This window comes from Listeria farberi, assembly GCF_014229295.1.
GTDB lineage: Bacteria > Bacillota > Bacilli > Lactobacillales > Listeriaceae > Listeria > Listeria farberi.
This window is the reverse complement of the sequence record NZ_JAARZL010000001.1, coordinates 230,687-346,029: the sequence shown is the minus strand read 5'-3', so window position 1 is coordinate 346,029 and position 115,343 is coordinate 230,687. Positions and strand designations below refer to the sequence as shown.

Sequence of the window (115,343 nt, the reverse complement as noted above, 5' to 3'; positions counted from 1 at the left end):
ATCAAGTATATAAAGTAGACAACACTAAATGGAGTGACTATAGTGCTGCTGCTCAACTTTATCAAATGGAAGATGCAGTAAAACAAATTACTAGTAAATAAATAAGAACTCGATTCTGCTAACAGAATCGAGTTCTTTTATTTATTTAATAAACTATAAATGTGATTATTCACTTTTCCAAAGGAGGCAATCTTATTTTGAACATTAGAAAATAAGATTACATAAGTTCTACCAGTATGGCTCATGCTATTAGAAACATCCCAACCAGTTAAAACCCCGTGACTATTATAGCTTCCAGGATCCGCATAAAATCCCATACCATAATTAGATTTACTGCCCGGTGTGAACATTTTTTTTAAGCTTGCTTCTGAAATTAACTTTTTATCCATTAATGCTTTATCGAATAAATACATATCCGTAGTAGACATACTTATGTCCCCTGATCCATATAATTTCGTTAAATTTACTAATGCTGGATTTTGATAAACTCCATTTTCATCTATTTTGTAGCCTGTTGATATGTTTTTTCCCCCATCAACATCTTTTTGAAAGTATCCAGTATGTTTCATTTTTGCTGGTTCAAATATATTTTCTTGCAAATAAACGGCGAGTGGTTTCTCGCTAACTTTTTCTACGAGATACGCCATAATAGTATAATTTGCATCCAAATAGTCCCATTTCCCAGGTGGTGATTTAATTCCACGCTTCTCAATAGCTGCAACTAATTGTTCTGGCGTCACATTCCCAGATACTTGCGGACGTCCGACAATTCCAGAGGTATGATTCAAAAAATTTTTAATTAAGATGTTATTACCATTAGGAAAATCAGGCAAATACTTCGATATAGGATCATTTGTACTTATTTTACCTTTTTCTTCTAATTGTAATAAGGCTGTTGCTATTATCGCCTTTTGAGAAGAACCGATATAATATAATGTATCTGGCGTGTTTAATTCTTGTGTTTCTCGATTAGCAAACAAATACCCTTTTTGTATAATGATTTGGCCGTCACGAATAATTAGGGCTGAACCACTAAATCCGATTTCTTGTAAATAGGTATCAATTGCTTTGTTATTAACTATTGTTTCTTTAGGTTTTTCTTCTACATTTTCCGGCTCTTTTGGCTTCTCAGCTTTTTTGGTAGTCGGTTTTTCATTTGGTGTAGTCGCTGTAGCTGCTTTTTTCTTTGTTGGTGCGGATACTGTTTGTTGTTCTTTACTTTTAAATTCAAAAACCATCCAGCTAGTAGCCATAAAAAAAAGTATAAGTACAGTACTCAACACGATAATCATGTTCTTGCGTCTTTTACGTTTACGTCTTTCGCGTCGATTCATTTCATCACTCCTGGTCTAGTCTAATCACTTACTGACTTCCCAAAAGAGAATGTATTAAAAGAAATTATCCCAAATTTCTAATAATACCTAACACTCCACATACATCGTAATTTATTATCTAAAATAAATCAATATGGAAATATACCTATGTTTTAAAAAAACTTTTAAGTGGTATACTAAGGATGGACAAATTGATATAAGCAACGATAAATTGCTATAAAGGAGACTAGATAAAAATGGTACAAATAACAAAAGGTAAATTTGATGGTTTACAAAGACTCTCCAACGATAAAGGTGTCATTGCAGCACTTGCTATTGACCAACGTGGCTCACTAAAGAAAATGATTCAACAAGCAAAAGGAACAGAAAATAAAAAAGATGTGGAAGACTTCAAACAACTTGTTTCTGAAGAACTGACACCTTATGCTTCCGCTATTTTGCTTGATTTAGAATATGGTACTCCAGCAATCAAAGCTCGTCATGAAGGTAGCGGTCTTCTAACTTCTTATGAAAAAACAGGATATGACGCAACTACTCCTGGTAAACTTCCTGATTTAATTGAAGATTTATCAGCACTTCGTATTAAAGAAAATGGCGGAGATGCTGTTAAAATTCTTGTTTATTATGATCCAGATGAACCTGCTGAAATTAATGAAATCAAATATGCCTTTTTAGAAAGAATTGGAGCAGAATGTCGTGCAGTTGATATTCCATTTTTCTTAGAGCCGATTACTTATGATGCAAAAGTTACTGATTCCGGTTCTTTAGATTACGCTAAATTAAAACCAGCGAAAGTAAAAGCATCTATTAAAGAATTCTCTAAACCTCGTTATGGTGTGGATGTACTTAAACTTGAAGTTCCAGTAAACTTCAAATATGTCGAAGGTTTTGCTGAAGGTGAAGTAGCTTATACGCAAGATGAAGCAGCTCGTCATTTTGAAGAATGCTCTGACTTAAGCCCGCTTCCATTTATTTATCTAAGTGCTGGCGTAACTTCTGATATGTTCCATAAAACAATCCAATTTGCTAATCAACATAATGTACAATATAGTGGTGTACTTTGTGGTCGTGCAACTTGGGCTGATGGTATCGAAGTGTATGGCAAACAAGGCGATGATGCTTTACGCGAATGGCTTCGTACGCAAGGGAAAGAAAATATTACTTCTCTTGATAAATTGCTTGATGAAGGTGCCGTTCCTTGGTGGACAAAATATGGTTCTTTTGAAGATGTTCACGTAGTAGAAAAACAATAATATCCAAAAAGCCTCCAGTTAAATTATTAACTGGAGGCTTTTTTATTAAAACTCATCTTGATTTAAATAATTATAGGCAAACTGAGCATATAGTTCGGCGCCATTTTTCATGACACTTTCGTCAATATTAAAGCGACCATGATGGTGTGCCCATTCTGTGTCTTTTTCAGGATTACCCGAACCAACAAGCGCAAAACTTCCAGGAGCTTCGTCTTGGAAATAACTAAAGTCTTCTCCTCCCGTAGTTGGCCGTTCAAAATAAAGGGCATCTTCACCGAATGATTCAGAGATTGTTTTTTGAACAAGTAGTGCACTTTTTTCATTATTGATAACTGGTTGGGTCCCTTGTTTATATACCATTTCAGCTGTTCCTCCATAAATAGCGGCGGTTTGTTTAGCGTAATGTTCAATTGATTTGGCTACTTTAGCACGTGTCTCATTATTAAAACAGCGAAGTGTTCCTTCCAAATGAGCATTTTCAGCAATAACGTTGAACCGTGTGCCAACTTCCATTTTTCCAATTGTAACAACGACTGGGTCGAGAGGATCTGTTTCCCGCGCTACAATAGCTTGAAGATTCATAACAAATGAAGAAGCAATCATTGCTGCGTCAATTGCGTCATGCGGCATTGCTCCGTGGCCACCCTGACCTTTAAAATCAATTTGAATGATATCTGCGGAAGCGAATGACGAGCCGACTACGCATGATATTTTCCCACTTGGAGTTTGGGACCAGATATGCATTCCAAACACGTGGCCCACACCCTCCATCGCTCCTTGAGCAACCATTTCTTTCGCACCTTCTGCATTTTCTTCAGATGGTTGAAAAATGAAACGAACTGTTCCTGGTAGCTCGTCTTTTACTTCTACGAGTGCTTTCGCCGCGGTTAGCAACATTGATGTATGAGAATCATGTCCACAAGCATGCATTTTACCGTCTTCTGTCGATTTATAAGGGAGATTTTGGTTAAGCTCTTGGACAGGTAGCGCATCCATATCAGCACGTAAAGCTACAGTTTTTCCGGGTTTCTTACCTTTTAAATCGGCAATCAAACCTGTTGGGGTGGTTCGCCGGTATGCGATTCCGAGTTTATCTAATTCTTTAGCTACTTGGTCGGTTGTTCGAAATTCTTGCCATTGTAATTCTGGATACATATGCAAATCGCGGCGGAAGGCAATCATCTCTTCTTCTTTATTTAAAATAGTTTGTTTTATTATATTATTCATTCGTGCTTTCCTCCGTCCATTTTTTTACAGTTTCCAAAACGACTTCGATTCCTTTTTGAAGTTTATCATAATCAGTCCATTCTTCTGGCGCATGACTTATACCATTATGACTAGGCACGAAAATTAACCCTACATCAGTTAAATTAGCAAAAATCATTGCATCGTGACCGGCTCCACTAACCATTGTTCGATAGTTAAATCCAAGTTTATTAGCACTTTCGGTTAAAGCTTGATGAATTTCCTTTGATAAATTGGTTGGTCTTTCATAAAGCATATCCTCTATTTCGCAACTAATACTATCATTTGTGGCAGATTGGATAATTTTTTTTGCTTTTTTTAATGTATTCTGGACATGCGTTTCATCTTTTGCTCGAATATCCACGGTGAAAACGACTTTATCCGGAATTACATTCGCCCCATTTGGGTAGACGTTTAGTTTACCAATTGTGAGAACAGTTCCGCCTCCTTCTTGGATAGCAATTTCTGGCAGTTCGCTAATAATTTGGACTGCCGCAACTAGTGCGTCTTTTCTACCAAGCATGGGTGTGGTGCCAGCGTGACCAGCCTGACCCTTTACCGTTACTTTTATTTCAGTTAGACCGACAATAGTATCGACTAACGCAACGTCTTCATTTGCATTTTCTAGAACTGGTCCCTGTTCAATATGTAGCTCGATGAAAGCTCTGATTGAATCTTTTGACCGAATAACTGTATCTACTTTATTTGCATCAAATCCCATGTCTGCCATGGCTTTTGCGGCTGTAATACCAGCCATGTCTTTCATTTCATGTAGCATTTCTTTTGTGACTTTTCCCGTAATCGCTCTCGAGGCAAGAAGACCTGCCCCGAAACGAGAGCCCTCTTCTTCAACCATTGCAATGATTTCAAGTGGAAAATATGGCTTTATGTGTTGTTCATGGAAAACACTAGCTACTTCAAGCCCAGTTATAACACCAGCTGGGCCATCAAAAGCACCTCCATTTGGAACAGAATCAAAATGAGAACCAACCATAACAGCTGGTAAGTCTGGATTTGCACCTTCTAGTCGTCCATAAATATTTCCAATAGCATCTTCTGAAACAGTAAGCCCCACTTTTGCCATCTCACTTTTTAAATAATTTCGTGCGCCGAGGTCCTCTTTACTATATGTAAGGCGAGTAGTTCCTTGACCTGGAGTCGCTGTATAGACATCTAAATTTTCAAGGTGATTTTTAATTCGTTCAAGATTTGTTTGCACTAAGCATTCCTCCCCTTTTCTATTTTACAGGAATCCTACAAAAATGCCCGCTAGAACAACTGAAACAATCGTAACAGTGATAAAACCAGCAACAAGCATTGGCGGTAACATGTGGCTAGTGAGTGCATCTCGCTCTTTTTGGTCGGTCGTAAGTGAATTAATAACTTCATTTGTAATAATATAATCTGCTGGGAACCCATACAAAGCAGTAAGTGAAACTGCGAAAGCTAGCTCTTTACTAACTCCTAAGACCTTCCCAACGATAAAGGAAAAAATGTACATTCCTATTACACCAATAACAATTGTTCCAAACATTGGCCACATCAAATCTAGCAACATTTGTGGAGTGGCATTTTTTAGACCATCAAATATAAACAACATTAAACCCATGATGGCAAAACCGAATCCATTCGCTTTTTGTAATGGCTGACGCTCTAAAAATCCTATTGATGTCGCAATAACACCAAACAATAAACAAAGAACAAATGGGCTAATTGTCAAAATAGGATCAATTAAAACAGATAATCCATAAGCTAAAAAGCCAACTAATCCAAGACGTAAAAATTTAAAATAGCTCGTATTATATTTATCTGGAATTTTTCTAAACATTCGAGGTGTCTCATGGTTATCCGAGCCATCCACTTGAGCGACTTCATTGGTTGGCTTCCATTCACCTGAACGATATTTAGAAAGCATGCGGCTACCTTCTTTTTTCAACATAATCGAAGTAAGTGGATATCCCGCAAATCCTTGCATAACGTAGATTAAAATTGCTAATACTGATAAACTAACTAGTCCGGCTGCTTTTGCGGCTTCCGACATAATAAGGGAAGAAACAACCCCACCAACTAGCGGTGGTGCAACAACTACAACCGTTTTAAAATCAAATAGTAGTGTCCCAATCGTAAATAGTAAAGCTAAAATCCCCAAGATTCCAGAAAGAGCAATTAAAATCGTCTTCCATTGGTTCATAAGTTCACGAACCGATAGCAATGTTCCCATATTAGTAATTAATAGATACATTAAAAGCGTCGCTACAATCGGTGGAATACCTGCAATTTCGACAATATTACTTGGGAAAAATGTCCAATATCCAAATAAGAATAAGATAGCACATACAAAAACGGAGGGCACCCATGCTTTTGTTCGCGTGGCAACCACATCCCCAATAAATAAAATTAGTACGACAATTACGAAAGCTAACATCTGTGACATGTAAAAACCCCTTTTTAATTTTTTGACTTTTTCTAATTATGTTTTATTTTTAAAATATTACTACAAATCGAATTGTCAGTCAAATTAATTTTTAAATTCTGTAATAATTAAAACACTAATAAAAAAAGTGATTCCAACTAATTGGAATCACTTTTTTTATTATTTAGCGAACTGTGGTAAGAACTCTTTGTGTGCTTCTAACATTTCATCTAGAATTGTTTTTGCTAAGTCGCCGCTAGGAACAAGTGGATTGGAAGTAAATGCTTGAAGCGCTGTTGCATAATCGCCTGTTACTGCTGCTTCGATAGTCAATTCTTCCATGGATTTCATTACTTGTAGTAAGCCGCGTTGTGCTGGTGGGAATTTACCGAAGTTGATTGGTTCGGCACCGTGCGCACGAATAACACTTGTGATTTCTACTGCACTATCATAAGGAACATCATCAATTGCGCCATTATTACGAGTAGATACTACCATTACGGTACCTTTGTTGTTGTAAATGGAATTGATGATTTCACAAGCTGCATCACTGTAGTGTGCGCCGCCGCGTTTGGATAATTCTTCTGGTTTGTAATCAAGATTTGGATCTTTATATAATTCGAATAAGCTGTCTTCTAGTTTTTTCACGACTTCTCCGCGAGTACCTTCGTTTTTGAAAGATGCCAGTTCTTCTTCAAGCATCGCATCCGTCATGTAGTAGTAACGGTGGTACGGACATGGAAGCATTTTTAGATGTTTAACTTGCTCATATAAGAAGCGCATGTTTTTAATGTTTTCAACGACTTTTCCTGGATTTGCATCTGGTGCGTAAAGACCGTCGATCACTTTTTCTGTTAATTCGGTACCATCTTTGTCAAATACGCGGTGCCAGTGCAAATGGTTGATTCCCGCGAATTTGAAGAATAAGTCTTCTTCTGGTTTTTCTAACACGTCTGAAGCGCTTTTCACTGCTCCGATTGGCACGTTACAAAGGCCGATAACTTTATCCCAGTTACCGTAACGAAGAACTGCTTCTGTAACCATTCCAGCTGGGTTAGTGAAGTTAATTAACCATGCATCTGGGCAAAGTTCGCGCATATCTTCTACAATACCAAGAATAACAGGAATAGTACGGAATGCTTTAAACATCCCACCTGCTCCGTTTGTTTCTTGACCGATGATGCCGTGACTAAGTGGAATTCTTTCATCTTTAATACGAGCGTCTAATAAACCAACACGAAATTGTGTTGTAACAAAATCAGCATCTTTTAGAGCTTCACGACGGTCAAGTGTTAAATGTACTTCGCAGTCAATGTTTGCTGCTTTGACCATACGTTTTGCCATATTACCAACGATTTCTAATTTTTCACGGCCAGCTTCAATATCTACTAGCCAAAGTTCTCTGATTGGAAGTTCATGATAGCGTTTAATAAATCCTTCAACAAGTTCCGGTGTGTAACTAGAACCCCCACCAATTGTAACGATTTTTACACCTTTTTTCATAATATACTTACCTCCTAGAATTTTAAAGCGTTTTCTTTTCTTCTAATTCATCATAATTCATGTAATGCATTACAGGTCAAGCACTTATTTTAAATTTATCTAAACTGGCTATTTGGCGGGCTTTTTTGGTATACTAATTACAGAGCTACGAGAAATCGAGGTGTTTTGTAATTGGCAAATATACAAGAAATCGCGAAACTAGCAGGTGTTTCATCAGCGACAGTTTCACGGGTAATTAATAATCGCGACTATGTGAGTGACGAAACGAGAAAACGTGTCCAGACTATAATTGATCAGCTAGATTATGTTCCGAATATAAATGCTGTATCCTTAAAAAAAGGAGCTACGAAGCTAATAGGCATGGTCATTCCTAGCTTTACAGATTCACTTAATGTATTTTTAAAAAGTTTTACGATGATAGCGCAAGAGCATGGCTATAACGTCACTTTGTTTATGACACGGATTGATCCGGATAAAGAACTGGAAGCTTTAGAAATGCTGCGCCAAAAACAAATCGATGCGCTCGTACTTGTGATTCGGTCAAATGATTGGAAAACGATTGAGCATTATACAAAATATGGTCCAATTGTCACTTGGCAACGTGTCGAAAGTGAAAAAATCCCTTCTGTATTTATGAATCAATATGATGGCTATACGCTTGCACTAGAACACTTGTATGCAAAAGGCTACCGAAAATTTGTGAATGTCTACGGGAATACGACCGGACTTAATACGCAAAGTCGCATGCTTGCTTTTAAAGACTTTTGTGCGCGTTATGAGCTTGATCCGCATGAGTTTAGACAATTTTATGGGCAAGGTTCGCGACAAGACGGGGAAAAGATTGCGCATTGGTGGAGTGAGACTGAGCATAAACCCGATGCATTTTTAACGCCAAACGATTATTTTGCGGCGGGCCTACTCACGGAAGCTAGACGGCTTGGTTACAGTGTCCCGGAAGATTTTGCGATTTGTGGGTTTGATAATATGGAAGTGGCGCATTTGCTTGATATTACAACGATTCATTATCCGGTAAATTTACAGGCTGAAAATGCTTTTACGCTCATTATGAATCAATTATTTGGAAGCAACTTGCCACTGCTTGATTTAGATTTCCATTTAGTAGAAAGAAAAACGACATAAAAAAGGTTTCCTCGTAAATTTGCGAGGAAACCTTTTTGTTAATTTTTAAATGAATGAATTGGTGCTGGGATTCGACCACCGCGTGCAATAAAACTAGCGGAAGATTTACCGTTTACTGGCATTACTGGTGCCGTTCCAAGTAAGCCACCGAATTCGACCATATCGCCAACTTTGGTGCCGCTCGCCGGAATTACTCGGACAGCGGTTGTTTTATTGTTAATCACGCCGATTGCAGCTTCATCCGCAATCATCGCAGCTAATGTTTCGGCGGTGGTGTCACCTGGTACGGCAATCATATCAAGTCCAACTGAGCAAATTGCCGTCATCGCTTCTAGCTTTTCAAGATTAAGGGCGCCTTGTTGAACGGCTTCAATCATCCCCGCATCCTCAGAAACTGGAATAAATGCACCTGATAATCCGCCAACGTGACCGCAAGCCATGACGCCGCCTTTTTTCACCGCATCATTTAATAGTGCTAACGCAGCCGTTGTACCATGCGTTCCAACCATTTCTAGACCCATCTCTTCTAAAATGTGTGCGACCGAATCTCCAATCGCCGGAGTTGGCGCAAGTGATAAATCAACAATTCCAAAAGGAACGCCGAGTTTTTCAGAAGCGACTTGCCCAACGAGTTGACCCATTCTAGTAATTTTGAAAGCTGTTTGTTTCACTGTTTCGGCAACAATATCAAATGGTTCGCCTTTTACTTTTTCGATAGCGCGCTTCACAACACCAGGACCACTGACGCCGACATTGATAACACAGTCAGCTTCACCAACACCGTGAAATGCTCCAGCCATAAAAGGATTATCCTCGACTGCATTGGCAAATACAACGAGTTTCGCACATCCTAGTCCTTGCGTATCCGCTGTTAAGTCCGCAGTTTCTTTGATTACTTCACCCATTTGACGGACAGCATCCATGTTGATTCCTGTTCTAGTCGAGCCAACATTGACCGATGAGCATACGCGTTCCGTTTGTGCGAGTGCTTGGGGAATCGAGCGAATCAGGATTTCGTCACCTTTCGTGTAGCCTTTTTGAACGAGTGCGGAATAGCCCCCAATAAAATTCACGCCAACTTCTTTTGCGGCTGCATCGAGTGTTTTAGCAAATTCTACATAGTCAGTGTCAGCGCTTGAGCCAGCTATAATCGCAATGGGTGTGACAGAAATTCGCTTATTGATGATTGGAATACCAAACTCAGATTCAATCGCTTCACCAACAGCCACTAAATTGCGCGCTTTTGTCACGATTTTTTGGTAGATTTTCTTTCTAGCTACTTCACCGTCGCCGTCCATACAATCTAGCAAAGAAATCCCCATGGTAATTGTTCGGATGTCTAGCTTCTCTTCTTCAATCATACGTATTGTTTCTAAAATTTGGTTTGTTTCCATACTAGAATCGCCTCCATCCTAAAGTTTATGCATTGCGTTAAAAATTTCTTCCCGTTGAATATGTATTTTTACTTGGAGTTCTTCACCTTTTCCAGCTAATTCTGCCTTTACTTCATCAAATTCTTTCGTAATTTGGCTAATATCGCACATCATCATCATCGTAAAATATCCGTCCATAATTGTTTGAGATACATCCACAATATTGATGTTCAGTTCAGCTAATTTATTACTAACACCTGCGACAATACCCACATTATCTTTTCCAATTACAGTAAGTACAGCTCTCACATCCAACACTCCTTTAGTTCGTTAATACGTTCCATTATAGCATAAAAAATTTAAATCTTGTGAAAAAGAAAACACCTGATACAAACAAGTTAACTACATCCCCAAATCATTTTTTGTTTTCTAAAAGATGGGTATTAACTGTATCTATCATTATATGGTTTTAACATTTGTGCTATTTACTTCTTAAATGTTTTTGGGCATTTGAAAATCTGGCCAGTTTTCCAAATGTTCCAATATCCATTGAGGCAGTTGCTCCGGTTTATTAAATGTGCTGAGAGTGTATCCTTTTCTCACTAGATATATGTAGTATTCCTTCTCTACTATAACTGTTTTTTCTTTTCTATTTATTGCTGAGCGCTCCACACTTTCCTCAGGTAACCATTCCACGTAATATGCTAAATCTGGAGCGTGTACCTCTTCATCATCTAGTTCAATGCTCCCAATAACCGGCCATGTTCCATTTTTTATTAGAGATTCATTGCAACCTTTATATAATTTAAGCTCATGATTAACAATGTTTTCCGGTAAAACTCTAATTTCAGAAATAATATTATATATACCAATAATGGAATCTTTAAATAATAGCCCATACGCAAAACGTCCATCAGGAAGGGGGATTTCTATGATTGAACCATAACCTATTTTTTTCCTATTCATTTCGATTTTACTCCTAAACTTTTCAACTATTTTTTGTAATTTATTATTTCCTATAAAATCGCAATTTATCTCAAGTATGTACTCTTAATTAACTAATAAACTAAATGAAAATAACAACCCCAAAACTGATACCTTTTTTCTCTTCGCATCAAAGGGAGTCCGTATCTATATCAAATTCATATAAAAGGTCATTTTTATCCAATAACACAAAGCTATAAAAATCCAATATTTATATAAGATTAGTCAGATTTTGATTAATATCATCATTACGAACAATTACCTTCCCTTCATAAAATAAGAAAATATATGGTGACACTAAAGATAAATATACATACATTGATTTTTAAAATCCTTAATTTCAATTGATATACAAACAGCATAATTTAAATCAGTATAACCATTAATTTTAAATGAATAATGTATAGCACTTAAAAATATTTTAGCAGCTATGGTAATCTTCTATCTGCACAAATTAATTATAAATGAAGCAATACCGAACTTCCACAAAAAATTTTCATGTTTATGTTGCTAGAATCAAAGCTCATTCTTTGAAAGATAATCTTATTCATTTTCTTCTCTAAATTTGTAATTGCTATTATGCCATAGCCCTCATAGACTTCCGCCAATAAAATAGAGAGTTACCTCCTATTATAGAAGGCAACTCTCTATTTTACACGTCATATTCTAATTCTTTTGTTGCTAAATCAATAAAATCAAGTGGTGTCTTCACTTTTTCGCTATCAAATTGACTCGTTCCAATTCGAAGTTCTAGCTTCACACGGTACTTCGCAGCAAATTCTTCAGTGTTGGCTTCAGCTATGCGGCTTTTAATTCGGTCAGCAACTAATTTCCCGCCTGGCTCATCTGTTAAAAGCAAGAGCCCCCAAGTGGCATCGTCCTTATCTAGCAAATAAAGAACATCACTCGTACGGATACAAGTCTCTAAAACCGCCGAAATATCTTGCAGTGCCAGGCGCATTTCATCTTCGTTTTGGAATCGTTTCAATTCGCGCCAGTGGCGAACTTTGATAACCATCAGTGATAATGGTAAATCATAACGACGCGAAATGCTGGAAAAAATGCGCTCGTCATTTTGGAAAGAAACGATATTTTTAAGTAAAGTTTCTTGATCGATGGTTCCTAAATATAAGTTTTGCTGTTTGATTTTCGTATTTTCTTCTTGTAGTCTGGATGTATTTCTTGTAAACATCGCGCTCGCTACCGTAAAAAGTGGCGTAATAATAAGCCAGTAGTAACTTCCAATACCATATGCTATTTGATTTGCAACAATTTCATAAATAATGTAAGTCGCATAAATGAAGATATAGAGGATATTTAAAATCAAACCAAGCGTTAAGTTCGTAAAATAGGTGATAATCACAAGTAAAAAAGTAATATTTAACAATATAATGTTTCGCAAATATTCATCTGGCGTATTAATCATAAAGCCAATCGTGATGAAACAAAGCAAAATGAAAAATAAAAAGCCGATATCTGCAAATAAGTTATTCGTTATTTTTTTCATGTTTATTTCTCCTCACTTCCGGCTCCGGCGATATTTACGCAAGATTAGTAAGACAGCAACTATTAGGATAACAGCAGTGAGAAGAGCGAATGCCCCAAACACAGTTACTTCTTTGTTATTACTAATTTTTGTCCCAAAACTTTCTTCTTTTGTATCTGCTGCTTTTTTGAACCTATAAGAGTGGATTGTGTTGTCATTATCAACAATAGCGCCATCTCCGTAGATTTTAGCTAAATTAGCTTTTGTGGCGATTAAATCTGAACCAAGCTCTGTTTGTTTAGCGCCCGGACCAGTGACTGCGAGAACGGGTACGCCACCAGAAGTAATCAGTTGCACACTACCAAGTTGTTTGCCGTAATTTTTTTCAATCGAGATTTTTTCGTTGGAAAGGAAATAACTACCTGATTTGTTGTACTGGAAATATAGGTCGTCATTAGCATTTTTTATGACTGGATTATTGTTCATTGTTCCCACTGCGATAACGTTCGATCCTTCTTTTGGCTTTTTCCAGTTTGCAGCATGTACAGCAGTTAGATTACCTCTATTTCCATCATGGAAACGACCCAGTAAATTGAAAATATTTGCTAATGAAACGGTATCTTCCGTCGTTAATTCGTCTGGAACAACGACAACTGCATTGTTAAAATCTCCACCGGTAACGAATGGATATGGATATTGTTCAAATAACAAGTCTGTTTCTTCGCTAGTATTCAGATTAATGGTAGATTCTGGTGTGATATACGCCCATGGAATTTCGGAATCTGCAATAAAACCACAATAATTATTTGTTAAAACTAAATCAAAGGCAACTGTAACAGAAAAATCACCTTTTACATTTAAATCGCTTGGAATTTGGAAAGTTACTTTATCACTATTTGCTTTTTTGGCAGAAAGTTTTTGGCTTCCGATTGGTTTTCCGTTGACTAAGATGGTTACTAAGGAATGCTCAAAATCGAGGTTTTGGGCGTATCTGAAATCAAGCGATACCTCTGTTCCTGTTGAGGCACTTCGATTTGCAGGCATACTGATGAAATAATCTTGCGTGATGTGACCGATTCCTTTTAGTTTATCGCCAGTTGTTGTGAGTTTAGTATTTTTATCGATATTGTTGGCCGGTGTGTCAATTTGTTCATCCGTTGTTAGCCATTTAGTATTTGCTCCTAGTTGACTTAAGTAATTTTGGTTGGCAACTAATTTCCCTGCTTTTTTAAGGGCATCATTTGATTTAGAAGTGATCACAAGCGTATTAGTGTTTCCTACTTTCACCACTTGGAAAAGTGCTTGCTTTTCTAGTTTTTGATCGTCTTTAATTTGTGATTTTAGGTCATTTGGTAAATTGTTATAGCTGGAAAAAAGGACGACATAGTTTTTGCCATCGCGTGTTTTTGCTTCTTCGTACTGACCAAAAGTAATATTTTTATCTTCTAACGTATTCGCTGCTGAAAATCCAGAAAGGCCTTCAAGCGCTGCGCCAAGTTCTGCGTCATCGGCTTTTTTCATGACAGCTACCACACCTTGTCCACTTTTCACGGTATCAATTCCTGTGAAGCGTTCGCCAAAATCAGCGACCGTATTTTGAAAAGCTTTATCGGAATAAGAGACATTTACCGCACTGGTTTTGTCGAATTGTAGCCAATTGGCAGGCGTATCATCAATCGTACAACGACCATCTGGTAAATCTGTGTAGACAAAACTTTCAATGGATAGAACGTTAACACCTTTTTTTAATTTATCTTTTGGAATTTCGACTTCGATTTGTTTCGTCCCTTTGTCGGTTTTATCAGGTTTAAATGAGTAAAAAGCAGCATCGTTAATTTTTAAAGTCATTGTGGAAACTTCTCTTTCACTCAGTTGGGTAATCGTGTATACAAGTTTCACGTTTGCGTTTGACACGTCCCAATAATTCTCCACAGTGAAGTTTTGTTTGGTTGTCGTGAATTTTCCTTGAGCGGTTTTATCTGTTCCAAAAACGGTTTGATAATTTTTATCTGCTGCGAAAACGTCTGGCCTATACAGAAATAGTACGGCGAAAACAAGCAGCCCCATAACAGCTAATTTTTTCATTAGGCACTCTCCTTTTTAGAAACGCTCGGTTTTATACCATTTGGTTTCCCTTTTTAGTACAGTATCTTTTAAGAAAATAAAGAACCCATATGCGGCGACCACCATCCAAAGCTGGCAATACGTCACATACATCAACATAATAAATAACAGATTTGAAAAACTAATTTCCCCTTTTTCAGTAGTGAGCGTAATAAAAGTACCAGCGACAAAAAGTAAAATAGCCAGCAACCAAAGCGCCCCGCTAAGGCCAGCAAGTGTCGTATGTACAAGTCCAAGCGCATATAATACAAGTAAAACATCACTAACAATCAAGGAAGTTAATAATAAAAAGTAAATTGATAAAAAGTACAAAATATCAAATCGTACACGTCTCCCTTCTCGTTTGAAAAGGAGTGGTACATTTTTTAAAATTACATAAATATTACCTTTCGCCCATCTTGAGCGCTGTTTAAACCAGACCGGCAATGTTTGTGGTTCTTGCTCCCAAGTCACGGCCTTCGCTTGAAATTTGATTCGGTAACCCATCATATAAATCCGGAAACTGATTTCGGTATCCTCAGCGACTGCTTTCACATCCCAACCACCAATTTCATCTAAGAGCGATCTTCTCACAATAAAGTTGGTACCTGGAATGGTGCACAGTTTGAATAGCGCCCATCTACCAGCCTGAGCCATCCACTGAAAACTAAGCGTTTCGATATTGATAAAGCGCGTTAACCAGCTCGCATTTCGATTCCGCGTTCGGAATTTACCAATGACCGCACCAAGTTTTGCATCATTGGTAATCTCACTGACAAGAATTCGTAGCGCTTGTCGTTCTGGGGTATTGTCAGCATCATATATTGCCACCAGTTCGCCGCGACTTTCCGCAAAGCCGATATTAAGCGCATTGGATTTTCCTTTGCCACCCGTTACGTTATCGGTATTAATAATTTTTAACTGACGAGTTGGATTCTTTGCTTGAATAGCTGCAAGAAGTTCTGCGCTATTATCCGAAGAATTATCATTAATGACAATAATTTCGTAGCGATTGACCGGATAATCAAAAGCCAGCAGTGACTCAACTGTTTTCACGATTACTTTTCCTTCATTATGAGCCGGCACCATGACAGAAACAAATGGTACTTCCGCTGGTATTTCAGGGACCTTACGCGCTTCGTTTTTCAGATAGTAGATGTATCCTGCAACGATTAACACAATATTAATTAGTAAAAGTCCCCAAATACAAACCACCGCGAATAATGCTAAATAATCTGCAACAACCATTTATTTCACCTCATTTCATATATTTTTTCATATAAAGCCGGTATCCAAAGATGAATAAAACACCAATAATTCCAAGAGAAAGTACAATAATTATCGTGAAAAATGTATTTTGATAGCCGAAAAATCCTTCTAAACTACCAGCTTGTTTTTTAGTTTTATCTTGATTTGTTTTAATATACTTTAAATCATCATCTAGTGTTACGGACTGATTATTGATATAAAGTGAGCCAGCATTTGAAACAAGCGTATCTTTATTTGTTTTTACTTGATGATCTTTATACCTGAAGTCACTTATGTTTTCATTTGCTAGATTGTTCGCAGCAGCCTTTAACTCCTTCTCATTCTGGAAAAATGAATAAGTCACCGCTATATCAACAGGAAAATTTTTTTCATTAGTCGTTGCGTAAAAATCGTTTGCTATACTGTAAGGCGACTTTTCAAAAGCACTACCGTTGTTTTTTTTCGTCGTATGAATAACTTTTTGGTTCGGCAGTAAAACTCCTGTGTTAAATGGTTCAAAACCCTCAACACCGTATACTTTATCAAAATTCCAATATAGCTCAGCTGTCACACCAAGTGCCGCTATATCATGATTCGCGAAAAAATGTAACGATTTTTGGATAATGTTTTCAAGTTCTCCCGGCGGACTATCACCGTACGTAACGACTGGGACATCCATCATAATAGTGCCATTTTTCGCTTGCACATAACGTAAAATTTCTGCATAATTTTTGGCAGCTTGAAAATCTTGATTATAGAAAACCGGTCCAGCACTTATAATAAAAGGAATCCCTTTTTCATAAAATGTGTCTGCCATTTTTTTTAGTAAATCAAAATCAACAAATGGATTTACATCCGTTATAAGCGCATATTGATTCGTCGTAGTTTTAATTTCAAATACTGCTTTAAGTAAATCCATCAACGCAAATTCACTCGTATTATTTGATTGAAATATTGGCGTATATGCATAGTTTCCTGACCGAATACCGTATGCTGCTTTGCCATTTTCCGCAGCATCCATTTCGCCGAACGCTTCTCCTTTATAGGAAGTAATTAGATTTGTTTCGCTCAGTAACTGAGGTTTTCCCGCTAGTCCTGCCTCAGTTTTGATAGTGATGGAAGTATCTGTAATCGCTTTTGTTTGCAACTGCAATTTATTCGCTAAGAAAGTTGGTGGATTTGCACCTATATATGCAATTTTCGCCTTACTTTCAGCTAGTTTCTCGGTCCATTTGTCCGTTAATTGATCCTTTTTATTTTGAAGTACGATAATTTCGCTTGCTTGACTTAGATCCGGATTTTCTTCCCAAGAGTAGACCGTCACCCGTTTTCCCAAACTGTTTAACATCCGAAGTAGCGAGTCGATATTCCCTTCGTTATCCGTCCCTTTTGCCAAACTATCATAAAAAACGACCACATCACTATCTGCTTTTGCTGATTGAGGATAGGCAATTACTACGAAAGCGACGCAGGCAAATAGAATACTTATAATGATTTTTTTACGCATTCCGCTCACCTCGTTTCTTCAAATAAAACTCGAGTAATGAAGCCGCGCCAATCAACATCGTTAAGTCAAAACAAACATTAAACAGGAAATTATGCTTCGTTAAATCCGCTTCTCCGTCACCAACAATTGTCACTAAAATCACTGCAAAACCAGAACCAATCAGTAAAACAACTAAATCAAAGAGTAGCGTTCCCCGAATGTTCTTCTCGCGGAAATGTTTAAACGCACTCACTCCGTATCCAATCAGAAAAACAAGCGCCCATAAAATCAAAAACGTGAATTTCGCTGGAGCAAATTTTTCTTTTACATCACTATAAGCCGAGAAAAAATGTGTTTTTTCTTTGAATCCATATCCTGTCGCCTTTTCAAAATTCCCCATCTCAAATGGGCGAATCGAAAAACTATTTTGCGCGGATAAATCAAGCATTTCCCCAAATTGCTTTGGATTTTCCAAATAATAACTTAAAACCGAGACAAAATTATAATTAGGATAAAATTCTTTTTCCATTAATTTCGAATCTAAATCAATCATTTTATATTTTTGATAAAAATTCGTTCCTTTAAGTAAAGCAAATTCAGAATTCATGCCCATTTCCTCAAGTGATTTCTCCGGATTTTCTGAATCAAGTAGCACACCGCGCGTCATTGTTTGATACTGATTTATCGTGACAAACTCTCCCGGAATGAATGCATACATCACTACACCACTCATGAAAATAACAAAAAAAGTAGCCGCAGCCGAAATCCGAAACGCGCGATTTTTCCGGATGAAAAACACAAGTATTCCGCACACTGCAATAACAACCGCAATTGGCGCATTTTGTTGCTTGGCCGTAATTAAAATAAGGGACGCTACAAAAATCAAGCCTAACATGGCATAATCGTTATATTTATGCTGATATAAAAGTAAAAATCCCGCTGAAATATACAGCATCATAATCAAAATAAGTCCTTCACTAAAAAACGAATTAAAATAAGCTGTATAAGCGGTATCTGCGAAAATAAAGACAGTTAGCGCAGCAATAACATAACCAGGCCAACCTTTCATTTTTGCCGTTAAACCAGCCACTAGTAAGTAAATTGCTGGCAAAAGAAGCGCTAATTGTAAAGCACCTAAAAAACGTACATCAAAAACAGTTGTTGACCAAAAAATTTTATTTAAAAGAAGCGCAATTTGAATGAAAATACTTTGCGAGGAGTAAATCGCAACTTGATTTTCATTAAAATATTGATAAATCCCGAACTCCTTCACAAAATGTCCAAATTGTAACGCGTCATAATTGGCATTATTTACAAATAAACCATTGCTTGAGAATATTCTAAAAAAGTCTCCATTATCAGCCATACCAATATACGGCGGCACAAAAAGCGCAATAATAGTTATGATAAAAACACAAATAACCGCAAATATTTGCGGTGTTAGATGATGCCATAGCCACGTACTAATGGATTTTATTTTCCCCGTCATGATGCTATCCCCTTTTTATTCTCGCTAATCCCATTCACAAATTAGACACATTTACACTCCATTATACGAGAATGTCATAAGTTTTTCCATGGTTTTATTTATTTTCTTACAATTCATATGCACAACTTATTTATTAGCAACACTTTTCCACTAAAAGAGTTATAATAAACAAAAAAACTTTCTTGACTACTACGTCGCGTCATACTTTATAGTGGAAATCAGAAGGAGGAATCATTCATGCAAACAAAAGAATTAGCTGAACTCGCTGGTGTAAGTGTGCGCACTCTGCATCACTACGATAAAATCGGCCTACTCGTCCCGCAAAAAGACGACTGGAACGGCTATCGTATTTATTCAGAAAAAGATGTCGACAAATTACAACAAATTCTTTTCTTTAAAGAACTCGATTTCCCTTTGAAAAAAATAAAGCAAATTCTTGATGATCCTACTTTTGATAAAGAAGTCGCTTTATCCTTGCAGCGCCATTTATTAGTAGAGAGAAAAATGCGAATTGAAGCGATGCTCGAAACTCTAGACCAAACCATCAAGAACGAAAAAGGAGAAATAATTATGACGAATGAAGAAAAATTTACTGGTTTTGATTTTTCAACGAATCCATATGAAGAAGAAGCGCGAAGACTTTGGGGTGATAAAATCGTAAACCAAGCAAATGAAAAAATCACGAACATGAATGAAAAAGAACAAATGGCTATAAAAGAGAGCTTTGATGAGGAATTTCGCCAGCTAGCTTCTGTTAGAAAATTCGCCCCCGATTCAAAAGAAGCTCAACAAGCCATACACCAATTCTTTCTATATTTAAATGATACTCATGGGAATTTATACTCTCTAGAAGCATTTGCAGGTCTTGGAGAAATGTATGTGGCTGATGAACGTTTCACTAAAAATATCGACCAGTTTGGCGAAGGTCTTTCTGTCTTTCTTAAAGAAGCTATGGCTGTTTATGCCGAAAATAATTAAAAAAACGATGATTTTCCTTAAAGGAAAATCATCGTTTTTTTAAATTAATCCACCAAAATAGGGTTGGTATAACTTATAATAGGGTAAATAGTATAAGATTTAATTAATGTTACAAAAGAAAAATTACTATGTTTTAAAGGGAGGAACTTATGTTTAAACACATCTTGCTTTCATTAAATGGGTATAAAGCATCCTATTTACGAAATGATGTTATTTCAGGCGTCGGGGTTGCTGCACTGACAATTCCTGTTGCAATGGGATACGCACAAGTAGCAGGACTTCCGCCCATCTATGGATTATATGCATCTTTTTTGCCGGTTATTGCTTATGTTATTTTTGCCAGTTCGCCGCAATTAATATTTGGGATAGATGCGACAGCTAGCGCCATTACTGGGTCAATTATTTTAGGTACAGCTGGACTTGCAGCGGGGTCCAAAGAAGCCATCACACTAGCTCCAATTCTCGCATTTTTTTGTGCAGCCTTTTTAGTACTTTTCTCCGTCTTAAAATTAGGACGTTTTGCAAAATACATATCTGCTCCAGTTTTAAGTGGGTTCATTTCAGGACTAAGTGTTTCCATTATTATGGGGCAAATCCCCAAAATAATGGGACTAAAAGAAAGTGGAGATAGTTTCTTTTCTAGTTTAGGCATTATTTTTGGTCAATTTTTCCAGTCCAATTGGATTTCATTTGCCATGGGTGTTGTTACAGTAATTATTGTTATAACTTGTAAAAAAGTAATTCCAAAAATCCCAATGTCGCTTGTTGTTTTAGTACTCGGAACAATGGCAGCTTATTTCTTTAAGTTAGACCAATATAATGTAGATATTGTTGGTAAGATTCCAGTGGGATTCCCGTCACTTGCGCTTCCCGATTTTGGAGCTAGCTCATGGGCACTTGCAATCGGTGGTGGTTTGGTTTGTGCTATCGCTACCTTTGCTGGTTCGCTACTACCAAGTGAGAGTTTTGCAATGAGAAATAAATATACAATTGATGATAATCGTGAGCTGTTCGCTTATGGAATTTCAAATTTTGTTGCAGCCTTTTCTGGTTGCCCTCCCGCTAGCGCCAGTGTATCTAGAACTGCTGCTAATGAGCAATTTCGTGGTAAAACGCAAATGGTTTCTATCGTTGCTGCGACCATTATTGCGCTAATCGTTGCCTTCTTAAGTGGCTTACTTTACTATATGCCGCAACCAGTTCTTTCTGGTATTGTATTCGCTGCTCTTGTAGGTATTATTGATGTAGATGTGTTAAAAGGTTTATTCAAGGTTTCCCGTCGTGAAGCAACTGTTTGGATTGTTGCAGCACTTGGTACCCTTTTTGTTGGCGTTATTTTCGGGGTACTACTTGGGATTTTCCTATCATTCATTAACGTAGTAAGTCGTTCGATGAAATCACCAATTGCGATTCTTGGAGTAATCGAAGGACGCCACGGTTATTTCGATTTAAAACGTAAACCAGAAGCAAAACCAATTCCAAATGTTGTTATTTATCGATACAGCGCATCGCTATTTTTTGGAAACTTTAACAAATTCGCAGACGGTTTAAAAGAAGCAGTCCAAGATGATACAAAACTAGTCATTTTTGAAGCAAGTGCGATTATCAATATCGATACAACTGCTACAGAATCAATGAAAGACTTGCTAAAGTGGCTTGATGACAAAGGCATTGAATATTACTTTGCTGACCTCATTGATCATTTGAAAACCAGCTTTAGAAAACACGATCTTGGCTACCTTATCGATAACGGCTATACGAAAAAAACCGTGGAAGACGCGCTCGATGCCTATAATGCTAAAAATAAATAACAAAACGCTTAGTCGGGCTTAAACTCGACTAAGCGTTTTTCATTTTTTACAAAAGAGCAAAAATTCGCGGACTAATTAATCGCACAAATGGTGACACGACAACAATTTGCAAAAATAAAGCCACAAAATAATTGCGTAAAATAAGAATGCCTAAATGACTCCATTCGCCTTGGTTCACAATCAGGCTAAGTGTCGACATAAGCACACACATAAATGTCACCATTAATAATTGCATCATAATGATCTTTTTAAATTTCGAAGCATCTTCCCTTACCAAAAGGGCGTGCAGACGATTCGCAATTTTTCCGACAACAAAAAAGTCTAATAAAAATCCAATAAAAAGAAACGGAACAAACGCTTTTAATATAATTAATAAAGAATCTGTACCAATACCATTTTCAAGAAAGATATTATAAGAGCTCATGCATAAAATCATTAAAGAACACATAATAAGTGTAAAAACAATCTTCTCTTTCCTATTACTGTACATAATTTCACCTCCAAAGAACAATCGTAGCAAATTAAAAATTTCTTCGTAAGTGACAATTTTGTTACAAAAAAAGTTTTGCTCGGAAATCCAAGCAAAACTCGTATTTTACATTTTTTCTTTGTCAAGCTGTGTCCTTATTTCCCGGGCAATATTTTCAATCGTATATAGTGCTGGTAATTGGGACGTGATATTCGCTTCCTGATACATTTCCTTATTAATATAATAAGCGATATTCGCGTCAGAAAGCCTCGCAATAGTTGATTTCGCACTATTCGTAATCGAAATCACTTTACAATTTTGTGCCTTCAACTGGTGAATGTAGCGAATAATGTCTTCATTTTCCCCTTCCACCGAAATCGCAATCATACAGATTTTATCGGATAATTTGCTCGATAAATGGTAAAACGGGTGGTTAAGTGGATCTTCAATATGTAGTGCTAGTGTAAATAACGACGAAAAATAAATCGCGCCATATTCAGCAATCACACCCGATGAACCCACCCCTGCAAATAAAACCAGCTCGCGGTCACGGAGAATTTCTACTGCGTTTTGAATTTGCGCTTTAAACTCTGGTTGCGCCGTGCGTTTCAGAAAATCAATATAAGTTGTTTCATCCGCCATATCAATTTGCGCCAACTTCTGCTCTTCTAAATAAAGCTGCAACTTCACGCGAAACTCCGAAAAACCATTACAACCAAACTTCCGGCAAAAACGTAGAATTGTCGTTGTACTCACGTGCACTTCCGTCGCCAAATCGCGAATCCGCATATAAACAACCTTATCTAAATTCGCCACAATATAATTATAAATATCTAATTCCGTATCATTTAATTCCAAATTTTTATCCAAAAAAAGCATTTCCTCACCTCTTTTCGCTTTATTTTACCATGTAACACCTCGTTACTCAAATGTGACAAGTTCCTACTTAGAAAATCCTTACCTAAACCTAGCCAAATACTAGCTATTTTTCCATAAAATTCCTATACTATAACTGTGAGAAGAAAAGGACACTAACAATTAAGTAAGCCTTTTCAAAAAAATATCCTTGGAGGTATAAATAATGACTAAAGGTATTAAAATCGCAACTATTGGTGGCGGATCAAGTTATACACCTGAACTAATCGAAGGATTTATTAAACGTCAAAACGAATTACCAGTTCGTGAACTATGGTTAGTAGACGTAGAAGCTGGACGTGAAAAATTAGAAATCGTTGGTAATTTAGCAAAACGTATGGTAGAAAAAGCTGGCGTTGACATGGAAGTACATTTAACACTAGACCGCGAAGAAGCTTTAAAAGGCGCAGATTTCGTAACAACACAATTACGTGTAGGTTTACTAGACGCACGTGTGAAAGATGAGCGCATCCCGAATTCATATGGCGTTGTTGGACAAGAAACAAACGGACCAGGCGGCATGTTCAAAGGACTTCGCACAATCCCAGTTATTTTAGATATTTGTAAAGACATGGAACGCCTTTGCCCAGATGCTTGGTTAATCAACTTTGCTAACCCAGCTGGAATGGTAACAGAAGCAGTTCTTCGTTACAGTAACCAAAAGAAAGTTGTCGGCTTATGTAATGGCCCTATCGGCATCGAACGTAATATCGCTGAAACTCTTGGCGTAGACGTTTCTGAAATTTATGTAGAATTCGTTGGTCTAAACCACATGGTATTCGCGAAAACTGTTTATCATAATGGCAAAGACGTAACAAAAGATGTTGTTTTCAAAATGACAGAAGATGAAGCTGGCTCAAGCCTTAAAAATATCAATGCAACTGGTTGGGACAAAACGTTCTTACGTACACTAAATATGATTCCAATCGACTACTTGCGCTACTACTGGCAAACAAAACAACAACTGGAAGACCAAGCTCGCGCATATGCAGAACATGGTACTCGTGCAGAAGTTGTTAAAAAAGTAGAAGCGGAACTTTTCGAGCTTTACAAACAAGAAGAACTTGCTGAAAAACCGAAACAATTAGAACAACGCGGCGGCGCTTACTACAGTGAAGCAGCATGTAACCTAATTAACTCTATCTATAACGATAAACGCGACATTCAAATCGTTAATACTCGTAACAATGGTGCTATCCTTGATATTGATCCTGATTCCGCAGTAGAAACAAACTGTGTTATCACTCGCCAAGGCCCAATTCCACTAGCAAGCGGACGCCTTCCAATCGCTATCAACGGCATCATCCAAGAAATCAAAACGTTCGAGCGCCTAACAGCCGAAGCAGCAGTTACTGGTGATTACGACAAAGCACTCCTTGCAATGACAATCAACCCACTAACTCCAAGCGAATCTGTAGCCCGCGAAATGCTGGACGAACTTTTAGAAGCGCATAAAGAGTATTTACCGAATTTCTTTAAATAAGTAAAAAAGAGCCTGTCAAAGGGCTCTTTTTTTATATCCGCCAATCCGTCATATTATTCTCCAAATAATCAATCCCAAACGCCAAAAGCCCAATCCGGTAATCCGTCGTAAACTTACGCGACAACACAATCTCCGGCAAAGTCGCATACGGATAAACTTGCTTTAACTCTTCCGTCAGCTCCTCGGTGAAGTCCTTCTGCCCAAAATAAAAATTTGTATAGAGCACAATCGTTTCCGGATCATAAAAACTCATCGTGAGGAGCACCATTTTTCGAATATGCGCTTTAATTTCATCTACCGAAAAATCAAAATTATCCCAGTCCACCTGAAGCGGCATATGCTTAATCTCGCCAGCCAGTCCGTTCTGTCCTTTCAAAATCTCTCCGTTCATCAGAAGTCCAGCACCAGGAGGAAAACGCTCCGGATAGTAAAGTCCCACAATGTTCTCCTCTACAACAGGCCGATTTTTATACCCTAAAATTGCCGCATTCGTATCCGTCTCAACCAACACTGGCAAATTCACTTCCGCTTCCAAAGTTTCCCGCAAATGCACATTTAAAAGTAGCGGAAAGTCCATCGCGCGCAACTTGCCGCCAATCTCAATTCCCGGCACCCCGATTACAACACAAGAAATCTTCGGAAAAGCGCAAACAAGATCCTTCGTATTCCGTTTCAGCGCAGTAATGTCCAAATCCTCCCCAGACATATCCTCCACAAACTCCGGCTCACCAAGCAAATTATAGACCGAAAAAGAATACGTAATTTTCTTCCACTTCTCTTGCAAACTAATAACCAACACCTGCTGAAAATTAGGATTAATTTCATACGAAACAGCTCTTCTTCCGCCAGTCGCAACCGAATTATCTTGTTCTAAAATCTCTTCATTTTCCACTAAATCGCGAATCAGCTTGTTCACTGTAACTACACTAAGCCCAGTCACTTCGGCGATTTCCGCTTTCGTCATCGCACCTTGTTGCCGTAAAATCGACTTGATATTTTTCTTATTCAATTCTTTTAAATCACGAGGAATTGCCATCATCAACCGCTCCATTCGCAAATTTATTAAACAAACTTTATAAACTATATTTACTATCATTTTAACACTCTGAACCCATTTGTCAAAACAAAAAAAGAACCTCTCATTACGAGAAGTTCTCTTCGCTTTATTATTTAGCTTTACGAATAAATAGCGAACACAGCAGACCAATACAAGCCATAATCAGTCCAAAGACAAAGGCATTTTGAATTCCCGCTGTCAGTGAAGCAACCATTTGCTCCGGTCCCATTCCTTGCGCCGTTTCCATATAAGCTTTTTGTCCAGCAGACATGATCGTAATCGCAACAGCTGTTCCGATCGCACCGGAAACTTGTTGCAATGTGTTCATAATCGCCGTACCATCAGGATATAATTTCCGTGGCAATTGATTTAATCCGTTTGTTTGTGCCGGCATCATAACCATCGAAATCCCAATCATTAACACCGAATGGAGCACGATGATGGTTAAAGCAGATGTTCCAACTTCTATTCTCGTTAAGAAAAATAGTGCCACAACTGCTACGATAAATCCTGGGATAACAAGTGCGCGCGGACCGTATGCATCGAACAAACGCCCAGTAAATGGTGACATTAAACCATTCAGCACTCCGCCCGGAAGTAATACTAATCCCGCCGAAAATGCCGCGAGCGCTAAACTATTTTGTAAGTAAAGCGGTAGTAAAATCATCGTCGAAAGAATCATCATAAAGCTGATAAATACTAAAATAAGTCCTAACGTGAACATTGGGTATTTAAATACTTTCAAGTCCATCAAAGGTTTTTCCATTGTTAGTTGGCGCCAAACAAATAGTCCAAGTGCAATTCCACCACCAATGATAGAAACTAACACCGTCGCACTTCCCCAACCACTTTCTCCCGCACTACTAAAGGCAAATACAACTCCACCAAAACCTAGCGTCGAAAGAATAATCGATAAAATATCAATTTTCGGCTTCGTAACCACCGAAACATTTTGCATAAATTTCATTCCGAATAATAACGCAATAATAAGGAATGGCAAGGAAATCCAGAAAATCCAGTTCCAAGTCAAGTTTTCTAAAATTAGTCCTGAGATTGTCGGACCCACTGCTGGTGCAAACATAATTACCAGCCCGATCATCCCCATTGCCGAGCCACGTTTATGCTCTGGGAAAATCAGTAAAATCGTGTTAAACATTAACGGTAGTAATAGCGCCGTACCTACTGCTTGCACTACGCGTCCAATCATTAACATCGCAAACGTTGGCGAAAGCGCCGCGATGAGCGTACCTGCAATAGAAAAACTCACTGCTGTAAAAAATAAACCTCGTGTCGTAAACCATTGTAAAAGTAATCCCGAAATCGGTACTAATATTCCAAGCGTTAGCAAATAACCTGTCGTAAGCCACTGCACTGTCGCTGAACTAATATCAAACACCTGAATCAAATCACTAAGCGCCATGTTAAGAGCAGTTTCACTGAATAGCCCAATGAACCCCGCCATCAAAAATGAGGCAATAATTGGTATTGGCCGAATCTTCTGCCCACCTGTTGCTTCTTGTTGCATATAATTTCCCCCTTTTCAGACTAAAAATTAAGTAGTCTACGTTTGATATTACGGAGATTTCGCCAATAAGTCAACGTTTCAAGCTCTATTTTTACGAAAAATTTACAAGCTATGCTATACTTCGAAGTAGAAAAGAGGGATTTTTTATGACCATTTTAGCATTTATTTTAACTTTCATCGTAATGATCGAGCATATTTATATAATGATTTTAGAAATGTTTTTCGCCAATACCAAACTCGCATCGAAGACGTTTGGTGTCGAGAAGGAACTACTTGCGAATAAGAAAGTACAGACGCTGTTTGCGAATCAAGGGCTTTATAATGGCTTTCTTGCGGCAGGGCTTGTGTGGGGATTGTTTTTCGCGGGAGCAGGGTTTGCGGAAACTGTGCAGATTTTCTTTTTGAGCTGTGTGGTTGTGGCGGCGCTGTTTGGCGGTGCGACTTCTTCTAAGGGGATTTTGGTGAAGCAGGGCTTGCCAGCGGTTTTGGCGTTGGTTGTGGTTTTGTTGGTTTAGAGGAGTGTAGGAAAAGGCTTGGATTTGGGTCCTGGCCTTTTTTATTTTTGGGGTTTAGATTTTAAAAGGAATTTTATGATTTCATAATAAGTAGTTAAAACAGATTATAGCTGTCTGAATTGCTGTGCTTATACTATTTACATTTCATAATGAGTAGTTAAAACACTGGGATTCTAAAACAGCTTACACTTTGAAAAAATTTACATTTCATAATAAGTAGTTAAAACAAAATAATATCACTCATCAAGATTTAGCGACAGCCTAATTTACATTTCATAATAAGTAGTTAAAACCAACAGGAACAAAACCACCAGATAGCACCATTTCTAAATTTACATTTCATAATAAGTAGTTAAAACATGGGTGGTTGGATTCAGTCTAAAATACAAGGTTTATTTACATTTCATAATAAGTAGTTAAAACAATACCGTAGCTGTCGTATGCAGCAATATTTTCCATATTTACATTTCATAATAAGTAGTTAAAACACATACCGATCTTCTTTAAAAGTGACTCCTCCCTCATTTACATTTCATAATAAGTAGTTAAAACTGTAGCAGTTCATTGACTGTGTTATAGTCTTTTCCATTATTTACATTTCATAATAAGTAGTTAAAACTTAGGGATATTACTATAGCCATACTCCTTATATTCCATTTACATTTCATAATAAGTAGTTAAAACCTCGAGCAAACTCATAATCATTTTCATGATTAGCATTTACATTTCATAATAAGTAGTTAAAACTCTAGGTCTGCCAAATGTACTTTCTCCCAAAATTATTTACATTTCATAATAAGTAGTTAAAACAGATGAAGTGTAAGTTACTTCTTGACTAGCTCCTGCATTTACATTTCATAATAAGTAGTTAAAACGCTACAGAGGTAAGTACTAAGATGGCAAAAACTTTATTTACATTTCATAATAAGTAGTTAAAACGGCGATTAAGAAGACGGAGTTAGTCCCGTCTAAATTTACATTTCATAATAAGTAGTTAAAACTAGGATACTCTAATCTATCGTTTTTATGTGTTTTAATATTTACATTTCATAATAAGTAGTTAAAACGGTAATCAACTAGTTGTTTGTGTATCGTCGCGTTCATATTTACATTTCATAATAAGTAGTTAAAACGTGAAGAGTTAGTAACATTACTTACCAATGAAGAGATTTACATTTCATAATAAGTAGTTAAAACCCTATACATTTAATAGAATTACTTACTATAAGACACTATTTACATTTCATAATAAGTAGTTAAAACCCGCTCTATTTTACGCCTACTCCCATCATAACTCAGGTCACTATTTTTGTCGACCTCTTAAAAATTGCGTAGAAATCATAACTTATCCCTTCAGATTTTCGCTTAAAAACTTCAAACGCTTTCTCCCCCAATGATTTCCCTAAATCTGTCGAACCCCACTATTTTTCGCACTACTAAAGGTCGACAGACCGAGAACATCAAAAGAAATTAGAAGTCTTTTCATCCGTTAATCCCCAAAATTCTTTTTCTAGCCATCTTTGTTGTCTACTAGAAAAAACAATTACTGAATCTTTATCATCTCGAATATACTTATCTAACTCCATCCTTAACTTAACTAAAAGCGCTGGAGTTATTTCACCTTCAAAAACTGATTTTTGAACATGAGTTAAGTACTTTTTACAAATCTTAAATACATTTCTCCAGACTTTTGTCCCACCGTTTTCTATTGAAATATCATAAATTAAAATTACATACATACCTTCACCACCAAATTTTAAATGCTTCGTATTCTTTATCATTCATCAAATGCTTTACTAATTTATAACATTCTAAGCGAATTAAATGCCGATAAGATACATTTCTTCCTAAATCCCGATGTTTAATTGTTTCTTTCATACGCAAATCATACGCTTGTAATACCTTTTGCCGAGCTGCTTTTTTCATATAGCAAAAGTTAGCCTCTTTTTCAAAGTCATCTTCGGTAATAATATTTTTGTTTAACAAACTAAAAATAATCCGATCAGCAATTAGCGGTTTGAAAGTCTCTGTTAAAGAGAGCTCACCTCATAAAAATCCCTACCTCATTCGAATAATCACATTTAAACTTAATAACACTCTCATAACGGTTTATTTCATGCACATCGCTCTCACCTTTTTTATAAAGATAGTCAGGAATACTCACCATAAATTCAGCTAAATTGGTTCTTGCAATCATTTTCTCTTTTGTTGATATTTCTTTAGAAGTTTTACAAAGAATAGCAAAATAAGAATTGATTTCTTCCGCATTATCTTGCCAAACTTTTTCCGGAATGACAGAAACGGAATTAATGTTTCTAAATCTCCTACGAACATCTGCTTTATCCAATTCATAACTATCAAAAGCTTTCACGTAGTTTATCGTTTCTATCAAATCGTTATAAAACTCACTCCCACGTAAAGCCTCTGTTGAATAAACCCGCTCCACTAGTTCCATTTTCTTCTCTTCTGTCAAAACGCCAGCATGCTCATTCAAAATGGTCTTAGAATTTTCAAATATCAACTTATCGATAAAAGTTCCAATTCCTGAGCAAACTTTCGCTCCACCATCAAAAACATAGACATTCGTATCCACATCCAGCGCTCGGTTTCGGTAACATCTGCCCATCCGTTGAAACAGCCCATTCACATCCGATAGCTCCGTGAAAAGTAAATCAAAATCAATATCCAATGAAGCCTCTACGACTTGTGTTGCTACCCAAATACATTTTTTCGTACTATCTTTTTGCCCATCTTTAAAAATCGCGTCCTCTTTAGCCGAACGATCTCTTTTAATAAATTGACTATGAATGAGATGAATTTCTTCGCTTTGGAAATACTCTTTTAACTCCGAATAGATTTTTTTTGCTTTACTAATAGTGTTACAAATAACTAAAATTCGATTATTGTTAAAAAATGGTTTAATAAATTCACTTTCAACCTCCGTATGAACCATCTCCATGCTGTGGCGAATTCGCGATGATACAAATTTCTCTTCTGGTTGGACAAAATTCACACCGTTTTCTAAAAGTAAATCTGTCACTATTCCCGGTAAAGTCGCCGTCATAATGCAGAACTTCCCACCAAATTTATCAATATAAGATAATCCTAAAATCAAATAAGCAAGTAAGTCCGGTGAGTACATCTGGATTTCATCAATAATCACTTTGGAATAAGATAGAGTAGCTAATTTATGCTCAAAACCTGCATAACGAAAGACAAAATCAAACAATTGATCGAGCGTGCAAATAGTTATAGGTAAAGACATTTGCCTCGTCCGCGTATAGTATTCATCAATATCCATCTCCGCATTTCCTTCATGCAGCAAATACTGACTATAAGTTTCCGAATGAAGTAAACCCGCTCGCTCCGCTTGATTGGTCGTAACAATATTTTTTGTGATTCGCTCATAAATTGCATTGATTGCCGTACGCAGTGGAAGAGTGAAAAAACCTTTATTATTCCCAAGCCAAAGCAGCCCTGCCTCCGTTTTCCCCATGCCAGTTTCAGCAATAACGACAATATTTTCATTTTGGTGTTGCATCATATATTTTTGCAAATCGTTCCAATCAGCTTCTGGATTTTCTGCTTTAAAATGAGCTAGTTGCACTTCCATCGAATCCATCAAAAAGTCATTCTCAAGTTCTACATCAATTCCCCCACTCGCTGCAAAGTCAATTCGATTGAGCAGGCCTTTTAGTAGAACATATTTTTTGAATGTTTCTGCATCAGCTACGGAGTTACCTTCGAAAATTCTGGATCCTGGGTAGAAATAATCTAATGAGATTGTTTCTTTATACTCAGCATTATCTTGCAATTTTTCATAAGAAAAATTATTCCATTGTTCCCCTAATTTTTGAACTTCTAATTTCCACTGTTCAACATCCGTTCTTCTCTTCCTTTCGTGGTGGAGAGCAATGGCAGTATAAACTAGTTTAATATCCTTTTTACTATAGCCCAGTGCTTTTAATTTTTTGACTGGAACAAAAGCTACAGATAAAAAGCCATGCCGGATTTCACCGGATGGGCTTCCCCCGTATATCATTTTCCTTTGAAAAAGTACGTTCATTTTACCTAAATCATGTAGTAAACACACTAACTCTAGCAAATACCAATCCACTCCTATTTTAGGATAAAGTTCTTTTATTAGTTGATAGTTTAAAAGCAACTTATCTGTATGTTCTTGAATGGTCTCTGCTGGATCGGATTTAGCTAAGTATTTTTTCATCAAAAGTCTCCCTTATAATTATACTAAGAACCCCTAGAAATTGTTTTTCCAGGGGCATCTATCATTAATCCTCAATAAAAACTAAATAATCATCGTTGTCCATGTAGAAGTCATCATCTTCTGATACAAAAATTTGACTTGAGTAAATAACATCTTTTTTACTCCATTTTCGGAAGAATTTAGGTGCTTTTTTCGTTCCATGATCAACTCGTTCATATTTTTCAGTTAACAAATATCTCGTACCTAAATGTTTATCACGCCCAACTGAATCTTCTTGTGATTTAAAATTAACCATATCATTTTCAGTAAGTGAAATAGGTATATAAGCACTGTAACCATTTGAAATCTCCGAACTTTCATCCGGTTGCCGTTTCTCCACGTCCACAACATCTACCTCTTGAATAGTCGCAATATCCTCGCGACGACCTAGCGATGGGAACTCAATAGGCTCTCTAAATGCTTTTTCGATGATTGGTACGAGTGATGAGACTTCCGGAATGATGTGAAGCAGTAGTTCTAAATCCACAAGAAGCTCTACCGTCGATATACCACGACTCACACCATAATCACCTACTTTGATTTGATGACGAGTGGCATCGTAATTCATCCCATTTTTAAACTCATACCTCGTCGCTAAATCGTTCACCTTCGAAAAGTACTTCCCTTGAATACTAATTTTCATTTCATGATAGCTCGTAAAACCACAAAGCGTATGGACCATCCCGATTACAGTTGAATAAGGTGGTAAAGGATACGTTTCTTTTAATTGAAAACTAGTTGGTTTCTTAAAATTCACTAAGTCTTGCCAAAGTTTTACTCTAATTGCTTTCATAATAAGCATCAATCTTTCCTTTAATATCGTTAAAGAATGCCGGCACAGATTCTGCTTTTAGCTCGGCTTTCACTTCATCAGAATTAGCAAATTGCCCGTCAATAATACCCACTCTCGTATTTTCTTTGATATCTTCATACGTAAGTAAATTTTTAATATTTTTAATAACAATATTGTTATCTGCTACATCTACAACATTTTGGAAAACAGGATTTTTCACATCATAAACTCCACCTATAATGAAAAGAGGTTTTAAATCTTCTCGGCGCCCGCGAATGTCACGGTACAAAAATGCTACTGTGTCCATCAATTTTTTCACACGACGAGCTTTTTCTTTATTATCAAGTGCAATTTCCCCATCGATACCAATTTGATCTAAATCAATCGTCATTGTATAACGATAATAAGATTTATGAATTTCAGCTTGTGCGATATTCATGTTTTCATTTAATTTATCGGCTTGACCTTTATTCGTCAGAAAATCCAAATCACCTTTAAACGTTTCAAGCGAAATGGCATTAGATAAACGGACTTTTGCAGAACGCTTTTGTCCACCGCTTCCTTTCTCTGTTTTAAGGTAACCAAAGAAATCAAGTTCTGGGAAATCTGTAATAGTCGCTTCACTTAGGAATTGAATAACTTTCTTATCACCGCCACCTTCAGCCTTTACTGGAGCTTCTTTCTCTCCAATTTGATCCATCAAGTTGTAGCGAATTGCTTGGCGAGAAATATATGTATATTGGTCACCGTTATTTCTAGAAATCTTTTTAAGTGAAGAAATATTACCAAGAGACTCCCCGTAGTTGGCACTTTCTGCTTGGAAAATAATTGTCATTGCTAGTCCTTTATTTTTCATCTGTGTTTCCCCCGTCTTCTTTTTTAGTTTTCTCTCCACCTACTCCAAGCATAAATGCATAACCAACTGATTTAAAAGCTTCATCATTCGAAAACATTTTTATGAATACATCTGGAATGGGCATAGCTAAATAGGAATAACTATTCAATAAAGCATCCATAAATCCATCTTTATCATTGACCTTTAATGAATTTAATAATTTGTATGTTATTCCCGAAATTTTATTTTCTGACTTCTTCTTGACATAGCCTTCCTTAAATTCCTTTCCACAATTTTGAACGAACCATAATTGATTTTGAGAAATATTTGTCATCACTTCCATCTCCTTCAAAAATTTTGTATTTATATCTAAAATCCCTGAAACGTGTCCCATATTGTAATACAACCCATTTACACTAGTTTGCTTATAGTAGATTAATTTATGAATAAGCGTAAATAAATTTTCATTGTTCATTAAATGCTGAAGAACTTCTTTGTACAAATTAACATTCAAATTACCTTCTTTGTAGCCACAACGAATTAAACCTTTCAATATTCCCTTTGAATCATTTACAATATGCAACATTTTTTTAGAAAGTAAATTAAAACGATAGTGCTCATTTTCGTATCTAACTAACTGAATGTCTGCAAGTTCATAGCGACGATTATTTTCATGCTCCATCGTAATAGACTCCACAAGCGCTCGGTAAGTATTAGTTGAATTAATTCCATCTTTGTTAAAGCGCAGGATAGAATTCCGCATACGTTCATTAACACGATATAACTCCTCTACGCCATATGAATCGTTGACAAACATACCTTCTCCGTACACATACGTAAATCCAGCTGGAACACATGAATAAATCAAACGACAAATCGGGCAAGTCGCAACATCATTGTTAAAATCCCATACGTGAGCCGTTTTTCTTGCAGTATCAAATCCAACATCGTTCATAAAACTGAGATCTAATTTCAAATTCTTGATTGGTTGATTACAATTGAAACAATTGTATTTCGCTTTAGACAAATCAGTATCTAAATAATCTAAAACTGGATCTACAAAGGTTGTTTTGTAATCTAAATAAGGATCAATAAATTTTGTTTGTTTAAAAAGGAAAGAAACACCGGACCATCCTTTATTTATAACAGAATATATCAGGTTTTTTGCGCCTAGATATTGAAGTCCTTTTTCACTTGCACAAAAATCAATAATCAGATCTAGCTGAGTATAAATTTGTTTCACCTGTTCAATTATATCTAACTTCACATCTTCCCATTTTTGCTTTTTAGTTAAATTAATTGTATTTATATTCTCTAGCCATTTATTTACATCAACATCGGGATCAATTAACGAAAACACTTTGATATAATTAGCTTTTTTTAAGTAAAACTTCACTATATCTTTCACATATTTGTTTAAATTATCCAACGCATTTTTATCAAAAGAAGCAAATTCATCAGCTTTAAAACATTCCATTGTCTTTTTATAAGAAACGATTTTAGACCAAGCTAATGTTTCTTTATATTCTTGAATAAAGAAATTAAAATATTTAGTTTCAAAGTCTTCTAACAAATCAGCTGTAAAATAAATCGATTGTCCGTGAATTCTCACATTTTCCTTACCTACGATATTTAGAAATCCTACTAATCCAGCATTTATTAGCCAATCATTTGCCTGTACTTCTATTTCCGTCTTCATTCTTCCACCTCCAGTCTAAAGCTGCTCTATCATGCCAAATCCAGATCCTGTCATAGTTCCTAAACCATTTTGAATAAAAACATTCAAAAGTCTGGGAGAAGCTTTGATTTCAAATTCACCTAAAGATGCAGCGATTTGCATTTTATAATATCTAACAACTGTTTTTTTAAATCTCAACGCTTTAATTTGCATATTTTCAATTTCTTTTTCAATTGATTCCCCGTAATTTATTTTGGTAAGTTTGGCAATCATATTTCGTTTTAAAATCATCAACGCTTCTTCATCTTCCAATGTATAAAACCAATCTTTTTGTGTACTTCGATTATGATCCCGTATAATAATAGGAGACAAAGTTTTAAATTTAATTATATTATTTTCAATTTTTCGCGTAGGTACAACTTCAACCGAATGTATTTTTAATTCAACATCTTCGCTTATCTTTATATTTTCATTCTTAAGTATGGTAAAAACATTGAAAAATACAATCGCTAATTCAGCTTCACCTGTTGAGAAATTAATAATACAAGTTTTATCTCTCACCTTAATTAAATCGCCTTCAAATGTAGGTTGATTAAAATATACAGAAAAAGTGAAGTCTTTTTGCATATTTTGTTCATATAGGTTGGCAAAAAATATAGGATATTCTCTTTTCATCCCTTTTTTAATAATCATCATTATTTTCCTTCTATAGTCTAACGGAAATTCTTCATTGCTTAAATGACATAAGATTTTTATTCTCAAACTATCACCTCCAATCTATTCTGTTTTTTCCATGTAGCAATTATGTTATAATTAGAATAATTAACATCAAAATAATCGAAGCTAAGATTAAATGATTAGTTAATGCAAGAGAAGCAGATGTGCTACCATCTGTTTCTTTTTTTGATATTGTACTCATGAGTTTTATGATACTGATAAATAATAATATTAATTTTTCGTTCAATATGTCACCCCCTTATCGAGGTAAGTATATAACAAAAAACAATAATAATCAACTCCATTAAATATGTATTGTTTAAACATCCTGAAAAAAATACATTAAAAGCCCATCAAAACTTAGATGGGCTTTTAGAGTTCATATTGATTAGATTAAGAAGTAATTCAACATTACATTTTTAAATTTACATTTTAAAATACTTAGATAAAATACCTCTTTATTCTAATCCACTTAATATAGTTTGTCCAACTATATTTCACGCGAAGTCTAAATGCCCAAATCCAGATCCTGTCATAGTCCCAATCCCATTCTCCACCAAATACTTCTGCAAATAAGCCTCAGCCTCCAATTCAAAAATCCCAACCGAGCTTTCAATATGTATCTCATGGCAATAAACGACTACTTTCTTCATCGAAATTGGCGTTATTTTCAATTTCTCCAAATCATAACGAGCTTGCTCACCATGTGCTTCTACCAAATACGGCAACATATTTCTTTTCAAAGTTGCCTCAAATTCGGCATCCTCAAAACTGTAAAACCAGTTTTTGAATGTTTCCCTATCATGATTTCGACTTACAATAGGAGAAAGCGTTTTCAAAATAGTGCGATTACCGCTAATTTTTTTCTCTGGAATCATTTGGATATTTTTTACAGTAATATTATTTTCAGCTCCAAATAAAACTTTGCTACCTCTCAAACTGATTAATGCATTATAAAAAATGACTCCTGTTTCTGCATCTCCCGTTGAAAAATTAATAATACAATTAGCTTCTTCAAGATTAATTTCTGACTTATTATTCTGTGGTTTAGGTAAGTAAACTGAAAAAGTATACTTCTTATGTTTGTTCCCGCCAAATAAATCTTCGTATCTCTCTGGGTTTGATTTCGTAATTCCCGCTTTAAAAAGACTAACAATTTTACTTCGAAAATCTTTAGGGATTTTTTTAGAATCAAAGTCACAATTTATCTTCAATCTCACTGTTTTCCCACCTCCATTCCATAAGATAAATTTAACATAAAAAAACGCCCAAATCAATTGCAATTAAAGGGGTTTCGATTTATTGTGTTATTTTGAACATTTAACTATTCTATTATTTGTTTATTTCACTTTTATCTAATAAAAAAAATCTCTCCTTTTTGTTATTTTTTAAAATTTACTAAAAACAGACTTGTAAACGCTTTCTATCCATGCTAAAATCGTTCTATAAACAAATATCCTTATTCAGGAATGTTACCAACTTGGGCATAACCTAGATAAATGGAGAATTGGCTTTTTGGGCTATTTTTCGATTTATCTGGGTTTTTATTTTGCTAAAAACTTACAAAAAAGGAGAATAAGATGAAGAAAAATATTTTTAAATTGATGATGGCGTTATGCGCAGTACTATTAATTGCAGGTTGCGGTAACAGCACATCTGCAGACAAAAAAGAGACAAAAGAAACTAAAGAAGATGGCACTGTGACATTTTATGTAGTACGTCATGGTAAAACAATGTTAAACACAACTGATCGTGTACAAGGTTGGTCTGATGCGGTTCTTACTCCCGCTGGTGAAGAAGTAGTTAAAAGTGCTGGTAAAGGCTTAAAAGACGTTGATTTCTCTGCAGCTTACAGCAGTGACAGTGGTCGTGCTATCCAAACTGCAAACTTAATTTTGAAAGAAAGCGATAAATCCGCTGATAAAAAAGTCGAAACAGACCCACGTTTCCGTGAATTCAATTTCGGTTCTTATGAAGGCGATTTAAATGAAAATATGTGGACTGATATTGCAAAAAGCCAAGGAAAAACTTTAGAAGAATGGCAAAAAGCTGGTATTTCTCCAAAAGGATTTGCGGATAGTGTAGCTGCTCTTGATAAAACTCGCGTAAAAGAAGGCGAAAACTGGCCAGCAGAAGATTACGCAACTATCCAAGCTCGACTAAAAGAAGGCTTAACAGAAGTTGCTAAGAAAGAAAGCAAAAATGGCGACAGCAATGTATTACTAGTTTCCCACGGCTTAAGTATCGGCGCACTTCTTGATACTATCGAACCAGGATACAAACTTCCTGCTGAAGGTATCAAAAATGCAAGTGTAACAAAAATCACTTACAAAGATGGTAAATTCACTATTGGCGATGTAAATGATTTAAGCTACGTGGAAAAAGGTTCTAAATAAAATCCTATATTTTTATGCCACACATAAATCTAAACAAATAAAAGAGGAGATACTTTTGAAAAGTATCTCCTCTTTTATTATCTTGCTATTAAAGTGTCACAAATCGCATGGGCCATGATATAGGAAGATACGCTACCAAGCACAAGTTTTTCAACCCGATTCATTCCGGTAGCTCCACAAATAATTAAATCTGCTTGAAATTCTGCTGGAATATCAGTTGATAGTAAGATTTTAGGATTGCCTTTAGCTACAAAAGTTTCTACTTTCGCCACCCCAGCTTTCCTCGCTATATCGGCATATTCATTTACGCTTGTTTTTAATTCTAATTCTGCTTTTTCTTCTAAACTACCATCATAAGAGACATTTGGAGAAAAAGCTCGTAAATCAACAATGCTTGCAATACCAAGAACACCATTTAATTTCAGAGCTAGTTCTACTCCTTTTTCAAAGGCTAATTTCGCTGGTTCCGAACCGTCCACAGCTACAAGAATGCGATGATATTTTTCCATAATTATAACCTCCTACAACTTTTCTTATAGTATTCAATACCCTATAAAAATAATTTTAGGCTTCTTTTCAGATGTTTAAGATTTGCGTTTTCTGAAAAGAATGAGAGCCGTCAAACTAAGCATTGCTCCTGCTGAAACTATTGGAAGAGTGCCTAGTCCCGCATCGCCGGTTTTTGGAAGGTTTTTAGTTTTTGGTTGGTTTGTTTTTGTTGCTACATTTTCATTAGTTACGAGTGTAGCCTTTTCTGCTTTTTCTTGCACGTTAACTTGTTCTTCTGCGTTTTCACTAAGGATTTCTGGAAGTTTTGTGACTTCTGAGATTGGTTTTTCATCTTGTGTTGAGTTCTTTTCTTCGGATGCAGGTGGTGTTGGGTCAACTGTTTCGCCGTCCGCATCAGTGACTGTCACAATAACTGTTACAGGATCTGCTTTTTGGCCGCGCTCATTTTCAGCATTTAATGTTACGGTGTATTTTCCTGGTGTGGTTAAATCTACTACTTTATTAAAATCGCTTGTAAGTGTCGCGTTTCCTGTTACAGCGGAATGAATCTCGTTTAAAAATTCGTCGACTGATTTAGTTGTTGCTTTTTTATAAGAAATAGTAGGATCTGCTGTGATAACAGGTTTTTCATGTACAGTTACTTTTACTGTCACAGGGGTCGCTTTTAGCCCTGCCGCATTTTCTGCGTTTAATGTGACCGTGTATTCGCCCGGCACATCTAGTTTTACGACTTGATTAAAATCACTTTGGACAAGAGTGCCATCGTCCGTTTTAGCATGAACATCTTTTAAAAATTGCTCTTCAGTTGTTGCATCATATTGATTATAGTCAAAACTTTCATCGGCTGTTAAATCTAACGTGTGGCTAATATCAAAATACTGATCGTATGTTCCGCTGGAGATTGTATATGAAGTCATGCTTGGTGGTGTCGGATAGCTGCCAGTTGGAAAGTCATAGCGCGCATTATATTCAATTTCTGTTAAATTATCAAATTCTTCTTTTGTTACGCCACTTACTGTAATGCCATCATCTGTAATTGTAAGACGTGAACTTGGAAGTGCCACATCGTTAAAACCTAAATACGTGTTACTTGCAGAGTTGGATTTAGAAAAAGGAGCAACTGTCCCATCAAAGCTAGTTAATGGCTTTGGCATCATCGAAAATGGTAAATATAACGTTTGGTTTGCTTCGTTAAAATCAAGTTTGCCTGATTTAAGTGTGATACGCGGGTTTGTCCGACCGGTATTTTGTCCAAATGCTGCTAAAGCTTTTAAGTTACCATTTTTAAAACTCTCAAAATCATTTAAAGGTCGAAAATCATCAATTCCATCAAATTGTACAAAAAGCGTTGTTAATGCTGGCAAAGAGGCTAATGCAGAAATATCCGTGATTTTCATTGAATTTTGGGCATATAGGTAGGTAAGTTTCGGTAATTTATTAAAATTATTGAAAATATTATGTGTTACTTCGCTGCTACCGATACTCAAGCTCTGTAAATTAACTAACCCGTTTAAATCTACAAAAAAGCTATCTTTCACATTGTCACCACTCACCGTTATGTATGTCAAAGATGTTTGGTTTTTGATTGGTTCAAGTGTTTGAATATTTGTATTGTTAAGTGTTAGTGTTGCAAGATTTTCTGCCTCTTCTATACCGGTAAGATCCGTGTAACTACTTCCGGAGAGTGTAACGGTTTTAATTGCCGCTAATTGATTTTTAGTGATGGGAGCATTAGGTGTTTGTTTGAGTAACCCATTCAGATATGCTCTTAAGTTTGTATCAGGAATATTTACGACCTCTGCGGTTTCATCTGCATGAACTGCCGTTGTAGGATAAATCATTATAAACATACAAATAGTTACGAGAAACATTTTTAGAACTTTTTTCATTTATGGTCTCCTTAATGTTTGATTTCTTTCCAAAGTATAACGTCCTAAAAATTAACTCTCAATACGTTTTCGTAAAAAAATTCACATTTTATTTGATTTAATATTCATATTATTCAGTTTATAATACTGATAAATCGCTTTAAACCAACAAAGAAAACGTTTTATTTATCAGAAATAAAAGTTTTGAAAATTCAATCAACGTAACATTTTGTACACAAATAGACATTTTACCACTAATTCCAAACTCTATATTTTCTATTTATTTAAAAACTTATCAAATTTGACTTGTGAATATAGCTTTTTTTAATGCGAAAAAAGTAGTGCGCTTACCGTCATTTCTTCGCTCTATTTATGCTATACTGTTGATATTGACAGAAAAAGGGGTATATTTATGAACAATGAGCAAAACATGAATCAACAAATCGCTTTATTTTACTTCGGCTATAAAGCATTTACAGAGACCGCTGATTTAATTATTGCCAAACATTCACTAAAAAGATTACATCACCGCATTTTGTTCTTCACTGCACGGATGCCTGGACTTACAATTAACGAACTTTTAACCTTTTTAGAAATATCGAAACAAGCCTTACACCAGCCACTTGCAGAGTTAAAAGATCGCGAACTTCTTACAATTGAACAAGGTACTCGTGACAAACGCCAACGCTGTATTTTCTTGACCTCAGCTGGTAAAGAATTAGAAAATGAACTTGGCGCTGCACAACGAAAACAGATGGCGGAAATATTCGCTAATACTTCTGATACTGATGGCTTACATTTTACCGAAGTAATGGAAGGCTACGCAAAAAATCGACCTGGCGCAGCTTTAATAAAAGATTTTAAGGAGTGACGGATGATGGAACAAATTTTATTCATTCAAACTGGCTTTGGGGTAGATGTCCACGGCCAAAATATAACTAAAGCGGCTGAACGCGCTGTAAGAAATGCGATTTTCACTAATTCGATGCCCGGAATTCAGGAACTTCTTCCAGAGGGCGATTTACAAAACATGGTAGTGAATATCAAACTAGCTTTACCGTGCGATGCTGATAAATTAGACGAAGATACAATTCGCGCCATTATCCCTTATGGCACGGTAACAATCGAAAAAATGGCTGGCGGTATGATGACAACAAGCGGCATTTTCTTGGAAGATAAAGAAGACAAGAACGACTTAATGTATATTGTTAACGCTTCTGTTGAAACTGGATATTAAGAAAAAACCATCTGATTTTTAGTCAGATGGTTTTGCTTTTATTAAATAATCCAAAATAGCTTCTAACATTTGCTTATTATCCCGAGGAACACTTTTACCTCGCATTAATTCGATGCTTTGAACGTATTTACCCGCTGTGATAAATTCCTCATCAATTTGCAAAATAGTCTCTATTCCAGCCTTTTCCATTTCAAAATGAAATTGTAAACCGATAATATTTTCTCCGTATATAAAGCCTTGATTTAAGCAACCTTCGCTAGCAAACAAACGAGTAGCACCATCCGGCAACGAAAATGTATCTTGATGCCAATGAAATACGTCGAGCGATTCAGGAAAAAACGCTAATTTTTCGGATGTTCGCTTTATAGGAAACCAGCCGACTTCCTTTTCTTTATTTACCGTAATCTCACTGCCAAAAGTCGCTGCAATTTGCTGAGCTCCAAGACATACGCCAAATACCGGTTTATTTTGCTCACTTAATCGTCTTATCAAGGACCTCTCTTCCACTAACCAGGGAAATTCAGCTGTATCATTTATCCCCATCGGTCCTCCAAGCACAATTAAAAATTCCGCGTCTTTTGGAACATGTTCATTTTCTTTAAATAACGTATGTATCTTTAACTGATGCTGATTTTCTCTTGCCCAATTCGCTATAAGTCCAGGTCCTTCGTGCGGCACATGTTGCAATACATCAATAATCAATTTATCAGCTCCCGTCATTTTTTTCTATTATGACGGAATTTTAGGGTTTCCGCAACTGCAAAAATAGTTAGATAAAATGTGTTTTTACATAGTTTAACCATAAAAATATTATCCTCGCATCTTCCTTCTTTTGCTGATATAATCTATTCGTAGCAACACAAATTGAGTTTTATTGGAATATGAAACTCAAAATGAATCAAACGAAAGAGGAGGCAACAAGATGAAACAAAGCAAAAAAATTTGGAAAGTGGTTGCGGCAATAGTCATTATTTTTAGTATTACCTTTACTACCGCATTAACTTCAAATGCTGCTGATTTGAGAAACGGGTCTGCTTTTAGTTTTAAATTAGGCGATCCAAAGGGGAAATTCAACAACGGGGCTACGGTTAGCTCTCACAAAAAAGCATTTGATACTGCGTTCGCTAAGATTAACGCATCATCTTCTAAAATCAAGCTTATGCGTAGTGGAAGTGGCCCAATTATTCGGACTCGTTCAACTAGTACACGAGATGAGTGGTACGGGCAAATGTCGGGTAATTCAAAAGGAAGTACGCTCACAATTAATAAATACACCACAACTCGAGATAAATTTAATCAAGCAAATTATAATAAAACAGCACTTCATGAAATGGGTCACGCCTTTGGAATGAAACATCAGTCTAGTAGGAGCAGTAGTGTTATGAAACAAGGGAAATATTCCTATAATGATTACACCACATTAGATAAAAATAATTTAAAATATAAATATGGAAAGTGAGGTTAACCAGATGAAAAAACTTGTCACAACGATTTTTTTTCTAATATTTTTACTACTAGCAGGTTGTTCCACACAAAGTGAAAAAGCAGCAACCCCCTCTGAAAAAGAAGTGAAAGTAAGCAAAGAAACAAAAATCTCCAAAAACGGTTCCATTGATGCAGATTACAATATTCCTGAAGATTCCAAGGAACTGGAAAATAAAAGCGAAGATATCGTGAAAATAAAACTAGTGAAAAACAAGAAAATTGGCGATTACGATAAAGAAAAAATGGAATATAGCAGCACCATAAGTGAAGTCGAAGTTTTAGAAACTTACAAAGGCACTTTCAAAAAAGGCGACAAAATTGACGTTTCAGAACCTTGGTATTTAAATGAAGGTGCGTATGAATCCATTGAAAACTATATCGCGCTTGAGCAAGAGCAAGAATATACATTATTTTTACGCGGCGGACATGACAGCGAAAAACTAAGTTCAATTATCAGCATGGGCTACGGCAAATATAATGAAGACTTGAAAGAAACAGACGCTACTCTTACCGATTTCGAGAATTTGGGAGAAGTGGAAGCATATAATTTCATTTCCGAGGAGCAAGAGGAAGTAACCAATTATACTGAAATTAAAGAGGATGTTTTGAAAGAGTTTAATGATTGAGAAAAAACGTGACTGCGAGTTTGGCAGTCACGTTTTTTTGTTTGATGGATGGTGGTGGAGTTGTATATGAAGGGTATTTATATTTTATGATAAGTAATTAAAACATAAGTGAGACATTACGAGATATTCGAAAAATCAAATTTACATTTCACGTTAAGTAACTAAAACGATGCAACAAGTATTACTTTTAAATAAGTCGGGAATATTTACATTTCACATTAAGTAACTAAAACTTCTACTAACGTGTAATCACCGTAAACAAGTGTTTCATTTACATTTCACAATAATTAACTAAAACAACTAAAATCACATTATTTATATCTAACTTTAAATCATTTACATTTCACATTAAGTAACTAAAACTTTGAACAATTTACTAATCGAGCTAAAAAATATGGAGATTTACATTTTACAATAAGTAACTAAAACTTGGTTTACAACGTCCAGATGCACGCTACCTAGCTGAATTTACATTTTACAATAAGTAACTAAAACCCACAGCTGTCCTAGTTATAAAGTCTAATTGTTTTTATTTACATTTTACAATAAGTAACTAAAACGGATTCACTTTTTGAATAATAAAAGCAATACCAATATTTACATTTTACAATAAGTAACTAAAACTTAATTTTGCGCAGATTGTGTGAGGTAAAATTCTTCATTTACATTTTACAATAAGTAACTAAAACGTTAAGGCAAGAGCAGAGAAACTTTCAACAAGCAAATTTACATTTTACAATAAGTAACTAAAACCCGCTAACTTTTCTTCTTACTCCAATCTTACCTCAAAGAGCTATTTCTGTCGACCTAACAAAAAACATCTAAAATCTCCCCTTATCCGGAAGATTTTCCCAAGCAAATATCACCAAGCACATCTTCCCCCAGCCACTTACAAATTTCTGTCGATTCCCAGTGTTTTTCACGCTACTCAAGGTCGACAGATAACAAAAAAACAGCAACTCTACTAAGTTACTGTTTTCTACTTATTCTTTAAAACAACGGATGCAATGAACGGTTTTCTTGGACGCCTTCGATTGCGCGGCCTAGGATGCGTCCAATGGAAATCGTTGTTAGTTTTTCGAATTGTTTTTCTTCTGGAAGGTCGATAGAGTCGGATGTAATAACTTCTTTGATTCTTGAGTTTTGTAAACGTTCAGTCGCGTCTCCAGCCATGACTGAATGGGTTGCGCACGCGATTACTTCTACCGCCCCTTTTTCAAGTAAAATGTCAGCTGAAGTTGTGGCACGTACACCGGTATCGATAATATCATCGACAACGATTGCGACTTTGCCTTTCACGTCGCCGATAACGCTCATAATCTCATCTTCGTGCGGTCTTGGTTTACGATTTAAAATGGCGATTGGCGCATTTAATCGATCAGCAATTCTACGTGCACGAACAACACCACTATGGTCTGGTGCGACTACAACGACGTCCTCTTCACCGTATTTTTCAATCAAATAATCACCGATAAGTGGAACTGCTGACAGATGATCGATTGGAATATTGAAAAAGCCTTGAATTTGAGCTGCATGCAAATCAACCGTAATTAAACGATTTGCTCCCGCACGTTGGATTAAGTTTGCCATTAATTTGGCAGTAATAGGTTCTCTTGAGCGTGCTTTTCTGTCCTGACGAGCATAGCCATAATAAGGCATAATTATATTAATTGAGTGCACGGAGGCGCGTTTTAAGGCATCTACCATGATTAAAAGTTCCATTAAGCGTTCATTTACGTTTGCATTCATTGATTGAACAACATACGCGTTAGTACCGCGGATACTTTCCTCAATATTAATTTTCACTTCTCCATCACTGAACTTCTGGAGCTCCACCTCACATAAAGGTATATCTAGATAATCTGCAATTTTTGTCGCAAGTGGTCTCTCACTCGTCACAGAAAAAAGTTTCATTTTGCCTGTCATTGCTATCTCCTTCCGCCGTACTAATTTCTTCTCCTTATTATTATATAGAACTGTCTGAGGGTTGTCTACTAGCTAAAAATTCTTCATGGAAATGAAATAAGCATTAGCGCGAACTAATGCTTGTTTCACTATATTACAATTAAAGAATGCCTCCGAACCAATGAAGTCCGTAATATACAATCCAAGTATACCACTGAGTCCCTACAGCTAGAGAAGTTACTTCTACAGCATCTTTCGGTATATTATAGCCGATTTGACCAGCGAGTTCTGTCATCAGTGGTGCCGCTGCGCCTGATAGGTAGAGGGTAATAATGACGATAACGATACCTGTAAAAATACCTCTAAACAAATTACCTTTTGAAGGCACAATGGCAAAAATCATATAGAATGGTAATGCCGTTAAATCAGCTAAAGGTAATACTTTATTGCCTGGTAAAATGAACGCTAAGATTAAAGTAATTGGAATCATTAACAGTCCAAGTGAAAGTACAAATGGGTGTCCAATCCCAACTGCTGAATCTAGTCCGATAAATAGTTCGCGACCTGGGAAACGTTTTTCCATGAATTCATGGGCAGCTTCTGAAATAACGGTAAGTCCGTCCATTAAAAGCGAAACCATCCGCGGAATAAGTACTAAACTAGCTGCAATTGTTACTCCGGTTTGCAGTACTTGGCTTAGTGGCATTTGCGCAATTGCTGCAAGTCCACCACCGATAATTAAGCCCATCAGCATTGGTTCGCCGAAAATACCTAAGCGGGTTTGAACTTTCTCTGTGGACCAATTGATTTTCCTAACGCCAGGAATTTTTCCAAGTAACCAGTTCATCGGATAACCAACAAGGGCCCACCCAGAAGTTTGAATTTGTGGTAGGGAAATTCCATCCAAACCTAATACATCCTCTACATCTTTTTGTGTCCAGTCAGCGATTTTGAAAATAATTGCCATATTAATAATCGAACTAAAAATAGCAATAATCATACTACCGGTCGTTAAGTAAAGTGCACTCGCGATAAAAAGCGGCTGCCAGTAGTTCCAAATATCAACATCCATTGTTTTCGTCCATTTAAAGGCAATCATTAAAATATTAGTTGCAATAATTGCGACAAAAACAAATGGTACTACTTCAGTTCCCCATGCAAGTGATGACCCGACTCCCCAGCCGATATCCGTCGCGGTTAATTTGAAATTATAATTTTCTACGAGTGCTTTTGTTACTGGTGTAATGGTCGTTAACATAAGTGAAGTAATAACGCCTAGTCCAACAAACCCAACACCAACTGTTAATCCTGCTTTAAAAGCTACACTAATTTTCTTGCGGAAAATCACACCTAGAATGGTAATGATAATTGGCATCATAACTGTTACACCAAGTCCGATAATATATTTAAAGAAATCTAGAATAATATCCATTTTGTGCCCTCCCTTTAATCTTGAAGTATCGCGAGTATTTCATCGATTGTTTCTTGTTTTTTAAGGCCTGTTAAAAATGATCTCCCAATAACAACCGGTACATCACCAACATCGCCTGTAACAGTCGTTGAGCTAACAATAATGTCTGGCTTGGATGTACTTACTTTTGATGCTACTTCTTGAACCGTACATTGACTAATTTCATATGGAATGCGCTTTTCATCTAAAACTGCACGTACTTTTTTGGAAATAACTGTGGAAGTCGCAATTCCAGTCCCACAACATACATAAATTCTCTTCTTTTTCATCTTAAAATCCCCCTATCATTCTGGGAAAAATAATACTTTCCCGAAAAATTCATTTCTTTCATAGATTCGCTCAAAAACTTCTGGTCCTTCAGCAAGTGAAAGACGATGTGTAATCATTGGCTCAATGTTGATTTGTTTATTGGCTAGGAAGTGAATGGTTGTTTGCCACTCTTTCCCAGGAAATGGTGCGGAAATTGCGTTCCATGAACCCCAAACTGTAAGCTCACTACGCACAATTTTTTCAAAATAGAAACGTTCGATTGTTACATCCGCGTATGGAATTCCAAGGAAAACGACGCCTCCACCTTTTTTGGCATAGGCAAAAACTTGTGCAGACGTAATGGGTGATCCCGCTGCTTCTACAACTAAATCAGCGTTTAGACCATCTGTATGTGCAGCGACTACTTCTAATGGATCTTCTTTTAAAGAATTAATAACGACGTCTGCTCCTACTTCTTTTGCAAGAGCTAACTTTTTATCGTCTACATCAATTGCAATAACTCTTTTTGCGCCAAAAACTTTTGCCCATTGAATTGCTAGCAAACCGATATTGCCGCTTCCGACAACGACGACATCATCGCCTGCTTGTAATTTCGTATGATAAAACCCATGAACGACCACTGCGGAAGGCTCGACAAGTGCAGCAGCTTCATAATCTAATTCGTCTGGTATTTTTACTACATTTTCTGCTGGAAGTTTGATATACTCAGCATAGGCTCCGGGATGTCTTGCTCCGATTACTGTTAGCTTCCGACAGCGGGCGAATTCGCCTTTTTTACAGTATTCACACTCACCGCAATAGAGTGCTGGGCATCCGGCAGCCCTATCACCAATCTCAATATCTGTAACCTCACTACCAACCTCAATCACTTCTCCTGAAAATTCGTGTCCCCACACCATTCCTGGTACGTACGGACCAAGTTTACTGTATCTCGAAATATCAGATCCGCAAATTCCAACCGTTTTCACTTTCAAAATAACATCATCAGGTTGTTCGATTGTTGGCATATCCGCTTCTTCATAACGCAAATCTCTTTTTCCATATAATTTTAAAGCTTTCATTCTGTTAAAACTCCTTTCGATAACTTCTCCAAATTCGCTTCGATATCTCCTTCAAATAAGTAAGATCCTACAACGATTAAATCCGCACCTGCAAGTGTACATTCTTTCGCAAGTTCGGCATTCACTCCGCCGTCTACTTCAATTTGAATAGGACGGTTTCCAATATACGCTTTGGTTTTTCTGATTTTTTCTAAACTTGATTGGAAGAATTTTTGACCACCTAAGCCTGGATTTACAGTCATAAGCAAAATACAGTCAATATCATCTAACACGTATTCCAAAGTGCTTGGTGGTGTACCTGGATTTAACACAACTCCCGCGCGAACTCCGTAACTTTTAATTAGTTGAATTGTACGATGCAAATGAGTCGTCGCTTCTTGGTGGACTGTAATCATATGTGCGCCTGCTTCCACTAATCTTGGAATATAACGGTCTGGTTCATACACCATCATATGAACATCAAATTGAAGTTTTGTGCCTTTTTTCATCATTTTGATTTGATCTGGACCAAAAGCAATATTCGGAACGAACGAGCCATCCATCATATCTACATGTAATAAATCGATGCCATTTTTCTCTAAGACTTGTAACTGTTCATTAATTCTGCCGATGTCTGCTCCAAAAACAGACGGAACTATTTTTGCCACTATTATCACCTCAAGATTGAATTTCTATGATTTTTTGTAACTTTTCTTTGTCACTTAGTTTTAATTTTTGTTGACTAAAATGGAGTAATTTAGTTGATTCTGGTGCATTTCGGGCTGATTTTACCCAAAATTCATTTCGGCTTGGCACGAGAATGTACCACGGTAGAGCTTTTTTCTCTGTTTGCCACGCTGCATATAATTCGTCCAGCTCCCACGTTTTCATTTCTGCTAACTGACTCATTTTTTTCGGTAAGTAGTATGCGAGTGTCCACTTGGCGTATAAAATGGTGGTGGCGTAGATCATTACTATAACCATAAAAACCAGCATATTATCTTCAATTAAGTTAACGACAAATCTACCTGGACTTCCTATTAGCCAGTCTACAAAACTTGCAAAAAAACTCCCCATCTATTCCCGACCTCCCTTAATTATTCTTAGAAAAATGTTCTATTGCGGAAAGAACATCTCCCGTTTCTTGCGCTTTAAGTAAGGTCGTCATCACCTCCTCGTCTTGAATAAGTTGAATAAGTGTTTGTAGCATATCTAGTTGTTCGTCAGCACTCCTCAGCGCCATCATAAAGACAATTCTCACATCAATTGCTTCGTTATCAGAGGCCATTTCAATAAATGAAACGGGTTCCTTGAGTATCCGCACAGCAATGACTGGGCGAATAACGTGTTCACTATCTGTATGTGGAATGGCGACTCCGGCATGAGCGGTTAGTAATCCCGTTGGAAAAACTTTTTCCCGTTTAATTACCGCATCTTTGAAACTCGGCTTTACAGCGCCTACTTCACATAACTGTTCCGCCATTTCCGCAAGTAATTTTTCTTTATCCTGTTCGTTTGAAAATCGAACCATTTCTTCTTTAAAATATTCTAATACATCCAAATTGCATCCCTCCGACTGGCTGCTTGTTTATTTATTTAATAATTTGTTTCCAACGGCACCACCAGGATGGATGACGGAAAACTGCTCTTTTGTGTAATTCATATAGGTCATTAAGCAAACAATAACTGCATCAAAACTTGCAATAACAGCCATCGTACTTGCCGTTGCTAACATATTAAAAGGGTCTGGTTCTTTACTTACACTTACTGGGAAAAAGACATCTGCTTCATTGGCGATAACGGATTCTGGGTTTTCTGTTACGCCAATCAATGTGCTTCCTTTTGTTTTACAAGCAGGAATTAAGTTAAGTAATTCGCCTGTATTCCCACCTTTTGAAATGAGAATCAATATATCTTCTTTTTGAAGTACGCCAAGAGTCCCGTGCACAGCATCTGATGGGGTTAAAAAAACGGCCGGACGTTCGATACAATTGAAAGAATGTACTAATTTTTTCGCAGCAACGCCGGACGTTCCACAACCAGATACGACTATTTTCCCTGTGCACTCGGCGATTTTTTCAACAGTTTTAACGAGGGCCTCTTCACTTGTTACTTCCGGCAAACGGGAAATCGCATTTGCTTCTTCTTGCCATGTTTGGTGAATATTATTTAAAATAGCTTGTTTATCCAAAATTTATTCATCCTCTCTAATTACTAATTGGTTGATTGTTTGCATGACTTTTTCTTTGGTTGCGTTTTCAAGTAAATCGTCTAAAATTTGGTGATTCTCTGCTAAATGAACGATTTGGTAAAGTGCTTCAATATGTTGCTCTTTATCCACGGGTGCGATGACTATTACGAAATGAACTTGTTCTGTTTCTGAAAAAAATACGCCATTTTTCACGACTAAAAGAGACATAGCGAGTCGATTCACCCCTGCATTAGGCATTGCGTGTGGAATGGCAATATCTTCACCGATAATAATGTACGGATCGTGGAATTTATGGTTATCAATCATGGTCTTTACATAGTTTGCTGTAATTGCTTGTTGCAGTAACAGCGGCTGACTAGCTAACCGAATCGCTTCTTGATAGTTTTTAACATCCTCACAAATCATGATGTTATCTTCGGTGATTAAATCATGTAAATAGACTTTTTTCACACGTTTATTTTCATTTGTAGCTGTATTAGCGGACAAAATATCAATGATTCCATCTCGTATTGCATTCGGATCCTTTATAACGGCGTTACGCTCCACTACTTCCATGATTTTATCAATACTTGTGAGCTGATTTCCCATTCCAAATAAGTTTTGTAAGACGTGTTGCCGCAGTTGTGTTTTTTCGATATCGTTCATAAATGGCTGAACAACAAAGACATTTTCACCATCTTTTAATGGAATGGAAGAAAAAACAATATCAACTTCTGCTTTAAAAAAGGCGTATTCACGAACAGATATAGTTGGATAAAAATGGATTTCCGGGAATAGTTTTACTAAAATATTTTCCATGATTTTCGAAAAAGTAACCCCACTCGGACAAAGAACAATCGCTCGTTTTTGTTTATGATAAATATCGTTTTGCGGAATCATATCGCTACCGATGAACAACGAAATGAAGAATATTTCGCCTGCCGGGATTTCGCGACCAATAAATTTCGCAAGTGGGTCAAAAGCTTCTTTCACAATAAAGTTAAGCGCCTCGAATTCTTGATTGAATTTTTCATAAAGTGTATCTTCCAAATTCATTTGGTATTTAATCCGGTAATAGGCTGGTTTTAGATGTAAGAGTAATTTTTCAATTAAGATATGTTTGTTTTTAAGGGAAACAAGTGCTTTTTTCTCGAATAGGTCTAAGCATGTGAGGACAACTTTTTCCAAGTCTTCTGTTAATTTTTCAGTTAAAATTTCGCCGGAAAAGATGTTTGTTGTAAGAAGTTGTAATGTGATGAAAAGTCGCTCTTGTTCTGGAACTGGGCCGGTTTTTTCGAGCAAAATATCGGTAATATGGTATTCTCGCGTGTCTGAAAGTGATTTCTCGTCAATATGAAAAGCAGTGTCGATTAAGCGCCGGTCTCTGATTCTTAAGAACATCACGGATAGCAGATAGGGTAGTAATTCGATTTGTTCATAGGTGAATTTTATTTGCATCATCGCTTCTGCTTCTTCAAGTGTGCGGCGAATTTCCATTAGTTGGACTTTTTCAATTCCTGAATACGATAGGAAATAGTGTTCTCCTCGAAACATCTCTTTCACACTACTTACAACTTGTGTCAGAACCTTGCGCAGCTCCCACTCACTGCCTGCTAACTGATAACCCGATGCTCTGCTATAAGTGACAGTAGTTTCATTAGGAAGTAATTTTTGTGCTACTTTTAAATCACGAAGAATAGTGTTTTTGCTTACTTGAATCTTCGTTGTAAAATGGGCGAGGGATAGTTCTTCTTTTGCTGTTAAAAGCATTAGCAAAATTAAATTAGCACGTTCATTTTCAGAAGGTAAGTATTCTACGCTTGGATCTCGAGTTTCTTTTTCAGAAAATAGCGCTGTAAGCTCGGGTTCTAATATAAATCTGCCGTTTTTGGAACGCTTTACTTCTGGATAATTTTTCCACTTGAGCCATTCGTTTACTTTCTGAAAACTATAGCTGATTTGGTAACGCGATAATTTATACTTTACTTCGAGTTGTTTATTTGTAATGTTCGGATTTTTTATAACTTCTTGAAATAGTGTTTTACTTCTGTTATCCAGATACATGCGTCTCCCCCCTTTGATAGCCTAATTATAGCATAGGGTTTGACGCTTAAGAATGCGCTTTCATCACAAGTTTTCTCCACACACTTCCACAACATGAGAAGGAGATTGTTACTTTTCGTACAATGTAGCATCTTTATTAAAGACACGAATTGCTTCTAATGCCAAAACTTTGTTGGTCATTTGCGAATAAATTTCATAAGGAATAGTTACCGTATCTGCGCCACTTTCATAAGCTTGCATTACTTGCCCACTATGTTTAAAGCTCGCTGCCATAATTTGTGTTTTAAGCGCCTTTTTATCAAAAAAGTGACGCATTTGGGCGATTTCTTTAAAAGGATCGATGTTCGCTGCACTCATTCTATTCACATATGGGGCAACAAAATCTGCACCAGCCAAGGTAGCCGCGATTGCTTGATCAGCCGAATAAATAGCAGTTCCTAAGATTTGAATGGTTTTATCCTCTTTTTTGAGTGTATCAATCACGTTAATACCAGCCTCATGTGCCGGAATCTTAATAGCTATTTTTTCTTTCCCAAACGTAGCTAATAACATGCGTGCATCTGCCAAAATTTCCTCATAGCTAAAACCAACTGTTTGTACAAAAACTTGTTTATCCGTAAGTTCTAAAATACGATTAATTGCTGTTTCTCGATTACATTTTTCTTTTACTAAAATAGTTGGGTTCGTTGTAATTCCTTTAAAAATGGAACTGGTTTGAATTTTTTTCACGTCATCTAAATTAGCTGAATCTAAATGCATTTTCCCTCACCTTTCTTGGATAATTTCTCTGAGTGGCGCCAGTTTTTCTATATAACTACCTGGCTTGTCGTTAAACAATGCGGCTGTTCCAACGACATAGACATCTGCGCCAATTGGTTCAAGCAACCGAACTGTCTCTTCAAAAATATTGCCATCTACTTCAATTAATGGTTTATTGGTGTGGCTTTCAAGCTCTTTTTGAAGTTTTTTGATTTTTTCTAGTACATGATGCTGGAATTTTTGTCCGGCGAATCCTGGGTTAACGGTCATCATTAAAACCATATCGACTTTCTCTAAAAATGGATAAATCTGTTCAATCTCTGTATTCGGGCTGATGGCAATGGATGGTTTGATTCCTAGCTCCCGGATGTGGTTTATAGTCGCATCGACATCAGGTGAAGCTTCTACGTGAAAGGACATATAAGCCGGCTTTATCGCCGCATACAAATCTACAAATTTATCAGGGTTCACTGTAGCTAAATGGATATCTAGTAGCATATCTGTATTGTTTTTTATATCTTGAAGGACATAGGCGCCCATTGCTGCATTTTCTACAAAAACACCATCCATCACATCACAATGGAGCATCTTTACGTTTGCTTGTTCGAGTGCCCGGAGTTCGTCAGCGAGATGAAGCGAATCTGCGCACATAATGGAAGCCGCAATCATTTTCATTTATCTTCCTCCCGTTCCTCAAGTTCCGCCAATTTTGCGATCCTTGTCATATGTCTCCCGCCTTCAAATTCCGCCGCAAGCCATGTATCAAGTAAGAGTAACGCTAGACTATCGCCCAGAACACGTTCACCAAGACAAAGTACATTACTGTTATTATGTCGCCTCGTCATCATTGCTGAAAAAGCATCTGAAACAACAGCAGCACGCACACCTTTTATTTTGTTGGCTGCCATAGACATTCCAATCCCTGTTCCACAACAGAGCACACCTAAACTGTTTTCGGTTGCAACAAAGTGTCCTACTTTAGCGGCATACTCTGGAAAATCCACGCTTTCTAATGAATAACAACCAAAATCTTTTACTGTGTAGCCGCTTTCAATTAAATGCGCACGGATTTTTTCTTTCAACTGAAATCCGCCATGGTCAGCTGCAATTGCAATTTCCATGTTATCCTCTCCTTTCTCACCTTGATTGTAGCACCGGTCTCCCTCAAACTGTTAGAACTGTTCGTCACCATTTTTCTCTATTCAACTCCGCAAGATGGTAAATTAGCTCTATCCACAAAAAAAGGCTGAAAAAGCAATGAGCTCTTTCAACCTTCTATGAGTTATATCAGCCTCTTAATTCGGCTTGGATTTCTTTTAGTTTTTTAGGAGTTACATCGTCTCCAAGTGGATCAATAATTGTTACGTGATGTAAATTATCTTGCACTGTTCCTCGAATTTTCTTCAAATATTCTTGACGAAGGGCAGCTTGTCTTTCTTTTTCAAAAGCAGTTAATCCTTCACTTTTTTGTTTTGCAGCAAGTTCATTAATATTTTTTAATAACAATTTCATGCTATCCCTCCTATCATTATCGAGTTACTTTTAATAAGTAACTAACCAAATTATAATATAAAGGTCAATAAAAGTCAAACTTCTTTTTTGAGCAGTTTTTCAGGATCGCGTACTTTTGTTTTTTTGCGTTCATAAATAAGATCCATTAATGCGCCTGAACCAAGTAAGACGCCAACAATGATAAAAACGAACCCGACTAATTGTGGAATTCGAATTGCTTCTCCAAGGAAAAGTAATGCGCCAATAAGCGAAAATAATGGATTGAAATTCATAAAAATAGCCGAGCGCGACGGTCCAATTTTCCCAACCGCATAATTATAAACGAAATTGCCAAATGCCGTTGCAACTACAGCCGAAACAACAAACAAGAGCCACAGTTTCCATGAATGAACTGCCACTAATTCTGACATGCCAGCAGGCTCCATGAAGCGACTTAAACCAAACAACATAACCGAACCAAGAAATAGCATATATCCCGTCATCAGACCCGTGTCCATTGATCCAGCGAGCTTTTTAATAATAATGAAACTAAATGCCTGGGAAGCCATCGCAATAAAAATGTCGATATCTCCCAGTGAAATCCCGCTTATCCCCGTCCCATTAGAAAGAACAACCAAACTCACGCCAAAAATCCCTGCTAAAAAGCCGAGCGCACGCCAAGCTCCAATTCGTTCACGGAGAAAAACCACAGAAAAAATCGCCACCACAATCGGTGCAGAACCAAGAATAAGCCCTGCATTCGTCCCAGTCGTCAACTTCAAACCGTTCGACAAGAAAAAATGATGAATAACAATATTAAAAATACTCGCGAGGAAAATTAAACCAAATTCCCGCTTTGTAGGCAGACGTAATTTTTTGGTGATAAATAAAATAATAATAACGGTAATCGCTGCAGTGAAAATCCGAAATGATGTCATCGTAACAGTCGGAAAATAGCTAACTAATACTTTAGTCATCGTGACATTAAAACCCCAACTCGCCATCACTGCAATTAATAAAAAATAAAGTCCTATCGGCGCTTTCTCTTTCTGCAAAACAAACACTCCTTTTTTATAGAAAAATGCCCCTTAAATTACTTTAAGGGGCATTTCATAGCGTCATCTTCCGCAGCCTTCCACAAAGCTATAACGCGGAAAATGGGGCAGTGATACTTAAGTCACTGCTTGTAGGCTCATCGCATAGACCCAACTATAGCATGGATAATTTTTTCTGTAAAGCGTTATTTTGTAAATTCTAACCAAGTAGAGGCAATTGCTTCATGTCCTGCTTTGGTCGGGTGCACCCCGTCCTCAGCTAAAAAGGTCGGCCCATGTTTGATAGCGAGGGCGTTCATTAGCCCATCAAGCGGAATAAGCGTTGCACCAAATTCTGCCGCAAGTTCGCGCACAGCTCCAATTTTTGGATCCAAATCACCACGCCACTCTTTCCGATCTTCCGGATACGGTAATACAAACGGCTCCATCAAAATCAGTTCCGCATTTGTTTCTGTTTTAATCCGATTCAAAATCACACGGTACACTTCTTTAAACGCCGTCACCGAAGTATCTTCCCATCTGCTAAAACTAAACCACGTATCATTTATCCCAATCATAATCGTAACTACATCTGGTTGAAGTGAAATCGCATCTTCCTCAATACGACGATGCAAATCCGCCACCCGGTTCGCACTAACGCCACGATTTATAACCGATACATCATCTTTCTCAAGCTGGTCTGCAATCATTTTCACATAACCATGTCCTAATTCGCGGTCATTTTCAAAATCGCGCCCAGCATCTGTCACACTATCACCTAAAAAAAGTAACTTCTTCATTTAGTTCCGTCTCCTTTAAAATTCCTGATGCCTTATTATAACAAAAAAACCTTAAACTTAGACGATTAATCTACATTTAAGGTTTTTCGAACTTCATTAAAATTGTTTATGCAGTAAATCAAGAACATGGCGTAACTCATTAACATCAATTTGCCCAGGAGCTGATGCTTTTTTCGCAGCGCCAAATGTCATTGCGGAGCCAAATACTTCGCCAGCAAGACGACTGATGACACCAGTTCCCGCCATCGACATCGTAATGATTGGTTGATTAGCTTTTTCAGATACGGTATTTGTTGCATCTAGTAAAGTTAGTACGTCTCCAGCAGATTTAGGCATCACGGCGATTTTCGGAAGATCCGCGCCAAGTGCTTCCATGCGAGTTAAACGAGAAACAATTTCTTCTTTCGCAGGTGTTTTATCAAAATCATGATTCGACATCACTATTTTTACATTGTTCTTGTGAGCTGTTTCAATTAAGCGTAAAACGTCTGCTTCTTCGTTGAAAAGTTCCACATCTACTAAATCAATTTTGCCAGTTCCAGCTAGAGTTTCATTTAATTCAAAATAAAATTCGTCACTAACAGCTAACTCGCCGCCTTCTTTTGCACTGCGGAAAGTGAATAAGATCGGTGTTTCTGGTAAAATTGCGCGAATTTCATCTAGTGCAGCTTCCACTTTAGCTAAATCTTTGACGTCTTCAAAAAAGTCAACGCGCCATTCGACAACGTCCAAATCGATTGTTTGTAACATTTCTGCTTCTACTTTAAGCGCAGCAACCGTTTTACCGACCATTGGTACACAAATTTTTGGTGCACCTTCACCAAACGTAACATTCTTTACGACTACTTTATTCATGTATAATTCTCCTCATTCGATATTATGTTTTAAGATTAGCGATAACCTTGTTCTTTTGCAAGTTTTTAAAATAGGATTTCTTTAATGTAATCAACTGGCATTTCTTTGTGTGTCCAAATTTCGAAAGCTTTCGCACCTTGCCAAAGCATCATGCCTAGACCGTTAAGTGTTTGACAGCCTTGTTCTTCGGCGATTTCAAGCAATCTAGTTTTAGTTGGTTTGTAGACAACATCTGAAACAATTAATTCTGGACGAAGCATATCCGCACTTGGTAGAAGTGTTTCGCCTTCGAAAGGTTTCATCCCAACGCCAGTCGCATTCGTGAAAATAACACTTTCAGCGATTTCTTTACGTAATTGTTCGTGGTCTTTGATATCAAATAATTGTGCTTTACAATTTGTTTTTGTATTGATTTTTTCTACTGTTTTTTCAGCATTGGCGTAAAAATCATCTTTTCTGTTGAAAATAGAAATTTCTTTTACACCGTCAAGAGCTGCTTGGATGCAGATAGCTGTTGCCGCACCACCAGCGCCACAAATTGTCATTTTTTTACCGATAATGTCATGACCGGCTTCTTTTAAGGCGCGCATGTAGCCAGTGCCGTCAGTGATGTGTCCAGTTAATACACCGTCATCATTAACAACTGTATTTACTGCCCCTACAAGTTCAGCCGCTGGAGAAAGTTTATCTAAATATTTATGAATGTTTGTTTTGTTTGGCATGGAAACGTTCCAGCCACGTAAGTTCATTGCGCGGAATCCTTGTACAACATCTTTCAGTTCTTTGTCCCCAACTTCAAAAGCAAGGTATACATAATCAAGCCCGAGTTTTGCAAAAGCTTCATTATGCATTGTTGGTGATAAACTGTGTCTGATTGGAGTGGCGATTAAACCGATTAATTCTGTGTGTCCTGTAATTCTTTCCGTGATTTTGTTTGTCATAATAACATCGTTCCTTTCCAAATTAAGGTTTATTTGTGAAAATGTGAACTTATATAAAGAGCGAATGTGGCAAGACGGACTCCGCCTTGCCAGTTCGGATTACAAAGAGCCAATTTTTTCTAATGTAGTTAAAATATTTCTTCCTTCGCGAACGCCTTCCAAGATTTTTCTTGTTGCAGCGCTGTCGCCAATATTTACGATTTCAATTTGTTTTTCTTTGCCGTATGCCGCAAGCTCTTCCATAAGTGGGCGTTCTGGTCGCATTCCTAGGCAGACAAAGCCATAATCAAATGGAATCTCGGCGTCTACTCCGTCATGCTTCACTTTGAAATGATCCGCTGCTACTTCGGTTAATGCCGTTTCTGTTTGGACATCAACATTGTTTTTCTCGATAATGTTCATCATGGAAAGCCTGGTAATCATATCTAAGTCTTTTCCAAGGATTGGCATCATTTCTACAATTGTAACATCCGAGCCACGTTCTGAGAAGTACTCGACCACATCAAGTCCAACTGCACCACCGCCGATAACTGCCACTTTTTTGTTACTAAATTCGGTAAAGTCATCGATATTCGAAATAAGTCCGAAAATCGAATGAACCTTACTGCCTTCTTTGTCAATCACGTCATGCAAACCTTTAATTGGTGGAAGTAATGGTTTGGATCCTGTGGCATTGACTACCACATCAGGATTAAATGTATCAATAAGCGCAGTATCAGCTTTAGTGCCTGTAATAACTTTTAAATTGGTTAATTTTTCTGCTCGGTTCGCTAAATAATTAGGGAAATCGGCAATTCTACTTTTATCTGGAAGGTTAGCAATGGCACGCGCCAAGCCACCAGTTTGTTCATTCGCTTCAATTAGCGTTGTGTTACAGCCAACTTCGGCCGCCGTACAAGCTGCTTCAAGCCCTGCTGTTCCGCCGCCAATTACAACAACATTGGTCGGACGAGTTACTTTTGTTTCTTTGTATTTATCTTCATGAATAATATCTGGATTTACCGTACAACGGATTGGCTTCGACTTCGAAATTCGGTGATCCGCACACCCGATATTACAAGAAATACATTTTCGAAGCATATCTTCTTGACCAGTTGCTACTTTATTCACCCAGTTAGGCTCAGCAATTAAGCCACGTCCCATCGCAAGCAAGTCCGCATATCCTTCTGACAAAATTTTCTCTGCCGCTTTTGGACTGCGAATGTTACCGGAAGTAATCGTTGGTTTGTTAAATTTATCTTTCACCGCTTTTGCAAGGTAGCTTCTCCAGCCATCTTCCAAGTTCATTTGGTCAATTTGCAAGTATAGGTTGTCATTTATTGCCGCTGATACATTCAAAATATCCGCTTCTTCTTGACAATAATCTAGCAGTTCCAAAATATCTTCTAAATGGTTACCGCCTTCTGTAAATTCATCTGCACTAAAACGAAGTACGATTGGGAAAAATGGACCAACTTCCGCGCGAACTTTTTCTAAAATCAGTTTAACGATACGCGCACGATTTTCAGGCGAGCCACCAAATTCATCCGTACGTTTGTTATAAAGTGGCGATAAGAATTGGCATAGTAAGTACGAGTGTCCGCCGTGGATTTCAACTGCATCAAAGCCAGCTTGTTGGGCGCGTCTTGCGGCATCTCCGTATTTATTGACGATTTCATAAATTTCTTCTACTGTAAGCGGACGAGGAACAGTGCCCCCTTTTTTAGATGGAATATCAGACGCGGAAACTGGTTGAAGTCCATTCAAACGAGCTGGATAAGCTGATGCCCCAGCGTGGTTAATTTGGATGGATACACAAGTTCCGTGTTTATGAAGACGTTCAGTTAATTTGTAAAACCCAGGAATGTATTGGTCATTATCAATTCTAAGTTGCGTCGTTCCGTTTGTACCATAAGGAAAATCTACACAAGCGTTTTCAATAGTAATTAGACCCGTTCCACCTTTTGCACGTTGTTCGTAGTAATTCATATGTTCTTCTAAAAATTCGCCATTTAATCCAGCAAGGTTTGTCCCCATTGGTGGCATTATCACACGGTTTTTAATGGTCATTCGTTTTACAGTTAATGGTTCAAAAATACTCGGATAATCTGTCATAATAAGCCTCCTGCGACTATAATCTCAGCAAATGATTTGTTACATTATTCACGTTCAATAATGCACAATCTTATTTCTCTTTCATTATAAGTCAGGAGTAATTATTAATCTAATGTATATTTTTCGATTTATCCATAGATTTTTTCTATACAATCGCTTACAATAGAGTTATCAAGGCATTTAAAGGAGGTAGTTTCATGAATTTGCGTCAATTATACTATTTTAAAAAACTAGCTGAAAAAGAGCATTACACTATTGCTGCTGCCGAATTATCCATTACACAGCCTAGCTTAAGCCATTCTATCGCAGAACTTGAGCGAGAACTTGGCGTCTATTTATTTGAAAAACAAGGCCGCAATATTCGTTTAACTAAATACGGTCGCTTTTATTTAACTTATGTGGAAAAATCTCTCGCCGAACTAGAAAAAGGCGAAAAACTTTTACACGAATTAACGAGCCCATCGCACGGAAATATTGATTTAGGCTTTATTTATACAATGGGCGCACACACAGTTCCAGAACTTGTCCAAAATTTCACCAAAGCTGAAAATCATAAAGACATCACATTTTCCTTTTTTCAAGGTGCGACAAAATCAATTATTCCTGATTTAAAAAATGAAAAATTTGACCTAGCAATCTGTTCCTACGTCGAAAATGAACCCGATATTGAATTTTTGCCATTAACAAAACAAGAACTGGTGATTGTGGTTGCTGAAAACCATCCGCTCGCTAAGTATGATTCCATCGATTTAAAAGATACCGCAGATTATTCGTACATCTTCTTTTCTGACACAAGCGGGCTAAGGCCTCTCATCGATTCTCTTTTTGCTGAAATAAATATTCAACCTAAAATCGGCTGTTATGTAGAGGAAGATACCGCGATGGTTGGGCTTGTGAGTGTTGATTACGGAATTTCGATTATGCCAAAAATCTCCTCTCTTGCGCATTATAACGTCAAAGTTCTCTCCATCAATGAGCCAAAACATGAGCGTTTCATTTACTTAGCAAGCTTGAAAAACCACTATATCTCCCCCGCATCCAAAGCTTTTAAAGATTTCGCATTACGTTATGGCGAACAGCATTTTCTATAGAAAAAAGGAGCCAACCAAATCGGTGGCTCCTTTTCTATTTAAAAATAAATACTTCCCGCTTCAGCATCCGCATTAAATCGGTATAACTCGCCCACTTTTTCTAAATACGGTAAATACTCGATATTCTCCATAAATTCTACTTCATCTGGCAAAATGCCTGGCTTCGTGCAACCATCCAACGTTTGGTAAAGTAGCTCTGCTGAGAAAGTTTCCGGCAAGAAATCGCGAATCGCCGTTGTCAGTAAAAATTCTTCTGTAATTGCACTAAACGCTTTTTTCAGCATGTCTAAATGGTCAAAAGCAAGTGGCAATTCGAGCGCTTCTGTCATTGGAAAAAGTCCGATTTCTGCTGCATCATCGCCAGCCGCCCTTTTTTCCAAAGCTTCCGGTGGCACAATCGCATAAAACGCCCGTGAAATAATCCAACCACGCGGATCACGTCCCGGTTTATCAAATACCCCAAACGGAATCAACGGAATATCAGTCAAACTTGTTTCTTCTTCTAGTTCACGCTCGGCAGCTTGTTCAGCTGACTCATTTTCATCGACAAAACCGCCGGGAACTGCCCATTTTCCGCCTTCCATATTTGGTTTTCCTTCCGCGTTTATAAGGCTTCGTTTAATTAATAAAATATGTAATGTTGGTTTCCCGTTCAACTCTTTTACTGTAGTTAAAATCATATCGCTCGTATAGCCATCTGGTGTACGAAACTCTTTTGCATTATAATTTTTCAGCGCATCTTCTTTGTTTACAAATTCTTCTGTCATGTCAAAATCAGACTCCTTTTTGTGTATTTAGCTCTTTCCATTATAGTATCACAAAAAAAAGAATTTGTTCCAATCACTGGAACAAATCCTCTTATTTTTCGATAATTGTGCGACCTTTATAAGTGCCGTCTGGTGAGATGCGGTGTGACATACGGTATTCGCCTGTTTCACTATCGCGACTCAAACCTGGTGCTGTTAAGCCTTTATGCGTACGGCGCTTGTTTTTCTTCGCTTTGGACGTACGTCTAGCTGGAACTGCCATCTTGCTCGCCTCCTTATTTCTTACACTTGTACCATTGTAACGCTAATCACACGAAACATCAATCTTACAAATCCGCTAAATCCTTCACCCATTCATTCAAAGGACGGCGCGGTTTTGCTTCAGGAACTTCGGCTAACCTAGTTAAGTGCAAAGTTCCGACAATTTTTTGCTCAGAAGGGATACCTAAATCTTCCGCAAACTTCGCATCAAAAATAAATCTATTCGACCGCCAAATCATCCCAATTCCCGCTTCCCAGCCAAGTAATTGAATGTTTTGGATAAACGCACTAGTTGCTCCGATTGATTCGAAATCCTTTTTCCCATGACCGATAATGTTCGTCGTCACAATGAGTAAGTAAGGCGGCGTAATAATTTTCTTCGCATAGCCTGCTTTTAAATCCGCAATCTCTGCTTCAGAAAAACTAACCCCTTGTTCGCGCTCATTAAACTCAATGATTTTCTCGATGTAACGCTCTTTTTCAGCAAGTGTGTGCAATACATATACATTCCACGGCTCTACTTTGCTGTGAAAAGGCGCATAGGCAGCTTGCTCTAAAATGGTGTTTACCGTTTCTCTTGAAATTGGCGCGTCGTTCGCTTTTTTAATGCTGCGACGTTCCATAATTGTTTTTTCAATCATGTTTAATTCCCCCTTAAATGATAAACGTTATCATTTAGAGAATTATAGCATGATTGGATTGTGGGTTGCTAGTAAAGGGGCTTTTGGAGAGAAAACTACTGTATTTATTTTCTCATCTGAAGACAAAAAACAAGCCATCTACCTCGAAACGGCTTGTTCACTCACTTCTTATTTTTCAGCAATCACAGGATTTTGCACATGAACCACTTCAAAACGAGCGATTGCATTTCCTATGATGCCTTTGCGGTCTTCTCTTTGTTCTCTAGTGTCTTTTGTTCTGCCGTGTGCTTTTTTGAAGGAATCGCTTTTCACCCAATTACGTTGGGCTTCTTCGCTTTCCCATTTGCTTGTTACGACTACTTCTTCATAGTCTTTGTCTTCTGGTTTGCTGTGCCATAGTTCGAAGCCTAGGAAACCTTCTACTTCTGCGATATCTTTTGTTGGGTGTCCGTCGCCATTTGCGCCTGTGAACTGACGGATAACGTGCTCTGCTGCGCCTTTTTCTACCTTAATTGTATTAGTTACAATAATCATTCTTAAATCCCCCTTGGATAATTGTATTGTATGTATAATAGGCTAGTTCCTTCCATTATATTGATAATGATTCTCAATGTCAATGTTAGGGAATAGGTTTGGAGTCGGATTTAAAAAGAACAAATTTCACAATTAATGAAATTTGTTCTTTAGTTTGCTATTCTTTTTCAACCACCGGAATCCAAACTTCCGAATAATAACCAGCGGCAGTTGTGTCGCCTTCTGTGTAAACTTCTAGTTCTGGAGCGTTCCCGTGGGTGTAGTTGCTTGTTTGGAACCATTCGCCATAAATGTATTCCCACACTTTTTGAATTGCGTTTGGTAGTGGGCCGACTGATTTGAAGATGGCCCATTTACTTGCTGGGATGGTTAGTTTTTCCATGTCTTCTGGCGGAGTGAGTTCGGATTCAATCGCGATATAATAGTCCATTTTGTCGCCGTTCATTTTGCAAACGCCTAAAATACCATCAATCGTTGCAAATTCAGCTAATTCGTTAATTCGTTCTGCATCGCCATTTGCGTTTGCTTCTTGCCAAAATTGGCTGATTTTTTCTTTTTGCACATCATTTTCAACCGAAAAAGTTCGTTTTTTCCCCACAGCTGTAAAAGCATTTCGTTCGACAATTTCTACTTCCATGATTTTTGTCCTCCTTCAATTGCTTTAGGTACCCTAAGTATAAACAAAAACTATCCAATCTCCAAATGGAAACCAGATAGTTTGAATTATTATTCTTCCGCTGCTGCTTGTTTTTGTTTCATGCGTTCGCGCACGCCAACTCGTTTGATTTGTTTACTACGAAGTTGCCCACACGCGGCATCAATATCCGTCCCGTGTTCGCGGCGAATAACACAATTAATACCATTTTTCTTCAATGTATCATAGAAAGCGAGTACGTCTTCTTTTGTGCTACGTTCATAATCGATATGCTCGTCCACCGGGTTGTAAGGAATCAAGTTAACATAAGCTAAATGACGATGTTCGCCGAGAAGTGCCGCAAGTTCGAGCGCTTCTTTTTTGTGATCATTTACACCTTTTAGCATAATGTATTCAAACGTGATTCGGCGGTTAGTTTTGTTAACGTAATAATGGATTGCTTCCATCAATTTCTCAATCGAATAGGTTTTGTTAATACGCATAATGCTCGTCCGCAGCTCATTATTCGGCGCATGAAGGGAAATCGCTAAGTTAACTTGGAAATCCTCATTTGCAAAATCAATAATGCGCGGTGCAAGACCACTTGTCGAAACAGTGATATGGCGCGCGCCGATTGCTAGACCTTTATCATGATTAATCACACGCAAGAAATCCATCACATTATCGTAATTATCAAACGGTTCCCCGATTCCCATTACAACCACGTGACTCACGCGTTCTTCCAAATTACGTCCATCCAAATAATGCTGTACATTCATAATTTGTTCCACAATTTCGCCAGCAGTTAAGTCGCGACTTTTTTTCAAAAGCCCACTCGCACAAAAAGTACAGCCGATATTACAGCCAACTTGGGTCGTTACACAAACCGACAAGCCATATTCTTGCTTCATCATCACGGTTTCAATTAAGTTCCCGTCACTCAGCTTAAATAAATACTTCGTCGTGCCGTCTGTAGATTCTTGTACCACTTGTTCTTCTAAAGTGTTCATCACAAAATTCGCTGTTAAAAGTTCAATTGTTTCTTTTGGAACGTTGCTCATTTCTTCAAAAGTTTTGACACGTTTTCTATAAAGCCAGTCCCACACTTGTGTCGCGCGGAATTTCTTTTGACCGTGTGCTTCTAGCCATTCTGTTAATTTTGTCCATGTTAATCCATAAATGGAGCTCTTTTCCATTGTTCAGCCTCTTTTCAGGTCTTGTTTTCGTCTATAAAGATTATAGCTGTTTTATGGTTCACAAGCAATGCTATTTCGTAAATATCAGTCGTTTGTCCTGTCTCGCACAAAAAAAGTAGCTATTCTGTAACAAATAGCTACTTTTAAATTTTATCTAAACATGGTTTGGGTTGCTTTCGCTAGCACTTTTGGATCACGATTGTGTGGTGTTACCGGGCAGATTTTTTTGTCAATATCAAGCAATGTGTACACGGCGATTCTAGCGGCGCGAACGGAATATTCTTCGGTGAAAACCATATCTTTTGGAATTTCCACAAATTGACTAATCATCGCGAAGTTTGTACTACCTTCTGGAACAACGGCTGGACGATCACTCATTGCCCGTGGCTCAAATTGCGCATCAATATATGGCATATAGCATGGAATTACATTGATTATATCCGCTTTAATTTCTTCAAAATCATCTTGCCAGTTCAAATGACACATTAATTCATATAAAATTTCTTCCCCAGTACATTCTTTCATCGGTTTTTTCACGAAATCACCCACACGGTCTGGATATAATCCATAACCCCAGAAAATCGTAGTGTTTGCATCTTGCGCTTTAAAATGTGGTTGTGCGGCAACAACAGTACTCATTAACCAATTAGAATCTTTGAAAGTCATAAGCGCACCACTTCCTGGAATGTTTCCCGTGAAGCGTTCGATACGTTTTAATAATTTATCACCATGACAAGTGACGGTGAAACTTTGCCAATTTGTTTCTTCTTCATGACCGAAGAAAGGCTCTGGATTGCCTAAGTTTGGTTTCTTTTGCGCGACTTTATACCAAAGCTCACCAGAAATTGGTTTTTCTTCAGGTTTTGGTGCTGGCGTATTCATATCACCAAGAGTCGCGCTATCTGTCATACAAGCATTCGTCATAATCACATCATCGTCCGGGCCAAGTTCGATAGTTGATCCATCCGATAAATGAAGTGCTGTCGCGGTAATCCCAGGCGCATCTTTAAAATCGATATCTTCCACCGTTTGATTAATCGTAAAATCAACATGATGTTTATCTAAAAATGTTTTTAAAGGTAAAATCAAGCTTTCGTATTGGTTTAGAGGAGTTCTTGTTACACCTTCTAGCGTATCAATCCGGCTAAATTCTAACATCATCCGATTCATATAACGTCTAAATTCAAACAAGCTGCTCCATTTTTGGAAAGCAAAAGTGGTTTGCCACATATACCAAAAATTCGTTTCGAAAAAGTGTTCGTCAAACCAATCACGTATCGTTAAATTATCCAGTTTTTCTTCCGGAGTAGCGAGCAGTTTCGTCATCAACATCCGGTCATTATTATTAAATCCCATCGAATGCGCATCAAGAATATTGCGGTCTTTATCAACTAATCTCGCTTGCGCATGGGTTGGATGTAGGTGGTCAAAGTTCAAAATTTCTTCTGTCACACTAAAGTTCGGCATATCAAGTGACGGAATACTACTAAATAGATCCCAGAAATTTTCATAAGTTTCTTCATTTAACATCCGACCACCGCGACAAACAAAGCCATGTTCCACGCTTCCGGCGCCATCATTACTTCCGCCTAAAATATGCATACCTTCAATAATATGAATATTTTTCCCATCAAAATTGGCATCGCGAATTAAATAAACAGCTCCCGCCAAACTAGCAATCCCGCCACCGACGAAATACACTTGTTTGTCACCATAATAGCGCGCTTTAATTGCTTCATCCACTGCCCGTTCTTTTTCAGCAGCCTTTTGTTCAGAAATTTTCTTTGCGGCAATCCCTGTTCCAATTGCAGCCCCAGTTAGAGCGACTAGCGTACGTTTTTTATTTTTCATCACTATCTCCTCCAATTTCTTGATACAGATAGTATACCTCGCCTCGTTCGCTTTTAATCTGGGCAAAAGAACGCTTATGTCTGATTTTTAGACAAATTAGATATATTGTCTAGTTTTTGCGGTACATGCTGCTTGCCAAAAATTCCGTGTCCTTCGCAAGTCGAAATAGCTGGTTCGCAATCGTTTCCGGAGCCTCTTTGAAACCGCGCGTAATCCATTTAATCAGTACTCCCGAGCATCCGTAAGAAAAGAATTCCGCATAAAATACCCGATCCGCCTCGTTCACGGCCACATTCGTATCAATTTTCTCAAATAAATCCATAAACAGCGAATTCGTTAATTTAGAAAAGCAAAAAGAAAGAATACTCGCATCCGCTGAAACCGTATTTTTATAGAAATCAGCATTTTCTTTAATCGATTCCAGCATTTTCAGCACATGCTTATCCCAATTTTCAAGCGTAATCCCATCCGCCAAACAATGGAAAAAGTCATTTTCATACGTCCAAGTAAGCAAATCGTATTTATCTGTAAAATGATAGTAAAAAGTTTGCCGATTAAGCCCGCAAATATTCGTAATATCCGCAATACTAATCTTTTCAAACCGCTTATGCTGACAAAGCTCCATCAGCCCACCAGCAATCGCTTTTTTAGTAATGAGTGATTCCGCCACAGCTTTCGCCTCGTTTCGTTTGTTTGGGTTAATTGTATCTCAAGTGAGATTGGAATTGCTAGGGAAAACATGGGAAAGATTGGTTCGCTAATATTTTTAGAGTTATAGATTAATTTTTACTATTTGTGATTATATTTTCATATAGTAATAAGATTGTTTTATTACTCCATCGCTTTAAAATTATTTAGAAACTGAATTCCTTTATTTAATTCTTTCTCCATATCGTTCCATTGACTTGTTTCATCATCATACCAAGAATAGATAGTTTTAACTTTTCCATCAACCACAGAAACTACTTCAAATGAAACATAGCGATAAGGGGCACAAGCTGGTTCTTCAACTACAATTTCTGCCATACATTTGTCATTATCCAGTTCTACAACATAACCGTCTTTTTCATTCTTTATAATTGTTAATTTTATATTATTCTTCTTCAAATGCTCTTTTTTTGAATCTATCAATTCAATTACACTCAATCGAATGTCACTGTAGGTATCTTTTTGCATAATTATTTTCCTCTCAAATTTTTGATATTAACAGTTTTTGGCTTTTATGCAAACATAGGAAAGCTTCTTAATTTCAGTTAATCCATCCACTCCAAAAAGGAACATTAGTTTTGATTTTATGAACCTTTAAATCTTCATAGTTTTTATTTCCAAATTCAATTCTAAAATAATCCCATAAATCAGTCCCACAGACTATTATATCTGTCTGATACACTGAAAAAATAGGATTTCCTACCTCACAAGGGACACTAGGTATATATCTATGTGAGTAAATTGGGATAAGAGGGGAAGCTTGCTCCAAATTATATTCAACGATATCAATAGCTAATGCTATGCTTTCTGGTTTTTTTCCCCAAGCATCCATCCAAAACGAATTTTCTTTTACATCAAATATTATACCCTCCCTCGGCCAAGCTAAAATGTTCTTCATTTTTGCGATGTTTTTCTCAGATAAATCAGCCCAATTGTATAACTGATATGGATTAAAAGTCATTAATAGCTCTCTTAATTCTGGAGGAAAAGTTATTTTATACAAATCTTGTATTATATTTATTTGTTCGTTTGACATCCCATCCAATAAGATATACCCATTTGATTCCAGTAATTTAGCTATCTTGTTAATTTGATTTTCAAACATAATTTACCTCTATAATTTATTTTTTAAATTATGATACCACTAGAACTGTAGAATTAAAACCAATGGCTTAATAGTTTGCGAAAAATTCTGCATCCTATTGACAGTCTATAAATAGCCTCTCACCTAGTTTTATTTATTTTCAAAGCTAGCAGATAACCTCAAACAAAAAACAAGCAAGGTTTATCTCTTTAAAGATTGTCTTACTTGTTTCCTTTTGTGTTACCCTTATTCATTGGAACTATATTATAAAAAATCAGAGCATTATAATATTATGTTTATTGCTTAGGCATATAATTTTCTTTCCAATGGGTAAACCGCTCACTTATAATTACTGAAATTAAATCATAATTCTCTTTTGTATCTTCAATATGATATATGGATTCATATTTAAAACCGTTTTTTTCAGCTTTCTCGTTAAACACATTACAGTAGTCAACATGATAATTAGCTACTTTTTTGGCAAAATTTGAATCTTCCTCATAGTAATCATTGGCAAAATGCTGACCTAATTCTGATAAATCATCGTCTATAAATTTTTCATCACAATCCATAATCAAAAATTGGGCTCCAGTCATTTTTCCCTGTAGTACTTTTTCAATATCATCTTCAGTATCTTCTTTTAAATCATCGGATATAAGGTTATTATATATGCACCATGCTAAAAACATACCTATAGCAGTTGCTGCATTTTCAGGTGGCAAATCTTTGGGATAGTTACCCTCGTAATGCCATGAAGCATCATCATATTTCATAGATAATTCTCTCCTTTATTTTATACTTAAATTACCTAAATTCTCTCCACTAGACTGAAGTAAAATAGCAAGTATAGCCTGCATTTTACAAACTTAGTATATCAAAATTACAGGACAAAACAAAATAGTTTTCAATTTTTACTTCCTGGCTTTTACGAGAGTATGGACTGGCCATAAACCCAAAAGTACAAATCCACCTCAATGTCGATGAGCCTTATTCAATCATATACTTCTTTTCCAACTAATATTCATTTTTCATACAAGATAGAATCGTGAGCGTTAAAAGATACCCAGATAGCACAATATAATAAATAGAGTCCTCTCATTGCTGATTAGACATTCTAACCATAAATATTTAAAATTTTTGTTTTTAAGTATTTTTTCAGTCCGTTTTAGAGAAGTTCAATGAAGTTTAACAAGTCTTTATTATTTAATTGGTGAATTTATAATTGATCAAACAAATTAATTATGGAGGAAAATCAATGATTATACTTAAAAATCACTAAGCTTTCTTCACCTCTTTGATATACTCCCACAAAATAAAAATAACCATTTGTATAATTACTTTCGCTATCTTCCTCCAAAAAACTAACGTGATTGTGATAATGAGATTCCCATTCATCCGGAAAAGAAATATTTAAGGAATTGAGACGGTTACGTTCTCGATTCACATATAAATTCACTTGATTATTAGTTAACATTTGCACTAAATCTTTTTCATTTTCAGGATTTTCAATGATTATAAAACCTTTATCTACACCGTTTAAAAATAACTAGGCTTACACTACCTGAGCTGGTTTTCATTTTATCAATCGCATCTTCGGTCATTTGAGTAATTTTTTTATAAGTTTTCTCAGCAAAATTGGAATTGCTAGGGAAAACATGGAAAACATTTGTTCGCTAATATATAATTAAAAAGAGGTGAATATGATGAAAATGACAGACCCGCTCTACGGAATATTTGAAATAGAACCTGTTTTGGCCGAATTAATCCAGAGTCCATTGGTTTCCCGGCTAGCACACGTACATCAAGGTGGCTCGAGTTATTTAGTAAATCCGCTTTGGGACCTTAGCCGACTTGATCATTCGATTGGTGTGATGCTATTTATTAGGAAATTCGGTGGTTCGTTAGAGGAACAAATTGCTGGATTATTGCACGATGTATCGCACACTGCTTTTTCGCATGTGGTGGATTATGCGCTTGATTTTGAAGAGGAAGATTATCATGAGCAGATTTTTGAGGATTTTGTAAAAACTTCGACGATTCCCGCCATTTTAGAGAAGTATGGTTATTCTTATGAAGGGATTTTTGATGATATTGCGAAATGGAAGATTTTGGAGCAAGAAGCCCCGGAGCTTTGTGCTGACCGGATTGATTACACGCTGCAAGATTTGTATCACCATGGGAAAATTCGTTTGGTTGAGGTGGAAGAATTTTTGCAGGCTTTAGTAATGATTGATGGGCGACTTTATTTGGCAAATATCGCTCTTGCAGAATGGTTTGTTGCGCAATATTATTCAGAAGTAATTGATTATTTTTATGATCCACTAAATGTTTATAGTTATGAGATTTTGGCTGAAGCAATGCGCATTGCCTTTCAACAGGAGGCGATTACGACCGCGGATCTTCGGTTGACTGATGCTGAATTATTGGCTAAATTGAATGCGAATTCAGTTGCTCGGGAGAAAATTCAATTGCTCGCGAGTCCCCATTTAGAAGAAAATGAGGCGGACTTTACTTATCATCATAAGAAGAAAATACGTTTGATAAATCCGTCTGTTTTGGTGGATGGGCGGCTTATTCCGGCGGATGAGCTTTCGGAAAACGTACGTGAAATGAATCGAGAAGCGAAGATAAAGAGTGAACGTGGAGCCTACATCAAAGTGATACAAAAAAGTAAGCAGTAGTAGTGCTTACTTGAAATGCTTTAGTTTTTGTTTCAATCATTTTGCTCTTGTAGTGGTGGGTGTTTCATTTGATTATCCTCTTGACTTGAGCCATCTTTAAAAGCACTGACATAAATATGGTAAGGTAAGTCTATCCTTTCATCATAACTATATTCATACTTTAGTTTTGAATCATCTTTAAAAACTATCTTTGTAAGATAACCACCCATTTTCCAATCTTTCTTAATCATCCTAGTTTCAATTTGATTGGATTTGATTTTTTGTTCTGCTAGATAGTTATCCACTGCTTTATTCGCCGTATATTTGGGAATTGCAAACCAATAAACGTATCCAATAACACTAAGAATGAATATTATACCTATCGTTATCCACCATTTTTTATACTTTTTCATTTAGTTACACTTCCTAAGACATGAGATTTATTTAAAGTATTTCACTTGTTGAGGCTTATATGCTTTTGAAAAATAATTTGGTAAATCATACACGGTAACTAAGGACGGAAATACTTGCACAACAGGCTTATTTCCTGTTCCGAAATAATAGGTTTGAAGTACAATCTTAGAACAGTAAGTCGGGTTCTTACTATATCGGCTTCCAGTCATACCGTATTTAGGGAAAATATTTTGTTTGGATGTGCCGTTTGTTGAATAGTAATTTTTATCAGCCTAGCTAGCTGCGGCATTCGCAACTGAACTATCCTTCAGGCGGTAAACTTTTACCCAGCCTCTTTTATCATAATAATCCATCCACCAAAATTAGCCAATTGTGAATGTCTTACCTTTGTTATTAGAGTAAGTATAACTCAACTCTTCAAGGCTATCCTGTTTTAATTATGATTCAAGCTAAAGCTTCTAAAGAACGAGTCACTTCTTCTCTAATTTGCTTTTCACTGTAGTAAACATTAGGTAATTTCAAATCTTCTTCACTATCAGAGAATCTAGCTGCCATATCAGACACATTCCCTAAAATTGTGTATTCTTCCTTTGATAATTCATCATAATCTATTTCTAAATCAAAAATTTTCATAAACTGATTTGTAAAGGTGCTAATCTCTATTTCTCCATTATCCAGTCCATTTAATAAAAAGTATAGTTGTTCTTTTTTTGTCATAATAATTCTCTTCCAATATTATTTTGATATAGCGGACAATGGTCCCAATAGCCTTCTTTCAATGTTCGAACTGAAACTGCTCTATCTAGATTAGCCATATGCTCATTTATTTTGTCTGTATAATTAAATATATCCTTTCAAATTTTTGATATTAACAGTTTCTAGTATTTATGCAATTATAGAAATTCCCTTTTGACAATTAAGTCTATTGGTTAAAGAATTCACCACATTTTATGATTCACAGTATATCTGCAACCTGTCTACTTCAAAAGAAATATAATGCCCTACTAAATGTTTATAGTCTTCCAATAAGTCACTTGTAATGAAAAATCCTACATCTAATACGTTATCCTCTAATAATTCCCCGAAAAGCATGTAACTAAAATTATTAAGGTGCTCAATTCTTTTTATTTGTTCATTTTTCTGTTCTGTAATTTCTAAAAAATCATTAGTAAATATATCTATTTCTGCTTTATATTCTTCGCCTATCTCTAATTCTTGAGGCGAGACATTAAAAGCAACTACTTTTTGCTTATTAATCAAAAGTTCTACCTTCTCTTCAACAAGAGAATCAATTTTATTTACTGCTATTAAATTATTCATAAGTTCCCTCCTATTTAATTGGATTGATAACAGGGATATTTTCCCCATTATTCATCATTTTCCAAAACGTTTTACCACTTTCAACATGATAAGTGGTAATTTCACCTAAATTATTAGTCCCAACAAACTCAAATTTAGCATAACTCTTTATCGGAACACCTTTAGAATTAGTTAGACTGCTGTTTTTCATAAACCTAACATAGCCTGTTCTAACCTCACCTTTATAATTATACTGCACTTTTATTCCGTTCTTTATAACATAATTAGCCCCTGCCAGGTATTCATCAGCACTAGAGAAAACTTTACCAAATTCTCCGCCATGGTTGGAAAAATGAGATTTTAATTTTTCTGTATTTCCAAAATTAGCCTCATTGGCTTTTTTAGGCATTATTGGCTTATTTCTAGCTGCTGCAATCCCAAACCCTAAACCTAATGCCATATCCGTTAACCCTGCATCATCTGCCCAATCTTTCATACTAGCAACATAAGCAGATGACCGCAGTGTGGCTCCAGAAAATCCAGATACTTTTTGACTATTTAAATAGTTGATACCCGCTTTCCATCTTTTTCAAGTAGCCACATCATCACGGTTTCATCTTGACTATTCACATATGTATAGGATAACACGGTGTAATCTTCCAAACCATCCGGATACGGGTCTTTATCATTTTCTTTTCGTGCCGTATCGAGTGCTTTTTTCATAAGTTGTAGACTGTTTGCCGTACTTTTCGGCACGGAGTAAGTACCTGTTTTATCATCAAAAGTGACATGGTGTAACAACTCTTGCACCGCGCGTCCGGTCGCTGAAATAAGTTCATCTAATGCGCTAAAAAAAAGGCTATGACTTTGTTCAAAAGCTAAATATTTTTCTAAGATATTCTCCTTATAACATCAGTTGCGCACGGCTTTTGTTCTATTTAGTAAGAAGTAGCCCTACAGAGGATATTTAAATGAATAAATTAACATTTTTTGTCATATACTATCTCAGTATGAAAACTGTAGTTCGATTATATGATCTACGTTCAACTAAATTTCTTCACAAAAAACAGTTTCTTCGAATTTATCCGTATAAACATAATTAGTTTCACATTGACTAAATTTTATAAACTGATTTCCGCTATTTAATTGATGTTTTATCAACTTTTGATTTTTTACATCTGATACTTCGATTTCCCCATCGCCTCTTTCCGTATGGTAAATAATTGTTAATACCCCTTCGCTTTCACTTGTTTCTTTTTCTACTACCCATTTACTTAACTCCATAATTACTCTAGCTTCAAGCTGTGTATTAAGAACACGCTGGAATTTTGCAATTACATTTCACAATGAATCTAGCTATTGGCAACTTTGTTAGAAGGTTACAGCTTATTAGTCAAGGCTTTAACACTTGATTCCCATTCTCGTGATAAAGTGTCTTTTTGATTTATAAATCTTTTATTTCTATATCTACACCTTCTTCTATAGCTTCTTCCATAGCTTCTTCTAATACACTTATTAGATTTTTTCCATCAGTTGTTACAAAATATTGGGCTAAATTAGTAATATCCTCACTTATATGTGTCCCCCAAGGTGGAGTCTTGTCCAAATCTTCGGCATCCCATATAATTTTTTCGGGAGAAATTTCACCCAATCCTAATTTAATTTCTTTCATTTCCTTTAGAGCAATTTCAACTTTTTCTTTTGACAAATAACCAGCGTACATATCTTTCATTACAACAGGGAATTTGCTTCCCCAATTCATATTTTCTAAGTTTACACATACAGTTGAAAAGAATGAATGAAAGAAATCACCACTCCCAATAGAAAACCATAAAAAATCTACTTTAATACCTACAGCCACATTATTCACCTCTTAAATATTATTTCTACTTTAACACCAGATTTCTCTAAAATTTTACTTCTAATATTTTTCAGAATATCATTTGATACGTTCTGACCTCTAACATCTATTAAAATAGTTTGATCTGTTCCAGTTGGTAAATTAGTTAGTCTTTCTTTTATCTGTTTAGATACGTTATTAATTAAGTTGTTTTGTCCAGAAATGGTTTGAACATTATAATTTTTAACTTCTATACTATGTCCTTGTTTATATAACTCTGGGCGAGAACTTTCTTTAGTTCCATAAGGTACTTCTTCACCATTTAAAAAAGATTTTTGAGAATCATATTCTTTATAATCCAATTCTGCATCAATTTCAGATTGACGCCAACTTGGTCTCTTTGGAATATTTTCAGCCTTTGTCATTATTGCTTTATTTCTAGCAGCTGCAATCCCAAACCCTAAGCCTAATGCCATGTCCGTTAACCCTGCATCATCTGCCCAATCTTTCATACTAGCAACATAAGCAGATGACCGCAGTGTGGCTCCAGAAAATCCAGATACTTTTTGACCATTTAAATAGTTGATACCCGCTTTCCAAGAATCATTCACTTTTCGTTCGAGTTCTTCTCCAGAAAGGTTTGTATAAAGAAGTGGGTCTAATTCCTGGCCATGTTTTTCTAAGAAATCTTGTAATTCCTTGTTCTCTACCCGTTTTCCATCTTTTTCGAGTAGCCACATCGTCACGGTTTCACCTTGATCATTGACATAAGTATAAGCTAACACAGTGTAATCTTCAAAGACTTTCGGAAATGGGTCTTTGTCATTTTCTTTTCGTGCGTTATCCAGTGCTTTTTTCATGAGTAACAAGCTGTTTGCCGTACTTTTCGGCACAGCATAAGTGCCTGTTTTGTCGTTAAAAGTCACGTGATGCAGCAATTCTTGCACCGCACGTCCGGTTGCTTGAATGAGTTCGGTTAATGCACTAAAAAACTGACCATGACTTTGTTCGAAAGCTAAATATTTTTCTAGGATGTTCTCTTTTTCGATGGCCTTCAGTAATTGTGTGTGGACACTTCTTGATTTTATTGCATAGACTTGTTGCATATCTGGCTTGGTGTTCGGCGCCGTCAATTGCCGGTGTAAATCTTCTTCTTTTCGCTGTAACTGGCGAACTTGAGCCATCGCTTCTTGTAAGATTTCTGCATCAATTCTGGCAGAAGGCGAACTATCCACTTGGCTCCCGAACTCACGAATGTATTGCGCGAGTCGCTCTTCGCTTTCATCCAATGCTTCGATGATGCTTTGGGAAATACTTGTATAGGTACTCGTAAAATACCGTTTAGAGGTACTAACCGCTTCCCCTTTTAAACTATTGTCCTGGGCGTAATCCATCGCTGCTTCTTTGATTTTTCTAATCATCGCTTTGGCTTCGGCATTACTACTTCGCAAACTGTGGAGAAAGTCATTCAATTCGGCAATATCAATCCGGCTCACTTGCTCCACTCCTTTTGCAAGGTGGCTTGTTTTGTTTCTAGTGTGTGGAGCCTGGCCTTATTTTCTTGTAATTCCGTGTCTAAATCGGTTCTTTTATCTTGGAGATCCTTCCTCCAAGCCCCGGACTCTTCCTGCTGCTGCTCTTCTAAATAACGATGAAAACCACTGGCTTCTTCTCCTTGCCAGCCACTGCGTAAAAGGTCGAGTAAAGCCAGTTTTTCTTGTTCTAAGCGGTTACTGTCCTCTTCAAGCCAGTCTTGTTCGTTTTGTTTTCTTCTCGTTTGGTCGACATTCGTTTCTGCCGTTATTTTCGCTTTTTTAATTTGTAGGAGTTGTTGTTCTAGCTGACTGTGGGCGCTATCCAATTATCGCACCTCCAACTGATTGATTTTTTGTCCCATCAATTAGTCTTGTTTAGCGTAAGCAATACCCATTTTCTTTAAGCGACTCGCATCTTGCTTGGTCACGCGTTGAAAATCTTCCACTACATCCACCAACTCAATCAATGCCGATCGCAATTGATCTATCGAATTGGCTCTGGAGTATGCCATGTTCCCGTTTTTTAAGGGTAAATAACTCCCCGAACTTTTACTTGCCAATTTGCTTGCGTGTTGTTGGAAGGTCCTTTCATTGACTTTTATTTCTCTCATCTGTTTGCTTCCTTTCTATGTATAATCCCTCCCCTCATTATAGCACCGGTAACGCGCTTCTTTTGTGAGCGTTTTGTGAATCTATTTATTAGGAAATAGCATTACATAGGATATTTAAGTGAATAATTTAACATTTTATGTCATATACTATCTCAGTATGAAATCAGAATGCCAATGTTTCACATCATTTTATTCAACCTAACTCAAGTATATTGAGTTAAATTCATTGCTAATTATTCTTTATGGTATAAATGTATAGTTTTTATAGGCTTTCCAATAAGTCTTCTCTTGCATATATGGTTAGAAGCCCTATTAATCAGCCATTCGTTATAAAAAACAGACTGGAAATAAAGTAATTTCTACTTTATTTCCAGTCTAAAATGAGCAATGCTCCACTATTTAATTCCCTTAAACCAAATTCCCCACAACTTTCACGCGCAATCTTGTCGCATTGCCCGGATGATACGCCAATGGGATTTCTTCCACTTCCACCACTTCAATCGAGTCAGTCACTGCGCCGGCAAGGGTTGCTTGTTCTCTTGCTTTTTGCTCGGCATCTTTGAGCGCTTCTTCCCGCTCGATTTGAGAATAGATGTAAATTTGTTCATATTGTCCGCTAATTTGGGAAATGGATGCGCCGATTGCGTTGGCGACTGGGCCGTTTTTGTCGCGGAAAATTTGTGCGACACCAGAGATTTCGTCTGGAATAATAACGCTACCACCGCCAACAAGAACTAGGCTTACACTCCCTGAACTTGTTTTCATTTTATCAATCGCATCTTCAGTCATGTCAGCGATTTTTTTATAGACTTTTTTGGCAAAATCGGTTGGGATGTGTACGACTAATTCAGGGTTACCGATTTCTGCCATACCTAGACGAACCGCGATGTCCGTTGTGGTTATTGTTTTACCTCCGAAAACTAGTGCTTCTTCGGAAATGCGGTAGCCAACGCTATCTGGTCCGATTGTTATGTCGCCATCTTTTTCGCGAATGATGCTTCCTCCGCCAAGCCCGATGGAAATAATATCTGGCATTCTAAAGTTCGTACGCACTCCGCCAACATCAACCGCAAGCGAGGACTCTCTAGGAAAACCATCCGTAAGCACTCCAATATCAGAAGTTGTGCCACCAACATCGAGAACCATCGCGTCTTTAAGTCCCGCCAAGTAAGATGCACCGCGGATACTATTCGTTGGTCCACAGGCGATCGTCAAAATCGGGAATTGTCTTGCATAGTTTAGTGACATTAAAGTCCCGTCGTTTTGGCAAAGATAGATTTCAGCGTGTTCAATTCCTTCTTGTTCTAGTGCTTTTTCAAAACCATCACTCGTTGCCGCAATAACTTTGAAAAGAGCTGCGTTTAGAATCGTCGCGTTTTCGCGTTCAATCAGTCCAACAGAACCTACGGAAGAGGAAATTGAAACCGGAATATCTGCGCCTAGTTCTTCTTCAACAATTTTTTGAACAGCTAATTCCTGATCGTTTTTCAAGGAAGAAAAGACGCCAACAACTGCGACAGATTCCACTTCACCTTTCCAACTAGCTAAGGTTTCACGAATTTCTGCTTCGTTGATTTCTGATAGCACCTGACCATCGTACTCATAGCCGCCACCAGTTAATTTATATTTTCCAGACAAGAAGCCAACCATGTCTTCCGGCCAAGCTGTATATGGTAAAACGGATGCTGTTGCCGGATAACCTAAACGAAGGACTCCGACTTTTGCTAATTTTTTACGTTCCACAATCGCGTTTGTACACTGCGTTGTTCCAAGCATGGCGTGCGTTACTTTCGAGCGATCAATGCCCGTTTCGCTCAATACGCGATGAAGTGACTCTGTAATTCCTGTTTCAATATCTTCACTCGTTGGCATTTTTACACTATGGATAAGTTTTTGATTTTCATCTAAAATGACGGCATCGGTGTTTGTACCGCCAACATCAATTCCAATTTTATACATGACGGCGTTCCTCCTTTTTGACAAGTTCTTCTAGTGGTTCAAAATCGACATCATAGCCGAAATAGCGTGGTCCAACTGTTTCGATACCTTTGTCCGTTCTCCAAGCATCATCAGCTGGTAGTGCCATCACGCGGACACGTTTTCCGTATTTGAGCGCTTCCGTTGTTACTGGCATCAGCGTTTCAAGGTCTACCATGCAAATTAAATCTGGTGTAATCGCTATTGGTTCGCCATTTTTCTCCGCAACAAGATTTTCGTTTTGGAAATGGACAATGACTTCGCTACCCGTGTCTTTGTTTAGTCCGTCGATTTTCACGCGACCAAAGTTGAAGCCAGCACGCGTTTCCCGAACAACATCGGTAATTTTCCCTTCGAACAAATGATAACCGTGCGTTACATCTAATAGTTTTTGTAGTTTTTCCGCTTCGTCCATTGAAGTTTCACGGATTACTTTACCGATTTCTTCCGATAGCGTCACGATATTTTTAATACTGCTTTGCTTAATTTGCGCGCCGTTACACGGATACAGGCTCACAAGAGAACTCGCGCCCATTTCGACCGTTGTCACACGTGCAAGTCGTTCGGTCCATTTATTATCAATCGTTTCCATGATGCCAATATTACCTTTTTCATCGGTGATAGCCATTGGTGTTGCGGAAATCCCGTCTAGATGGAACGTCACCATTTGTAGTTCTGGAAAAGCTCGGCCCATGCCGTCACAGTCCACCATTGGCAAACCTAGTTGCGCAGCCACAACGATTGGGATCATTGAGTTTACTCCGCCAGCTTCCATTGGAAATGTTCCTTTTACTTCTTTGCCTACATATCTACCTAACTTTTCAAATACACGAACGAATTCGTCGCCTTTAGGAAATTTTTCAATGAGTACAGATGGTGCCCCCATCATCGCGGCTGGAATGAAATAATCATCATCCGCAATTTCTTCTGGGGATAGAAGTTTAATTGGTCCATGTTTTTTAATTGCAGTTAATGCCATCATCTTGCCTATATATGGGTCCCCGCCGCCACCAGTGCCAAGAAACGCGGCACCAATCGCAATATTTTCAATAGCTTGTTCATCTAAATAACGCATTTATTTCCCCTCCAAATTTTCTACATTGTTGGTTTTTCCGCTCAGCACTTTTGCCCCAACTAAGTAAACAGCTAGTGACAAGATAATGCCGATAAGTGGTTGATTTGGTAATTGTGGTAACGCTGGGAAAAATGTCAAAATGACTGGAATTCCCGCGATGACTGCACCAACTAACCAAGAAGTTACGCCGAGCCAGTTTACGCCTGGTACTGGTGCCCATTTGGATTTATCACCTTTTTGAACAATCCAGTAAGAAGCAATCATCACTCCTGCAACAGGTGGCACCATCGCGGAAAGTACGGACATAATCGGAACAAAGTGGTCCAAAATTCCGATAACTGCGAGTATTGTTCCCAGTCCGCCGGCAATCGCTACAGCTACCTTATGATATTTTTCTGAGATATTGAATACATTGATGATTGCAATTCCGCCTGAGAAAGCATTTACTGCATTGGTAGTCCAAGCGGCAAGGATCAAGCCGATAATTCCAAGAACTGGTAACCCTAGATTAGTAAATACGACAGAAATATCTGCTGTACCTGCTGTTAAGGCAAGAACCGCGCCTACCGCAATCATTAGCACACCTGATGGCAAAATCCCAACAATAGCTGCTTTTACAACGTCTTTACGTGATTTCGTATACTGCGAATAATCCCCTGCAATAACTGCCCCTAAAGCAAACGAGCCAATTGTAATAGCAAGTCCCGTCATAAACGACATACTTCCTGCTGGTTTATAATTTTCCACAATAGCTAGTCCGCCATCGTTTAAAGAAACAACAAGTCCATAAATACATACAAATAATAAAACTGGAACTGCAATATAATTTAAAATACTCAAAATACGAATACCATAAATAGCTGAAAGTAACATAATCACTCCCCAAATCAAGGAAGAAATCGGAACTGGAAGATTGATACCATAAATTCCTAAAAACTGTGAAAATGCCGCCCCGCAAACATTGGCTTGAATTCCAAACCAACCAAGACAAGCAATCGCCAGCAGAATTGAAATAATTTTCTTAGATCCTTGTTCCCCGAAAACTTGTGAAGCTACACTAACTGCTGGAATTCCTAAGTCACTACTTTGCATTCCTTGATATATCATAAATAAGACAATAACGCCGTATCCTAAAAGTGCTATTAAAATGGCTTCCCATAAAGGCATGCCTGAAATAAGTGTTCCTCCTACAAGAAGACTCGGAACGCATATCATTGCGCCGGTCCATACAAATGCCAAACTCTGCCAGGATTGTGTTTGCTCTACTGTTTTCTTCTCTGTCATTTTGTTTCGCCCCTTTTCGTGAAATAGTTGTATTAATGACTAATTATATAAGAAATAGCTAGCATTTGTATTTATCAGAATTGAAAAAAAACAGCGCAATCTTTGTCATTTTGGACAAAAACAGCGCTATTTTTATTTATTATTGTTTGTTTCGCCAAGCAAACGTCGAATTGCTACTGCTACATACAGGTTATAGGACTCTGGAATTTTTGTTGCTGGATATTGCAATAACTCATTTATCCGTTGAATTCGGTATTTAATCGTATTTTTGTGGAGAAATAGTATATCTGCTGCTTGGTTATAATTCGATTCCCCTTCTAGTAAAAATACCGAAAGCGTCTCAATCAGCTCGGCATTTTCTTCCAAAGGTTTTAACGGTTTCATTTGTTCCGCAATTGCAAGTTCTCCTCGACCGACTATTTCGACGCATTTCGCTGCAAAATCGAATTCTTGGAGCGAATATATCGACTTATTAGCGTAAATTGCATTCGCTGCATTTTTATATTCATTTACTAATGAATAAGCGTTTTGGACATCTGATGTTTGTTCCATACCTTGGCAAACGGTGATTTTTAAAGCTATTCCGATTTTCTGCATCATTTCAGCAAATGCTTGAGCCGTATGTGTCCGGTCTCGTTGCGAGACAGAATTATCTAGAAGGACGACGATATTATCTTCAAATAAATCAATCAGCGAAACATTGAAGTGACTAGAAACATAGCTTTTCAGTTCCTTTAATACTAGTTCATTGTCACGAACAGCTTCAGGTTTTACAAGCCACATCCATTTAATAGAAGAAACATCGACATTTAGAATTTTTCCAAGTCGGCGCATCTTGACACTTTCATCATTCAAAATAGCCTTCATTAGTTCGGTTGTACTAATTTCGACATAATTTTTGCCCCATAAATTCATAAATACTTGGACAACTTCGCTAATTTGCATAGCTACATCGATGGTTAATGCTCCTTTTTCTTTCATCATAAATAAGTGCATTGCCTGCATGCCATCTTGAAAAATCGGTCTTTTAGCTGTATAAAAATCTCGTTCGTCTAGAGTCAGCTGGACAAGTTCGTGCTCGTTTATATGTTTTGATGCTTCAATGACTCTTTCAAAATCCCAGTGACGGGTCCGTGGCCAAGTGATGGAATTAATGACTTGGAAGGAATTGTCCGTTAAAACTAGTGAGACATGCGTCCTATCAGATAGGATTTTCAGTGTCGTATCAATGTTTCGTTGTGGTGGTCTTACACTCGAAATTTGTTCTAGCGACTCAGTTACAAAGTTTGTATCAGTCATTTCTTGCCTTACAATAGCTTCAACTACCTCATAAATGACTTCACTATACCTAAGCGACATCTCATTTTCCGGCATAACAATAATGGTAAAATCGAGTTCATTTGCAAAGTCCACTAGCTTTTGGTCAATTTTAGGGACAAATATTCCAACATAGTAAAGTATTAAAGCGACTTCACCCACCTTATGTAATCGTTCAATCGTGCGACACTGCGCCTCGACATCATCCCGAATATTTACAAAAGCCGATACAACTATTTCACTGCCATAAAATTCATCATTATCAAATAAATCATCTTCTAAAAGAGCTACCTCTGTATATTCTAAAACAGAAATAGACGAAACAAGCTTAGATAATCCTGATTTACCAGATACTACTTTCGCTTCTTTTAAAGATGGTAGTTTCATTAAATCTGCTAATTTCACGCTCAAAGTTCGCCACCTCCAGTTATTCTAAGTGTAAACAATCTCTTTAGAAAAGTCCATGCCACCTTAAATCTTTTACATTCCAGGCCTATTATAGTAGCATTAAACCATGAATAAACATATTCTGACTAAAAACATAAGAAAAGAAACGGAGGCAAATTATGTCTACAGAGCCATCCATTAAAATAAATGAAATTATTAATGAAGTTGAAAAAGTTATCGTCGGTAAACGACATGTTGTTAAATTAAGCTTAACAGCCCTATTTGCAGGAGGTCATGTATTACTTGAAGATGTTCCTGGTGTTGGTAAAACAATGATGGTACGCACGTTAGCAAAAACAATTGGAGTTTCCTTTAAACGAATTCAGTTTACACCAGATTTATTACCGGCAGATGTAACTGGAGTTTCGATTTTCAATCCAGAAACACGTGAATTTGAATTCCGTCCAGGCCCAGTCATGGGTAATATTGTTCTCGCAGATGAAATAAACCGTACGGCACCGCGCACTCAGGCAGCTTTACTTGAAGGTATGGCGGAAAGCAGCGTGACAGTTGATGGTATTACGCGCAAACTTGCTGACCCTTTTTTTGTTATGGCGACACAAAATCCGATTGAGTATGAAGGGACTTATGCACTGCCAGAAGCCCAATTAGACCGTTTTTTACTTAAAATCAACATTGGTTATCCGACTGTGGAAGAAGAAATGCAACTACTTACTTTAAAACAATACCAAGACCCACTTGATCAAACAAAACAAGTTGTAACCTTAGAAGAATTAGTAACGCTAAAAAATAAAGCAAAACAAGTCTTTATTGATGATGTTTTAAAAAATTATATCATTCGCTTAGTGGATGCGAGCCGTAAACATCCATCGGTTGCGCTAGGGATTAGTCCACGTGGATCACTCGCATTTATGCAAGCTGCTCAAGCTTTCGCACTTATTGAAGGCCGAGACTACGTTATTCCTGATGACATTCAGTATTTAGCGCCTTATATTTTCACCCACCGTCTCATTTTGAAGTCTGAAGCTTATTATAATGAAGAAACAGCCGAATCCATTATTGCTTCCATTCTGAAAAACACGTCAGTCCCGGTAGAGAAGAGGTAACAAGATGTTAAAAAAACGTCTCCTATTAGCATCTCGGTGGATTATTATGCTAATTATTTACGCTGGACTTTGGGCTTATACGCTATTTCAAGGTGATACAGCTAGCTGGTTCTTAACCTACTTTTTTAGTTTTATCTTGTTATTTTTACTTTTGTCCTCGATTTACCCATTAAAAGCGTGGAAAGTAAATCGAAATTTCGTTAAAAATACCTACCATGATGGTGATTTAATTGATATGCAAGTATCATTCTCTCGAAAATCACGTTATCCAGTAGGTTATTTGCTATTCCAACAAAAAATACCCGCTAGTTTTGGTAAAATAAGTGCTCGTCAACAAGTAGTATATCCGCTTTTTAAAAAGCAATTCACGGTGACACTTACTGGAATTGTAGGCGTTCGTGGGATTCATTCATTTCCGCCAGTGGATGTAGAAACTAGTGATGCATTCGGTTTGTTAGAGCGTTCGCGCCAACTTTCTTCAGAAAAATCGCTCACTATTTATCCAACCTATTTTCCCGATGTCTTAGAAAAAATTAGTGAAGCTTCTCCAGAAAATGAACGCAATGCCACTTATTGGACGCTTAAGAAAAACAGCAATTTGCACAGTTTGCGCGAATTTTCTTTGGGTGACCGAATTTCCCTTATCGATTGGAAATCTTCTGCTAAAAGCAATCAACTGATGACTCGAGAATTTGAAAATAGTGCGACATCGCGTTTATCTGTCATTTTTTACGGAGCGAGTCATCCCAATTTTGAATTATCACTTCGGGCAGCTTATTCGTTTATTCGCAAAATCTCCGAAGACAATGGAGAAATTCGCGTTACACTTTTAGGTGACCAAACGAGTAAATTTGCTCCAGCGAAAGGTACAAGTAGGCTTCAGGATATTTCGACTGCTTTTGCAGAAGTCGCACCCGTAGATAACTTAACGTTGCAAGAATCGCTTGATAATAATTTACATTCTGGCGAGAAGATTCTTCTGTTTACACCGTGCATAGATACCATGTTAATGCAAAAAGTGACTCGTTTAACAGATAACAAACAGCTGCAAATCATTACTTTTCAATCAGAGCATTCTAAAGCGATGGATACTCCAGCGATTTTCCTTGAGCCGGCAAGTCTTCTAAGCAGATGGGAGCGTGAAACTCAATGAAAAGATATTTAACGCTCGTCATGCTATTTATTCTATCTGTTTTACTTATCTCTGAATGGGTTTATCCATTCGCTGAACTAACAGAACTCTCTACAGCAAACTGGATTATTTTATTTATAACCCTTTCACTCGGCAGTTTTTTCCTCCGTTTGAAATATTATTGGACGATTCCACTTCATATCGTGATGATTATTTTCGTCTCTGGAATTTACTACGCTAAAGGTGGTATTCTGGCAGGCAATTGGTTTAGTTCTTTTTTCCAAATCACCTTTAATGGTTTTAGAGATATGGTACTGTTTCGCTCGTCCGATATTTCTATGGACTTTATTTTAATCGTTTTTTTAATTGCTTTATGGCTTTTGAGTTATATTACTACTTATAGTATTCTGCGCAAACAGCGGGTTATGAGTGTTTTAGTTTTAACGGTTGCCTATTTAGCGGTTATTAATACCTTTACAGATTATAACAGTAATTGGGCCATCGTCCGGACTGTATTAGAAGGATTTTTATTACTTCATCTTGCACTGGCAAGTCGAATTGCAGCGCCAAATAGAATTAGTGCGGACTCCTTGAAACGTAATGGTTTGTTTTATCATATTTTTGTGATATTGTTACTGGCCGTATTTGTTTTTAGCTCGTTAATACTTCCGAAAAGAGCACCAATTTTCCCTGATCCAATACCGACGATAAAAAATGCGCTTGGGATTAATACAACACGCACAGTTGGTTATAGTGAAGATGATACAACGCTTGGTGGTGCTCTCAAAAAGGATAACGCTACTGTATTCACGGCCCGAGCGGAAAAAGGTCACTATTGGCGCGTAGAATCGAAAACGGTCTATACTGGCACCGGCTGGGCAAATGCAAATTCCGCGGATGTCATATCTTTTTCTTCCGGTGATAATTTCCCGATTCAACTTACAGAACAAACAACTGGTGCTACAAACACAGCCGAAATTAGTTTTGCTTCTTCTAGTGATTACATGCCTTATCCATATGGAACGCAAGCGGTTAATGGCGCAGTGGATTCATTCAGTGCCAATTTAACCATTGAGCGAGTTGGACCTGTGGATACAATCAAGAATTACACGGTTCAATTAAAAACACCTGTTTATAACATTGAAAAAATGCAGAACGCCGACTTTAGTACACTTTCTAACGCTTTTGTTTCCCAATATACACAAACACCAAAAGACTTACCAGATCGGGTGACAAAACTGGCCAATAAAGTAACAAAAGACGCCGATTCAATCTATGACAAAACGAAAGCAATCGAAAGCTATTTAAGCACTTCTGGCACATTTACTTATAGTACAGAGGATGCGAAAGAAACGCCTATGGGAGCGGATTATGTCGATCAATTTTTATTTGAAACACAAATTGGTTATTGCGATAATTTTTCTACTTCCATGGTAGTTATGCTTCGTTCGCTTGGAATTCCAGCTAGATGGGCCAAGGGCTACACACCTGGTGAGGGCGAGAAAAAAGAGAATGATGCTAAAACGACTTACACGATCACAAACAACAATGCCCATTCTTGGCCGGAAGTATTTTTCCCAGGAACTGGATGGGTTCCATTTGAGCCAACAGCAACATTCTCCAATCCCGAAAATTTCCAAGAACCAACAACTGAAACAGCTAATAAACCCGAAACGCCTAATGATAGTACGAGTACGCCGGAAACACCAAACACACCTGATAAGACACCAGAACAAGATAACGGCAGCAGCTCCACAGGGGAAACTCCGAAAAAAGAAGAAACTAAAACAGAAAAAGCGACCTCTAATTTCGAAATCCCTTCTTGGGTTTGGTGGATTCCTGCTGGACTAGTTGTGGTATTGCTCGCACTGGCTGTTATATTTAGGCGCAAAATCCGTAGCTATTTACTGCTTCGTTCTCTGAGAAATAGTCCGGAATTTGGCAAAACCTATCATAGACTCGTGAAACTTCTTGCTTCCTATAGTTATATCCGCGAATCGAGTGAAACGTTACGTCATTTTAGTGCCAGAGTAGATGCTGATTTGACAACGACAGAATTCTCGCGACTAACCAAAATGTATGAAGCACAACTCTATAGTAATAACTTAACGGAAAAAGTGATAACTGCGGAGGAAACGCAGCTTGTTCAACAAATTATCGCTCATTTAACTAAATAAACAGAGAAAAAAGCGCCTACGGAACGATTCATGGCGCTTTTTCTTATGTAATATTTTTATTTTTTCACCATAAATATGCGATAATATTAACATGAATAAAATAAAGGAGACTTGAAAATGACAACTATTTTCCCAAAAGAACAAAATGTCACTCCCCTTTTCGAACAGATATTGGCTAATCCAACAGCTTGCAGACGTTTCAAAGATGTATTTCTTGATAATTTAGAGAGCTATCAAGAGACGCGTGGTTTTGAAAAAGATGATACCCTTTTTGCCAAAATTATTTTGTCGGCTTATAGGCAAAGTGATGTAAGCGCCTTGTTGTTAGGTGTTTGCGGAAAAACACTATTCGAACTTCTCAGACAAGCTATTCTTATTCCCAAAAAATTAACAGTGGATAACCCGTTCTTTTTAACAGATAAAGAAGGTAATTTTATAGCCAAAAAGGACGATATTTCTAACCGCGAACAGGAAAAATTTCAAGAAATTTATCAATCGGATTTGCATCACTTTGAAACAACGATTTTCTTAGTAGACGATGATGATATCGTTCATTCCTACGAGCCAGATTTTTCGATTTCCACCAAACGAATCAATAAAAAAAGAGGGATACTAGTGCTTTATTCCCTTCCAAATACTTTAAAACTAGAAATGACTGAATCCGAAGTCTATGCGTTTATTTGGAAAACTTTCTTGCATATACAGGAAATCATTCCATCCAGCCGAATTTTCTACGGACAAGAAACATCAGAAAATGCAGATGAACTTGGCGTATTTCTTCCAATTCACCATTTTGAGAAAAAAATGCTGCAAAATATTGAGCAAGTTAATGAGCTAATTGACGCTCTTCGCGAACAAATGGTTAATAAATAAGACAAAAAGGATGAAAAATCATGGCAAGATCTAGACAAATTTCAGAATCAATCAGGTTGGGGCTTTTACTTGCACTGGCTGGCGGATTTATGGATGCTTACTCTTACATTGAAAGAGGCCAGGTATTTGCTAATGCGCAGACTGGGAATATACTTTTATTTGGAATTAATATTTCAGAGGGGAACTGGACTATCGCTTTTCAATATTTTTGGCCGATTGTCTCTTTTACGGTCGGAATCGCATTATCTGAAGTGATTCATCGGCGCGATATTAGGCGTCTTCACTGGCGTCAGCTTTCTGTTTTGATAGAAGCAGTAATTTTGATTGGGGTCGCATTTATTCCACTTGATCATAATCTGATTGCCAATTCACTCATCTCTTTTGTATGTGGTATTCAGGTAGAAAGTTTCCGAAAAATGCATGGTAGAGGGGTTGCGACGACGATGTGCATAGGGAATTTGCGAAGTGCTACGCAAAACTTATGTGATTATTTCGAGTACAAGGAAAAACAATATCTTCACAATAGTTTCTTGTATTTTTCGGTTATTCTTAGTTTTATTATTGGTGCCGTAGTGGGGAATTTCTTTATCCAGCTATTTGCTCAATATGCCATTCTTGTTTGTGCATTTTTACAGTTTATCGCCTTTATGATGATGTTTATTGATAGAGAAAGCAAGATTATCTAAAAATGCCAACAAAATGATTTCTCACTTTGTTGGCATTTTTTTATTTTACTTCTTCATCTACTTTTTTAAATTCGAAGTTCTTCATCCATTTTTTATTTTTGCGAATGGAGAAGTAACCGATGATAGATATCACAAAAGCGCCGAGGAAGTCAACGAACAGATCGCCCATTGTATCAGCAACTGCTGCATGACCTTGAAGCATCGTTCCATCTTCTAGCATCGTTTTTTGCATGTTCATTCCAAAGCTATCGGCTGCAAATTCATAAAATTCCCAGAAAACACCCAAGAATACAGCAAAGCTACAAGCAAATAATGCAACAAAAACCGGACTCATCGAAAGGGTAATCCGTTCATCATTATTCAGTAAGCTCACAATAGAGAACCCAAGTCCCCCAAGCATTGCTCCACTGAATGTATGTAAAATCGTATCCCAATTAGGAATTAAATAATAGAAACTACGTACTTCGCCAAGATAAATGGCACAATATAAGAATACGATAAATACAATATACATCGCATTCGGAATGACGAATTTCATTTTTTTACTAATGATGGATGGTAAGAATAGCACTACCACTCCAAGCACACACTGCATAAGCATAAGTGAGTAGTCGCCCTTTGTTTGTTGTCCTTCTGGAACATTGCCAGATGGTGCTGTAATTAAATTAACCGTTGCATAAACCATCGAAACTACGAGCGTTACTAATACAAAAATAGCTAAAATCTGTGCCCAGTTCCATTTTCTTTTCTTTGTTTTGTCCTTCATGAAGCGTCTCACCCCTTTTTAAAATATGTATTCATTATAATCTATGTGAAGCGAAAAAAGAAGTTTAAAATAAGTCTGTCGCTTCTTCGTCATTATTCTGAGGCAACTTTCTGTTTGAAATCATCTATATTTACTGTTTGCACATATATTATTTTATTTTTGCTTTACCAGTATTTTTTAATTTGTTACACTAAACTCATAATAAATCTATCTTTCAAATGGAGGAAAAACGATTGAAGAAAGTATCATCTTTATTAACACAAGAACAATTTTGGAATATTATCGACAACTCTGACAAAGGCAGCAAATTGGAAGAATTACTAGAAAAATTGAGTAAAGAGGAACTTTTTGGTTATAATTATTGGTGGAATTACTACCATAAAAAGTCTTATAATCAGTCACTCTGGGCGGTAGCTTATGTAGTATTAGGAGGTTGCAGTGATGACGGATTTGACTATTTCCGCTATTGGTTGCTAACGAGAGGAAAAGCGGTTTTTATGGCTGCGATGGAAAATGCAGATACGCTTTGTGACGAATTCGATTTATTAACAGAAGATGAATATCCAGAAAATGAAGAAGTAGCTTATTTAGTGATGGATGTATTTGAGAACAAATTCGGCAAAGACTATGACGATGCTGAAATTGAAGCGTCAAGTAAAATTAATTTTGAGGAAGTAACACTGCCTAACATTGATTTTAAGTGGGATGAAGATGACGAAGATTCTATTAAAAAAGTATGCCCAAACACTTTTGCAAAATGGTGGGACAACGACAAATTCTAATAAAAAACACGGAAATCCAGTAATGCGGACTTCCGTGTTTTTATTTTTATTTCAGAAAATCTTGTAAAGCTTTCGCATTTGCGGCTACGTCATCTAAACGTAGAACTGCTCCTGCACCATCAATTCGCTCATTATGCCATTTCCCTTCAACTGGGATAGCGAATTTTTCCATTGTTTCTGTTTTTCCTAGTAGAAAATCTGCGCCAATTGACATTAATGTGCCGGTCGGGATATTGGTAGAAGAATAACCTTGTAATTTTCCAATGACATCTGGAATTTTAGTAACATCTCCAACATCAATGGCTTGTTCTTTCAAGGCTTCTAACACTTGCTGTTGACGGCGAATTCGTCCGAAATCTCCTTCTGCATCTTTACGGAAACGAGCATATTGTAAAAGTGTTTTTCCGTCCATTACTTGCTCACCTTTTTTAATGTTTGCATCGATATTTTTCGACATATCTTTCTCTGCGTTGATTTTGATTCCTTCCGGTGCAAGCGTATCAACAATCTTAGGGAAACCTTCGAAATTAGCTACCACATAATACTGCACATCTACACCAAAATTTTCTTTAATCGTTTGGCGGACTAGTTCTGGACCACCGTATGAATAAGCAGCATTGATTTTATTTTTGCCATGACCTGGAATATCCACATACGTATCACGCATGATTGATACTAATTTTGGCGTATTTGTTTTCGTATTATAATGCGCAATCATCAAGCTGTCAGAACGCCCTTGGTCTGCGCCGCGAGAGTCACTACCAATAAGCAGTACATTAATCGCGTCGCCATCTGCTTTAACTCCATTAAATTTGTATTCTTTTAATTTACTATCATTCTGTGCTTCATTTAAGCTCGATTGATATTGAAAATAACCTATAACTGCAACTACACCAACTAAAATTAATAGGGCTACAAGAATTGTACCAAAAATTCTACCTTTACGTGCCTTTCTTTTTTGTGCATGTCTTGCCATTTTTCACACCTCATTTATTGTAACTTACCTCCATATTACAATAAAATGACAAAAAAAGAGAGCGATATTTGCATAAGATTTTCTAAAGATTAGAATAAGCCCTCTAAACACAATGTTTTAGAGGGCTTGGGGTGCATTCTATAAAGTGCTATCGCTATTAGTACTATCACTAGTTCCAGAGTCCGAGCTATCATCTGAAGGCACCTGTCCAGGTTCACCAGACGGGGGCGTTCCACTTGGGGTACCACTTCCTCCAGGACCTTGCATCGTTCCATTACTATTTTCCGGGGTATTTTGACTAACTGAATACAGCTGATAACTTAAAACACTAATAATTATGACAGAAAGAATACTGACAATAATCGTGCTCCACTTCCATTTATTGTGGATACCATTCCCACGAATAATGACCTTCTTTTCTGGCTGTTCCATCTCTTCCATCCAACATCATCCTTTCGTTACCACTACTTTACCAAGCAAATAAGAACAAAGTATGACATGAATTAGAAAAAAATATGTCAGTCAAATCTAAAGTTTTCTTTAATTTTTTCAACTTTTTCTGAAGTGTTTGGTATAATTAGTTGAATAAAACATGAATTAAGGGGTGTATTATGGCCAATTTAAATGGGAAAAAAGGTAACAACAAGAAAGCAATTATCATTGGAAGTATTGTTGCTGTTGTCGTCCTCGCAGGTATTGCCATTTATTTTTTCATCCAAAATCAGCATAAAGATGAAAAAAGCGCTTTAGCAGCCGCAGAAACTTTTACATCAAATATCGCTAAAGAAAAGTACGACAAGTTGGGGAGTAGCGTCTCAAGTGAATCCTTGAAAAAAGTAGAATTTACAAAGAAAGAAATGGAAGACAAGTATCAAGCCGTTTACGACGGAATTGGTGCGAAAGATATTAAAGTCAAAAATTTAAAGTCAGTCTATGATGACAAAGAAAATAAATTCAACTTAACATATGAACTAGAAATGCGAACAAGCCTAGGAAAACTCGCTACACAAAAATACAAAACCACTATTTCCAAGCAAGATGATGACTGGAAAATCGACTGGAAACCGGCACTAATTTTCCCAGGGATGGTGAAAACAGATAAGGTTCGAATGACAGAAGATGATGCAGAACGTGGTCAAATCGTTGACAGAAATGGCAAACCACTAGCAACAACAGGGCAATTTGCTGAAGCTGGTGTTGTTCCTTCCAAACTTGGTGAAGGCGATGAAAAAGTTAAAAACATTACTGATATTAGCAAAAAACTAGATATTTCTACAGATTATATTAACAAGCAACTCGACCAAAAATGGGTACAAGCAGATAGTTTTGTGCCACTAGTTACTTTAAATAAAGATAAACTTCCAGAAGCAACAGGTCTTACTTACGCTCAAAAAGAAATGCGAACGTATCCATTAAATGAAGCAACCTCGCATTTAATTGGCTACGTCGGTGAAGTTAGTGCTGAAGATATTGAAAAAAATCCAAAACTCAGCGTTGGCGATGTCATTGGAAAAAGTGGCTTAGAACGTTACTATGACAAGCAATTACGCGGTAAAAATGGTGGAGCAATTAAAATCATCAATGATCAAACAAAGCAAGAAGATACTTTACAAAAAATCGATAAAAAAGACGGCGAAGAAATTAAACTAACTATTGATGCTGATGTTCAGAAGAAAGCTTTTGATAGCCTTGGCTCTGAAACTGGCGCTGTAACAATGATTAATCCAACAAACGGCGAACTATTAGCATTAGTGAGCACACCTTCTTATGATGCAAATCAGATGGTACTAGGAATCACTTCCGAAGATTACGCAAAATACAATGACGATGAACGCCTACCTTTCTTAGCAAGATACGCGAATCGTTACGCACCTGGCTCTACTTTTAAAACGATTACCGCAACGATTGGACTGGATACTGGAATTACAAAACCTGATAAAGTCCGTGAAATTTCTGGATTAAAATGGCAAAAAGATGCTTCATGGGGCAAATACTTTGTTACTCGTGTCCATGATGTTCCAAAAGTAAATATGACGGACGCACTTGTGCATTCTGATAACATTTATTTCGCCCAAGAAGGTTTAGAAATTGGCAAAGATAAACTAACTGCTGGCTTGAAAAAATTTGATTTTGATAAGGAATATAACTTACCTTTCACGATGAAACCAGCACAAATTTCGAATGACGGGTTGAATTCAGAAATCCTACTAGCTGATACGTCTTACGGACAAGGTGAATTACTGATGTCACCAATTCAACAAGCGATTGCTTACTCGGCTATTGCTAACGACGGAAAAATGCCTTATCCAAAACTAGATACAAAAGAAAAAGCTGGCAAGGAAACACAAGCAACCGAAGCCTCATCTGCTAACCAAGTCAAAGCGGCTTTAGTCAAAACTGTTTCTGACCCAGCCGGCACAGCGCACGCCCTACAAATTCAAGGTCATAGTATCGCAGCCAAAACCGGTACAGCCGAACTAAAAGAAAAACAAGGCGAAGATGGTCTAGAAAATGGCTTTGTTTACGCCTTCGATGCCGACAATCCAAATTACCTCATGGTAGGAATGATTGAAAACGTCAAAGGTCGCGGCGGTAGCGGACTTGTAATCGATAAGTTAAAACCAGTTATTGAAGGTATGTATAAATAAAAAAATCGCCATTCCGTTCTCAAATGGAATGGCGATTTTTTATTAACTTTCATGAGCTAATTCAATAATTTCTCCTTTTGTATTAAAACGAACAACTAAAAGTTCATCGCTAACTTCTGGTAATAATTTGAAATCGAATGTTAAATCGAGCTCATTATTAGCATTTTCTGAAAACCAAGCACCTGATAGCACTAATTTATCAACTAATATTTCATTTGTTATATTTTCTATTGCACCACATTCTGAGACTTCTAAAACGTCTTCTGTTAATTCTTCTATATGAAACTCAAAATAATTAATAATCGTATCATTCACTGCAAATTGCGCTAAAATAGTTTTCTTTGCTCTTAAGTAAAGTTCTGGAATTTGATCCGTTAAAGTAACGATATTTTTAAAATAATCTTCTGAAGTAAGTTTCTCGAAAATATTAAAGTCGATTGTCACTTCTTTACCATCTAAAAGGATTACAGCATCCATCATAGTGCCTTTTTCGTCCGAATAAGGTACTGTTCCTAACAACTTGGTAGTTAATGTTCTGTTTGTCATGTTAAGTGCCTCCTAAAAATATTATCTAGCATACGTTCAGTATACGTAGCCAGAATTGAAATAGCAACTAGTTTCACAGTTCTGCTTTCAGGGAAACTAGTAACAACTATTTAAACCGAAGAAAGAAGGAAACCCCATGGTAAAAATCACGAGTTATCCCGCTGAACCTTCTGATGTTAAACATTATATTTCTGGAGAAAAAATGAAAAATGACCACCATTTGCATACCGTACTTACATTTGATAGTCATTTAAATATAGACGTTCTAAAAAAAGCAGTTATACAGTCTACTAAAAAACTTCCGCTACTTCTTTGCCATTTTAAGGAAACAAAAAAAGGTGCTTTTTGGCAAGAAAGTGTTTTTTCTGAGGAGGATTTGCTTTTCCTCGTTGAAACAAAGGCGCCAGAAACCGAAGTGAATCGCGCACTCATTGCAAAACTATCTACTGAAAATGGTCCACAAATTTGTTTTACTGTTGTTCGGACTGAGAGCGCCGATCAGCTTGTTATTATAATGAATCATATGTTAGCGGATGGCGCTGGTTTTAAGGAATATCTATATTTGCTGAGCGAACTTTATTCTAAGTTGCTAGAAAATCCAGATTACCATGCGAATTTGAGCTTAGGTTCGCGAAGTTTAAAACAAGTTTTCGAGCAATTTTCACGCAAAGAAATAAAAACGATTTTCACTGAAAAAACGAAGCAACAATCCATCATAAATCCAACATTTCCACTAAAAGGTGACCCGAAAAATCCAAAAGTTATTTGGACTAAACTACCAAAAGAGAAATTTCCGCAAATCCTCCACTATGCAAAAGAGCACGATGCGACGGTGAATGACGTTCTTTTTGCAGCAATGGCGCGCACCGTTCTGCAAACAACAGGGGAACATGAGCTTTCCATTGATTGCCCGGTGGATCTCCGCAAGTATTTGCCAAGTAAAACCAGTAGCGGAATTACCAATCTAACCGCCAATATTACATGCCAAATTAGCGCAGATGACGACCTAACGTCTTTCGAAAGTACACTCCAAGCCGTCAAAAAATCGCTCAATTCACAAAAAAACAGCTTAGCCCCTCTGCGAATTTATTATTTATTGGAACTGATTTTCAAGAAAAAGCGCTACATTTTCGCAAAAAAAGCTTCTGGAAAAATGTATTCTATTCCGAAAACAAGTTTTACGAATATCGGAATTATTGACGAAAAGAAACTCGTTTTTAAAGGAATCACTTTAAAGGATTGTTTTATTTGCGGCTCTTTAAAATATGCACCGTTTTTCCAAGTCGCCGCTACTACTTTCCGAAATGAGCTGACACTAAGTACTAATTTGCATGGTACTATGCAAGATCACGCTTGGCAGAAAGAATTTTTGGAGGAGATGATTTCGGAATTTCCTTTTAAATAAGAAACAGCCTACCTCGACCAAGGTAGACTGTTTTATTTTATTTCAACAATTCCCGAAGTGCATCCCCGCGGTTTGTCAATAGTTTTCCTAATGCTTTTTCAAAATCATTAGAAACAACATCTAATTGATTATTCTTAATATCGTGTTGGAAAGATAGAAACATTTCTGCAACAGGCTGTGGTAATCCGACAGAAACTAAATTTTCTACAAATCCTTTATCATCAGAAGAAATGACTTCGAAATCTTTTCCAGTAGCTTCTTTTAATGCTTCTGTAAGTTCTGCGTATGCCATTAGTGGGCCAGATAGTTCAAGGATTTCTGGGAAGTCAGCGCCTGCAACAGCTTTTGCAGCTACTTCTGCATATTCGCGTTTTAATGCCCAGCCCACTTTACCGTTTCCAGCTGCGTATACAAATTTTCCACCATTCAAAGCGCCACCAATCATTGGCATTTCATTTTCGAAGTACCAGTTGTTACGCAAGAAAGTGTGCGCAATTCCGGATTTTTTGATTACTTTTTCAGTAAAAATATGATCCGCCGCTAGAGCACTAGTGGAATTATTTGCGTCTGCGAAACTTGTGTAAGCAATATAAGAAACTCCTGCTTCTTTTGCAGCATTTACTACATTTTCGTGCTCTACTTGACGATTGCCTGGAGCACCAGAGACAAACAACACACGATCAATCCCTGCAAATGCTTGTTTCATTGACTCTACATCACCGTAATCACCAATTCGAATATTAAATCCCGCTGCTTTCAAATCCGCTCCTTTTTCTTCACTGCGAACTAAAGCATACATATCAGACATTGGAACCAATTCTTTTAAATAAGTTAAAGCATAACCACCAAGTCCACCTGTTGCACCAGTTACTAAATAAGTCATTTAAACCACTCCTTCAAAATTTTAATTATTTATGCTGTACATTTATAATTTACACCTTTATAATAAACATTATGATAAGATAAGTCAAGAAGAAACATTGAAAGGATTGAATAAAATGAAATACTCCATCCAATTTAGTGATGCTATCCACATTTTGGCTTATATAGAAATTTTTAAAAATACGAATTTGTTATCGAGCGAAATAATTGCCAGTAGTGTCAAAACAAATCCTGCTAATATTAGAAGAATTATGAGTAATTTAAAAAAAGCTGATTTAATTACCACACAAACCGGTAAAGCGAATCCGATTCTTGCTAGAGCGCCAGAAGATATTTCACTGCTTGATGTTTATAAGAGTATAGAAGGCAATACGAATTTAATTCATGTTGATCCAAAAACAAACCCAGATTGCATCGTCGGAGCCAATATCCAACAAGTACTTTCAAGTAAATATGAACTACTCCAACAAAAAATAGAACTTGAAATGGATCAAATTAAATTAGATAGTATTATCCATGATATTTCTGTACTGGAAAGCAAAGATCGACCGCAGAACAGCGAGTTTATTACTAAGTATTTGTAAAAACGAACATACACACTGTAGCGCGTCCCTAGAGTTAGACCAAAAAATCTAACTCCGGGGGCGTATTTTTAAATGAAACTATACAAAAAACATTACTGAATCAAAGCAAAATTTGATTGTGGGCTATTCCAATATCATGAATGACCGCATAAAAAACCGACCAGATTTATCTGATCGGTTTTTAGGTCTAACTTTTGAATCTTACTACATTCTTCCAATAGTTACTGAATCTTACTATTATGATGAATCACTTTGTTTTTACTTTTGTTTTTCTTCTTAAGAACATCCATCCTCCAACAAATAGCAACGTAACACCCATGAAAATTAGCTCTGTATTCAAAGTATCTCCTGTTTTCGGCATATTTTTTGTTGATTTCGTTGTTTTTGGATCTTTTGTTGGTTTGTTATTATTATTCTTACCTGGTGTTACTATAAACGATGAATCATCTTTTTTGACTGTTAATAGAATAATTTTCTTATCAACGCCTCCAGATGAATTTGTCGCCGTTACAGTTACTTTATACTGCCCTGCTGTGTTCCAATCAACAATTTCACTTAGATTAGTAGTTATTGTTACAGTTCCATAACTATTTGTAGCTTTGGCACCAATATCTTGCAAAAATTGCTTATCAGAAACTGGTTTTCCTTTTGGATAACTAATTTCTACTTTGTCGATGGTCAGTATAGGGCTACTTGTATCTACAATCTGCACTGTGCCTTTTAATTTACTGGATTTATTTCCAAGTGCATCAGTAACAGTAAAGTAGATAGGATAAGTTCCTACTTTATTAAGATTAACTTCACTACTATCTACTATAATATTTTTTGTAACATCACCATCAACAATATCAGTCGCTTTTACTCCAAAGAAAGTTAACCAATTCGGTTCTTTGCTTTGTACTTCTAATTTGTTTGTTGATTTACTCATTTCTATGCTTGGTCCAGTTGTATCTTTAATTGTTAAAGTAACAGTTGTTTCAGCTGTGTTGCCTGAATCATCTTTCGTTGTTACTTTAATAGAATACTCACCTGGAACATTGCCTTTAATTGTTTGTTCTGGTGTATAAGTTACTTTTAATTTATTACCTGAAAGATAATCTGTTGCTTCAATATTAAATATAGATTCTAATGATGGTAACTCGTTTACTGCTTCGATTGTTTTATTATCAGCATTTTTGAAAGTTGGTGCGATTTTATTAAAGATGCTTACTGACACTTTTACAGGTTCTGCAGTATTACCGTATTCATCTTCTGCATTTAAAGTAACTGTATATGTTCCTGCTTTGTTTAAATCTACTTTTTCTGCAAAATCACTAGTAATTTTAACATCACTAGATAATTCATCTGTTACTTCTGCATGGATATCACTTAAAAAGTTAGCTTCGGTTACTTCTGTTTTTCCTTGATAACTTATTTTTGGATCTGCAGTAATAACTGGTTTATCCTTACTTACTTCAACCGTTACTTTTTTTGTTGTTTGGTTACCCGCAGTATCTGTAGCAGTGATGGTTACTTCATACTTACCAGGCTTATTCAAGTTTACTTTTTCAGCAAAATTAGAAGTAATAATTAAATCAGTTGTATCATCATTGTTATCTGTCACATCTAAACGAGCATCTTGGAAGAATTCTGCTTCTGTTTTTGTTGTATTGACGTGGTAAGACACATTATCTGCTTTAATTACAGGCCCTACAGTATCTACTACATTAATAGTAATTGTTTGTGGAATAGCTTGATTTCCACTAGAATCTGCTAAATTTACTTGAACTTGATATTGCCCAGCTTTCACACTAGTGATATCACTAAAAATAGTACTAAAGTTACTAGTAAATACCATTGGCTTTTTATTTGGTTGGACTGGTTGACCTGGTGCTAAATCATAATTATCTCCACCGATAAGTCCTGCCGCTGTATACAATCCTTGTTCAGTTAATTTCCGCATATTTTCGATAGAATAAGTTAATGGATTATTCGTTACTATAATTGTAGGCGCGATAGTATCTACTATGCGTAAATCTACTGTTTGAGTGGCTTTATTACCACTTGCATCCGTTGCTGTAACAGTAACTGGATATGTTCCAAGTACATCCCATTTAACTTTACTATAGTCTATTACTGGCGTGATATTTCCATCATGCGTATCTGTTGCTACTACATTTAATGGCTTAATCCAATCAATATTTGCTTCAGTACTATTCACTTCTGCAGATGAATCTTGATTAACAGTTAACGTTGGAATTGTATAATCGATATCAAACGTTTTTTCAGCGGAAGCCGTGTTTCCAGCTTCATCTGTTGCTGTGTTTTTAGCTATATACGTTCCTTCATCGTTTGGAATACGAATCGTATTTCCAGTTCCGGAATAAATAACTGTTCCGTTACTATCTTCTAATGTCCATTCATTTGTTACTTCTGTTGCTTCATCGCTTGATTCAATTGTAATCGCACTTGGAGTAACTTCCCTATCTAGTATAATTTTTGTAGTTGGTTTACTAGTTTCAGTAATATAAATTTCTGCTACTCCACCCACACCTGGAACTACACTATTTAAAGTATATTCATTGGTAGACATATTAAATAGAGGGTTCTTGGCCGAATAGACAAAATTCGTTCCTGTTGGCGCAGTTACTTTCAATTTAAAATTAGCCGGATTTTTAATAGCTACATCGCCAAAAGAAAATTCTCCCTTACTATTCGTTTTAATTGCTGATTGTACTTCTTTTCCATCTTGATCAAATAAAGCTATTTCATAATCTTGACCGTAAGATGTGATTTTTGGTTCTCCGTCTTTATTTACAAAAACAACAGCTCCTTTAATAGGTGTTGACATGTAAATAGGTATTTGGATACCAACTAGATTTTTAGGATTTCCGCTAGCCAAATCATCAATGGTGAATTCTGTAGAGTTATTGACAGTTACCCAACCAATGGAATCATCTTTTGAATCTTTTACGATTTTGTATGGACCAGTAGTAATAAAGTCTGCGTTTTTATTTGGTAGATGAGCAGCTATTTTATAGGTTCCATTACTCAAGCCATTAAAATCAAATAAACCTTTTTCTTTATCCAAAGAGTCCGAGGAAGTATAAACGGTTTCCACTTTCTCAAATTCATTATTATTCTTTTTGTATAAATCTAACTTAACAGCATTTAACCCTAGTTCATCCTCATCTTGTACACCATTTTTGTTAAGATCGGAAAAAGAATTACCGGCTATGTTTAAATCTGTTGATGGACTTGTACTTTTTACTCCCCCACGTGGAGGTTCTGATGCTAATTTGCTTGTACCAGAGCTTGTTTCCTTGTCAATCCGGTAAGCAATCGAGTTATACGCCATTTCACCATTTCTTGGAGCATCAGTTGGAACTATTGCTTCAAAATTTAGTGTGATTTCGTCCCCTACTTTGAATTCTGTATTCGGTAGTTTAATTCGGAAACTTTTCACATCAGTCATATTTGTTGGAGCCGAGATTTGCCAAGGATCGCCTGCTACATTCTCCCCGTTTGTATCGAAACGTTCAGGTGTATTACTTGTTGAATATTCTAAAGTTGCTGAATCACTTTTCTCTCCATTAACAAGAACTTCGATTTCACTAGTCGGGATAACTGAAAACTTCGATCCACGTGGACCAGTTCCTAAAACATACTGATCATCAATGTGTGGAAGTATATCAATAATTTCCAAGTTATTCATACTTCTTGTACCATTATTTTCAAATGTTAAATTATAATCTACTCTTTTACCAGGAATTGTAGTAGCTGTACTTGTACTAACATCAACAAAGTCGTTATCTTGACTTCCTTTAATTTTCATTTTAGTTGCAAGGCTATTAGATACACCTACTTCTGCTACCTTCGATGTAGACAAGTATTTAGTAGATGTTACTCCTGGAAGTTTAGATTGTAATTCGCTAGATAATTCTTTTGTTTCAAGTCCTGAATTACCAGCGCCATTTAAATTCCAGCTGGAATCAGTCATTGATCCCATACCAAATTCTACTTTATTAGCGCCACTGTTTGTTTTATTTAATTTAAAAAGTAAATCTAATGCTAACATTTCACAACTTTCCATGCCTGCTGCTAAACCAGTATCTGGCGCTTCCCAGTAATACAATGTGGAACCATCTGATAAAGTTTCTTGTCCTTGAACATCTGCACTAGATTTAGGGTAAAGCGTATCCGTTCCATTAGAAGGAGCATACGTATAATTTAATGTGCTTCTATAAGGTTGTTGAATGAAATTTCTCTTAGTTTCTACATCTATACCCTTTGGTACTACTACAAAAATATATGGATTTTCTAGTTTACTTCCAAATGAGCCTAAGCGAACTGACTGTGCAATTTTGTCACCATTAAAGAAAATTGTACTTTCAAATCCTTTGCCATAAATACCAGCATTTGAAGATAAGAAAACTTCGCCATTTATTTTCGCTGGATCAGAAGTTTTTTCTACTACTTGAATGTTCTTTTCATAACTACTTGTAGTTGTATCAATTGTTTTACTCGTGTTGTCAGAGTCTGTATAGGTGATAGATTCTGGTTGGAGTTTAAAAGTTTCTCCTGCTTTCACACCAATATTCTGCATTCGAATTGTGCCATAAGTATAAGGCGGCATATCTTTATCATTAATAATTCCATCTCTAGATGTAAGCTTTAACTTTTCAATGCGATTAACTGACTGGTCAATCTTTGAAAAATCCCAACCACTAGATGTTTGAGGAGCCATTGATATCCATTTACCATTCTGATAATACTCTAATTTTTTCATACTTGCCATTGAGTTATTATTAGGAGTGAAAGATAATGCTTTAATCCCTTCAGGAATTGGTGCCACAATTTCTAAATCATTTACACCTGGTGCCGCAGAAGATATTCTAGGCATGAATCCCCATTCTATTACATCACCTTCTGATATACTTGTTTTAGAAACTTTGCTATCGACAGCTATTGAAGTAGCTGAGTCAGCCACTTCGCTCTTAATTTTAATGGAAGTTACTAAAACATCTTCATCATATACATTCACCGTACCAGTATAAACTGTTCCTTTAACCGCATCTGCTGGTATTTTCGCTGCCATTGATACCTGTATTTTTTTGTAAATATTAGCATTAATTGGTCCATATTCGACTACTTGCTTCTCATCATCATTAACAAGTACATTTGCTTTACCATTAACTGTACTAAGCTGTGACCAATAAGGCTCTCCGAATCTAATTACGTAAGGATCTGCAGTATTAATAGATATAACATCCCCACCATTTTCTTTAAGATATTCTAATTTTAAATTTTTGAAACTTTTATTTTCCAAACTTTTCTTCTGGATTTCAGGCCATTGGATGGAATATCCACCTGGCTTAAGTGAATATGCGATTTCTTTCATATTAAATTCCCAGCTATTATCACCTGCTGTAATTGGGCTGTAATCTAAATTGGTGCTACTTTCTTCTAAATTAACTGTGGTTGTTTTTTCTTCTGGTGTGTAGGTGTCACCAGCACTGTTCTCACCTGATAGTGTAGCTTTTAGGTTCATTGGTACTCCTGGCTTTGCACCATAACCAGCTCGTACAACTATTGGAATATCAAATGGAGCACCACTAGATATATTATCCACTAAGTTAATGGTTAATTTACCTGTAAGCGCACTATAAGATGTTGATTTTATATTTCTATTTGCTGTTGTATCTTTAGGATAATTCACTAATTCAAGATTAGAGTTATTAAAGTCTATTACTAATTTACCGTTTTTCAATGTTGAAGAGCCATCTAGAAAATTAATAGAATAGTTAAAAGTTATTTGTTCTGTATAATTAGCTAATGTAGCTTTACTTGAATCCGCTTGAAGAAATAATTTATCCGAAATAGATGAACCAAGTAACTGTCTACTTGATTTTTTGACTGTTTTTGCAACTTCTTCATCTACGTTTTTAACAACTAACTCTAACTTTGCTTGTACTTTATCCCCTTCTTTTAGTTCTAATTCGTATGTTCCTGTTTGAGAAGGAAGTAAATATAACGTTATTTCTTCGCCTGTACCTATAATTGTTAGCTCATTTTTTCCTTTGTCATATTCAACTTCTTTTCCTGTCTTTTTCTCATCTAAACTAAAAGATTTTGGTAAAGATAATTTATATTCTTTATCTTTCACAGCACCTTTTATAACAATTGTATTATTATCAGCTTCATTATTAGTTGATTTTTTTTCTAACTTAATAGCTTCTTGTTGCTGCTCATCAGTAGTTGCATAAACAATACTATGGTTTGAGACAATCACAGTTTGTATTAAGATAGTAAAAGATAAAATCCCTATAAAGATTTTTCTAATCAATTTATTTTTCCTCCCATTCTACATATTGTAGGTTCATTCCTATTTATTATACATATGGAATTTGTCATTAAATAGAGGTGATTTCATACAAAACCTATGAAAAAAGTAGAAATGTGAACAATGAGTGAACAATGAAGTTTATATAAATTGATATCCCTTGTTAAAACTAAATTAAAACGAATTTAAAAAAATCTATTTATAGCCAAATAAATCCAATCCTTTAAAAGGATTGGATTTATTAAAAATAATAAATACTTTTTTAAGGGCTTACTTAGTCATCTTCAGTAGGCGGTACTATAGTAATAGGATACAAATCCATATTGTAAGTGACGACTGTATTATCCTCGGATAGAGTACCTTCTATATTATCCGGAACTATTACTTTATTCTCCCAATTTATAATTCCCCAAGATCCTCCTTCATCATTTGGAGGTCCCATAACATATGGAACTTGATTGCCTTTATCGTCTATTATGTTAAAAATCATTCTTTCAGGTAAAGAATATTTATCTCCTTCTTTTCCTTGAATAATAATATCTGGAACTGTTTCTCCCTGATTATATAGTTGATTATTATAATTTAATTTCATGTGGTATTGATCTAAATTAGGATAAAGAGGTACTAATTTGCCGTCTTGAATCTTCGTTAAATCATCTAAAACAAACGGTCCGCCAGTTAGTCTGTCAATAAATTTAATGGTAAGTGTGACATCTTGCGCATTTTTGATATAAATATATTTAACTTGGATCGGTTCATTAGACAATATGCCTTTTGCATTAGATGGTAGTTTATTTGTATCTAGCGTATATCCTTCGATTTGCAGTTGATCTGTTTCTACTGTTGCATCATAGGGATCTCCCACATTTCCACTGATTATTTTTGGTTCATGAATTTGATTACCGTTTTCATCAAGGTATTCAATAGTTAAGTTAGCAGCTGGAATAGCTTTTTTATCATAAATATACGTTACTATTTGTGAGTTATTCGTAAATTTACCTGTTGCATTACCTTGTACTTCTTTAAAATCGTAATCTTCAATCTCTTTTTGTACAGTTTTGTAGGTTTTTCCAACTTCACCTTTTAATGTTTCACTTGGGGCTATAGAATTCCCTTGTTCATCTTGGTAATTCACTATTACTGTGCCTTGTTCCACTGGGGGTGTTGGGGTGGGCTTATTATCATTTTTACTTGTGTGGATATAGCCAATATACCTATATCCTTCAATGGTTGCTGGTTTTTTTGTTTCTTTTGTACCTTTTGTTACCGTCATTGTTTCTTGTGGTTTTAAAAGACTATTTTCCACTGCTTGAACAATAGGTCCCGCTAGTAAACTTGTACCTGTAAATATGATTAGAAACAAAAGGAACTTATTTTGTTTTTTCTTTTTTAAAGTAAGAAGAGCTATTCCTCCACCTAAAAGTATAAATCCTAAAATAATTAAATATATATTAGAACTTATATCACCAGTTTTTAGTAAGTTTTGTCCATTAGAAGCACTATTTGTAAAGCTAGTATTTCCATATACCGGCGAATCATTTTTTTGATAAACAAATAGATAATTTTCATAATCATTTTTATTTATTTCATCTGGATTGCCTTTGATAATATTATTTTTTTGTGTAGTATCTAAAGTATTAAAATCGACATAGTCATACGTAATTTTACTTATATTAGTTTCGGCAGCGTTTACAGAAATGTTTCCAAACACAAAACCTAAAAGTAACAGAGTAGCTGTGAATAAACTGTAAATGAATTTTTTGTTCATTTTAGCTATCATTCCTCTCCCATTTAAATATTTATTAATAAGCGTACTCAAGAATGCCACGATTTCAAATAGAAATTAGTTCTTCTATCCTTTTAATTATAAAGGATTAAATGATGCTAAACAAAGATTACAAACTATTTATCAATAAAAAGCAATAGATAATCTTATATAGAAATATTTCAGTAAGTAAAGTTTTCTACTTTATACTCTTTGAAGTTTAAAATAGAAAAAACACTTTGATTTATTTTGTCAAAGTGCTTTGGTATCTCTTTATTTGTAAAACTTAGAAACTGATTATTTTGGACGGCGGCTTATTAGCACATCATCAAAAATCAACGTAATAGGATAACCTGTCTCATCCTTTATTTCAATCCAATCATCAATATTGTCAGAATCTCCATCATTCATGATGTGGTACTCTGAAAAACCAGTGTTTATATCTGGTAATTTAATAAACTCATATTTTTCTTTTGAACAGTCAAAACCCAATTCCCTTATTTTTTCGAGCCAATATACAGCTTGCTCAACTTCCACTTTAGATTTTATCTTATCGCTATCTCCACCTTTAATAGCTGAAAGTAAAGCTTCTCGTTCTTTTTTTAGTAGTTCAATCACATATTCCATAATCATTTCCCTTGTCTAAAAATATAAATATTCTTCATCCATTTATTATTGTAAATAGTTTATATCGTTTATTTTAATAATACTACAATATCATATTTTATCAATGTGCAGCTTTTTTAAGCCTCTGACTGCTCATATTAGGGTGAATAGTTATTCTGGTAAACTTTTTTCTAAATTGATAAGTTTTTATGCGCATTTCCACTTTGTTACTCGTTAAATTTCGCATGAAAACTATCGTCCCGTTTTATTTCTTCTAACACCACTTCTGCTTTTTCCTTGACTGCAATTGAAATATCTCGCTTTAAAAGTTTTTCGATATTTAATACTATATTTTCTTTATTTGTTTGATTAACAACATCTCCCAGAACATCCAAGCTTCTAATCACCGTCAAATGATAATTGTCGTCTAGTAGAGCAAGAAGCTTTGGCAACATTTCTTCTTGGCCAAGAAAATAGAGCGCATAATAAATACCTACTTTTGCAAAAGAATCCGTTTCTCTATTTAACTGTTCTTGTAGTATCGCTTTCGCTTCATCAGTTCCTACAAAACCGATTGATTCAGAAGCAAAACAACGTACATTAGGGTTTTTATCGCCCAACGCCTTCTTTAAATACGGGAGACTTTCTACTTTAGCCAAATTCCCTAAAATTTCTATGGAGCACATTTGAACTAAATCATCGTCGTCTGTTGTCCCTATGAGGGCTGCTTGAAAAACTGCTTCGCTATCAAAATAATATAAATACTCATAGGCAAATATTCGAGTATTCTCATCGCTATTATTTATGCTAGCTAGTAAGATGTTCTCCAATTCTAGTGGGGGCCTCTTCAAGATTTAACTCACTTATCAAATTTTCTGCCTTCTCATAATCAAAAGGTTTTTGCTGGATAATAGTTTTAATTTCATTGAGAATTTTTTTCGTTTTTTTTAGCATATACTCCCACCTCCAAATGGAATCTCATCGTTGCTTCCACTTGCGCACAATCTTCTTCAGAAAGCTTTCTTTTTCCACCTCTTCATCCGCCCTGCAATTTATAATATGTTTAAAATATCTCGAAAACTCCGAGTCAAAGTTAAAATTATCTTCCCCATACTGAATAAGTTGCTCTCTGTTCGCTCTTTTCCATTTCAAATAATCTTTTTCCGGTATACCAAAAGAAGTCAAAAAGACGTCATCCGGGTTATTTATTGCTACATTACGAAGCATTTCCTGCCCTTTCTCCTCAAGTTCCAAATAATTATCATTTTCTTCAAAAAAGATTGGGTTAATTAGCATGCAATAACCCATTATCCAGTCGACCTCTGTAATATTTCTCAGCTCGCTAATGCCAAAATCAAACATACTTTTTAACTTATCATCTTCCGTCTCATTTTCTTCCATTCCATACATATAGGCTATCATATCCCATTTAATATAAAACGCCCGTACAAAATAACGAATATTCTTCTTATCAGACATCCAGGTATTATAGCTATAATCTAATACCTCTTGAACCTTTTCTTCTATCTCCAGTTGGTCTAGTTCTTTCCATTCTAGGTTTATCATAAGATTCTCTCGTTTCTATGAGTAATTGTTATGGAATATACAAAAAATCTTTTATTAATGTAAACACAAAAATTAGTAAACATAAAAAATATAGTGAGCATAACGTGTACAAAGTCTTTTTATTTTCATATAGTTTAAAATATAAAAAAGCAATGACGATTAGCAATGTTATTGTAAAAACCGCTATCACACTTGATAAAAATTCTAGCATGCCCGCTCCCCCTCATTCACACTGTAAAGAAAACAAACGTAGATAAGATAATACCACCTACTACAGTAAATAAGTACGGCATAAACCTTATTAATTTGTTTTTCTTCCCTCTATATTTATCGAAAAATATAAAACATAAGGTAGTTATAGCTAAAAATTCAAGCGAAATGATAGTTTTTAAAATCGTCAACATATAAAGTACCTCCTTTTGTTACTTTTCTAGAAGAATTTAAGTTTTTGGAGATTAAGCAAACAATCTATCTGTTTAATTTAATCAATCCGCTCTTTTTAAATCATATCAACCTTGTATAATATATCTTTTCTTTGCTTATGAGCTAGAACTAAACGATCATTGTCTATCCATTTTAAATTTCCTAGGTGTGCGGAAAATACAAACGGATTTGGTAAATCACTGAGGATAAATTCTTTTCTTATGATTTTCTGTTCCTTGTTAAAAATAACGATATATATGTCAGCTTTGTATAAGCCATGCTCAATATAAATTTGTGCTTTTTGTTTTCTATTTGGGCTGGATTTTGGTTTTTTATAGTAGTAATTATTTTGATAGTCTAATTCTTTTACCTTTTCATATGCCTCAATAAATCTAGCCTTATCTAAGCCCAAATTACGACACGCTTCTATAGCTCCTATGTGAAGCAGTTCTAAAATGATCTTTTTCTTTTCTGAGTCATTTTCATCATTAAACTTATTTAAATCAAACAACTTATTTTCAAAATAAACTCTATAAATGGCATCGAGGTGATGAGATTTATCCACTTTTTTCCCCGTTGGTATACAATTAATATCAATACAAGAAGTCTCTTTTGTCATCATTGGCTTAAATGCACCCGAATACATTTCTGAAATACAGTGGCTTTGACTGTCAAATGACATAATTGGATTCTTTTCTTCATCATAATCAAAACCTATAGAAAAATAGTTTAATTTTTTCATATTTCATCTCCAAGAGTAAATTTTATGCCAAGGTACTAGAAAACAAAAGATATAGCGAACAAATATCCATTAGTATTAAAAAATTGTGTTTTCTTGATGCCCCTTTATTTGCTTAAAAACCTTTGCTTAGTAGCGTTAAAACAGCTATTCCTCTATAATTTAGAAAGCTGGACAATGTTGAATTCATTTTCACTTTCTAAAACTACTTCACTATATCCGGTACTTATTGCATATGCTTCATCATATACTTTTTTATCTATAATGATTTCTTCCGTAATTTCCATACTTTCATTTACCTTATAAATACGGTTCCGATAGCAAGCGTAAAAGTTGTCTCCCACACTCACCAATCCGTCCACAGTATAATTTATTACGACTTTATTCCGAACTTTTTTAGATGTTAAATCATAGTCTAAAGTGAAGTCATCACCATTATCTTCATAACACAGTATCCGTATAGTTTTATTATTACAGCTAATCGATTGTACATCAATGAGCGTTTCTAAAATGGTATCATCCAATAGCCCAGTAATTTCTCCTGTAAATATATCTATTTTAATAAGCCCAAGTTTTGCTATGGATAAATTTCCCTCATCGCTAAACATACCTTCTTCCGAATAAATAACATAAGCTTCATCGTTTATAACGAGAAAATCTTCCACTTCTTCTCTCAATATATATTTAAAATTCTTTCCCATACATAAGATGAATAAATAATCGCAAGCCTCTCCATGACAAAAAATACAAATCTTCTCATCCGACAATATGACTTTGTTAATTCTGAAATACCGATTGGAAATTATTTCATCGTTTATTTCACATAAAATTTCTTCCCCAGAAAAAAGTTTCAAACAGTTTTTTTCTATTTGGAAATTAAGTACTTCTCCTCCAGTTTCTTTAAAAGCGTAAATAGATTGTGCTTGTTTTTTTATTTTCAGCATCGATCATAGTCCCTCCTTAGACCTCAAATTTCATAATCGAAATACACTATTAGGTCTTTTAATAAGTAGCTTTTCTTATTTTCATGCCCTTCTAACCTTTGTTGTAATATCAAATCAGCTAGATTGTTTGTCTATACCACTCCTTTAAATATGCTTCAGGGAACTTAACTTTCTCAAAATCCAAACTCTGTAGTGTATCGATATCATACGAATTAACTAGATATAAATCCCATTGTGCTGATATATCTTCTAGTAACTCTCTTTCTTCTAATGATAGATTATCGTTTATTGACTGCTGATTCTCATCAACATATAGTATTTTATCCGACCTTTCAACCAGTTCTTTACTTGTAATTACATCGGTAAGTGCCTCAGTGAGATTCATTTTTATCACATCCATAATACTACTCTTATCCAAATTACATCCTCCTACCATTTATGAGAATATTTCCCGTTATTAAATCTATAGTGAAGGGCTTATTTTTAGTTTGTTCATCAAATCTTGTTCTACACTGCACCCGAATCGCAGGTTATCAAGCATATTATGGACATTTTTGGTTCACCCTGGCTTCTGATTTGGCTAATTTCTTAAAATCAGCATTTTTGTTCATTACTTAAGATTATAACTGAGCTTCCATCATAATCCGACATAATCAAAAACTCATCTTTATCAAGATGCAACTCAATTTTTCCTACTACCTTATTTCTTTTAAAAATAGTATCTTTTTGTGAATAGTGCAAAATATTGTCTATTTTATATCCAGAAATAATGTGCACAAGAAAGTTTGAATTGGCTAAAAGTCTGAAAATAAATAGAACTTCATCGAGATGCACGCTATCTAATTGGATGTCCTTAATTAATAACAGCTTCGTTCTTTCATATAAAATCTCGATTATTTCACTACTTGGAAATTTCTCAGTTAAATCTTCTTTGTCAAAAATGCCTAACTCTAAAAGCAAATGCATTGGTTGACTTTTATTTATAATAGTTGTTTTTAATGCATCATCTGACATTTCATCATTGTTAGTAATTATTATTTGTTCCTGATTTGTTAGCGTAAAAATGGTTTTTTCTATGATTTTTGACACCTCTCTCCTATCTCCATTTGCTATTCTTTTTATGCCAAGAACTTTACTCCTTGAGTGATAATCTAAAGAAAATAATCTTCCCCAGCCAGTTTCTTAAATTTTTCCATAATTGAGATTTAGAATATACCTACATATACAGCAATATAGACATACATTAAAAACGAAAAAGTACAAAGTATAAAAGAAAATATGCCTTTATGTTTCATGCTTTTACCATTTTTTTTGATTAAATATAATACTGAAATTATTACTAAATTAATTAAAACCGCAATAGAAACAATCACAATAATGCCCCCTTAATATAATAGATATGAAGCAAATATTGTTATAATAAAAATACTTATTATATATGCTTTTATAAATTTTGATGTCCTTTTACCATTGTCAACTATCTCACTAAAAATAAAAATAATCCATAAAGTTTCAATTCCTAAAAACACTGTAACAATAATATATGTTACGCTATTTGAAAAAAAGAAATTAATTATAATAAAAATAAAAATTATTAGTATCATCGCAAACATAAAACTTTTTTCTTTGAACCAAGTCAATGTAAATTCAACTCCAATAATCGAGAATTTTAATACCTTCTAGTAGCGTTGGAATTTCGAAACGGTCTTGCTTTAAATTAATCTAGACGCTCTTTTTTACAGTACTTATGAGCCTTTTAACGCTTTTAAGTTATCTTCTAATTCTGTTTTAAAACCAGTTATATTCTTTTCTTTCAACTTTTCTTGAAATGCCATAAATATTAAAGGACGGTTTCTTTCATTCAATACGGCTATCAAATTGTTCATAGCTCTGTAACTAGCCGTCATATTGCTCGAGTAAAGTAGTTCAATAAGGCGATTCAAAGCGAAAATTTCATCAGATTCATTAGACAACAAATAAATTCCGTATCTCTGCCCTACTTTTGCTAAATCATTTACTTCTACTTTGTTAGTTTGAACAATATCCATTAATTGTGCCTTACAATTCATATCTCCCAAAGCTTCTGCTGCTGTACAGCGAACCCCAGCGTCTAGGTGTCGAAGCAAATTCTTGATATAAGGAACTGCTTCCAAATACTCATACTCCGCTAGCAATTCTATGCAACTCATCACAACAATGTCTTCATCATTTAAATGTTCTATCGCTTTTTGAGCTATTTCTGTATCTTTAAATTCACTCTTTGCTAAACCTTCAAAAGCAATACAACGAATAAGTGGACTTTCATCATCCATATACGATTTAAATAATTTTTCTAGTTGACTATTTGTTGGATATTCTTTCAATTCTTCTAAAATATTGCTCAATTCATCTACATCAGAAACACTATGAACTTTTCCAATCAAGTGGTGATAATTCATATCATTATGAACCATTTTATCCTCCTATGATATTCATTCATCTAAATTAAAAACCAAATCGTTTAATTTAAAATATTCATTTTCTTTTTCAATGACGTGTTTATCTCCTTAATAATTATTCTTTTCTGTAAATTTTTTCTATCTTTGGAAAATAATTTTCAATAAATAAAACTCGCTATAACATAATAAATATATATTCCTAAAGCGACTATACCTAATATTGCTGATAGGATGGATAAAATTGTAGACTTTCCTTTACGTTTACTCCATAAAACTAATATGAGTTCGATGCACAAAATAATTATTTGCACTACCAAAATCACATAAATATATGATTTCAGGGTTTCACTACTGCTTATGAAAATACCTGTTCCAACTATCATAATCCCCGCAAAAAGTATGCTTGCACCTATGATTTCCAAGATACCTTTAGTTTTTTCTGAGAGAAGCAGCGGAATGAAACAAATTGTAAATGTAATAAAATTTATTGATACATCAATAATAAATTCAATCATAATCGTTTCCCAATTCCCTCCTTTTATAGCGACAGTTTTTCAGTAAAAAACAAAAGTCAAAACCACATAAGTTATATAAGTAAATAAATTAAATATCGTTAGAATTAATACACATACACCTATTAAAACTTCCGATTTTCCGAATTTACTTAAATAATTCATGAATACATTTGCGAAAAGTATCACTATTTCAATTACTAATATAATGTACATATATGTGTGCAATTCCTCTACACAAGAAAGAATTAACCCCGTTCCGACTATCGCCAATCCAGCTATTGATAAGCTGCCAATCACTTTTCCCATTAATTGCTTCTCTTTTTTAATTGCATTTCCACCAACTAAGAAGCATACAAAAGCTATAATATTAATTAAAATATTTAAAATAAAATCCATTTTTCATTCAACTTTCTATATTGTTATTACGATTCTTTATTAACTTTTTAGTCTTAAATGCTCACTGAATAGTAGTTTTTTAAATATGCTTCTTTAAAATCTTCTGCTTCTGATTCATCTGCTGCATCTTTTTTAATAAAATAATCTACCACTTCATCTTTAGAAAGTCGAATCTCACTATTCATTTGCTCCATTTTATTAGAAAATCCAATGATGACTAAATGAGAACTACGATCAAATTTTATTAATATACTCCCATCTAGCAGGAATATAGTAGGGCTAATATCAACTAAATTAATGGGATTTCTTGATTCTTTTGTGAGGATGTTCTCGCCGAATACTCCATCCCATTCATTTACACTTTTTATTTTTATTTTTCCAAGTAATAGCCAACTTGTTAAAAACATTCCAAAAACATCTGAGTGAAAATATATATCTTTTTCTTTATCTAACAAAAGTACGGATAAAATTCGATTTCCTTCTTTCGTATTTTCAAATGCATCTAATGGGAAATATAAATAGTTATATTCTTTGTCAGGTACACAATACGGGAAGTCTAGTCCTGGAAAAGTTAAATCTTTATAGGCTTTATGTAACATATTTCGAAATTTAGCAATCCCTTTAACTTCAAAGTAATCAATAGATTGTTTTTGGTTTCCCACTTTATCCCTCCTGCATTTATATCAGTTCTAAATTCGATTTTTCCATTGAATACGCCATTAACTCACTTGAATCTGATAAAATG

Annotated in this window: 110 protein-coding genes, 4 pseudogenes and 2 CRISPR repeat arrays (2 of these 116 running past the window's edge); of the genes and pseudogenes, 23 read left to right on the top strand and 91 right to left on the bottom strand. The window is 36.2% G+C overall.

Features of this window, described 5'->3' with window-relative positions; genetic code table 11:
* Window positions 1-101: the final stretch of an ABC transporter substrate-binding protein gene (locus tag HCB38_RS01685; RefSeq protein ID WP_185318048.1), read on the top strand. 820 nt of this gene lie to the left of the window's left edge; only the last 101 of its 921 coding nucleotides appear in the window; its start codon lies off the left edge, out of view; it ends in the stop codon at window positions 99-101.
* A gap of 36 nt (window positions 102-137) precedes the next feature.
* Here HCB38_RS01685 and HCB38_RS01680 read toward each other — a convergent pair whose 3' ends face one another.
* Window positions 138-1,334, bottom strand: coding sequence for a serine hydrolase domain-containing protein (locus HCB38_RS01680; RefSeq protein ID WP_185637366.1), 1,197 nt, complete (start codon window positions 1,332-1,334; stop codon window positions 138-140).
* 236 nt (window positions 1,335-1,570) lie between these two features.
* Between HCB38_RS01680 and HCB38_RS01675 the strand changes: the two genes are divergently transcribed.
* On the top strand, window positions 1,571-2,587 hold the full coding sequence (locus HCB38_RS01675; protein WP_185318046.1) for a tagatose-bisphosphate aldolase: 1,017 nt from the start codon (window positions 1,571-1,573) through the stop codon (window positions 2,585-2,587).
* Window positions 2,588-2,632: 45 nt separating this feature from the next.
* On the opposite strand, the gene HCB38_RS01670 is transcribed toward HCB38_RS01675, so the two are convergent.
* The 4 genes from HCB38_RS01670 to HCB38_RS01655 form a co-directional block, all read right to left on the bottom strand.
* A complete protein-coding gene (locus HCB38_RS01670; RefSeq protein ID WP_185637364.1) occupies window positions 2,633-3,814 on the bottom strand; it encodes a M20 family metallopeptidase in 1,182 nt (393 codons plus the stop codon).
* Window positions 3,807-5,051 (bottom strand): Zn-dependent hydrolase, encoded by a 1,245-nt coding sequence (locus HCB38_RS01665; protein WP_185318044.1) that lies wholly within the window; start codon window positions 5,049-5,051, stop codon window positions 3,807-3,809. Before HCB38_RS01665 ends, HCB38_RS01670 begins: the two co-directional genes overlap by 8 nt.
* Before the next feature lie 24 nt (window positions 5,052-5,075).
* On the bottom strand, window positions 5,076-6,266 hold the full coding sequence (locus HCB38_RS01660; RefSeq protein ID WP_185618714.1) for a hypothetical protein: 1,191 nt from the start codon (window positions 6,264-6,266) through the stop codon (window positions 5,076-5,078).
* Window positions 6,267-6,425: 159 nt separating this feature from the next.
* On the bottom strand, window positions 6,426-7,748 hold the full coding sequence (locus HCB38_RS01655; protein ID WP_003721330.1) for a 6-phospho-beta-glucosidase: 1,323 nt from the start codon (window positions 7,746-7,748) through the stop codon (window positions 6,426-6,428).
* Between the two features lie 171 nt (window positions 7,749-7,919).
* Here HCB38_RS01655 and HCB38_RS01650 point away from each other — a divergent pair, with 171 nt between their 5' ends.
* The gene (locus HCB38_RS01650) at window positions 7,920-8,888 is read left to right on the top strand and encodes a LacI family DNA-binding transcriptional regulator (RefSeq protein WP_160465060.1); all 969 of its coding nucleotides are present in this window, start codon (window positions 7,920-7,922) and stop codon (window positions 8,886-8,888) included.
* Between the two features lie 38 nt (window positions 8,889-8,926).
* Here the strand turns inward: HCB38_RS01650 and HCB38_RS01645 are convergent, their stop codons facing one another.
* The 8 genes from HCB38_RS01645 to wsfD form a co-directional block, all read right to left on the bottom strand.
* The gene (locus HCB38_RS01645) at window positions 8,927-10,282 is read right to left on the bottom strand and encodes a PFL family protein (RefSeq protein ID WP_010990473.1); all 1,356 of its coding nucleotides are present in this window, start codon (window positions 10,280-10,282) and stop codon (window positions 8,927-8,929) included.
* 18 nt (window positions 10,283-10,300) lie between these two features.
* Window positions 10,301-10,570 (bottom strand): ACT domain-containing protein, encoded by a 270-nt coding sequence (locus HCB38_RS01640; RefSeq protein WP_185318041.1) that lies wholly within the window; start codon window positions 10,568-10,570, stop codon window positions 10,301-10,303.
* Window positions 10,571-10,753: 183 nt separating this feature from the next.
* Window positions 10,754-11,227, bottom strand: coding sequence for an Imm26 family immunity protein (locus HCB38_RS01635; protein WP_185637362.1), 474 nt, complete (start codon window positions 11,225-11,227; stop codon window positions 10,754-10,756).
* Window positions 11,228-11,897: 670 nt separating this feature from the next.
* Window positions 11,898-12,752 carry a diguanylate cyclase domain-containing protein gene (locus tag HCB38_RS01630; protein WP_185318039.1) on the bottom strand — a complete coding sequence of 285 codons (855 nt, stop codon included), beginning with the start codon at window positions 12,750-12,752 and terminating at the stop codon, window positions 11,898-11,900.
* A 12-nt stretch (window positions 12,753-12,764) separates the two neighbouring features.
* The gene (locus HCB38_RS01625) at window positions 12,765-14,816 is read right to left on the bottom strand and encodes a cellulose biosynthesis cyclic di-GMP-binding regulatory protein BcsB (RefSeq protein ID WP_185637360.1); all 2,052 of its coding nucleotides are present in this window, start codon (window positions 14,814-14,816) and stop codon (window positions 12,765-12,767) included.
* Window positions 14,817-14,831: 15 nt separating this feature from the next.
* Complete coding sequence (locus HCB38_RS01620) at window positions 14,832-16,082, bottom strand: glycosyltransferase family 2 protein (protein WP_185318037.1); 1,251 nt, start codon at window positions 16,080-16,082, stop codon at window positions 14,832-14,834.
* A gap of 10 nt (window positions 16,083-16,092) precedes the next feature.
* Entirely contained in the window at window positions 16,093-17,589 is a 1,497-nt protein-coding gene (locus HCB38_RS01615) for a DUF2334 domain-containing protein (protein ID WP_185637358.1), read from the bottom strand.
* Complete coding sequence (gene wsfD, locus HCB38_RS01610) at window positions 17,582-19,057, bottom strand: glycan biosynthesis hexose transferase WsfD (protein WP_185637356.1); 1,476 nt, start codon at window positions 19,055-19,057, stop codon at window positions 17,582-17,584. The genes HCB38_RS01615 and wsfD overlap by 8 nt, the downstream gene beginning before the upstream one ends.
* 237 nt (window positions 19,058-19,294) lie before the next feature.
* Between wsfD and HCB38_RS01605 the strand changes: the two genes are divergently transcribed.
* Both HCB38_RS01605 and HCB38_RS01600 read left to right on the top strand, forming a co-directional pair.
* A complete protein-coding gene (locus tag HCB38_RS01605; protein WP_185637354.1) occupies window positions 19,295-20,035 on the top strand; it encodes a MerR family transcriptional regulator in 741 nt (246 codons plus the stop codon).
* 149 nt (window positions 20,036-20,184) lie between these two features.
* On the top strand, window positions 20,185-21,846 hold the full coding sequence (locus HCB38_RS01600) for a SulP family inorganic anion transporter (protein WP_185637352.1): 1,662 nt from the start codon (window positions 20,185-20,187) through the stop codon (window positions 21,844-21,846).
* Window positions 21,847-21,892: 46 nt separating this feature from the next.
* Here the strand turns inward: HCB38_RS01600 and HCB38_RS01595 are convergent, their stop codons facing one another.
* Both HCB38_RS01595 and HCB38_RS01590 read right to left on the bottom strand, forming a co-directional pair.
* On the bottom strand, window positions 21,893-22,336 hold the full coding sequence (locus tag HCB38_RS01595; protein ID WP_185318032.1) for a DUF2798 domain-containing protein: 444 nt from the start codon (window positions 22,334-22,336) through the stop codon (window positions 21,893-21,895).
* 105 nt (window positions 22,337-22,441) lie between these two features.
* Complete coding sequence (locus HCB38_RS01590; protein ID WP_185318031.1) at window positions 22,442-23,194, bottom strand: MurR/RpiR family transcriptional regulator; 753 nt, start codon at window positions 23,192-23,194, stop codon at window positions 22,442-22,444.
* Between the two features lie 202 nt (window positions 23,195-23,396).
* On the opposite strand from HCB38_RS01590, the gene HCB38_RS01585 reads away from it, so the two are divergent.
* Entirely contained in the window at window positions 23,397-24,713 is a 1,317-nt protein-coding gene (locus HCB38_RS01585; protein WP_185318030.1) for a 6-phospho-beta-glucosidase, read from the top strand.
* Between the two features lie 31 nt (window positions 24,714-24,744).
* Here the strand turns inward: HCB38_RS01585 and HCB38_RS01580 are convergent, their stop codons facing one another.
* Together HCB38_RS01580 and HCB38_RS01575 are read right to left on the bottom strand one after the other, a co-directional pair.
* Complete coding sequence (locus HCB38_RS01580; protein ID WP_185608105.1) at window positions 24,745-25,749, bottom strand: ROK family transcriptional regulator; 1,005 nt, start codon at window positions 25,747-25,749, stop codon at window positions 24,745-24,747.
* A gap of 130 nt (window positions 25,750-25,879) precedes the next feature.
* The gene (locus HCB38_RS01575; RefSeq protein WP_185435785.1) at window positions 25,880-27,295 is read right to left on the bottom strand and encodes a DHA2 family efflux MFS transporter permease subunit; all 1,416 of its coding nucleotides are present in this window, start codon (window positions 27,293-27,295) and stop codon (window positions 25,880-25,882) included.
* A gap of 146 nt (window positions 27,296-27,441) precedes the next feature.
* Between HCB38_RS01575 and HCB38_RS01570 the strand changes: the two genes are divergently transcribed.
* A complete protein-coding gene (locus HCB38_RS01570; protein WP_185318028.1) occupies window positions 27,442-27,810 on the top strand; it encodes a DUF1304 domain-containing protein in 369 nt (122 codons plus the stop codon).
* 72 nt (window positions 27,811-27,882) lie between these two features.
* Window positions 27,883-29,073: a CRISPR direct-repeat array (repeat unit 29 nt; unit sequence ATTTACATTTCATAATAAGTAGTTAAAAC).
* Window positions 29,074-29,270: 197 nt separating this feature from the next.
* Here HCB38_RS01570 and cas2 read toward each other — a convergent pair.
* The 8 genes and pseudogenes from cas2 to cas6 (HCB38_RS01530) form a co-directional block, all read right to left on the bottom strand.
* The gene (cas2, locus tag HCB38_RS01565) at window positions 29,271-29,549 is read right to left on the bottom strand and encodes a CRISPR-associated endonuclease Cas2 (protein WP_185637350.1); all 279 of its coding nucleotides are present in this window, start codon (window positions 29,547-29,549) and stop codon (window positions 29,271-29,273) included.
* A 4-nt stretch (window positions 29,550-29,553) separates the two neighbouring features.
* Window positions 29,554-29,832 (bottom strand): annotated as a pseudogene (gene cas1, locus HCB38_RS01560) (CRISPR-associated endonuclease Cas1); the annotation flags it as partial.
* A 19-nt stretch (window positions 29,833-29,851) separates the two neighbouring features.
* The gene (cas3, locus tag HCB38_RS01555; RefSeq protein WP_185637348.1) at window positions 29,852-32,035 is read right to left on the bottom strand and encodes a CRISPR-associated helicase Cas3'; all 2,184 of its coding nucleotides are present in this window, start codon (window positions 32,033-32,035) and stop codon (window positions 29,852-29,854) included.
* A gap of 64 nt (window positions 32,036-32,099) precedes the next feature.
* Entirely contained in the window at window positions 32,100-32,876 is a 777-nt protein-coding gene (gene cas5b / locus HCB38_RS01550) for a type I-B CRISPR-associated protein Cas5b (RefSeq protein ID WP_185637347.1), read from the bottom strand.
* Window positions 32,854-33,723, bottom strand: a complete 870-nt coding sequence (gene cas7i, locus HCB38_RS01545) for a type I-B CRISPR-associated protein Cas7/Cst2/DevR (protein WP_185637345.1) — start codon at window positions 33,721-33,723, stop codon at window positions 32,854-32,856. Before cas7i ends, cas5b begins: the two co-directional genes overlap by 23 nt.
* The gene (gene cas8a1, locus HCB38_RS01540) at window positions 33,713-35,401 is read right to left on the bottom strand and encodes a type I-B CRISPR-associated protein Cas8b1/Cst1 (protein ID WP_185637343.1); all 1,689 of its coding nucleotides are present in this window, start codon (window positions 35,399-35,401) and stop codon (window positions 33,713-33,715) included. Before cas8a1 ends, cas7i begins: the two co-directional genes overlap by 11 nt.
* A gap of 15 nt (window positions 35,402-35,416) precedes the next feature.
* On the bottom strand, window positions 35,417-36,142 hold the full coding sequence (gene cas6, locus HCB38_RS01535) for a CRISPR-associated endoribonuclease Cas6 (RefSeq protein ID WP_185318023.1): 726 nt from the start codon (window positions 36,140-36,142) through the stop codon (window positions 35,417-35,419).
* A gap of 452 nt (window positions 36,143-36,594) precedes the next feature.
* A complete protein-coding gene (gene cas6, locus HCB38_RS01530) occupies window positions 36,595-37,317 on the bottom strand; it encodes a CRISPR-associated endoribonuclease Cas6 (RefSeq protein ID WP_185318022.1) in 723 nt (240 codons plus the stop codon).
* A gap of 360 nt (window positions 37,318-37,677) precedes the next feature.
* Here cas6 (HCB38_RS01530) and HCB38_RS01525 point away from each other — a divergent pair, with 360 nt between their 5' ends.
* Window positions 37,678-38,493 carry a histidine phosphatase family protein gene (locus HCB38_RS01525; protein WP_185608083.1) on the top strand — a complete coding sequence of 272 codons (816 nt, stop codon included), beginning with the start codon at window positions 37,678-37,680 and terminating at the stop codon, window positions 38,491-38,493.
* Window positions 38,494-38,570: 77 nt separating this feature from the next.
* On the opposite strand, the gene HCB38_RS01520 is transcribed toward HCB38_RS01525, so the two are convergent.
* Together HCB38_RS01520 and HCB38_RS01515 are read right to left on the bottom strand one after the other, a co-directional pair.
* A complete protein-coding gene (locus tag HCB38_RS01520) occupies window positions 38,571-39,002 on the bottom strand; it encodes a universal stress protein (protein ID WP_003765536.1) in 432 nt (143 codons plus the stop codon).
* A gap of 75 nt (window positions 39,003-39,077) precedes the next feature.
* The gene (locus HCB38_RS01515) at window positions 39,078-40,892 is read right to left on the bottom strand and encodes a LapB repeat-containing protein (protein WP_185608082.1); all 1,815 of its coding nucleotides are present in this window, start codon (window positions 40,890-40,892) and stop codon (window positions 39,078-39,080) included.
* Window positions 40,893-41,283: 391 nt separating this feature from the next.
* On the opposite strand from HCB38_RS01515, the gene HCB38_RS01510 reads away from it, so the two are divergent.
* Window positions 41,284-41,742 (top strand): MarR family winged helix-turn-helix transcriptional regulator, encoded by a 459-nt coding sequence (locus HCB38_RS01510; protein ID WP_185318019.1) that lies wholly within the window; start codon window positions 41,284-41,286, stop codon window positions 41,740-41,742.
* 6 nt (window positions 41,743-41,748) lie between these two features.
* Window positions 41,749-42,108 carry a Lin0512 family protein gene (locus tag HCB38_RS01505; RefSeq protein WP_185637341.1) on the top strand — a complete coding sequence of 120 codons (360 nt, stop codon included), beginning with the start codon at window positions 41,749-41,751 and terminating at the stop codon, window positions 42,106-42,108.
* 18 nt (window positions 42,109-42,126) lie between these two features.
* On the opposite strand, the gene HCB38_RS01500 is transcribed toward HCB38_RS01505, so the two are convergent.
* Window positions 42,127-42,810: a type 1 glutamine amidotransferase gene (locus HCB38_RS01500; protein WP_185637339.1), complete on the bottom strand. Its 684-nt coding sequence runs from the start codon at window positions 42,808-42,810 to the stop codon at window positions 42,127-42,129.
* A 220-nt stretch (window positions 42,811-43,030) separates the two neighbouring features.
* Between HCB38_RS01500 and HCB38_RS01495 the strand changes: the two genes are divergently transcribed.
* Both HCB38_RS01495 and HCB38_RS01490 read left to right on the top strand, forming a co-directional pair.
* Window positions 43,031-43,567: a matrixin family metalloprotease gene (locus HCB38_RS01495; protein ID WP_070753597.1), complete on the top strand. Its 537-nt coding sequence runs from the start codon at window positions 43,031-43,033 to the stop codon at window positions 43,565-43,567.
* Between the two features lie 10 nt (window positions 43,568-43,577).
* Window positions 43,578-44,219, top strand: a complete 642-nt coding sequence (locus HCB38_RS01490) for a hypothetical protein (RefSeq protein WP_185637338.1) — start codon at window positions 43,578-43,580, stop codon at window positions 44,217-44,219.
* 75 nt (window positions 44,220-44,294) lie between these two features.
* Window positions 44,295-44,972: a CRISPR direct-repeat array (repeat unit 29 nt; unit sequence ATTTACATTTTACAATAAGTAACTAAAAC).
* A 237-nt stretch (window positions 44,973-45,209) separates the two neighbouring features.
* Here the strand turns inward: HCB38_RS01490 and HCB38_RS01485 are convergent.
* The 18 genes from HCB38_RS01485 to HCB38_RS01400 all read right to left on the bottom strand — a co-directional run bounded on the left by HCB38_RS01485 (window position 45,210) and on the right by HCB38_RS01400 (window position 61,134).
* Window positions 45,210-46,145: a ribose-phosphate diphosphokinase gene (locus HCB38_RS01485; RefSeq protein ID WP_003765526.1), complete on the bottom strand. Its 936-nt coding sequence runs from the start codon at window positions 46,143-46,145 to the stop codon at window positions 45,210-45,212.
* A 139-nt stretch (window positions 46,146-46,284) separates the two neighbouring features.
* Window positions 46,285-47,556, bottom strand: a complete 1,272-nt coding sequence (locus HCB38_RS01480; RefSeq protein WP_185637336.1) for a PTS galactitol transporter subunit IIC — start codon at window positions 47,554-47,556, stop codon at window positions 46,285-46,287.
* 14 nt (window positions 47,557-47,570) lie between these two features.
* A complete protein-coding gene (locus HCB38_RS01475; RefSeq protein ID WP_003721293.1) occupies window positions 47,571-47,864 on the bottom strand; it encodes a PTS sugar transporter subunit IIB in 294 nt (97 codons plus the stop codon).
* A gap of 15 nt (window positions 47,865-47,879) precedes the next feature.
* Complete coding sequence (locus HCB38_RS01470) at window positions 47,880-48,926, bottom strand: galactitol-1-phosphate 5-dehydrogenase (protein WP_003725717.1); 1,047 nt, start codon at window positions 48,924-48,926, stop codon at window positions 47,880-47,882.
* The gene (gene rpe / locus HCB38_RS01465) at window positions 48,923-49,573 is read right to left on the bottom strand and encodes a ribulose-phosphate 3-epimerase (RefSeq protein ID WP_033533373.1); all 651 of its coding nucleotides are present in this window, start codon (window positions 49,571-49,573) and stop codon (window positions 48,923-48,925) included. Before rpe ends, HCB38_RS01470 begins: the two co-directional genes overlap by 4 nt.
* Window positions 49,574-49,583: 10 nt before the next feature.
* Entirely contained in the window at window positions 49,584-49,982 is a 399-nt protein-coding gene (locus HCB38_RS01460; RefSeq protein ID WP_185318016.1) for a hypothetical protein, read from the bottom strand.
* Window positions 49,983-49,998: 16 nt separating this feature from the next.
* A complete protein-coding gene (locus tag HCB38_RS01455; RefSeq protein WP_185318015.1) occupies window positions 49,999-50,466 on the bottom strand; it encodes a PTS sugar transporter subunit IIA in 468 nt (155 codons plus the stop codon).
* Window positions 50,467-50,493: 27 nt separating this feature from the next.
* The gene (locus tag HCB38_RS01450) at window positions 50,494-51,096 is read right to left on the bottom strand and encodes a KpsF/GutQ family sugar-phosphate isomerase (RefSeq protein WP_185637334.1); all 603 of its coding nucleotides are present in this window, start codon (window positions 51,094-51,096) and stop codon (window positions 50,494-50,496) included.
* A gap of 3 nt (window positions 51,097-51,099) precedes the next feature.
* Window positions 51,100-53,160 (bottom strand): BglG family transcription antiterminator, encoded by a 2,061-nt coding sequence (locus tag HCB38_RS01445; protein WP_185637333.1) that lies wholly within the window; start codon window positions 53,158-53,160, stop codon window positions 51,100-51,102.
* A 108-nt stretch (window positions 53,161-53,268) separates the two neighbouring features.
* Window positions 53,269-53,919, bottom strand: coding sequence for a transaldolase family protein (locus HCB38_RS01440; RefSeq protein WP_185637331.1), 651 nt, complete (start codon window positions 53,917-53,919; stop codon window positions 53,269-53,271).
* A 6-nt stretch (window positions 53,920-53,925) separates the two neighbouring features.
* Window positions 53,926-54,594, bottom strand: a complete 669-nt coding sequence (locus HCB38_RS01435) for a ribulose-phosphate 3-epimerase (RefSeq protein ID WP_185637329.1) — start codon at window positions 54,592-54,594, stop codon at window positions 53,926-53,928.
* Complete coding sequence (rpiB, locus tag HCB38_RS01430) at window positions 54,591-55,040, bottom strand: ribose 5-phosphate isomerase B (RefSeq protein WP_185318010.1); 450 nt, start codon at window positions 55,038-55,040, stop codon at window positions 54,591-54,593. Before rpiB ends, HCB38_RS01435 begins: the two co-directional genes overlap by 4 nt.
* Before the next feature lie 166 nt (window positions 55,041-55,206).
* Entirely contained in the window at window positions 55,207-55,431 is a 225-nt protein-coding gene (locus HCB38_RS01425) for a DUF896 domain-containing protein (protein WP_003721282.1), read from the bottom strand.
* A 74-nt stretch (window positions 55,432-55,505) separates the two neighbouring features.
* Window positions 55,506-56,465, bottom strand: coding sequence for a DMT family transporter (locus HCB38_RS01420; RefSeq protein ID WP_185637327.1), 960 nt, complete (start codon window positions 56,463-56,465; stop codon window positions 55,506-55,508).
* A gap of 185 nt (window positions 56,466-56,650) precedes the next feature.
* Window positions 56,651-57,244, bottom strand: a complete 594-nt coding sequence (locus HCB38_RS01415; protein WP_185620101.1) for an SGNH/GDSL hydrolase family protein — start codon at window positions 57,242-57,244, stop codon at window positions 56,651-56,653.
* Between the two features lie 96 nt (window positions 57,245-57,340).
* On the bottom strand, window positions 57,341-58,099 hold the full coding sequence (aroD, locus tag HCB38_RS01410) for a type I 3-dehydroquinate dehydratase (protein WP_185318007.1): 759 nt from the start codon (window positions 58,097-58,099) through the stop codon (window positions 57,341-57,343).
* 65 nt (window positions 58,100-58,164) lie between these two features.
* The gene (locus HCB38_RS01405) at window positions 58,165-59,040 is read right to left on the bottom strand and encodes a shikimate dehydrogenase (protein WP_185637325.1); all 876 of its coding nucleotides are present in this window, start codon (window positions 59,038-59,040) and stop codon (window positions 58,165-58,167) included.
* A gap of 99 nt (window positions 59,041-59,139) precedes the next feature.
* Entirely contained in the window at window positions 59,140-61,134 is a 1,995-nt protein-coding gene (locus HCB38_RS01400; RefSeq protein ID WP_185637323.1) for an NAD(P)/FAD-dependent oxidoreductase, read from the bottom strand.
* A 197-nt stretch (window positions 61,135-61,331) separates the two neighbouring features.
* On the opposite strand from HCB38_RS01400, the gene HCB38_RS01395 reads away from it, so the two are divergent.
* Entirely contained in the window at window positions 61,332-62,225 is an 894-nt protein-coding gene (locus HCB38_RS01395; RefSeq protein ID WP_185637321.1) for a LysR family transcriptional regulator, read from the top strand.
* Window positions 62,226-62,263: 38 nt separating this feature from the next.
* On the opposite strand, the gene HCB38_RS01390 is transcribed toward HCB38_RS01395, so the two are convergent.
* The 12 genes and pseudogenes from HCB38_RS01390 to HCB38_RS15170 form a co-directional block, all read right to left on the bottom strand.
* On the bottom strand, window positions 62,264-62,992 hold the full coding sequence (locus HCB38_RS01390; protein ID WP_185637319.1) for an NUDIX domain-containing protein: 729 nt from the start codon (window positions 62,990-62,992) through the stop codon (window positions 62,264-62,266).
* A 91-nt stretch (window positions 62,993-63,083) separates the two neighbouring features.
* On the bottom strand, window positions 63,084-63,254 hold the full coding sequence (rpmF, locus tag HCB38_RS01385; RefSeq protein ID WP_003718584.1) for a 50S ribosomal protein L32: 171 nt from the start codon (window positions 63,252-63,254) through the stop codon (window positions 63,084-63,086).
* Between the two features lie 64 nt (window positions 63,255-63,318).
* Window positions 63,319-63,894: a nitroreductase family protein gene (locus HCB38_RS01380; protein WP_185608072.1), complete on the bottom strand. Its 576-nt coding sequence runs from the start codon at window positions 63,892-63,894 to the stop codon at window positions 63,319-63,321.
* Between the two features lie 168 nt (window positions 63,895-64,062).
* A complete protein-coding gene (isdG, locus tag HCB38_RS01375) occupies window positions 64,063-64,428 on the bottom strand; it encodes a heme oxygenase IsdG (RefSeq protein ID WP_185608071.1) in 366 nt (121 codons plus the stop codon).
* 157 nt (window positions 64,429-64,585) lie between these two features.
* Window positions 64,586-65,065 carry a GyrI-like domain-containing protein gene (locus tag HCB38_RS01370; protein WP_185608070.1) on the bottom strand — a complete coding sequence of 160 codons (480 nt, stop codon included), beginning with the start codon at window positions 65,063-65,065 and terminating at the stop codon, window positions 64,586-64,588.
* Between the two features lie 89 nt (window positions 65,066-65,154).
* A complete protein-coding gene (gene rlmN / locus HCB38_RS01365) occupies window positions 65,155-66,258 on the bottom strand; it encodes a dual-specificity RNA methyltransferase RlmN (RefSeq protein ID WP_003725208.1) in 1,104 nt (367 codons plus the stop codon).
* Window positions 66,259-66,408: 150 nt separating this feature from the next.
* Window positions 66,409-68,109, bottom strand: a complete 1,701-nt coding sequence (locus HCB38_RS01360) for an oleate hydratase (RefSeq protein WP_003728986.1) — start codon at window positions 68,107-68,109, stop codon at window positions 66,409-66,411.
* A gap of 109 nt (window positions 68,110-68,218) precedes the next feature.
* Window positions 68,219-68,779 carry a TetR/AcrR family transcriptional regulator gene (locus HCB38_RS01355; protein WP_185620094.1) on the bottom strand — a complete coding sequence of 187 codons (561 nt, stop codon included), beginning with the start codon at window positions 68,777-68,779 and terminating at the stop codon, window positions 68,219-68,221.
* Window positions 68,780-68,940: 161 nt separating this feature from the next.
* Window positions 68,941-69,285, bottom strand: a complete 345-nt coding sequence (locus tag HCB38_RS01350) for a hypothetical protein (protein WP_185317999.1) — start codon at window positions 69,283-69,285, stop codon at window positions 68,941-68,943.
* Window positions 69,286-69,358: 73 nt separating this feature from the next.
* Window positions 69,359-69,922, bottom strand: coding sequence for an SMI1/KNR4 family protein (locus HCB38_RS01345; RefSeq protein ID WP_185317998.1), 564 nt, complete (start codon window positions 69,920-69,922; stop codon window positions 69,359-69,361).
* Between the two features lie 275 nt (window positions 69,923-70,197).
* The gene (locus HCB38_RS01340) at window positions 70,198-70,674 is read right to left on the bottom strand and encodes a DUF7832 domain-containing protein (RefSeq protein ID WP_185317997.1); all 477 of its coding nucleotides are present in this window, start codon (window positions 70,672-70,674) and stop codon (window positions 70,198-70,200) included.
* Window positions 70,675-71,442: 768 nt separating this feature from the next.
* Window positions 71,443-71,541 (bottom strand): annotated as a pseudogene (locus HCB38_RS15170) (hypothetical protein); the annotation flags it as partial.
* A 63-nt stretch (window positions 71,542-71,604) separates the two neighbouring features.
* Between HCB38_RS15170 and HCB38_RS01335 the strand changes: the two are divergent.
* Window positions 71,605-72,582, top strand: coding sequence for an HD domain-containing protein (locus HCB38_RS01335; RefSeq protein WP_185318988.1), 978 nt, complete (start codon window positions 71,605-71,607; stop codon window positions 72,580-72,582).
* A gap of 32 nt (window positions 72,583-72,614) precedes the next feature.
* On the opposite strand, the gene HCB38_RS01330 is transcribed toward HCB38_RS01335, so the two are convergent.
* The 13 genes and pseudogenes from HCB38_RS01330 to HCB38_RS01270 form a co-directional block, all read right to left on the bottom strand.
* A complete protein-coding gene (locus HCB38_RS01330; protein WP_185620090.1) occupies window positions 72,615-72,974 on the bottom strand; it encodes a DUF3139 domain-containing protein in 360 nt (119 codons plus the stop codon).
* Window positions 72,975-73,419: 445 nt separating this feature from the next.
* A complete protein-coding gene (locus tag HCB38_RS01325; protein ID WP_185620088.1) occupies window positions 73,420-73,692 on the bottom strand; it encodes a hypothetical protein in 273 nt (90 codons plus the stop codon).
* Between the two features lie 231 nt (window positions 73,693-73,923).
* A complete protein-coding gene (locus HCB38_RS01320) occupies window positions 73,924-74,295 on the bottom strand; it encodes a UCP019853 family protein (protein WP_185620086.1) in 372 nt (123 codons plus the stop codon).
* Window positions 74,296-74,305: 10 nt separating this feature from the next.
* Window positions 74,306-75,180 (bottom strand): annotated as a pseudogene (locus tag HCB38_RS01315) (hypothetical protein); the annotation flags it as partial.
* 141 nt (window positions 75,181-75,321) lie between these two features.
* Window positions 75,322-75,558 carry a hypothetical protein gene (locus HCB38_RS01310; RefSeq protein WP_185637317.1) on the bottom strand — a complete coding sequence of 79 codons (237 nt, stop codon included), beginning with the start codon at window positions 75,556-75,558 and terminating at the stop codon, window positions 75,322-75,324.
* Between the two features lie 160 nt (window positions 75,559-75,718).
* Window positions 75,719-76,135, bottom strand: coding sequence for an Imm70 family immunity protein (locus HCB38_RS01305; protein WP_185620083.1), 417 nt, complete (start codon window positions 76,133-76,135; stop codon window positions 75,719-75,721).
* 5 nt (window positions 76,136-76,140) lie between these two features.
* Window positions 76,141-77,610, bottom strand: a complete 1,470-nt coding sequence (locus HCB38_RS01300) for an LXG domain-containing protein (protein WP_185637315.1) — start codon at window positions 77,608-77,610, stop codon at window positions 76,141-76,143.
* Window positions 77,607-77,975 carry a ribonuclease P gene (locus tag HCB38_RS01295; RefSeq protein ID WP_185619752.1) on the bottom strand — a complete coding sequence of 123 codons (369 nt, stop codon included), beginning with the start codon at window positions 77,973-77,975 and terminating at the stop codon, window positions 77,607-77,609. Before HCB38_RS01295 ends, HCB38_RS01300 begins: the two co-directional genes overlap by 4 nt.
* A 39-nt stretch (window positions 77,976-78,014) precedes the next feature.
* On the bottom strand, window positions 78,015-78,260 hold the full coding sequence (locus tag HCB38_RS01290) for a DUF3130 domain-containing protein (protein WP_185637313.1): 246 nt from the start codon (window positions 78,258-78,260) through the stop codon (window positions 78,015-78,017).
* 408 nt (window positions 78,261-78,668) lie between these two features.
* Window positions 78,669-80,219 (bottom strand): hydantoinase/oxoprolinase N-terminal domain-containing protein, encoded by a 1,551-nt coding sequence (locus HCB38_RS01285; RefSeq protein WP_185637311.1) that lies wholly within the window; start codon window positions 80,217-80,219, stop codon window positions 78,669-78,671.
* The gene (locus HCB38_RS01280; RefSeq protein ID WP_003728093.1) at window positions 80,212-81,312 is read right to left on the bottom strand and encodes an S-methyl thiohydantoin desulfurase family protein; all 1,101 of its coding nucleotides are present in this window, start codon (window positions 81,310-81,312) and stop codon (window positions 80,212-80,214) included. The genes HCB38_RS01285 and HCB38_RS01280 overlap by 8 nt, the downstream gene beginning before the upstream one ends.
* Window positions 81,313-82,596 carry a cytosine permease gene (locus HCB38_RS01275; protein ID WP_185637308.1) on the bottom strand — a complete coding sequence of 428 codons (1,284 nt, stop codon included), beginning with the start codon at window positions 82,594-82,596 and terminating at the stop codon, window positions 81,313-81,315.
* A 132-nt stretch (window positions 82,597-82,728) separates the two neighbouring features.
* On the bottom strand, window positions 82,729-84,324 hold the full coding sequence (locus HCB38_RS01270; protein ID WP_185637306.1) for a PucR family transcriptional regulator: 1,596 nt from the start codon (window positions 84,322-84,324) through the stop codon (window positions 82,729-82,731).
* A 155-nt stretch (window positions 84,325-84,479) separates the two neighbouring features.
* On the opposite strand from HCB38_RS01270, the gene HCB38_RS01265 reads away from it, so the two are divergent.
* The 5 genes from HCB38_RS01265 to HCB38_RS01245 all read left to right on the top strand — a co-directional run bounded on the left by HCB38_RS01265 (window position 84,480) and on the right by HCB38_RS01245 (window position 90,295).
* Complete coding sequence (locus HCB38_RS01265; RefSeq protein WP_185317989.1) at window positions 84,480-85,427, top strand: AAA family ATPase; 948 nt, start codon at window positions 84,480-84,482, stop codon at window positions 85,425-85,427.
* 4 nt (window positions 85,428-85,431) lie between these two features.
* On the top strand, window positions 85,432-86,580 hold the full coding sequence (locus tag HCB38_RS01260) for a DUF58 domain-containing protein (RefSeq protein ID WP_185637305.1): 1,149 nt from the start codon (window positions 85,432-85,434) through the stop codon (window positions 86,578-86,580).
* On the top strand, window positions 86,577-88,736 hold the full coding sequence (locus tag HCB38_RS01255) for a transglutaminase TgpA family protein (protein WP_185637303.1): 2,160 nt from the start codon (window positions 86,577-86,579) through the stop codon (window positions 88,734-88,736). The genes HCB38_RS01260 and HCB38_RS01255 overlap by 4 nt, the downstream gene beginning before the upstream one ends.
* 117 nt (window positions 88,737-88,853) lie before the next feature.
* The gene (locus HCB38_RS01250) at window positions 88,854-89,609 is read left to right on the top strand and encodes a DUF4866 family protein (protein ID WP_185637301.1); all 756 of its coding nucleotides are present in this window, start codon (window positions 88,854-88,856) and stop codon (window positions 89,607-89,609) included.
* Between the two features lie 20 nt (window positions 89,610-89,629).
* Complete coding sequence (locus tag HCB38_RS01245) at window positions 89,630-90,295, top strand: YoaK family protein (RefSeq protein ID WP_185637299.1); 666 nt, start codon at window positions 89,630-89,632, stop codon at window positions 90,293-90,295.
* Between the two features lie 40 nt (window positions 90,296-90,335).
* On the opposite strand, the gene HCB38_RS01240 is transcribed toward HCB38_RS01245, so the two are convergent.
* Complete coding sequence (locus HCB38_RS01240) at window positions 90,336-91,061, bottom strand: DUF2238 domain-containing protein (RefSeq protein WP_003721237.1); 726 nt, start codon at window positions 91,059-91,061, stop codon at window positions 90,336-90,338.
* Window positions 91,062-91,294: 233 nt separating this feature from the next.
* Here HCB38_RS01240 and HCB38_RS01235 point away from each other — a divergent pair, with 233 nt between their 5' ends.
* Window positions 91,295-91,843 carry a DUF4240 domain-containing protein gene (locus HCB38_RS01235; RefSeq protein ID WP_185317984.1) on the top strand — a complete coding sequence of 183 codons (549 nt, stop codon included), beginning with the start codon at window positions 91,295-91,297 and terminating at the stop codon, window positions 91,841-91,843.
* 46 nt (window positions 91,844-91,889) lie between these two features.
* Here HCB38_RS01235 and HCB38_RS01230 read toward each other — a convergent pair whose 3' ends face one another.
* Both HCB38_RS01230 and HCB38_RS01225 read right to left on the bottom strand, forming a co-directional pair.
* Window positions 91,890-92,819: an LCP family protein gene (locus HCB38_RS01230; RefSeq protein ID WP_185317983.1), complete on the bottom strand. Its 930-nt coding sequence runs from the start codon at window positions 92,817-92,819 to the stop codon at window positions 91,890-91,892.
* Window positions 92,820-92,957: 138 nt separating this feature from the next.
* A complete protein-coding gene (locus tag HCB38_RS01225) occupies window positions 92,958-93,260 on the bottom strand; it encodes a hypothetical protein (RefSeq protein WP_185317982.1) in 303 nt (100 codons plus the stop codon).
* A 170-nt stretch (window positions 93,261-93,430) separates the two neighbouring features.
* Between HCB38_RS01225 and pbp4 the strand changes: the two genes are divergently transcribed.
* Window positions 93,431-95,467 carry a penicillin-binding protein PBP4(5) gene (pbp4, locus tag HCB38_RS01220; RefSeq protein ID WP_185317981.1) on the top strand — a complete coding sequence of 679 codons (2,037 nt, stop codon included), beginning with the start codon at window positions 93,431-93,433 and terminating at the stop codon, window positions 95,465-95,467.
* Window positions 95,468-95,509: 42 nt separating this feature from the next.
* Here the strand turns inward: pbp4 and HCB38_RS01215 are convergent, their stop codons facing one another.
* Window positions 95,510-96,013 (bottom strand): DUF2004 domain-containing protein, encoded by a 504-nt coding sequence (locus HCB38_RS01215; RefSeq protein WP_185608068.1) that lies wholly within the window; start codon window positions 96,011-96,013, stop codon window positions 95,510-95,512.
* A gap of 136 nt (window positions 96,014-96,149) precedes the next feature.
* On the opposite strand from HCB38_RS01215, the gene HCB38_RS01210 reads away from it, so the two are divergent.
* Entirely contained in the window at window positions 96,150-97,418 is a 1,269-nt protein-coding gene (locus HCB38_RS01210; RefSeq protein WP_185637297.1) for a condensation domain-containing protein, read from the top strand.
* 37 nt (window positions 97,419-97,455) lie between these two features.
* Here the strand turns inward: HCB38_RS01210 and HCB38_RS01205 are convergent, their stop codons facing one another.
* Window positions 97,456-98,301: an SDR family oxidoreductase gene (locus HCB38_RS01205; protein WP_185637295.1), complete on the bottom strand. Its 846-nt coding sequence runs from the start codon at window positions 98,299-98,301 to the stop codon at window positions 97,456-97,458.
* 115 nt (window positions 98,302-98,416) lie between these two features.
* Here HCB38_RS01205 and HCB38_RS01200 point away from each other — a divergent pair, with 115 nt between their 5' ends.
* Window positions 98,417-98,884, top strand: coding sequence for an Rrf2 family transcriptional regulator (locus HCB38_RS01200; protein WP_512699356.1), 468 nt, complete (start codon window positions 98,417-98,419; stop codon window positions 98,882-98,884).
* 247 nt (window positions 98,885-99,131) lie between these two features.
* Here the strand turns inward: HCB38_RS01200 and HCB38_RS01195 are convergent, their stop codons facing one another.
* The 15 genes and pseudogenes from HCB38_RS01195 to HCB38_RS01125 all read right to left on the bottom strand — a co-directional run.
* Window positions 99,132-105,209, bottom strand: coding sequence for a LapB repeat-containing protein (locus HCB38_RS01195; protein ID WP_185637291.1), 6,078 nt, complete (start codon window positions 105,207-105,209; stop codon window positions 99,132-99,134).
* A gap of 271 nt (window positions 105,210-105,480) precedes the next feature.
* A complete protein-coding gene (locus HCB38_RS01190) occupies window positions 105,481-106,974 on the bottom strand; it encodes a MucBP domain-containing protein (protein WP_185637289.1) in 1,494 nt (497 codons plus the stop codon).
* Window positions 106,975-107,268: 294 nt separating this feature from the next.
* Window positions 107,269-107,598: a hypothetical protein gene (locus HCB38_RS01185; RefSeq protein WP_185317976.1), complete on the bottom strand. Its 330-nt coding sequence runs from the start codon at window positions 107,596-107,598 to the stop codon at window positions 107,269-107,271.
* A 206-nt stretch (window positions 107,599-107,804) separates the two neighbouring features.
* Window positions 107,805-108,531, bottom strand: a pseudogene (locus HCB38_RS01180) (HEAT repeat domain-containing protein).
* 24 nt (window positions 108,532-108,555) lie between these two features.
* On the bottom strand, window positions 108,556-109,143 hold the full coding sequence (locus tag HCB38_RS01175) for a hypothetical protein (RefSeq protein WP_003734625.1): 588 nt from the start codon (window positions 109,141-109,143) through the stop codon (window positions 108,556-108,558).
* A 227-nt stretch (window positions 109,144-109,370) separates the two neighbouring features.
* On the bottom strand, window positions 109,371-109,547 hold the full coding sequence (locus tag HCB38_RS01170; protein ID WP_003741506.1) for a hypothetical protein: 177 nt from the start codon (window positions 109,545-109,547) through the stop codon (window positions 109,371-109,373).
* 95 nt (window positions 109,548-109,642) lie between these two features.
* A complete protein-coding gene (locus tag HCB38_RS01165; RefSeq protein ID WP_003734623.1) occupies window positions 109,643-110,308 on the bottom strand; it encodes a hypothetical protein in 666 nt (221 codons plus the stop codon).
* A gap of 152 nt (window positions 110,309-110,460) precedes the next feature.
* Window positions 110,461-111,249 (bottom strand): hypothetical protein, encoded by a 789-nt coding sequence (locus HCB38_RS01160; RefSeq protein ID WP_185637287.1) that lies wholly within the window; start codon window positions 111,247-111,249, stop codon window positions 110,461-110,463.
* Between the two features lie 118 nt (window positions 111,250-111,367).
* Window positions 111,368-111,667: a hypothetical protein gene (locus HCB38_RS01155; RefSeq protein WP_003741497.1), complete on the bottom strand. Its 300-nt coding sequence runs from the start codon at window positions 111,665-111,667 to the stop codon at window positions 111,368-111,370.
* 176 nt (window positions 111,668-111,843) lie between these two features.
* On the bottom strand, window positions 111,844-112,338 hold the full coding sequence (locus HCB38_RS01150) for a hypothetical protein (RefSeq protein ID WP_185637285.1): 495 nt from the start codon (window positions 112,336-112,338) through the stop codon (window positions 111,844-111,846).
* A 656-nt stretch (window positions 112,339-112,994) separates the two neighbouring features.
* Window positions 112,995-113,702 carry a HEAT repeat domain-containing protein gene (locus HCB38_RS01145; protein WP_185637284.1) on the bottom strand — a complete coding sequence of 236 codons (708 nt, stop codon included), beginning with the start codon at window positions 113,700-113,702 and terminating at the stop codon, window positions 112,995-112,997.
* Window positions 113,703-113,845: 143 nt separating this feature from the next.
* Entirely contained in the window at window positions 113,846-114,202 is a 357-nt protein-coding gene (locus HCB38_RS01140) for a hypothetical protein (protein ID WP_185620400.1), read from the bottom strand.
* A 39-nt stretch (window positions 114,203-114,241) separates the two neighbouring features.
* Complete coding sequence (locus HCB38_RS01135; protein WP_185620399.1) at window positions 114,242-114,598, bottom strand: hypothetical protein; 357 nt, start codon at window positions 114,596-114,598, stop codon at window positions 114,242-114,244.
* Window positions 114,599-114,651: 53 nt separating this feature from the next.
* Window positions 114,652-115,260: a hypothetical protein gene (locus HCB38_RS01130; protein WP_185317967.1), complete on the bottom strand. Its 609-nt coding sequence runs from the start codon at window positions 115,258-115,260 to the stop codon at window positions 114,652-114,654.
* A gap of 16 nt (window positions 115,261-115,276) precedes the next feature.
* Window positions 115,277-115,343, bottom strand: the final stretch of a protein-coding gene (locus HCB38_RS01125) for a hypothetical protein (protein ID WP_185308415.1). It continues 380 nt past the right edge of the window; 67 of the gene's 447 nt are visible here — the last part of the coding sequence; the start codon falls outside the window, past its right edge — the gene reads right to left on this strand; it ends in the stop codon at window positions 115,277-115,279.

What these genes read in the sequence shown, in the direction of transcription:
- HCB38_RS01285 (WP_185637311.1), bottom strand. Translation starts at nt 80,219, where the DNA reads ATGTATAAAATTGGAATTGATGTTGGCGGTACAAACACCGATGCCGTC.
- HCB38_RS01240 (WP_003721237.1), bottom strand. Translation starts at nt 91,061, where the DNA reads ATGAAGGACAAAACAAAGAAAAGAAAATGGAACTGGGCACAGATTTTA.
- HCB38_RS01620 (WP_185318037.1), bottom strand. Translation starts at nt 16,082, where the DNA reads ATGGTTGTTGCAGATTATTTAGCATTATTCGCGGTGGTTTGTATTTGG.
- HCB38_RS01660 (WP_185618714.1), bottom strand. Translation starts at nt 6,266, where the DNA reads ATGTCACAGATGTTAGCTTTCGTAATTGTCGTACTAATTTTATTTATT.
- HCB38_RS01190 (WP_185637289.1), bottom strand. Translation starts at nt 106,974, where the DNA reads ATGAACAAAAAATTCATTTACAGTTTATTCACAGCTACTCTGTTACTT.
- HCB38_RS01630 (WP_185318039.1), bottom strand. Translation starts at nt 12,752, where the DNA reads ATGAAAAAAATAACGAATAACTTATTTGCAGATATCGGCTTTTTATTT.
- HCB38_RS01320 (WP_185620086.1), bottom strand. Translation starts at nt 74,295, where the DNA reads ATGAATAATTTAATAGCAGTAAATAAAATTGATTCTCTTGTTGAAGAG.
- HCB38_RS01510 (WP_185318019.1), top strand. Translation starts at nt 41,284, where the DNA reads ATGAACAATGAGCAAAACATGAATCAACAAATCGCTTTATTTTACTTC.
- HCB38_RS01525 (WP_185608083.1), top strand. Translation starts at nt 37,678, where the DNA reads ATGAAGAAAAATATTTTTAAATTGATGATGGCGTTATGCGCAGTACTA.
- HCB38_RS01670 (WP_185637364.1), bottom strand. Translation starts at nt 3,814, where the DNA reads ATGAATAATATAATAAAACAAACTATTTTAAATAAAGAAGAAGAGATG.
- HCB38_RS01175 (WP_003734625.1), bottom strand. Translation starts at nt 109,143, where the DNA reads ATGATAAACCTAGAATGGAAAGAACTAGACCAACTGGAGATAGAAGAA.
- HCB38_RS01590 (WP_185318031.1), bottom strand. Translation starts at nt 23,194, where the DNA reads ATGCTTTTTTTGGATAAAAATTTGGAATTAAATGATACGGAATTAGAT.
- HCB38_RS01435 (WP_185637329.1), bottom strand. Translation starts at nt 54,594, where the DNA reads ATGAAAATGATTGCGGCTTCCATTATGTGCGCAGATTCGCTTCATCTC.
- HCB38_RS01520 (WP_003765536.1), bottom strand. Translation starts at nt 39,002, where the DNA reads ATGGAAAAATATCATCGCATTCTTGTAGCTGTGGACGGTTCGGAACCA.
- HCB38_RS01290 (WP_185637313.1), bottom strand. Translation starts at nt 78,260, where the DNA reads ATGAGAGAAATAAAAGTCAATGAAAGGACCTTCCAACAACACGCAAGC.
- HCB38_RS01255 (WP_185637303.1), top strand. Translation starts at nt 86,577, where the DNA reads ATGAAAAGATATTTAACGCTCGTCATGCTATTTATTCTATCTGTTTTA.
- pbp4 (WP_185317981.1), top strand. Translation starts at nt 93,431, where the DNA reads ATGGCCAATTTAAATGGGAAAAAAGGTAACAACAAGAAAGCAATTATC.
- HCB38_RS01635 (WP_185637362.1), bottom strand. Translation starts at nt 11,227, where the DNA reads ATGAATAGGAAAAAAATAGGTTATGGTTCAATCATAGAAATCCCCCTT.
- HCB38_RS01615 (WP_185637358.1), bottom strand. Translation starts at nt 17,589, where the DNA reads ATGCGTAAAAAAATCATTATAAGTATTCTATTTGCCTGCGTCGCTTTC.
- HCB38_RS01250 (WP_185637301.1), top strand. Translation starts at nt 88,854, where the DNA reads ATGACAACTATTTTCCCAAAAGAACAAAATGTCACTCCCCTTTTCGAA.
- HCB38_RS01495 (WP_070753597.1), top strand. Translation starts at nt 43,031, where the DNA reads ATGAAACAAAGCAAAAAAATTTGGAAAGTGGTTGCGGCAATAGTCATT.
- HCB38_RS01380 (WP_185608072.1), bottom strand. Translation starts at nt 63,894, where the DNA reads ATGATTGAAAAAACAATTATGGAACGTCGCAGCATTAAAAAAGCGAAC.
- HCB38_RS01245 (WP_185637299.1), top strand. Translation starts at nt 89,630, where the DNA reads ATGGCAAGATCTAGACAAATTTCAGAATCAATCAGGTTGGGGCTTTTA.
- HCB38_RS01480 (WP_185637336.1), bottom strand. Translation starts at nt 47,556, where the DNA reads ATGGATATTATTCTAGATTTCTTTAAATATATTATCGGACTTGGTGTA.
- HCB38_RS01485 (WP_003765526.1), bottom strand. Translation starts at nt 46,145, where the DNA reads ATGACAGGCAAAATGAAACTTTTTTCTGTGACGAGTGAGAGACCACTT.
- HCB38_RS01440 (WP_185637331.1), bottom strand. Translation starts at nt 53,919, where the DNA reads ATGCATTTAGATTCAGCTAATTTAGATGACGTGAAAAAAATTCAAACC.
- HCB38_RS01350 (WP_185317999.1), bottom strand. Translation starts at nt 69,285, where the DNA reads ATGCAAAAAGATACCTACAGTGACATTCGATTGAGTGTAATTGAATTG.
- HCB38_RS01215 (WP_185608068.1), bottom strand. Translation starts at nt 96,013, where the DNA reads ATGACAAACAGAACATTAACTACCAAGTTGTTAGGAACAGTACCTTAT.
- cas3 (WP_185637348.1), bottom strand. Translation starts at nt 32,035, where the DNA reads ATGAAAAAATACTTAGCTAAATCCGATCCAGCAGAGACCATTCAAGAA.
- HCB38_RS01415 (WP_185620101.1), bottom strand. Translation starts at nt 57,244, where the DNA reads ATGAAGAAGTTACTTTTTTTAGGTGATAGTGTGACAGATGCTGGGCGC.
- HCB38_RS01600 (WP_185637352.1), top strand. Translation starts at nt 20,185, where the DNA reads ATGTTTAAACACATCTTGCTTTCATTAAATGGGTATAAAGCATCCTAT.
- HCB38_RS01515 (WP_185608082.1), bottom strand. Translation starts at nt 40,892, where the DNA reads ATGAAAAAAGTTCTAAAAATGTTTCTCGTAACTATTTGTATGTTTATA.
- HCB38_RS01205 (WP_185637295.1), bottom strand. Translation starts at nt 98,301, where the DNA reads ATGACTTATTTAGTAACTGGTGCAACAGGTGGACTTGGTGGTTATGCT.
- HCB38_RS01675 (WP_185318046.1), top strand. Translation starts at nt 1,571, where the DNA reads ATGGTACAAATAACAAAAGGTAAATTTGATGGTTTACAAAGACTCTCC.
- HCB38_RS01140 (WP_185620400.1), bottom strand. Translation starts at nt 114,202, where the DNA reads ATGATTGAATTTATTATTGATGTATCAATAAATTTTATTACATTTACA.
- HCB38_RS01280 (WP_003728093.1), bottom strand. Translation starts at nt 81,312, where the DNA reads ATGCGTTATTTAGATGAACAAGCTATTGAAAATATTGCGATTGGTGCC.
- HCB38_RS01390 (WP_185637319.1), bottom strand. Translation starts at nt 62,992, where the DNA reads ATGACAGAAGAATTTGTAAACAAAGAAGATGCGCTGAAAAATTATAAT.
- rpmF (WP_003718584.1), bottom strand. Translation starts at nt 63,254, where the DNA reads ATGGCAGTTCCAGCTAGACGTACGTCCAAAGCGAAGAAAAACAAGCGC.
- aroD (WP_185318007.1), bottom strand. Translation starts at nt 58,099, where the DNA reads ATGAATAAAGTAGTCGTAAAGAATGTTACGTTTGGTGAAGGTGCACCA.
- HCB38_RS01370 (WP_185608070.1), bottom strand. Translation starts at nt 65,065, where the DNA reads ATGGAAGTAGAAATTGTCGAACGAAATGCTTTTACAGCTGTGGGGAAA.
- rpiB (WP_185318010.1), bottom strand. Translation starts at nt 55,040, where the DNA reads ATGGAAATTGCAATTGCAGCTGACCATGGCGGATTTCAGTTGAAAGAA.
- HCB38_RS01135 (WP_185620399.1), bottom strand. Translation starts at nt 114,598, where the DNA reads ATGGATTTTATTTTAAATATTTTAATTAATATTATAGCTTTTGTATGC.
- HCB38_RS01210 (WP_185637297.1), top strand. Translation starts at nt 96,150, where the DNA reads ATGGTAAAAATCACGAGTTATCCCGCTGAACCTTCTGATGTTAAACAT.
- HCB38_RS01605 (WP_185637354.1), top strand. Translation starts at nt 19,295, where the DNA reads ATGCAAACAAAAGAATTAGCTGAACTCGCTGGTGTAAGTGTGCGCACT.
- isdG (WP_185608071.1), bottom strand. Translation starts at nt 64,428, where the DNA reads ATGATTATTGTAACTAATACAATTAAGGTAGAAAAAGGCGCAGCAGAG.
- HCB38_RS01585 (WP_185318030.1), top strand. Translation starts at nt 23,397, where the DNA reads ATGACTAAAGGTATTAAAATCGCAACTATTGGTGGCGGATCAAGTTAT.
- HCB38_RS01330 (WP_185620090.1), bottom strand. Translation starts at nt 72,974, where the DNA reads ATGAAAAAGTATAAAAAATGGTGGATAACGATAGGTATAATATTCATT.
- HCB38_RS01595 (WP_185318032.1), bottom strand. Translation starts at nt 22,336, where the DNA reads ATGTACAGTAATAGGAAAGAGAAGATTGTTTTTACACTTATTATGTGT.
- HCB38_RS01340 (WP_185317997.1), bottom strand. Translation starts at nt 70,674, where the DNA reads ATGAAATATGATGATGCTTCATGGCATTACGAGGGTAACTATCCCAAA.
- HCB38_RS01470 (WP_003725717.1), bottom strand. Translation starts at nt 48,926, where the DNA reads ATGAAAGCTTTAAAATTATATGGAAAAAGAGATTTGCGTTATGAAGAA.
- cas7i (WP_185637345.1), bottom strand. Translation starts at nt 33,723, where the DNA reads ATGAAAAATAAAGGACTAGCAATGACAATTATTTTCCAAGCAGAAAGT.
- HCB38_RS01165 (WP_003734623.1), bottom strand. Translation starts at nt 110,308, where the DNA reads ATGAAAAAATTAAACTATTTTTCTATAGGTTTTGATTATGATGAAGAA.
- HCB38_RS01445 (WP_185637333.1), bottom strand. Translation starts at nt 53,160, where the DNA reads ATGTATCTGGATAACAGAAGTAAAACACTATTTCAAGAAGTTATAAAA.
- HCB38_RS01325 (WP_185620088.1), bottom strand. Translation starts at nt 73,692, where the DNA reads ATGACAAAAAAAGAACAACTATACTTTTTATTAAATGGACTGGATAAT.
- HCB38_RS01225 (WP_185317982.1), bottom strand. Translation starts at nt 93,260, where the DNA reads ATGGAAGAGATGGAACAGCCAGAAAAGAAGGTCATTATTCGTGGGAAT.
- HCB38_RS01185 (WP_185317976.1), bottom strand. Translation starts at nt 107,598, where the DNA reads ATGGAATATGTGATTGAACTACTAAAAAAAGAACGAGAAGCTTTACTT.
- HCB38_RS01335 (WP_185318988.1), top strand. Translation starts at nt 71,605, where the DNA reads ATGAAAATGACAGACCCGCTCTACGGAATATTTGAAATAGAACCTGTT.
- cas2 (WP_185637350.1), bottom strand. Translation starts at nt 29,549, where the DNA reads ATGTATGTAATTTTAATTTATGATATTTCAATAGAAAACGGTGGGACA.
- HCB38_RS01360 (WP_003728986.1), bottom strand. Translation starts at nt 68,109, where the DNA reads ATGAAAAATAAAAAACGTACGCTAGTCGCTCTAACTGGGGCTGCAATT.
- HCB38_RS01160 (WP_185637287.1), bottom strand. Translation starts at nt 111,249, where the DNA reads ATGCTGAAAATAAAAAAACAAGCACAATCTATTTACGCTTTTAAAGAA.
- HCB38_RS01145 (WP_185637284.1), bottom strand. Translation starts at nt 113,702, where the DNA reads ATGGTTCATAATGATATGAATTATCACCACTTGATTGGAAAAGTTCAT.
- cas5b (WP_185637347.1), bottom strand. Translation starts at nt 32,876, where the DNA reads ATGCTTATTATGAAAGCAATTAGAGTAAAACTTTGGCAAGACTTAGTG.
- HCB38_RS01490 (WP_185637338.1), top strand. Translation starts at nt 43,578, where the DNA reads ATGAAAAAACTTGTCACAACGATTTTTTTTCTAATATTTTTACTACTA.
- HCB38_RS01230 (WP_185317983.1), bottom strand. Translation starts at nt 92,819, where the DNA reads ATGGCAAGACATGCACAAAAAAGAAAGGCACGTAAAGGTAGAATTTTT.
- HCB38_RS01400 (WP_185637323.1), bottom strand. Translation starts at nt 61,134, where the DNA reads ATGACAGATTATCCGAGTATTTTTGAACCATTAACTGTAAAACGAATG.
- HCB38_RS01200 (WP_512699356.1), top strand. Translation starts at nt 98,417, where the DNA reads ATGAAATACTCCATCCAATTTAGTGATGCTATCCACATTTTGGCTTAT.
- HCB38_RS01575 (WP_185435785.1), bottom strand. Translation starts at nt 27,295, where the DNA reads ATGCAACAAGAAGCAACAGGTGGGCAGAAGATTCGGCCAATACCAATT.
- HCB38_RS01260 (WP_185637305.1), top strand. Translation starts at nt 85,432, where the DNA reads ATGTTAAAAAAACGTCTCCTATTAGCATCTCGGTGGATTATTATGCTA.
- HCB38_RS01460 (WP_185318016.1), bottom strand. Translation starts at nt 49,982, where the DNA reads ATGGGGAGTTTTTTTGCAAGTTTTGTAGACTGGCTAATAGGAAGTCCA.
- wsfD (WP_185637356.1), bottom strand. Translation starts at nt 19,057, where the DNA reads ATGACGGGGAAAATAAAATCCATTAGTACGTGGCTATGGCATCATCTA.
- HCB38_RS01310 (WP_185637317.1), bottom strand. Translation starts at nt 75,558, where the DNA reads ATGGAGTTAAGTAAATGGGTAGTAGAAAAAGAAACAAGTGAAAGCGAA.
- HCB38_RS01405 (WP_185637325.1), bottom strand. Translation starts at nt 59,040, where the DNA reads ATGACAAACAAAATCACGGAAAGAATTACAGGACACACAGAATTAATC.
- HCB38_RS01655 (WP_003721330.1), bottom strand. Translation starts at nt 7,748, where the DNA reads ATGAAAAAAGGTGTAAAAATCGTTACAATTGGTGGGGGTTCTAGTTAC.
- rlmN (WP_003725208.1), bottom strand. Translation starts at nt 66,258, where the DNA reads ATGGAAAAGAGCTCCATTTATGGATTAACATGGACAAAATTAACAGAA.
- HCB38_RS01395 (WP_185637321.1), top strand. Translation starts at nt 61,332, where the DNA reads ATGAATTTGCGTCAATTATACTATTTTAAAAAACTAGCTGAAAAAGAG.
- HCB38_RS01275 (WP_185637308.1), bottom strand. Translation starts at nt 82,596, where the DNA reads ATGACAGAGAAGAAAACAGTAGAGCAAACACAATCCTGGCAGAGTTTG.
- HCB38_RS01680 (WP_185637366.1), bottom strand. Translation starts at nt 1,334, where the DNA reads ATGAATCGACGCGAAAGACGTAAACGTAAAAGACGCAAGAACATGATT.
- HCB38_RS01645 (WP_010990473.1), bottom strand. Translation starts at nt 10,282, where the DNA reads ATGGAAACAAACCAAATTTTAGAAACAATACGTATGATTGAAGAAGAG.
- cas8a1 (WP_185637343.1), bottom strand. Translation starts at nt 35,401, where the DNA reads ATGAAGACGGAAATAGAAGTACAGGCAAATGATTGGCTAATAAATGCT.
- HCB38_RS01425 (WP_003721282.1), bottom strand. Translation starts at nt 55,431, where the DNA reads ATGAAATTGTTATTAAAAAATATTAATGAACTTGCTGCAAAACAAAAA.
- HCB38_RS01170 (WP_003741506.1), bottom strand. Translation starts at nt 109,547, where the DNA reads ATGTTGACGATTTTAAAAACTATCATTTCGCTTGAATTTTTAGCTATA.
- HCB38_RS01265 (WP_185317989.1), top strand. Translation starts at nt 84,480, where the DNA reads ATGTCTACAGAGCCATCCATTAAAATAAATGAAATTATTAATGAAGTT.
- HCB38_RS01345 (WP_185317998.1), bottom strand. Translation starts at nt 69,922, where the DNA reads ATGTTTGAAAATCAAATTAACAAGATAGCTAAATTACTGGAATCAAAT.
- HCB38_RS01475 (WP_003721293.1), bottom strand. Translation starts at nt 47,864, where the DNA reads ATGAAAAAGAAGAGAATTTATGTATGTTGTGGGACTGGAATTGCGACT.
- HCB38_RS01570 (WP_185318028.1), top strand. Translation starts at nt 27,442, where the DNA reads ATGACCATTTTAGCATTTATTTTAACTTTCATCGTAATGATCGAGCAT.
- HCB38_RS01505 (WP_185637341.1), top strand. Translation starts at nt 41,749, where the DNA reads ATGGAACAAATTTTATTCATTCAAACTGGCTTTGGGGTAGATGTCCAC.
- HCB38_RS01625 (WP_185637360.1), bottom strand. Translation starts at nt 14,816, where the DNA reads ATGAAAAAATTAGCTGTTATGGGGCTGCTTGTTTTCGCCGTACTATTT.
- HCB38_RS01580 (WP_185608105.1), bottom strand. Translation starts at nt 25,749, where the DNA reads ATGGCAATTCCTCGTGATTTAAAAGAATTGAATAAGAAAAATATCAAG.